The organism is Streptomyces sp. NPDC014882, assembly GCF_043081325.1.
In the GTDB taxonomy this organism is placed as follows: Bacteria; Actinomycetota; Actinomycetes; order Streptomycetales; family Streptomycetaceae; genus Streptomyces.
On sequence record NZ_JBIBWL010000003.1, the window covers coordinates 113,027 to 228,369 of the forward strand.

The 115,343-nt window shown below is 70.6% G+C and carries 100 protein-coding genes, 1 tRNA gene and 3 pseudogenes (2 of these 104 running past the window's edge); 53 read left to right on the forward strand and 51 right to left on the reverse strand.

Annotated features, from left to right (window positions below; genetic code table 11):
* The 5 genes from ACF09K_RS08480 to bldG form a co-directional block, all read right to left on the reverse strand.
* A protein-coding gene (locus ACF09K_RS08480) for a methyltransferase (RefSeq protein WP_392241743.1) crosses the window boundary here: on the reverse strand, positions 1–382 show its 5' end (the start). It extends 1,136 nt beyond the left edge of the window; 382 of the gene's 1,518 nt are visible here — the first part of the coding sequence; it begins with the start codon at positions 380–382; its stop codon lies beyond the left edge, outside the window.
* Between the two features lie 64 nt (positions 383–446).
* Positions 447–1,049 carry a small secreted protein gene (locus ACF09K_RS08485; RefSeq protein WP_392241744.1) on the reverse strand — a complete coding sequence of 201 codons (603 nt, stop codon included), beginning with the start codon at positions 1,047–1,049 and terminating at the stop codon, positions 447–449.
* 194 nt (positions 1,050–1,243) lie between these two features.
* Complete coding sequence (locus tag ACF09K_RS08490) at positions 1,244–3,658, reverse strand: sodium-translocating pyrophosphatase (protein WP_392241745.1); 2,415 nt, start codon at positions 3,656–3,658, stop codon at positions 1,244–1,246.
* 326 nt (positions 3,659–3,984) lie between these two features.
* Positions 3,985–4,416, reverse strand: a complete 432-nt coding sequence (locus tag ACF09K_RS08495; RefSeq protein ID WP_392241746.1) for an ATP-binding protein — start codon at positions 4,414–4,416, stop codon at positions 3,985–3,987.
* A gap of 111 nt (positions 4,417–4,527) precedes the next feature.
* On the reverse strand, positions 4,528–4,869 hold the full coding sequence (gene bldG, locus ACF09K_RS08500; RefSeq protein ID WP_009189842.1) for an anti-sigma factor antagonist BldG: 342 nt from the start codon (positions 4,867–4,869) through the stop codon (positions 4,528–4,530).
* 81 nt (positions 4,870–4,950) lie between these two features.
* Between bldG and ACF09K_RS08505 the strand changes: the two genes are divergently transcribed.
* On the forward strand, positions 4,951–7,521 hold the full coding sequence (locus ACF09K_RS08505) for a DEAD/DEAH box helicase (protein ID WP_392241747.1): 2,571 nt from the start codon (positions 4,951–4,953) through the stop codon (positions 7,519–7,521).
* 56 nt (positions 7,522–7,577) lie between these two features.
* Here the strand turns inward: ACF09K_RS08505 and ACF09K_RS08510 are convergent.
* The 7 genes and pseudogenes from ACF09K_RS08510 to ssd all read right to left on the reverse strand — a co-directional run.
* Positions 7,578–7,931 (reverse strand): annotated as a pseudogene (locus tag ACF09K_RS08510) (Rv3654c family TadE-like protein); the annotation flags it as partial.
* Positions 7,932–8,074: 143 nt separating this feature from the next.
* Complete coding sequence (locus ACF09K_RS08515) at positions 8,075–8,440, reverse strand: TadE family type IV pilus minor pilin (protein ID WP_392241748.1); 366 nt, start codon at positions 8,438–8,440, stop codon at positions 8,075–8,077.
* A gap of 34 nt (positions 8,441–8,474) precedes the next feature.
* Positions 8,475–8,693, reverse strand: a complete 219-nt coding sequence (locus ACF09K_RS08520) for a DUF4244 domain-containing protein (RefSeq protein WP_392241749.1) — start codon at positions 8,691–8,693, stop codon at positions 8,475–8,477.
* Between the two features lie 208 nt (positions 8,694–8,901).
* Complete coding sequence (locus ACF09K_RS08525; protein WP_392241750.1) at positions 8,902–9,687, reverse strand: type II secretion system F family protein; 786 nt, start codon at positions 9,685–9,687, stop codon at positions 8,902–8,904.
* A 77-nt stretch (positions 9,688–9,764) separates the two neighbouring features.
* A complete protein-coding gene (locus ACF09K_RS08530; protein WP_392241751.1) occupies positions 9,765–10,643 on the reverse strand; it encodes a type II secretion system F family protein in 879 nt (292 codons plus the stop codon).
* Positions 10,618–11,835, reverse strand: coding sequence for a TadA family conjugal transfer-associated ATPase (locus ACF09K_RS08535; protein WP_392241752.1), 1,218 nt, complete (start codon positions 11,833–11,835; stop codon positions 10,618–10,620). The genes ACF09K_RS08530 and ACF09K_RS08535 overlap by 26 nt, the downstream gene beginning before the upstream one ends.
* Positions 11,832–12,935: a septum site-determining protein Ssd gene (gene ssd / locus ACF09K_RS08540; protein WP_392241753.1), complete on the reverse strand. Its 1,104-nt coding sequence runs from the start codon at positions 12,933–12,935 to the stop codon at positions 11,832–11,834. Before ssd ends, ACF09K_RS08535 begins: the two co-directional genes overlap by 4 nt.
* Positions 12,936–13,511: 576 nt before the next feature.
* On the opposite strand from ssd, the gene ACF09K_RS08545 reads away from it, so the two are divergent.
* Complete coding sequence (locus tag ACF09K_RS08545; RefSeq protein ID WP_392241754.1) at positions 13,512–14,348, forward strand: HAD family hydrolase; 837 nt, start codon at positions 13,512–13,514, stop codon at positions 14,346–14,348.
* 386 nt (positions 14,349–14,734) lie between these two features.
* Here ACF09K_RS08545 and ACF09K_RS08550 read toward each other — a convergent pair whose 3' ends face one another.
* Positions 14,735–15,559 (reverse strand): oxidoreductase, encoded by an 825-nt coding sequence (locus tag ACF09K_RS08550; RefSeq protein ID WP_392241755.1) that lies wholly within the window; start codon positions 15,557–15,559, stop codon positions 14,735–14,737.
* 101 nt (positions 15,560–15,660) lie between these two features.
* Between ACF09K_RS08550 and ACF09K_RS08555 the strand changes: the two genes are divergently transcribed.
* Entirely contained in the window at positions 15,661–16,641 is a 981-nt protein-coding gene (locus ACF09K_RS08555; RefSeq protein ID WP_392241756.1) for an ATP-binding protein, read from the forward strand.
* A gap of 48 nt (positions 16,642–16,689) precedes the next feature.
* Here ACF09K_RS08555 and ACF09K_RS08560 read toward each other — a convergent pair whose 3' ends face one another.
* Positions 16,690–17,970, reverse strand: a complete 1,281-nt coding sequence (locus ACF09K_RS08560; RefSeq protein WP_392241757.1) for a hypothetical protein — start codon at positions 17,968–17,970, stop codon at positions 16,690–16,692.
* 264 nt (positions 17,971–18,234) lie between these two features.
* Between ACF09K_RS08560 and ACF09K_RS08565 the strand changes: the two genes are divergently transcribed.
* The 6 genes from ACF09K_RS08565 (at position 18,235) to ACF09K_RS08590 (ending at position 26,663) form a co-directional block, all read left to right on the forward strand.
* Positions 18,235–20,907, forward strand: coding sequence for a SulP family inorganic anion transporter (locus tag ACF09K_RS08565; RefSeq protein ID WP_392241758.1), 2,673 nt, complete (start codon positions 18,235–18,237; stop codon positions 20,905–20,907).
* Between the two features lie 338 nt (positions 20,908–21,245).
* Positions 21,246–23,204: an acetate--CoA ligase gene (acs, locus tag ACF09K_RS08570; RefSeq protein ID WP_392241759.1), complete on the forward strand. Its 1,959-nt coding sequence runs from the start codon at positions 21,246–21,248 to the stop codon at positions 23,202–23,204.
* A 168-nt stretch (positions 23,205–23,372) separates the two neighbouring features.
* Positions 23,373–24,836 (forward strand): Na+/H+ antiporter NhaA, encoded by a 1,464-nt coding sequence (nhaA, locus tag ACF09K_RS08575; protein WP_392241760.1) that lies wholly within the window; start codon positions 23,373–23,375, stop codon positions 24,834–24,836.
* 81 nt (positions 24,837–24,917) lie between these two features.
* Complete coding sequence (locus tag ACF09K_RS08580; RefSeq protein WP_392241761.1) at positions 24,918–25,406, forward strand: phage holin family protein; 489 nt, start codon at positions 24,918–24,920, stop codon at positions 25,404–25,406.
* The gene (locus tag ACF09K_RS08585) at positions 25,403–26,353 is read left to right on the forward strand and encodes an alpha/beta fold hydrolase (protein WP_392241762.1); all 951 of its coding nucleotides are present in this window, start codon (positions 25,403–25,405) and stop codon (positions 26,351–26,353) included. The genes ACF09K_RS08580 and ACF09K_RS08585 overlap by 4 nt, the downstream gene beginning before the upstream one ends.
* Positions 26,354–26,480: 127 nt before the next feature.
* A complete protein-coding gene (locus ACF09K_RS08590) occupies positions 26,481–26,663 on the forward strand; it encodes a hypothetical protein (protein ID WP_392241763.1) in 183 nt (60 codons plus the stop codon).
* A gap of 118 nt (positions 26,664–26,781) precedes the next feature.
* Here ACF09K_RS08590 and ACF09K_RS08595 read toward each other — a convergent pair whose 3' ends face one another.
* The 3 genes from ACF09K_RS08595 to nth form a co-directional block, all read right to left on the reverse strand.
* Complete coding sequence (locus ACF09K_RS08595) at positions 26,782–27,981, reverse strand: MarP family serine protease (protein WP_392241764.1); 1,200 nt, start codon at positions 27,979–27,981, stop codon at positions 26,782–26,784.
* Between the two features lie 94 nt (positions 27,982–28,075).
* Positions 28,076–28,774, reverse strand: a complete 699-nt coding sequence (locus tag ACF09K_RS08600; RefSeq protein ID WP_392241765.1) for an NUDIX hydrolase — start codon at positions 28,772–28,774, stop codon at positions 28,076–28,078.
* Between the two features lie 77 nt (positions 28,775–28,851).
* Entirely contained in the window at positions 28,852–29,862 is a 1,011-nt protein-coding gene (gene nth / locus ACF09K_RS08605; protein WP_392241766.1) for an endonuclease III, read from the reverse strand.
* A 275-nt stretch (positions 29,863–30,137) separates the two neighbouring features.
* On the opposite strand from nth, the gene ACF09K_RS08610 reads away from it, so the two are divergent.
* Both ACF09K_RS08610 and ACF09K_RS08615 read left to right on the forward strand, forming a co-directional pair.
* Positions 30,138–30,812, forward strand: a complete 675-nt coding sequence (locus ACF09K_RS08610) for a Crp/Fnr family transcriptional regulator (protein ID WP_020129286.1) — start codon at positions 30,138–30,140, stop codon at positions 30,810–30,812.
* 282 nt (positions 30,813–31,094) lie between these two features.
* Entirely contained in the window at positions 31,095–31,910 is an 816-nt protein-coding gene (locus tag ACF09K_RS08615; protein ID WP_392241767.1) for a nucleotidyltransferase domain-containing protein, read from the forward strand.
* Positions 31,911–32,100: 190 nt separating this feature from the next.
* Here the strand turns inward: ACF09K_RS08615 and ACF09K_RS08620 are convergent, their stop codons facing one another.
* From ACF09K_RS08620 to ACF09K_RS08635, 4 genes are all read right to left on the reverse strand, one after another.
* A complete protein-coding gene (locus ACF09K_RS08620; RefSeq protein WP_392241768.1) occupies positions 32,101–32,931 on the reverse strand; it encodes an MBL fold metallo-hydrolase in 831 nt (276 codons plus the stop codon).
* On the reverse strand, positions 32,928–33,797 hold the full coding sequence (locus ACF09K_RS08625) for an NUDIX hydrolase (protein WP_392241769.1): 870 nt from the start codon (positions 33,795–33,797) through the stop codon (positions 32,928–32,930). The genes ACF09K_RS08620 and ACF09K_RS08625 overlap by 4 nt, the downstream gene beginning before the upstream one ends.
* 125 nt (positions 33,798–33,922) lie before the next feature.
* Positions 33,923–34,387, reverse strand: a complete 465-nt coding sequence (locus ACF09K_RS08630; protein WP_392241770.1) for a RidA family protein — start codon at positions 34,385–34,387, stop codon at positions 33,923–33,925.
* Positions 34,384–34,542, reverse strand: coding sequence for a DUF4177 domain-containing protein (locus tag ACF09K_RS08635; RefSeq protein ID WP_003967454.1), 159 nt, complete (start codon positions 34,540–34,542; stop codon positions 34,384–34,386). Before ACF09K_RS08635 ends, ACF09K_RS08630 begins: the two co-directional genes overlap by 4 nt.
* Positions 34,543–34,659: 117 nt before the next feature.
* Between ACF09K_RS08635 and ACF09K_RS08640 the strand changes: the two genes are divergently transcribed.
* Both ACF09K_RS08640 and ACF09K_RS08645 read left to right on the forward strand, forming a co-directional pair.
* Positions 34,660–35,637 (forward strand): ArsA family ATPase, encoded by a 978-nt coding sequence (locus tag ACF09K_RS08640; protein WP_392241771.1) that lies wholly within the window; start codon positions 34,660–34,662, stop codon positions 35,635–35,637.
* Positions 35,634–37,004, forward strand: a complete 1,371-nt coding sequence (locus ACF09K_RS08645; RefSeq protein WP_392241772.1) for an ArsA family ATPase — start codon at positions 35,634–35,636, stop codon at positions 37,002–37,004. The genes ACF09K_RS08640 and ACF09K_RS08645 overlap by 4 nt, the downstream gene beginning before the upstream one ends.
* 50 nt (positions 37,005–37,054) lie before the next feature.
* On the opposite strand, the gene wblA is transcribed toward ACF09K_RS08645, so the two are convergent.
* Positions 37,055–37,393 (reverse strand): transcriptional regulator WblA, encoded by a 339-nt coding sequence (gene wblA / locus ACF09K_RS08650; RefSeq protein ID WP_324787120.1) that lies wholly within the window; start codon positions 37,391–37,393, stop codon positions 37,055–37,057.
* 406 nt (positions 37,394–37,799) lie between these two features.
* Between wblA and ACF09K_RS08655 the strand changes: the two genes are divergently transcribed.
* Complete coding sequence (locus tag ACF09K_RS08655) at positions 37,800–40,073, forward strand: transglycosylase domain-containing protein (protein WP_392241773.1); 2,274 nt, start codon at positions 37,800–37,802, stop codon at positions 40,071–40,073.
* 219 nt (positions 40,074–40,292) lie between these two features.
* On the opposite strand, the gene ACF09K_RS08660 is transcribed toward ACF09K_RS08655, so the two are convergent.
* Entirely contained in the window at positions 40,293–40,757 is a 465-nt protein-coding gene (locus ACF09K_RS08660; RefSeq protein WP_392241774.1) for a GatB/YqeY domain-containing protein, read from the reverse strand.
* 380 nt (positions 40,758–41,137) lie between these two features.
* Between ACF09K_RS08660 and ACF09K_RS08665 the strand changes: the two genes are divergently transcribed.
* From ACF09K_RS08665 to ACF09K_RS08675, 3 genes are all read left to right on the forward strand, one after another.
* Positions 41,138–42,064: a metallophosphoesterase gene (locus ACF09K_RS08665; protein ID WP_392241775.1), complete on the forward strand. Its 927-nt coding sequence runs from the start codon at positions 41,138–41,140 to the stop codon at positions 42,062–42,064.
* Positions 42,065–42,189: 125 nt separating this feature from the next.
* Positions 42,190–42,975, forward strand: a complete 786-nt coding sequence (locus ACF09K_RS08670; protein WP_392241776.1) for a Pr6Pr family membrane protein — start codon at positions 42,190–42,192, stop codon at positions 42,973–42,975.
* Positions 42,976–43,016: 41 nt separating this feature from the next.
* A tRNA-Pro gene (locus ACF09K_RS08675) sits at positions 43,017–43,090 on the forward strand.
* A gap of 166 nt (positions 43,091–43,256) precedes the next feature.
* Here ACF09K_RS08675 and ACF09K_RS08680 read toward each other — a convergent pair.
* The 3 genes from ACF09K_RS08680 to ACF09K_RS08690 are packed head-to-tail and all read right to left on the reverse strand — an operon-like array spanning position 43,257 to position 45,832.
* Entirely contained in the window at positions 43,257–43,694 is a 438-nt protein-coding gene (locus ACF09K_RS08680) for a hypothetical protein (protein WP_384201948.1), read from the reverse strand.
* Positions 43,666–44,802: a cyclic GMP-AMP synthase DncV-like nucleotidyltransferase gene (locus tag ACF09K_RS08685; protein WP_392241777.1), complete on the reverse strand. Its 1,137-nt coding sequence runs from the start codon at positions 44,800–44,802 to the stop codon at positions 43,666–43,668. The genes ACF09K_RS08680 and ACF09K_RS08685 overlap by 29 nt, the downstream gene beginning before the upstream one ends.
* A gap of 1 nt (position 44,803) precedes the next feature.
* Positions 44,804–45,832 (reverse strand): CBASS cGAMP-activated phospholipase, encoded by a 1,029-nt coding sequence (locus ACF09K_RS08690; RefSeq protein ID WP_392241778.1) that lies wholly within the window; start codon positions 45,830–45,832, stop codon positions 44,804–44,806.
* A 136-nt stretch (positions 45,833–45,968) separates the two neighbouring features.
* On the opposite strand from ACF09K_RS08690, the gene ACF09K_RS08695 reads away from it, so the two are divergent.
* On the forward strand, positions 45,969–46,994 hold the full coding sequence (locus tag ACF09K_RS08695) for a helix-turn-helix domain-containing protein (RefSeq protein WP_392241779.1): 1,026 nt from the start codon (positions 45,969–45,971) through the stop codon (positions 46,992–46,994).
* An 85-nt stretch (positions 46,995–47,079) separates the two neighbouring features.
* On the opposite strand, the gene ACF09K_RS08700 is transcribed toward ACF09K_RS08695, so the two are convergent.
* The 3 genes from ACF09K_RS08700 to ACF09K_RS08710 are packed head-to-tail and all read right to left on the reverse strand — an operon-like array spanning position 47,080 to position 49,333.
* Complete coding sequence (locus ACF09K_RS08700) at positions 47,080–48,597, reverse strand: LacI family DNA-binding transcriptional regulator (RefSeq protein ID WP_392241780.1); 1,518 nt, start codon at positions 48,595–48,597, stop codon at positions 47,080–47,082.
* A gap of 51 nt (positions 48,598–48,648) precedes the next feature.
* Positions 48,649–49,029: a helix-turn-helix domain-containing protein gene (locus ACF09K_RS08705; RefSeq protein WP_221334639.1), complete on the reverse strand. Its 381-nt coding sequence runs from the start codon at positions 49,027–49,029 to the stop codon at positions 48,649–48,651.
* 46 nt (positions 49,030–49,075) lie between these two features.
* Positions 49,076–49,333, reverse strand: a complete 258-nt coding sequence (locus ACF09K_RS08710; protein ID WP_164439764.1) for a helix-turn-helix domain-containing protein — start codon at positions 49,331–49,333, stop codon at positions 49,076–49,078.
* A 511-nt stretch (positions 49,334–49,844) separates the two neighbouring features.
* Here ACF09K_RS08710 and ACF09K_RS08715 point away from each other — a divergent pair.
* The 6 genes from ACF09K_RS08715 to ACF09K_RS08740 all read left to right on the forward strand — a co-directional run bounded on the left by ACF09K_RS08715 (position 49,845) and on the right by ACF09K_RS08740 (position 55,926).
* On the forward strand, positions 49,845–50,777 hold the full coding sequence (locus ACF09K_RS08715) for a hypothetical protein (RefSeq protein ID WP_392241781.1): 933 nt from the start codon (positions 49,845–49,847) through the stop codon (positions 50,775–50,777).
* Complete coding sequence (locus tag ACF09K_RS08720; protein ID WP_200422453.1) at positions 50,774–51,475, forward strand: ATP-binding protein; 702 nt, start codon at positions 50,774–50,776, stop codon at positions 51,473–51,475. Before ACF09K_RS08715 ends, ACF09K_RS08720 begins: the two co-directional genes overlap by 4 nt.
* Before the next feature lie 231 nt (positions 51,476–51,706).
* Entirely contained in the window at positions 51,707–52,993 is a 1,287-nt protein-coding gene (locus ACF09K_RS08725) for a hypothetical protein (RefSeq protein ID WP_392241782.1), read from the forward strand.
* Between the two features lie 357 nt (positions 52,994–53,350).
* Positions 53,351–53,704, forward strand: coding sequence for a plasmid mobilization protein (locus ACF09K_RS08730; RefSeq protein WP_242781886.1), 354 nt, complete (start codon positions 53,351–53,353; stop codon positions 53,702–53,704).
* Entirely contained in the window at positions 53,701–55,437 is a 1,737-nt protein-coding gene (locus tag ACF09K_RS08735; protein ID WP_392241783.1) for a relaxase/mobilization nuclease domain-containing protein, read from the forward strand. Before ACF09K_RS08730 ends, ACF09K_RS08735 begins: the two co-directional genes overlap by 4 nt.
* 108 nt (positions 55,438–55,545) lie before the next feature.
* Positions 55,546–55,926 (forward strand): hypothetical protein, encoded by a 381-nt coding sequence (locus tag ACF09K_RS08740; protein ID WP_381078083.1) that lies wholly within the window; start codon positions 55,546–55,548, stop codon positions 55,924–55,926.
* Positions 55,927–56,095: 169 nt separating this feature from the next.
* Here ACF09K_RS08740 and ACF09K_RS08745 read toward each other — a convergent pair whose 3' ends face one another.
* Both ACF09K_RS08745 and ACF09K_RS08750 read right to left on the reverse strand, forming a co-directional pair.
* Positions 56,096–56,917: a DUF317 domain-containing protein gene (locus ACF09K_RS08745; protein WP_386074719.1), complete on the reverse strand. Its 822-nt coding sequence runs from the start codon at positions 56,915–56,917 to the stop codon at positions 56,096–56,098.
* A 166-nt stretch (positions 56,918–57,083) separates the two neighbouring features.
* A complete protein-coding gene (locus ACF09K_RS08750) occupies positions 57,084–57,437 on the reverse strand; it encodes a DUF317 domain-containing protein (protein ID WP_381078088.1) in 354 nt (117 codons plus the stop codon).
* Between the two features lie 193 nt (positions 57,438–57,630).
* Here ACF09K_RS08750 and ACF09K_RS08755 point away from each other — a divergent pair, with 193 nt between their 5' ends.
* Positions 57,631–58,335 carry a nucleotidyltransferase domain-containing protein gene (locus tag ACF09K_RS08755; protein ID WP_392241784.1) on the forward strand — a complete coding sequence of 235 codons (705 nt, stop codon included), beginning with the start codon at positions 57,631–57,633 and terminating at the stop codon, positions 58,333–58,335.
* 48 nt (positions 58,336–58,383) lie between these two features.
* Here the strand turns inward: ACF09K_RS08755 and ACF09K_RS08760 are convergent, their stop codons facing one another.
* Both ACF09K_RS08760 and ACF09K_RS08765 read right to left on the reverse strand, forming a co-directional pair.
* The gene (locus tag ACF09K_RS08760) at positions 58,384–59,337 is read right to left on the reverse strand and encodes an FAD-dependent oxidoreductase (RefSeq protein ID WP_392241785.1); all 954 of its coding nucleotides are present in this window, start codon (positions 59,335–59,337) and stop codon (positions 58,384–58,386) included.
* A gap of 10 nt (positions 59,338–59,347) precedes the next feature.
* Complete coding sequence (locus ACF09K_RS08765; protein WP_392241786.1) at positions 59,348–60,793, reverse strand: carph-isopro domain-containing protein; 1,446 nt, start codon at positions 60,791–60,793, stop codon at positions 59,348–59,350.
* Between the two features lie 204 nt (positions 60,794–60,997).
* Between ACF09K_RS08765 and ACF09K_RS08770 the strand changes: the two genes are divergently transcribed.
* Genes ACF09K_RS08770 through ACF09K_RS08810 form a run of 9 tightly spaced genes read left to right on the forward strand, consistent with a single transcriptional unit; the run spans position 60,998 to position 70,242 of the window.
* Entirely contained in the window at positions 60,998–61,516 is a 519-nt protein-coding gene (locus ACF09K_RS08770; protein ID WP_392241787.1) for an ATP-binding protein, read from the forward strand.
* A 44-nt stretch (positions 61,517–61,560) separates the two neighbouring features.
* Positions 61,561–62,871 carry a glycosyltransferase family 4 protein gene (locus ACF09K_RS08775; RefSeq protein ID WP_392241788.1) on the forward strand — a complete coding sequence of 437 codons (1,311 nt, stop codon included), beginning with the start codon at positions 61,561–61,563 and terminating at the stop codon, positions 62,869–62,871.
* Complete coding sequence (locus ACF09K_RS08780; RefSeq protein WP_073756874.1) at positions 62,868–63,866, forward strand: D-2-hydroxyacid dehydrogenase; 999 nt, start codon at positions 62,868–62,870, stop codon at positions 63,864–63,866. Before ACF09K_RS08775 ends, ACF09K_RS08780 begins: the two co-directional genes overlap by 4 nt.
* 3 nt (positions 63,867–63,869) lie before the next feature.
* On the forward strand, positions 63,870–64,979 hold the full coding sequence (locus ACF09K_RS08785; protein WP_392241789.1) for a radical SAM protein: 1,110 nt from the start codon (positions 63,870–63,872) through the stop codon (positions 64,977–64,979).
* Positions 64,979–66,097, forward strand: coding sequence for a hypothetical protein (locus tag ACF09K_RS08790; RefSeq protein WP_392241790.1), 1,119 nt, complete (start codon positions 64,979–64,981; stop codon positions 66,095–66,097). Before ACF09K_RS08785 ends, ACF09K_RS08790 begins: the two co-directional genes overlap by 1 nt.
* A 17-nt stretch (positions 66,098–66,114) precedes the next feature.
* Positions 66,115–66,906 (forward strand): radical SAM protein, encoded by a 792-nt coding sequence (locus ACF09K_RS08795; protein ID WP_073756871.1) that lies wholly within the window; start codon positions 66,115–66,117, stop codon positions 66,904–66,906.
* A 17-nt stretch (positions 66,907–66,923) separates the two neighbouring features.
* Entirely contained in the window at positions 66,924–68,639 is a 1,716-nt protein-coding gene (locus ACF09K_RS08800; RefSeq protein ID WP_073756870.1) for a carbamoyltransferase C-terminal domain-containing protein, read from the forward strand.
* 5 nt (positions 68,640–68,644) lie between these two features.
* Positions 68,645–69,259 (forward strand): HD domain-containing protein, encoded by a 615-nt coding sequence (locus ACF09K_RS08805; RefSeq protein ID WP_392241791.1) that lies wholly within the window; start codon positions 68,645–68,647, stop codon positions 69,257–69,259.
* The gene (locus ACF09K_RS08810) at positions 69,256–70,242 is read left to right on the forward strand and encodes a glycosyltransferase (RefSeq protein WP_073756868.1); all 987 of its coding nucleotides are present in this window, start codon (positions 69,256–69,258) and stop codon (positions 70,240–70,242) included. Before ACF09K_RS08805 ends, ACF09K_RS08810 begins: the two co-directional genes overlap by 4 nt.
* Positions 70,243–70,249: 7 nt before the next feature.
* On the opposite strand, the gene gltX is transcribed toward ACF09K_RS08810, so the two are convergent.
* Positions 70,250–71,623 (reverse strand): glutamate--tRNA ligase, encoded by a 1,374-nt coding sequence (gltX, locus tag ACF09K_RS08815; RefSeq protein ID WP_289971075.1) that lies wholly within the window; start codon positions 71,621–71,623, stop codon positions 70,250–70,252.
* Between the two features lie 605 nt (positions 71,624–72,228).
* On the opposite strand from gltX, the gene aspS reads away from it, so the two are divergent.
* The 3 genes and pseudogenes from aspS (at position 72,229) to ACF09K_RS08830 (ending at position 75,173) form a co-directional block, all read left to right on the forward strand.
* A complete protein-coding gene (gene aspS, locus ACF09K_RS08820) occupies positions 72,229–73,539 on the forward strand; it encodes an aspartate--tRNA(Asn) ligase (RefSeq protein ID WP_392241792.1) in 1,311 nt (436 codons plus the stop codon).
* A gap of 128 nt (positions 73,540–73,667) precedes the next feature.
* Positions 73,668–74,234, forward strand: a pseudogene (locus ACF09K_RS08825) (nucleotidyltransferase domain-containing protein).
* Between the two features lie 81 nt (positions 74,235–74,315).
* The gene (locus ACF09K_RS08830) at positions 74,316–75,173 is read left to right on the forward strand and encodes a hypothetical protein (RefSeq protein WP_392241793.1); all 858 of its coding nucleotides are present in this window, start codon (positions 74,316–74,318) and stop codon (positions 75,171–75,173) included.
* A gap of 88 nt (positions 75,174–75,261) precedes the next feature.
* Here the strand turns inward: ACF09K_RS08830 and ACF09K_RS08835 are convergent, their stop codons facing one another.
* Positions 75,262–75,912 carry a hypothetical protein gene (locus ACF09K_RS08835; protein WP_055704534.1) on the reverse strand — a complete coding sequence of 217 codons (651 nt, stop codon included), beginning with the start codon at positions 75,910–75,912 and terminating at the stop codon, positions 75,262–75,264.
* A 494-nt stretch (positions 75,913–76,406) separates the two neighbouring features.
* On the opposite strand from ACF09K_RS08835, the gene ACF09K_RS08840 reads away from it, so the two are divergent.
* The 4 genes from ACF09K_RS08840 (at position 76,407) to ACF09K_RS08855 (ending at position 83,726) form a co-directional block, all read left to right on the forward strand.
* The gene (locus ACF09K_RS08840) at positions 76,407–77,882 is read left to right on the forward strand and encodes an ATP-binding protein (RefSeq protein WP_392241794.1); all 1,476 of its coding nucleotides are present in this window, start codon (positions 76,407–76,409) and stop codon (positions 77,880–77,882) included.
* A 63-nt stretch (positions 77,883–77,945) separates the two neighbouring features.
* Positions 77,946–80,717: a Z1 domain-containing protein gene (locus tag ACF09K_RS08845; protein ID WP_200422308.1), complete on the forward strand. Its 2,772-nt coding sequence runs from the start codon at positions 77,946–77,948 to the stop codon at positions 80,715–80,717.
* On the forward strand, positions 80,714–81,724 hold the full coding sequence (locus tag ACF09K_RS08850; protein WP_392241795.1) for a PD-(D/E)XK motif protein: 1,011 nt from the start codon (positions 80,714–80,716) through the stop codon (positions 81,722–81,724). The genes ACF09K_RS08845 and ACF09K_RS08850 overlap by 4 nt, the downstream gene beginning before the upstream one ends.
* Complete coding sequence (locus ACF09K_RS08855; protein ID WP_392241796.1) at positions 81,717–83,726, forward strand: AIPR family protein; 2,010 nt, start codon at positions 81,717–81,719, stop codon at positions 83,724–83,726. Before ACF09K_RS08850 ends, ACF09K_RS08855 begins: the two co-directional genes overlap by 8 nt.
* A gap of 28 nt (positions 83,727–83,754) precedes the next feature.
* Here the strand turns inward: ACF09K_RS08855 and ACF09K_RS08860 are convergent, their stop codons facing one another.
* On the reverse strand, positions 83,755–83,943 hold the full coding sequence (locus ACF09K_RS08860; RefSeq protein WP_392241797.1) for a hypothetical protein: 189 nt from the start codon (positions 83,941–83,943) through the stop codon (positions 83,755–83,757).
* A 55-nt stretch (positions 83,944–83,998) separates the two neighbouring features.
* Here ACF09K_RS08860 and ACF09K_RS08865 point away from each other — a divergent pair, with 55 nt between their 5' ends.
* A complete protein-coding gene (locus ACF09K_RS08865) occupies positions 83,999–84,496 on the forward strand; it encodes a very short patch repair endonuclease (RefSeq protein WP_004939603.1) in 498 nt (165 codons plus the stop codon).
* Here ACF09K_RS08865 and dcm read toward each other — a convergent pair.
* The gene (dcm, locus tag ACF09K_RS08870; protein ID WP_392242416.1) at positions 84,435–86,402 is read right to left on the reverse strand and encodes a DNA (cytosine-5-)-methyltransferase; all 1,968 of its coding nucleotides are present in this window, start codon (positions 86,400–86,402) and stop codon (positions 84,435–84,437) included. The two genes, ACF09K_RS08865 and dcm, sit on opposite strands and share 62 nt — an antisense overlap.
* 421 nt (positions 86,403–86,823) lie before the next feature.
* Here dcm and ACF09K_RS08875 point away from each other — a divergent pair, with 421 nt between their 5' ends.
* Positions 86,824–89,064: a sensor histidine kinase gene (locus tag ACF09K_RS08875; protein WP_055704540.1), complete on the forward strand. Its 2,241-nt coding sequence runs from the start codon at positions 86,824–86,826 to the stop codon at positions 89,062–89,064.
* Entirely contained in the window at positions 89,061–90,296 is a 1,236-nt protein-coding gene (locus ACF09K_RS08880; RefSeq protein ID WP_073756860.1) for a hypothetical protein, read from the forward strand. The genes ACF09K_RS08875 and ACF09K_RS08880 overlap by 4 nt, the downstream gene beginning before the upstream one ends.
* 376 nt (positions 90,297–90,672) lie before the next feature.
* Here ACF09K_RS08880 and ACF09K_RS08885 read toward each other — a convergent pair.
* From ACF09K_RS08885 to ACF09K_RS08895, 3 genes and pseudogenes are all read right to left on the reverse strand, one after another.
* Positions 90,673–90,918 (reverse strand): annotated as a pseudogene (locus ACF09K_RS08885) (tyrosine-type recombinase/integrase); the annotation flags it as partial.
* Positions 90,919–91,113: 195 nt separating this feature from the next.
* A complete protein-coding gene (locus ACF09K_RS08890; RefSeq protein ID WP_392241798.1) occupies positions 91,114–91,815 on the reverse strand; it encodes a class I SAM-dependent methyltransferase in 702 nt (233 codons plus the stop codon).
* Positions 91,816–91,922: 107 nt separating this feature from the next.
* Entirely contained in the window at positions 91,923–92,387 is a 465-nt protein-coding gene (locus ACF09K_RS08895) for a glycine-rich domain-containing protein (RefSeq protein ID WP_392241799.1), read from the reverse strand.
* A gap of 188 nt (positions 92,388–92,575) precedes the next feature.
* Here ACF09K_RS08895 and ACF09K_RS08900 point away from each other — a divergent pair, with 188 nt between their 5' ends.
* From ACF09K_RS08900 to ACF09K_RS08920, 5 genes are all read left to right on the forward strand, one after another.
* The gene (locus ACF09K_RS08900; RefSeq protein WP_392241800.1) at positions 92,576–93,865 is read left to right on the forward strand and encodes a multiprotein-bridging factor 1 family protein; all 1,290 of its coding nucleotides are present in this window, start codon (positions 92,576–92,578) and stop codon (positions 93,863–93,865) included.
* A 568-nt stretch (positions 93,866–94,433) separates the two neighbouring features.
* The gene (locus ACF09K_RS08905) at positions 94,434–95,327 is read left to right on the forward strand and encodes a phosphorothioated DNA-binding restriction endonuclease (protein WP_392241801.1); all 894 of its coding nucleotides are present in this window, start codon (positions 94,434–94,436) and stop codon (positions 95,325–95,327) included.
* Positions 95,328–95,379: 52 nt separating this feature from the next.
* Positions 95,380–95,670 carry a CopG family transcriptional regulator gene (locus ACF09K_RS08910; protein WP_392241802.1) on the forward strand — a complete coding sequence of 97 codons (291 nt, stop codon included), beginning with the start codon at positions 95,380–95,382 and terminating at the stop codon, positions 95,668–95,670.
* A 148-nt stretch (positions 95,671–95,818) separates the two neighbouring features.
* The gene (locus tag ACF09K_RS08915) at positions 95,819–96,091 is read left to right on the forward strand and encodes a hypothetical protein (protein WP_392241803.1); all 273 of its coding nucleotides are present in this window, start codon (positions 95,819–95,821) and stop codon (positions 96,089–96,091) included.
* A gap of 458 nt (positions 96,092–96,549) precedes the next feature.
* Positions 96,550–96,843 carry a zinc-ribbon domain-containing protein gene (locus ACF09K_RS08920; protein ID WP_392241804.1) on the forward strand — a complete coding sequence of 98 codons (294 nt, stop codon included), beginning with the start codon at positions 96,550–96,552 and terminating at the stop codon, positions 96,841–96,843.
* Between the two features lie 42 nt (positions 96,844–96,885).
* On the opposite strand, the gene ACF09K_RS08925 is transcribed toward ACF09K_RS08920, so the two are convergent.
* Both ACF09K_RS08925 and ACF09K_RS08930 read right to left on the reverse strand, forming a co-directional pair.
* Positions 96,886–97,623: a TIGR03943 family putative permease subunit gene (locus ACF09K_RS08925; protein WP_392241805.1), complete on the reverse strand. Its 738-nt coding sequence runs from the start codon at positions 97,621–97,623 to the stop codon at positions 96,886–96,888.
* The gene (locus ACF09K_RS08930) at positions 97,620–98,765 is read right to left on the reverse strand and encodes a permease (RefSeq protein ID WP_392241806.1); all 1,146 of its coding nucleotides are present in this window, start codon (positions 98,763–98,765) and stop codon (positions 97,620–97,622) included. Before ACF09K_RS08930 ends, ACF09K_RS08925 begins: the two co-directional genes overlap by 4 nt.
* Before the next feature lie 213 nt (positions 98,766–98,978).
* Here ACF09K_RS08930 and ACF09K_RS08935 point away from each other — a divergent pair, with 213 nt between their 5' ends.
* Positions 98,979–100,970 (forward strand): NAD-binding protein, encoded by a 1,992-nt coding sequence (locus ACF09K_RS08935; RefSeq protein ID WP_392242418.1) that lies wholly within the window; start codon positions 98,979–98,981, stop codon positions 100,968–100,970.
* Between the two features lie 548 nt (positions 100,971–101,518).
* Here ACF09K_RS08935 and ACF09K_RS08940 read toward each other — a convergent pair.
* Positions 101,519–103,336 carry a prolyl oligopeptidase family serine peptidase gene (locus tag ACF09K_RS08940; protein ID WP_392241808.1) on the reverse strand — a complete coding sequence of 606 codons (1,818 nt, stop codon included), beginning with the start codon at positions 103,334–103,336 and terminating at the stop codon, positions 101,519–101,521.
* Between the two features lie 273 nt (positions 103,337–103,609).
* Between ACF09K_RS08940 and ACF09K_RS08945 the strand changes: the two genes are divergently transcribed.
* Entirely contained in the window at positions 103,610–104,569 is a 960-nt protein-coding gene (locus tag ACF09K_RS08945) for an SURF1 family cytochrome oxidase biogenesis protein (protein WP_392241809.1), read from the forward strand.
* Here ACF09K_RS08945 and ACF09K_RS08950 read toward each other — a convergent pair.
* The 7 genes from ACF09K_RS08950 to ACF09K_RS08980 form a co-directional block, all read right to left on the reverse strand.
* Complete coding sequence (locus ACF09K_RS08950) at positions 104,524–105,588, reverse strand: hypothetical protein (protein ID WP_392241811.1); 1,065 nt, start codon at positions 105,586–105,588, stop codon at positions 104,524–104,526. The two genes, ACF09K_RS08945 and ACF09K_RS08950, sit on opposite strands and share 46 nt — an antisense overlap.
* A gap of 125 nt (positions 105,589–105,713) precedes the next feature.
* A complete protein-coding gene (locus ACF09K_RS08955; protein ID WP_392241813.1) occupies positions 105,714–106,307 on the reverse strand; it encodes a SigE family RNA polymerase sigma factor in 594 nt (197 codons plus the stop codon).
* Between the two features lie 551 nt (positions 106,308–106,858).
* Complete coding sequence (locus ACF09K_RS08960) at positions 106,859–107,911, reverse strand: aspartate-semialdehyde dehydrogenase (protein WP_392241815.1); 1,053 nt, start codon at positions 107,909–107,911, stop codon at positions 106,859–106,861.
* Positions 107,908–109,185, reverse strand: a complete 1,278-nt coding sequence (locus tag ACF09K_RS08965) for an aspartate kinase (protein ID WP_363087453.1) — start codon at positions 109,183–109,185, stop codon at positions 107,908–107,910. Before ACF09K_RS08965 ends, ACF09K_RS08960 begins: the two co-directional genes overlap by 4 nt.
* A gap of 269 nt (positions 109,186–109,454) precedes the next feature.
* On the reverse strand, positions 109,455–110,114 hold the full coding sequence (locus ACF09K_RS08970) for a DUF5063 domain-containing protein (RefSeq protein WP_392241817.1): 660 nt from the start codon (positions 110,112–110,114) through the stop codon (positions 109,455–109,457).
* Positions 110,107–110,706 (reverse strand): recombination mediator RecR, encoded by a 600-nt coding sequence (gene recR / locus ACF09K_RS08975; RefSeq protein WP_363087455.1) that lies wholly within the window; start codon positions 110,704–110,706, stop codon positions 110,107–110,109. The genes ACF09K_RS08970 and recR overlap by 8 nt, the downstream gene beginning before the upstream one ends.
* Before the next feature lie 124 nt (positions 110,707–110,830).
* Positions 110,831–111,172, reverse strand: a complete 342-nt coding sequence (locus ACF09K_RS08980; protein ID WP_392241818.1) for a YbaB/EbfC family nucleoid-associated protein — start codon at positions 111,170–111,172, stop codon at positions 110,831–110,833.
* A gap of 292 nt (positions 111,173–111,464) precedes the next feature.
* On the opposite strand from ACF09K_RS08980, the gene ACF09K_RS08985 reads away from it, so the two are divergent.
* Positions 111,465–112,220: an SLATT domain-containing protein gene (locus tag ACF09K_RS08985; protein ID WP_392241820.1), complete on the forward strand. Its 756-nt coding sequence runs from the start codon at positions 111,465–111,467 to the stop codon at positions 112,218–112,220.
* 292 nt (positions 112,221–112,512) lie between these two features.
* Here ACF09K_RS08985 and ACF09K_RS08990 read toward each other — a convergent pair whose 3' ends face one another.
* Complete coding sequence (locus ACF09K_RS08990) at positions 112,513–114,318, reverse strand: serine/threonine-protein kinase (RefSeq protein WP_392241822.1); 1,806 nt, start codon at positions 114,316–114,318, stop codon at positions 112,513–112,515.
* Positions 114,319–114,856: 538 nt separating this feature from the next.
* On the opposite strand from ACF09K_RS08990, the gene ACF09K_RS08995 reads away from it, so the two are divergent.
* Positions 114,857–115,343 carry the start of an aspartate aminotransferase family protein gene (locus ACF09K_RS08995; protein ID WP_392241823.1) on the forward strand. Its footprint extends 872 nt past the window's final position, so 487 of the gene's 1,359 nt are visible here — the first part of the coding sequence; its start codon is at positions 114,857–114,859; the stop codon falls past the right edge of the window.

Below are 115,343 nucleotides of genomic sequence, written 5' to 3' on the forward strand. Positions count from 1 at the left end.
CGGAGACGATGAACCAGTCCTCGCCGTCCGGCCCGCCGTAGGGGCGCACGTCCACGGTCGCGGCGACGTCGTCCGCGCCCACGCGCGTCAGCCAGCCGGTCTCCACGCACGCGTGCACGGGCAGCACGTCCTCCACGCGCGCGCACGGCACCGGCTGCTGGAGCAGGAAGAGACGGACGAGCGTCTCCAGTGGCGTGTCCCCGCGGGTCGCGCGCAGCGCGGGCACGGTCTCGCTGCGCGCGAGGGCCGCGTAGGCGGGGGCGCCGAGCAGGTCGAGGAGGCCGTCGGCGGTGAAGGAGGCCGCGAGCAGGGCCTCGCGCAGCCGGGCGGCGGCGTCGGGGTGGCCGACGGAGGGCAGGGAGGACAGGGTGGCGTTACTCACGCCCCCATTGTGTCCCGTGGGCGGGCCGCACGCCCGGCCCCGGTCCGCCGGCCGGACCCCGCCGTCAGCCGGTCGTGGCCCGGGCCGGCGACGAGGCCGCCACCTTCTTGCAGCTGTCCTGCTGGGCCATGGCGGACTTGACGTCGCCCTCCTCGAGGTTCTTCAGCGCGGTGTTGCCGCTCTTGCTGAGCTTGCCGAGTTCGGTGGCGATGCCCTGGAGTCCTTCGGCGAACTTCCCCTGGTCCTTCGTGTCGAGCGCGTCGACCTGCTTCTTCAGGTCGGCGTAGGAGGTGGACAGGCCGTTCAGGGCGGTCACGGCGTCCTGCTTCTTCTTCTCGCCGCCGTCGACACCGGGCGGCGTCCCCGCCTTCTGGATGGCCTGCGCGAGCGCCTTGTAGGCGTCGGACATGTCCTGGAAGGCCTGGGAGTCGGTCTTCTGGACGTTCACCGGGGCGTTGTTGTCGGTGGCGGCCTTCTTGATCGCGGCGTTGGCCGCGTCGACCTTCGCGTCCTGGGCGGGCAGCGCGTCGCAGACCTGCTTGGCCCAGGCGTCGAGCTCCTTGTTGCCGTCGTCGCTGCTGCTGCATCCCGACAACGCCAGTACGAGTACCGCACCGCCGGACAGTGCGGCCGCGAGCTTCTTGTTCACCGGATCGGTCCCTTCCATGGCTCTCGGCCCCGGAACATACACGCCGACCGGGCGACAACCCCAGGACGAATGTCCGCTATGCGGATTAATGAAGCCATTTATACCAAGAGAGAGAAGGCTCACGGCCCGGTCCCGCACGCAGCGGGGCGGACGGACGACGCGTCAACGCGTTCCGTCCGCCCGCCCCTTGAGCTGCGGACCGCTCCCGGCCCCTAGGAAACCACCGCCGGATCGGTGGACTTGGCCGGTTCGCCGGCGTTGTCCTCGTCGTCCTCGTCACCCATCGCGATGCCGCGCCGCTTGGAGACGTAGACCGCGCCGACGATCACCACGAGCGCGAGGACCGCGATCACGACCCGTACGCCGAGGTTCTCGTCGCCGCCGTAGCTGAACTTGATCACCGCGGGCGCGATGAGCAGCGCCACCAGGTTCATGACCTTCAGCAGCGGGTTGATCGCGGGTCCCGCGGTGTCCTTGAAGGGGTCGCCGACGGTGTCGCCGATGACGGTCGCCGCGTGGGCCTCGCTGCCCTTGCCGCCGTGGTGGCCGTCCTCGACGAGCTTCTTGGCGTTGTCCCAGGCGCCGCCGGAGTTGGCGAGGAACACCGCCATCAGCGTGCCCGCGCCGATCGCGCCCGCGAGGAACGCGCCGAGAGCGCCGACGCCGAGCGTGAACCCGACGAAGATCGGCGCCAGCACCGCGAGCAGTCCGGGCGTGGCGAGTTCCCGCAGGGCGTCCCTGGTGCAGATGTCGACGACCTTGCCGTACTCCGGCTTCTGGCTGTAGTCCATGATCCCGGGCTTCTCCCGGAACTGCCGCCGCACCTCGTAGACCACGGAGCCCGCCGAACGCGACACCGCGTTGATCGCCAGCCCCGAGAAGAGGAAGACGACCGCCGCGCCCGCGATCAGGCCGACCAGGTTGTTGGGCTGCGAGATGTCCATCATGAGGGTCATCGGCGCGCCGTCCCCGGAGAGCTTCTCGCCGACGTCCCGCGCGCCGGTGGTGATGGCGTCGCGGTACGACCCGAAGAGCGCCGACGCGGCCAGTACGGCCGTGGCGATGGCGATGCCCTTGGTGATGGCCTTGGTGGTGTTGCCGACGGCGTCGAGGTTGGTGAGCACCTGCGCTCCCGCCCCCTCCACGTCGCCGGACATCTCGGCGATGCCCTGCGCGTTGTCGGAGACCGGGCCGAAGGTGTCCATCGCGACGATCACCCCGACCGTGGTGAGCAGACCGGTGCCGGCCAGCGCCACCGCGAACAGCGCCAGCATGATCGACGTGCCGCCGAGCAGGAACGCCCCGTACACGCCCAGGCCGATCAGCAGGGCGGTGTAGACGGCCGATTCGAGGCCGACGGAGATTCCGGCGAGGACGACGGTGGCCGGACCGGTCAGCGAGCTCTTGCCGATGTCGCGCACCGGGCGGCGCGTGGTCTCGGTGAAGTAACCGGTCAGCTGCTGGATGACGGCGGCCAGGAGGATGCCGATCGCCACGGCGACGACGGCCAGGACGCGCGGGTCGCCGTCCTTGCCCAGGATCGCCGCGTCGGTGACGCCGTCCAGGTCGGCGTAGGTGCCGGGGAGGTAGACGAACACGGCCACGGCGACCAGCACGAGCGAGATCACCGCGGAGATGAAGAAGCCCCGGTTGATCGCGGACATGCCACTGCGGTCGGAGCGGCGCGGCGCGACCGCGAAGATGCCGATCATGGCCGTGACCACGCCGATCGCGGGAACGAGCAGCGGGAAGGCGAGGCCGGCGTCGCCGAAGGCCACCTTGCCGAGGATCAGCGCGGCGACCAGCGTCACGGCGTACGACTCGAACAGGTCGGCCGCCATGCCCGCGCAGTCGCCGACGTTGTCGCCCACGTTGTCGGCGATGGTCGCGGCGTTGCGCGGATCGTCCTCCGGGATGCCCTTCTCGACCTTGCCGACCAGGTCGGCGCCGACGTCTGCGGCCTTGGTGAAGATGCCGCCGCCGACCCTCATGAACATCGCGATGAGCGCCGCGCCGAGACCGAATCCCTCCAGCACCTTCGGCGCGTCGGCCGCGTACACCAGCACCACGCACGAGGCGCCGAGCAGACCGAGCCCGACCGTGAACATGCCGACCACGCCGCCGGTGCGAAATGCGATCTTCATCGCTTTGTGCGAAACGGCGGTGAGATCCTTTTCCGGTTCCCCTTCCGCCGGAGTCGCTTCCCGGGCCGCGGCGGCGACACGCACATTGCTGCGCACGGCGAGCCACATGCCGATATAACCGGTGACCGCCGAGAACGCCGCACCGATCAGGAAGAAGATCGACCGTCCGGCACGTTGGTTCCAGTCGTCCGCGGGCAGCAGCATGAGCAGGAAGAACACCACGACGGCGAATACGCCGAGCGTGCGCAACTGCCGGGTCAGGTAGGCGTTGGCGCCCTCCTGGATCGCCGCCGCGATCTCCTTCATGCTCTCGGTGCCCTCGTCCGCGGCGAGCACCTGGCGCAGCAGTACGCCCGCGACCACGAGCGCGGCCAGGGCGACGACCCCGATGACCACCACGAGGAGTCGGTTGCCGTCGGTGAGCACTGCGGACGCGAAGGTTGTGGAGTGGTCCAACCGCTGTGGGAAAGAAAGCCCCGCCATTCGTCCTCCTTGACGCTTGGGCTGAGCTCAAGATGTGGACGGATTCTAGGTACCGGAACCTGATCAAAACAGTGCGCGGTAAACGGAATTCACCTTCGCACGCAAATCCGTCACAGTAATGCCCTCAAGGCATTATCGTTCGTGAATGGATTCACGAAACTCCGGCAAGATTCACTGGTCCGCCCGGCAAGATTCTCTTTTCCAAGATTCACTTGCTGGCACCACTGTAAGCGCGCCGCCGCACCTGCGCACATGCCGAAGGGCCCCACCTCGTGGGGCCCTTCGGGGACGTTTCTGTCCGGCTGGGCCGGACGGGGGCGCCGGGGTCAGCCGAGCGCCGCAGCCGACGGTGTGGTCGGCCACGTCATACGGATCAGCCCGCCGTGTTCGCCGGCGGTGACCTCCACGTCGTCGACGAGGCCGCTGATGACCGCGAGGCCCATCTCGTCCTCCTCGGCGTCCACGTCGACGTCACCGGAACCCGGCGCCCGGTCACCGGGCGCGACCCGCGGGGCCTCGTCGCCCACCTCGATGGAGAACTGCTTCTCCTCCTCGATGAGCGACACCTTCACCGGAGCGGTGATGCCACCGCTCCGGTGGAGTCCGACGGCACGGGAGCAGGCCTCACCGACGGCGAGCCTGACCTCGTCGAGAACGGCCTCGTCCACTCCGGACCTGCGCGCCACCGCCGCCGCCACCAGTCGGGCGGTCCTGACGTGCTCGGGCAGCGCGCTGAAGCGGAGTTCAACGGTGGCCATGCGTCCCCCTCGGAACTACGGGCGTGCTGTCGGGGGGCCGGGCTGCCGAAAGCCCGGTACCCCGGTGTGTTCAACTGGGCCGTCCGGGCCACGCGGGCCCGGACGGAGTGGTCAGTCGGTGGCAGCGACCGCTTCGTCGACCGAGGTGTGAATCGGGAACACCTTGGTCAGACCGGTGATGCGGAAGATCTTCAGAATGCGCTCCTGGTTGCACACCAGGCGCAGCGAGCCCTCATGGGCACGCACCCGCTTCAAGCCACCGACCAGCACGCCGAGCCCGGTGGAGTCGAGGAAGTCCACGCCCTCCATGTCGACGACAAGGTGGAAATTGCCGTCGTTCACCAGCTCGACCAGCTGCTCGCGCAACTTGGGCGCGGTATATACGTCGATTTCGCCACCGACCTCGACGACCGTACGATCGCCGACGGTACGGGTCGACAGGGACAGGTCCACGGATCCTCCAGCACCTTGCTATCGAGCGGTCGTCCCTCGGAACACCTGAGCAGGAGCCCCCGGGACGGTACGCCAGCCGCGATGGCATTCAATCACTTACCGGCAGGCGTGCACGACGCCTTGGCTCCATTGTCCGTCACGCCAGTGACACACTCGGTGCCGATGGCCAAGAATCACCGATCCGATCGACCCTCGGCACAGCCCGCGCCCCGCCTGTCGCCGGGCCGGATCCTGGACCGGCTCGCCCCGGGACCGGACCGGGCGTCGCGCATCACTCATACGGAGCATGTGCCCCCGCGCGCGGGCCGCCATGCCGTCTGGCCTGACCGGATTCGTCCGGAGGTCATCGCGGCTCTGCGGACCTGCGGCATCGAGCACCCCTGGGCGCACCAGGCCGCCGCCGCGGAGCACGCCCTGGACGGCGAGTCGGTGGTCGTCGCGACCGGAACCGCCTCCGGCAAGTCCTTGGCCTATCTCGTACCGGTCCTGTCGGCCCTCCTGGACGGCTCGCAGGCGCCGAACGGGCGCGGCGCCACGGCGCTGTACCTGGCGCCGACCAAGGCACTGGCGGCGGACCAGCGCCGGTCCGTGAAGGAACTTTCACAACCGCTGGGCACCGCGGTGCGCCCGGCGGTGTACGACGGCGACACGCCGGTCGAGGAACGCGAGTGGATCCGCCAGTACGCCAACTACGTCCTCACCAACCCGGACATGCTGCACCGTGGCATCCTGCCGTCCCACCCCCGCTGGTCCTCCTTCCTGAAGTCGCTGAAGTACGTCGTCGTCGACGAGTGCCACACCTACCGCGGCGTGTTCGGCTCCCACGTGGCCCAGGTGCTGCGCCGCCTGCGCCGCCTGTGCGCCCGCTACGGCGCCTCCCCCGTCTTCCTGCTGGCCTCCGCGACGGCCGCCGAGCCCTCGGTGGCCGCCGGCCGCCTCACCGGCCTCCCGGTGGTCGAGGTGGCCGACGACGCCTCACCGCGTGGCGAACTGGTGTTCGCCCTCTGGGAGCCGCCGCTCACCGAGCTGCGGGGCGAGAGGGGTGCCCCCGTCCGCCGCACCGCCGTCGCCGAGACCGCCGACCTCCTCACCGACCTGACCGTCCAGGGCATCCGCACCGTGGCCTTCGTCCGTTCCCGGCGTGGCGCCGAGCTGATCTCCCTCATCGCCCAGGAACGCCTCGCCGAGGTGGACCGCTCGCTGTCCGGGCGTGTCGCGGCCTACCGCGGCGGCTACCTCCCCGAGGAGCGCCGGGCCCTGGAGCGGGCCCTGCACTCGGGTGAGCTCCTCGGCCTGGCCGCCACGACCGCCCTCGAACTCGGGATCGACGTCTCGGGTCTGGACGCCGTCCTCATCTCCGGATATCCCGGTACCCGCGCCTCCCTGTGGCAGCAGGCAGGACGGGCGGGACGATCGGGCCAGGGAGCACTGGCCGTGCTGGTCGCCCGGGACGACCCGCTGGACACCTTCCTCGTCCACCATCCGGAAGCCCTGTTCGACCGACCCGTGGAATCGACCGTCCTGGACCCAGACAACCCCTACGTCCTCGCCCCGCACCTGTGCGCGGCTGCCGCCGAACTCCCGCTCACCGACGACGACCTGGCCCTGTTCGGCCCCGAGACCGAGGCGCTGCTGCCCCAGCTGGAGGCCGCGAGGCTGCTGCGCCGCCGGACGAAGGCCTGGCACTGGACCCGCCGTGAGCGCGCCGCCGACCTCACGGACATCCGGGGCGGAGGCGGCCGGCCGGTCCAGATCGTCGAGTCCGGCACGGGCCGCCTGCTCGGCACGGTCGACGAGGGCGCCGCCCACTCGACCGTCCACGAGGGAGCGGTCCATCTGCACCAGGGCCGCACCTACCTGGTGCGCTCCCTGGACCTGGAGGACTCGGTGGCCCTGGTCGAGGAGGCGAATCCGCCGTACACGACGGTCGCCCGCGACGCGACGGCGATCTCCGTGCTGGAGACGGACGTCGAAATCCCCTGGGGAGACGGCCGGTTGTGCTACGGCTCCGTCGAAGTCACCAACCAGGTGGTCTCCTTCCTTCGCCGCCGGGTCATCACCGGCGAAGTCCTGGGCGAGTCGAAGCTCGACCTCCCTCCTCGTACGCTCCGCACGCGGGCCGTGTGGTGGACGGTCACCGAGGACCAGCTGGACGCCGCCCGCATCACCCCCGAGATCCTCGGCGGAGCCCTGCACGCCGCCGAGCACGCGTCCATCGGCATGCTGCCCCTCTTCGCGACCTGCGACCGCTGGGACATCGGCGGCGTCTCGATCCCCCTGCACCCCGACACCCTCCTCCCCACGGTCTTCGTCTACGACGGCCATCCCGGCGGTACGGGCTTCGCCGAACGCGCCTTCCACACCGCCCGCTCCTGGCTGACAGCCACCTGCCAGGCCATCGCCTCCTGCGATTGCGAGGCCGGCTGCCCGTCCTGCATCCAGTCACCCAAGTGCGGCAACGGCAACGACCCCCTGCACAAGAGAGGCGCGGTCAGACTCCTGACGGAACTGCTGCGTGGAGCGCCCGCGGAGGACGGCGGACCGACTGACGACCACAGGCCGGCAGAGCACTCCGGAACGGTGGCGGACAACAGGCCGGTGGAGAACGGCGGAGCGGCGGAGGAGAGGGAGCAGGGAGAGCGGACGGAGTAGACGGTGCGGCGCGAGGCCGTCCAGGGGCGGGACCGGGAGGCCACCGCCGCCCCCTCCGGCAGCGCCGGACCCGCAGGCCCCGCTCGGGCCCGGACCTCCACCGTGAACAGCCCCCGTCCCGCCGCAGCCGTCACGTCCGACACCTCCCCCACCACAACGCACCGCACCAACCGCGCGCCCTGTGCCCGGGCCAATCGGTCCGCGCGGGCGCAGGCCGCCTCGGTGCCGTCCGTCCAGTGGTCCGCGGCCGCGAGTGCCGCGAGGTCGGCACCCCCGGCGGCGCGGTGCCGGGCCAGGACAGCCTGTCCGAGGGCGAGCACGGCGCCGAAGACCACACACAGCACGGCGAGCACGGCGAGCGTCCATACGGTCGCGGACCCGCGGTCGGTCCGACACCGGCCTCGCGCCACGAGACCGTCCCTCCGGCCGTGCAACCCTTTCCCTCCTGAGAACGCCCCACGACCAGGAGCACCGGCAGCGCCTCCCCTCCAGCGCCGGCCCCCGGCAGAACTCCGGCCCGTCCGGAAACGCACCGCGCCTCCCCCACGCCCCTTCACGGTCCCGCCCCCGGTCCGGCCTCGGTCCCACCGCCGTTCGCCGTGATCCCCACGTCCTCCGCCACCGCCACCGCTTCCTCCCGCACCTCGAACGGCAACCCGCGCAGCACCGGCGGCTTCGCCACGACCACCACCCGGACCTGGTCGCCCTCCCGGGTGACCGTCACCCGCGCCCCGCGCGGTGCCGTAGCCCGCGTCACCTCCACGACCGCGGCGGCCGGATCCTGCCGGGCGGCGGCCCGGGCGCCGGTCCTGGCCGCGTCCACGCACTGGATCTGGGCAGCCATGACCAGCAACCCCCAGATCAGCGCCATGGCGAACGCCACCAGCACCGGCAGCACCACGGCCGCCTCCGCCGTCACGAACCCCCGGTCCCCGCCTCGCAGCCGGTTCCGCTCACGTGCCCGCACTGAGTGCCCGCTTCACGATGTCCTGCAACTCCGCCGCGACCGCCCCGCTCGTCACGACCTGGTAGAGGGCCACGGCGAACGCCACCGCCGCAACGATTCCCATCGCGTACTCGGACGTCACCATCCCCGCGTCCCTCCGCGCCGTATTCACCCGGCGCACCATGCGCACCAGGAAACGCAGCCTCGCTCGTACCGCCTTGCTCATTTCGACCCCCGTGAGTCTCGATCCCGCTTACCGATGACCGGTCCCGTGACCAGCGGACCTTCTCAACCTGCCCGACCTGCTCGACCTGCTCCAGCCGCCTCCTTCGCCGTACTCCTCCGACCGCTTGAACTCCCAGGACGGACCCGTCGGCCGCCTCGCCCGGCACGGCCGCCCGGACCGACTGCCCCGGCCGCCCCTCAGACCCCCCTCACGGCCCACCCCCTCCCAGCACCCCGCCCGCCAGGCCGATCACCACGGGAACGATGCCCACGGCGATGAAGGCGGGCAGGAAGCACAGCCCCACCGGTGCGGTGACCATGACGGCGGCTCGCCGGGCCCGGGCCGTGCCGGCGCGGGCCCAGTCGGCTCGGGCGTCGGCCGCGATCCGGGCAACCGGCATCGCCGCCGGGAGACCGGACACGTCGGCCCGCTCCAGCAGGCGGGCCAGCGCGGCCGCCCCGGGAGCCGCCGCCAACCTCCGCCAGGCACCGGCGGGTTCGCCTCCCAGACGCACCTCGGCCGCACCACGTGCCAACGCTCCTCCGACAGGTCCGTCGAGTGCTTCCCCCACGGCCTGCGCCGCGACCACCGGTCCCGCCCCCGCCGCGATGCACGCGGCCAGCAGGTCGGCCGCGAGCGGCAGTTGCCGGGCCGCGGCCCGCGCGTCGGCCTCACTCATCGGCTCCGTGGCCCGCCGCCTGCGGCGCCACCACCACAGCACCGCCGCCCCGGTCAGCCCCAGACCGAGACCGAGGGCTCCACCGCCCACCATCCACCCGGCGCCCACCACCGCCGCCTCCGGCAGCCACCGGCGTGCGACCTCCCGCACCCCGGGCCGCGGCATGTCCGGCTCCGCCGGGCGGGCCAACACCTCGGCGAGCCGCTGCCGCGCCCGTCGCCGAGACCGCAGGGCGTCCGCACACCGCACCGCCCACCCGAGCGTCATGACGATCCCCACGGCCACCCCCAGCCTGTGGACGACTTCCGCACTCATCCCGCTTCCCTCCCACTCGCTCGTCCTCCGTTCCGCCTCACCCGGCGGACCGGCGCAAACCCGCTCCTCCGTCCGTCTCACACCCCTTCCGCACCTCGCATGATCCGCAGCGCCCACCACATCCCCAGCCCTTCCAGCACCCCGCCGACGAGCAGGCACCCGAGGCCGGCCCCGGTGTGCAGCAGGACATGCAGCGGGTCCGCGCCGAGTGCCGTGCCCAGGAGGAGGCCCAGGACCGGCAGGCAGGCGAGCATCACCGCGGTGGAGCGGGCTCCCGCCAGCTGCGCCCTCAGGTCGGCGCGCTGGTCGCGTTCGGCGCGCAATGCCCCTTCGAGGCGGTCGAGTCCGGCCGCGAGCCCCGCTCCCTGGTCCACGGCCACCCGCCAGCACGCCGCGAGCCCCAGCAGACCGTCGGCCCCGGACTGCCGTGCCGCACCGGTCAGCGCGCCGGGCACGTCACCGCCGAACCGGGCGGCCGCCAGTACGGCCGCCTGGGCCTCGCCGAGCCCTCCCGAGTCGCGTGCGGCGCGCTGCAAGGCCTCACCGGGTTGCCTCCCGGAGCGCACCTCCCCGGCGAGCGCCGCGCACAGCGCGATCACCGCGTCAGCCCGGCGCTCACCCGCACGCCGCGCCGACCGGGCCCGCCTCGCACGACGCAGCAGGGGCACCCCGACCACCCCCGCGGCGACCGGCAGTACCGAGCCTCCGAGCACGGCCACGAGCAGTCCGACGACCGGTGACCACCACTCGGACCGCCAGCGTGCACGCACGTGTCGCAGACCGTGTGTCAGGTCCTGCCATGACGGTGGCCCACTGCCGCCGGTCTCATCTCCGGCCAGCAGCAACTGCGCCCGCCGAAGCGCCGAGTACGGTCCGCCCCACAGCAGGACCGCCACCCCGGCACAGGCGACGGCCGCGCTCATCGGCACCTCACCCGTCCCTCCTGTCACGCTCATGGCTCTCTTCGCTCCTCTCGCTTCGCAGCAGCTCCCTCAGCCGCTCCCAGCCGCGTTCGCGCGCGAACGCATCCGACTGCCACCGCAGCGCCGGCACGGTCCGCACCAGCCCCGAGTGGTCCCGCTCCAGCACGTGCACCTCGGCGATCCGCCGTCGCCCGGCCGGGTCGCGCACCAGGTGCAGCACCACGGACAACGCGGCCGCCAACTGGCTGTGCAGAGCCGCCCGGTCGAGCCCGGCCGCCGTGCCCAGCGCCTCCAGCCGGGTGGGGACATCGGCGGCGGCATTCGCGTGGACCGTCCCGCACCCGCCCTCGTGGCCGGTGTTGAGCGCGGCCAGCAGGTGGACGACCTCCGCTCCGCGCACCTCGCCCACGACCAGCCGATCCGGCCGCATCCGCAGCGCCTGCCGCACCAGGTCCTCGAGCGTGACCAGTCCGGCGCCCTCCTGGTTGGCCGGCCTGGTCTCCAGCCGGACGACGTGCGGGTGGTCCGGCCGCAATTCCGCGGAGTCCTCCGCCAGCACGATCCGCTCTCCCGGCCCGACCAGTCCCAGCAACGCGCTGAGCAGGGTCGTCTTGCCGGTGCCGGTGCCCCCGCTGACCAGGAAGGACAGCCGGGCCCGCAGCAGTGCCCGCAGCACTTCGTCCCCGCCCGGCGGCACCGTGCCCGCGGCCACGAGTTCGTCCAGGGTGAACGCTCGCGGCCGTACCACGCGCAACGCCAGGCAGGTGCAGCCGACGGCCACCGGGGGCAGTACGGCGTGCAGCCTGGTGCCGTCGGGCAGCCGCGCGTCGGCCCAGGGCCGGGCGTCGTCCAGGCGCCGTCCGGCCACCGCGGCCAGACGCTGCGCGAGTCGCCGCACGGCGGCCGCGTCCGGGAAGGAGACGGTGGTCAGTTCCAGGCCTCCGCCCCGGTCGACCCAGACCCGGTCGGGGGCCGACACCAGGACGTCGGTCACCGAAGGGTCGGCGAGCAGCGGCTCCAGCGGGCCGCTGCCGACCAGTTCGGACCGCAGTTGCTCGGCCGCCCCGAGCACTTCCGCGTCCCCGAGGACACGTCCCTGTTCGCGCAGGGCCTGCGCCACGCGTGCGGGTGTCGGTTCGGCCCCGCTCTCGGCGAGCCACTGCCGCACGCCGTCGAGGAGTGTGCCCGGTCCTCGCGGCCGGTCGAGCCGGGTCACCGTGCTCATACGGTGCCCGCCTCGGCCAGCGCCCGCTCCCAGAACTCCTTGCAGAAACGGGCGAGCGGTCCGCGCGCGGCCCCGCCCGGCGGCGCCTTGCCGCCGTCCGGGCGCAGCAGGCCGGACTCGACGGGCACCTCGCCGGCCAAGGGCAGACCGAGCAGACGGGACACCTCACGGTCGTCGAGTCCGGGGGCGTACGGACCGCGTACCGCCACCCTCAGGTCGCGCAGGACCATGTTGACGGCGGACGCGACGCGTCCGGCCGCCGCGACGGCGCGCAGTTCGGCGGGGACCACGAGGAGGCCGACGTCGAGCTGGGCGAGGACCTCGGCGACCCCGTCGTCGATGCGCCGCGGCAGGTCGACGACGACCGTGCCGCCGCGGCGGCGGGCGGCGGCGAGCACCGCCCGCACGGCCTGTGGCGGGATGGAGACACAGTCGCCGCGGTCCCAGCTGAGCACGCGCAGCCGATGCAGTGCGGGCAGTGACTCCTCCAGGGCTCCGCCGCCGACGCGTCCTCGTGAGGCGGCGAAGGCCGGCCAGCGCAGGCCTTCGACGGTCTCGCCGCCGAGCAGGACGTCGAGGCCGCCGCCCAGTGGGTCCGCGTCCACCAGAAGGGTGCGCAGCCCCTCCCGCGCGGAGGTGACGGCGAGAGCGCAGGCGAGCGTGGACGCTCCGGCCCCGCCGCGCCCGCCGACGACGCCCACGGTGAGGGCGGGCCGCCCGACGCCCTCGGCGACGTCGGCGATCCGGTCGACGAGCCACTGCTCGCCGTCGGGCAGCACCAGGACGTGGTCGGCGCCGATCTCGACGGCCCTGCGCCACACCCCCGAGTCGTCCTGATCGTGCCCCACGAGGACCACTCCGCGGCGGCGGGCGGCACCGCGCACACGGCGCGCGGCGTCGTCACCGACCAGGACGAGCGGCGCGGACTCCCAGCCGCCCCGCTGTGCGGGCACCGAGTGGTGCACCTCGGGTGTCGCGCCGGCGGCGGCGCACAGCCGCAGCAGATCGTCGAGGAGCACCGCGTCCTCGGTGACGATCAGTGGCCTGCCCTGCCGCCCTCCGGCAGGGGGTGACGGGTCGTGTGTGACGGCTCCGGTCACGGTTTTCCTCCCCTTCGCCGCGTGGCGCGCAGTCCTCTGCGGCCCCGCGAATCCCGTACGTGTGAAGAACCGGTGTCCGGTCTCCCTGTGAAGGTCCGCCGGAAACCGGGTCGGGCGGCCGGCGAACAGAGGCGGCCCGGAACTCGGCGTGAGCGAACGTGTGGGAATCACGATGCGACGAAGCCGGAAATCATGTGGATCTTGGTGGATAACTGTGGACCGGTGGGGAGTTGTGAATATCACCGTCACCCATACCGGTGAGTGCCGTCCGCCCTGTGCGCGGCGCCCGCAGAGCGGCCCGACGACTACGGAGGGTCACGAATGACGGACGTGCCGGAGGGGCGACCTTCGTCGCGTCGACACGGGAGGGGGTCCACGGAAAGAGGGAAAACCCCTCCGGACATGCGACGACCCCCGCCGGGGGGGAGAGCGGGGGTCGTCTCCACGGCCGACTCGGGGGGGGGAGGAGTCGGACCGGGTTAGCACGGTCGCGAACGATCCGTGACTTCCATGGTGTACCCGAGAGCCTTCTCAGGCAAACCCACACGCCGACCTTACGCCGAATGAGCTGCCCCTATGCTCAAGGGTGTGGAAAACCACTCCTTGCCCCGGACAGCGGCCTTCTTTGACCTGGACAAGACGGTCATTGCGAAGTCGAGCACACTCACCTTCAGCAAGTCCTTCTACCAAGGCGGGCTGATCAACCGCAGGGCGGCCTTGCGTACCGCATATGCGCAGTTCGTCTTCCTCGTCGGCGGTATGGACCACGACCAGATGGAGCGGACCCGCGAGTACCTCTCCGCGATGGTCCGCGGCTGGAACGTCCGCCAGGTGAAGGAGATCGTCGCCGAGACCCTTCACGACCTGATCGACCCGCTCATCTATGACGAGGCGGCCTCCCTGATCGAGCAGCACCACACCGCCGGCCGCGACGTCGTGATCGTCTCCACATCGGGCGCCGAAGTGGTGGAGCCGATCGGCGAGCTGCTCGGCGCGGACCGCGTGGTGGCCACCCGGATGGTCGTGGGCGAGGACGGCTGCTTCACCGGGGAGGTGGAGTACTACGCGTACGGCCCGACCAAGGCCGAGGCCGTCAGGGAACTGGCGGAGTCCGAGGGCTACGACCTTGCGCGCTGCTACGCCTACAGCGACTCGGCGACCGATCTGCCGATGCTCGAGGCGGTCGGCCATCCGCACGCCGTGAATCCGGACCGCGCACTGCGCCGGGAGGCCGTCGCGCGGGGCTGGCCCATCCTGGACTTCCACCGGCCGGTGCGGCTCAAGCAGCGGATTCCGGGGTTCTCCGTCCCACCCCGTCCGGCGCTCGTCGCGGTGGCCGCGATAGGAGCCGCGGCGGCCACGGCGGGTCTGGTCTGGTACGCCAGTCGGCGGCGGGCGGCGGCGACCGCCTGAGCCACGACCGCGCCGGCCCCCGACGCCCGATTGCCACCTGTTTGAGAGTAAAAGTAAAGAACGGACGCCTGCACTTCCACTTGCCGGGGTCCTGGAGTACAAAGGAGTCAACGGCCCGCGAGACCAAGGACATCCGAGAGGATCACCTTAATACCGCATTTGGCCCCACGGACCGAAGCATGAACACCGGGCACCCACGCGACGTCGACCCGTCGATTACGGGCCAGCCGCACCAGGTGACGGGCCGAGTTCCCGACCTGATGGGCATATATCGAGGACGCTTGGTAACCCGGTGAACATGCCAGCGGCGGTACGAGACCTCGTACCGCCGCAACTCCTTTCCGGCCCCTTACGGCGCTTCCGCCCCCTCGGGAGCGCCTTTCCCGTTACGCCGCCCCGCGCTGAAGCGCCTCGCACACCGCCGTCGACTCCCGGGCCCCCAGCTCCACAGCCCTGCCGCAGTGGGCGATCCAGGCCGCCATGCCTTCCGGGGTGCCGGAGACATAGCCCTCGAGGGCCGCGAGATAGGCCGCCCGGCCCAGTTCCGCATGGCCCACCTCGGCGGGGCAGACCGACTTGGGGTCGAGGCCGCTGCCGATCAGCACGATGCGCTCGGCGGCCCGTGCCACCAGACCGTTGTGCGAGGCGAAGGGCCGCAGGGCGAGGAGTTCGCCGTGGACGACGGCGGCGGTGACCAGGGCAGGCGCGGAACTCCCCGCGAGGATCAGCCCGGACAGTCCCTCCAGGCGGCCGGAGACCTCGTCCGCACTCGGCAGGGGCAGCTCGATCAGCGGCTCGGCGACCGTCTCGCCCGACCGCCTGGGCCGCCCCACCTCGTCGCCGTCGGTCGCCGCGGCGACCAGGTGCAGCCGCGCCAGCACCCGCAGGGGCGACTGCCGCCAGATGGACAGCAACTGGCCCGCCTCGGCGGTCAGCCGCAGCGCCGCACCGACGACCCGCGCCTCGTCGTCGGCTCCGAAGTCGCTGCGCCGACGCACCTCCTCCAGGGCCCAGTCCGCGCCGGACAGCGCCGCCGAGCCGCGGGAGCCGCGCAGGGCGGCCTCGGAGGTGATCGCCGTGCTGCGTCGTCGCATGACGCGGTGGCCGTAGACGCGGTCCACGGCTTTGCGCACGGTCTCGACGGAGTCGGCCACCCCGGGCAGCGATCCCAGGGCCGCGAGCGGATCGGCGGTAGCACCTGTCGTACTCATGAGTACGACACTACGCAACGCGGGCGCGGACCCCACGAAGGAGTGGTCTTCTTCACGCGGGAGCGCGACGCAACGCATACACGGCACTACTCTTGGTGAACATGAAAATTGCTTTCGTCGGGAAGGGCGGCAGCGGCAAGACCACGCTGTCCTCCCTCTTCGTCCGTCATCTCGCGGCCGGTGGCGCGCCGGTGATCGCGGTCGACGCGGACATCAACCAGCACTTGGGCGCCGCACTCGGACTCGACGAGGCGGACGCCGCGGCGCTGCCCGCGATGGGGAACCGGCTGCCGCTGATCAAGGACTACCTGCGCGGCTCCAACCCCCGCATCGCCTCCGCCGAGACGATGATCAAGACGACCCCGCCCGGCGAGGGTTCGCGGCTGCTGCGGGTGTCGGAGGACAACCCGGTGTACGACGCGTGCGCCCGGCCGGTGGAACTCGACGGCGGCGCCGTCCGTCTGATGGTCACGGGCCCCTTCACGGACGCCGACCTGGGGGTCGCCTGCTACCACTCCAAGACGGGAGCGGTGGAGCTGTGCCTGAACCACCTGGTGGACGGCCGCGACGAGTACGTGGTCGTCGACATGACAGCGGGTTCGGATTCCTTCGCGTCCGGCATGTTCACCCGTTTCGACATCACGTTCCTCGTCGCCGAGCCGACCCGGAAGGGGGTCTCCGTCTACCGCCAGTACAAGGAGTACGCCCGTGACTTCGGCGTCGAGCTGAGGGTGGTGGGCAACAAGGTCCAGGGCCGGGACGACCTCGACTTCCTCCGCGCCGAGGTCGGGGAGGACCTGCTCGTGACGGTCGGCCACTCGGACTGGGTACGCGCCATGGAGAAGGGCCGGCCGCCCCGGTTCGACACCCTGGAGGACGCCAACCGCCGCGCACTCGATCTGCTGCGGGCGACCGCCGATTCGGCGTACGAGCGACGCGACTGGGAGCGCTACACGCGCCAGATGGTGCACTTCCACCTGAAGAACGCCCAGTCCTGGGGGAACGAGCGGACGGGGGTCGACCTGGCTGCGCAGATCGACCCCGGCTTCGTCCTCGGCGAGAGCCTGACCGCCTCGGCGTGACGGTCGCGCGGGCCGGCCCGCGCGACCCCCGCCGCCCGCGACCGACCGCTACCGCTTGACCGCCGGCGCCCCGGGCACGCCCTTCGGGGCCGGGGCGGGACTGCCGGAGAGGAAGGACGCCCAGCCCTGCTTCGGGGCCTCGCCGACTCCGAGTCCGCGCAGCTTGGCCAGGGTCTGCGGATCCTGGGCGTCCAGCCAGTCCGCGAGCTGCCGGAAGGAGACGCAGCGCACCTCCTCCTTGGTGCACACGTTCTCCACGACCTCCTCGACGGCGCGCATGTACGTGCCGCCGTTCCAGGACTCGAAGTGGTTACCGATGATCAACGGCGCGCGGTTGCCGTCGTAGGCCCGCTGGAAGCCCCTGAGCAGGCCGTCACGCATCTGGTCGCCCCAGTACTCGTGCTTGGCGGGGTCGCCCTGGGTGGCGGTGCCGGACTGGTTGACCATGAAGTTGTAATCCATGGTGAGCTGCTCGAAGGAGTGGCCGGGGAAGGGCACGAGCTGCATGGACAGATCCCACAGGCCCTCCTTCTTGCCGGGCCAGACCTGGTTGTTGACACCGCTGGTGTCATAGCGGAAGCCCAGCTCCCGGCCGGCCTTGCGGAAGTTCTCCTGCCCTTCGAGACAGGGTGTGCGGGCTCCGATGAGCTCCTTGTCGTAGTCGAAGGGCAGCGGGGCCGCCTTCGCCACGCCGGTGTTGGTCTTCCAGGTCTTCACGAACTGCTTGGCCTGGGCGATCTCCTCCTTCCACTCCTCGACCGACCACTCGCCGACACCGCCGTCCTTGCCGCAGAAGTGGCCGTTGAAGTGGGTGCCGATCTCGTTGCCCTCCAGCCACGCCAGGCGGAGCTGCTTCACGGTGTCGGCGATGCCCTGTTCGTCGTTGAAGCCGATGTCGGAGCGGCCCGGCGAGTGCTGGGGCGGCCGGTAGAGGTCGCGTTTGTGCTCCGGCAGCAGGTACACGCCACTGAGGAAATAGGTCATGGTGGCGTTGTTCTCCTTGGCCACCTTGCGGAAGTGGGAGAACAGCCGCTGGCTGTCCTCACCCGCGCCGTCCCACGAGAAGACGACGAACTGCGGCGGCTTCTGCCCCGGCTTGAGGCGCTCCGGTCTGGGCAGATGGGGCTGGGCTCCGGTGAACGCGGTGGAGCCGTCGCCGATGAGGCGGACGGCGTTCCCGGGTGCGGGAGCCGCCGGCTTCGCCTTCTGGGGCCCTGACACCCCTTCCTCAGAACCGTGGGAACCACCGGTTCCCGCAGCACAGCCGGCGAGCGACGCAACCGCCGCGGCAATCACGGCACCCGCGGCGATCCTCTGGGTGGCGGCCATCTTCCGCCCACCTTCTTCCTTCTCCAGGGCCAACAACGGCGCCGCCAACGTCACACGGGACCCGGAAAGGAATTAGTACGACAAGCCGACTAAATACTTAGTCCGCTCATTCGAGTGATCGATTAACCCATTTGCCCGAAAAATGCATGCTCAGCCTTTACTCTGCATTACGATTCATTTACTGATAGTTGATCCATCCCGCCGCTGTACGCCGTGACCCACGGCCGCAAATGCGACCGCGCAGCCCCGGAGGAGACGGGAAACATGTCAGCCTGCATCCCTACTCGTACGCCGGACTCGCCCCAGACCGAGCGCGTCCACCCACCCCACAGCCCCCCGCCCGCACCGCGCCGCCGCTTCCACGTGGCGGGCGCCGACGTATCCGCCGCGATCGCGGTCTTCCTCATCGCCCTGCCCCTGTCCCTGGGGATCGCCCTGGCCACCGGCGCGCCCCTTCAGGCGGGCCTGGTCGCCGCCGCCGTCGGCGGGCTCCTCGCCGGAAGGTTCGGCGGCTCGCCTCTCCAGGTCAGCGGGCCCGCCGCCGGCCTGACCGTCGTCACAGCCGACCTCATCCACCGCTACGGCTGGCGGACCACCTGCGCCATCACCGTCCTGGCCGGACTCGCCCAACTCGGTCTCGGCTGCCTGCGCGTGGCCCGCAGCGCGCTCGCCGTCAGCCCCGCCATCGTGCACGGCATGCTCGCGGGCATCGGTGTCACCATCGCCGTCGCCCAGCTGCACATCGTCCTCGGCGGCAGCCCGCAGAGCTCCGTACTCGAGAATCTGAGCTCCCTGCCCGCCCAGTTGCTCGACCTGGACCCGGCCGCGGTGGTGGTCAGCGTCCTCACACTGGCCCTGCTGATGCTCTGGCCACGCCTGCCCGGCCGCCTGGGTGGTCTGCTGCGCAAGGTGCCCGCCGCCCTGGTCGCCGTCACCGGGGCCACCGCGACCGCCGTGTTCGCCGGGCTCGCCCAACCCCGGGTCGAGCTGCCGTCCTGGAGCAGCCATGCTCTGGCGGGGCTGCCGGAAGGGCCGGCGCTCGGACTCGTCGCCGCCGTCCTCACCATCACCCTGGTGTGCAGCGTGCAGTCATTGCTCGGTGCGGTCGCCGTGGACAAGCTGATCGCCGCCCGCCCCGGCCTGCCCGCCCTGGTCGGCCGCTCCGACCTCGACCGCGAACTGCTCGGTCAGGGGGCCGCCAATCTGGTCTCCGGCGCACTGGGCGGACTGCCCGTCGCGGGCGTGGCGGTACGCAGTTCCGCGAATGTGCACGCCGGCGCCGTCAGCCGGAACTCCACCATGCTGCACGGCGTTCTCGTAGTAGTGGCCGCGCTGCTGATGGTCCAGGTCCTGGAGCTGATCCCGCTCGCCGCGCTCGCAGCCCTGGTCATGGCCGTCGGCATCCAGATGGTGTCCCTCCACCACATCCGCACGGTGACCCGCCACCGAGAGGTGCCGGTGTACGCCATCACCACCCTGGGCGTGGTGTTCCTCGGCGTCCTGCAGGGCGTCGCGCTCGGTGTCGCCGTGGCCGTCGCCGTCTCCATGCACCGCCTCGCCCGCACCCGCATCACCCACGACGAGAAGGAAGGAGTCCACCACGTACAGGTACGAGGGCAGTTGACGTTCCTGGCGGTGCCACGCCTCAGCCGCGCCCTGCATCACGCGCCTCAAGGCGCTCACGTGGTCGTCGAGTTGGACGGTTCCTTCATGGACCACGCGGCGTACGAGACACTGCAGGACTGGCAGAGAACGCACACCGCGCAGGGCGGCTCCGTCGAACTGACCGGCCGCCGCTCCGGCGAGGGGACCGCCCCCTCCGGTTCCGGTGCCGAAGGGGACCGCCCTGTCGCCCCTCCCGTCGGAGCCGCCGTCTCCGCCGGCACGTCGGACAGTCCGCTCACCGGCTGTCGCTGCCGTCCCTGGACACCCTGGCGCAACCATCAGTGCGACGGACCGATGGCGGCACCGCCGCCCGGTACCCGCGCCACGCAGCACCGGGAGGGCCTGGTGAAGGAGCAGGCCGGCGAAGGGCCGGGCGTGCGGCCCGGCACACTTCCCGTGGAGTTCGCGAAGTCCGCCCGACCGGCCACCACGAACGGGCTCGCCGAGTCCGCCGCGCCACCGGCACTCACCGAGCCGACCGGGCGGACCGAGCAGGCCGGACAGACCCCTCACACCCGGCGGGTGGAACGGGCCGGCCCCGCCGAGCCGGCCGGGCGTGCCCGGCCCCTCGGTGCCACCGGCTCCCGGCCCAGCGCGCGTCAGCTGCTCCGTGGAATCAGCGCGTTCCAGCGGAACACCGCGCCGCTGGTGCGGGGCGAGCTGGCTCGGCTTGCTCGGGAAGGGCAGCAGCCGTCCCAGTTGTTCCTCACCTGCGCCGACTCGCGGCTGGTGACGTCGATGATCACCTCCAGTGGTCCCGGCGACCTGTTCGTGGTGCGCAACGTGGGCAACCTCGTGCCACCGCCCGGCGAGGAGAGCGGGGACGACTCGGTGGCGGCCGCGATCGAATACGCGGTGGACGTGCTGAAGGTGCGGTCCATCACGGTCTGCGGGCACTCCGGTTGCGGGGCCATGCAGGCGCTGCTCAATGCCGAACCGGGTGACGTGCAGACACCGTTGCGGCGATGGCTGCGGCACGGGCTGCCCAGCCTGGAGCGGATGGCCGACGCCGGCCGGCCCCGGGCACGGCTGGCCGGGCGGGCGGCCGCCGACGCGGCCGAGCAACTGTGCCTGACCAACGTGGTGGAGCAGTTGGACCATCTGCGGGCCCATGAGTCGGTGGCGCGGTCACTGCGGGCCGGCGAGCTCGAGCTGCACGGGATGTACTTCCACGTGGGCGAAGCACAGGCCTACCTGCTCGGCGAGGACCGCACGGGCGAGGGTGAGCGCGAGGTGTTCGACCATGTGGGGGCAGCGGATCTGAGCGCGTGAGGGACCGGAGCGGGGCGGGCGGACCACCGTGCGGCACGGTCCACCCGTCCCGCCCCGCCCTGTCCACTCCTCGCCGGTACGGCTCCCCCTTCGGCCCCGTCCCGCCTCGCATCCCCCGCCTCGCGTTTCCCGTCCCCCGCGACCGTGAAAGCTGTCACGCCTCTGAACTCCGACCGGTCGGGGTCCGTGGGTACGGATGACTCGGAACGACGGAAAGGGAGCCGCACCACACGGCCCCAACAGGTCTAAACCAATTTTCCGTCGGCCCTTGTCACCGGCTCCCGGGTCTGATGAGCTGTGGCCTGGGACACAACGGACACCCTTGAAAGGGAGATGTCGTGAGCAACGAAAGCCTGGCCAACCTGCTCAAGGAAGAGCGCAGGTTCGAGCCGCCCGCCGACCTGGCCGCCAACGCCAACGTCACGGCGGAGGCGTACGAGCAGGCCAAGGCTGACAGGCTCGGCTTCTGGGCCGAGCAGGCCCGCCGGCTCGCCTGGGCCAAGGAGCCGACGCAGACGCTGGACTGGTCGAACCCGCCGTTCGCCAAGTGGTTCGCGGACGGCGAGCTGAACGTGGCGTACAACTGCGTCGACCGGCACGTGGAGGCCGGGCACGGCGACCGGGTGGCGATCCACTTCGAGGGCGAGCCGGGCGACAGCCGCGCCCTCACCTACGCCCAGCTCAAGGACGAGGTCTCCCGGGCCGCCAACGCCCTGCTGGAACTCGGGGTGCGCAAGGGCGACCGGGTCGCCGTCTACATGCCGATGATCCCCGAGACCGCGATCGCGATGCTGGCGTGCGCCCGGATCGGCGCCGCGCACTCGGTGGTCTTCGGCGGCTTCTCCGCCGACGCGCTCGCCACCCGCATCCAGGACGCCGACGCCCGGGTCGTCATCACCGCCGACGGCGGCTACCGGCGCGGCAAGCCCTCCGCGCTCAAGCCGGCCGTCGACGACGCCGTCGCGCGCGTGGACAACGTCGAGCACGTCCTGGTGGTGCGGCGCACCGGCCAGGAGGTCGCCTTCGACGACAGCCGCGACGTGTGGTGGCACGAGATCGTCGAGCGGCAGTCGGCCGAGCACACCCCGGAGGCGTTCGACGCCGAGCACCCGCTGTTCATCCTGTACACCTCCGGCACGACGGGGAAGCCGAAGGGCATCCTGCACACCTCCGGCGGCTACCTCACCCAGACGGCGTACACCCACCACGCCGTGTTCGACCTCAAGCCCGAGACCGACGTGTACTGGTGCACGGCCGACGTCGGCTGGGTCACCGGCCACTCCTACATCGTGTACGGGCCGCTGGCGAACGGCGCGACGCAGGTCATGTACGAGGGCACCCCGGACACCCCGCACCAGGGCCGGTTCTGGGAGATCGTGCAGAAGTACAAGGTGACGATCCTCTACACGGCGCCGACCGCGATCCGCACGTTCATGAAGTGGGGCGACGACATCCCCGCGAAGTTCGACCTCTCCAGCCTGCGGGTCCTGGGGTCGGTGGGCGAGCCGATCAACCCCGAGGCCTGGATCTGGTACCGCAAGCACATCGGCGCCGACCGCACCCCGGTGGTGGACACCTGGTGGCAGACCGAGACCGGCGCGATGATGATCTCCCCGCTGCCCGGCGTCACCGCGACCAAGCCCGGATCGGCGCAGACGCCCCTGCCCGGCATCTCGGCGACCGTCGTCGACGACGAGGCCAACGAGGTGCCCGACGGCGGCGGTGGCTACCTCGTCCTGACCGAGCCGTGGCCGTCGATGCTGCGCACCATCTGGGGCGACGACCAGCGCTTCCTCGACACCTACTGGTCACGCTTCGAGGGCAAGTACTTCGCCGGCGACGGCGCGAAGAAGGACGACGACGGCGACATCTGGCTCCTCGGCCGGGTCGACGACGTGATGCTCGTCTCCGGCCACAACATCTCCACCACCGAGGTCGAGTCCGCCCTCGTCTCCCACCCGGCCGTCGCCGAGGCCGCCGTGGTCGGCGCCGCCGACGAGACCACCGGACAGGCCATCGTCGCCTTCGTCATCCTGCGCGGTACCGCGAACACCGACGACGAGAACCTCGTCGCCGAGCTGCGCGGCCACGTCGGCGCCACGCTCGGCCCGATCGCCAAGCCCCAGCGGATCCTGCCGGTGGCCGAACTGCCCAAGACCCGCTCCGGCAAGATCATGCGCCGCCTCCTGCGCGACGTCGCCGAGAACCGCCAGCTCGGCGACGTCACCACGCTCACCGACTCCACCGTCATGGACCTCATCCAGAACAAGCTCCCCGCAGCGCCCAGCGAGGACTGAGCACCGCTGTCCGAGGGCACCCGGCGCCTGAGGCGCCGGGTGCCCCGGGCGCACGTACCGTAGGGCTCACCGGAGCACTCCGGACTCACTTTAGGTAAAGTAAACAAAGGTGAGCCGGGAAGTCTGGTCGGCACGAGTTCCGTGCTGTCCACCCACCGGAGGCCCACCGTGACCGCGCCCCGCGCCGACACCTCTCGCACCGACACCCCCCGCAAGGTCTTCGGACGTCTGTCCCTGCCCGAGCGGAGCTACGTCGCGGACGCGCTGCGCACCGAGACCGTCGGCGGTGTGCTGCTGCTGGTCGCCGCCGTCGCCGCACTGATCTGGGCAAACACACCCGCGCTGCGCGACAGCTACGAGAGCGTCGGCCACTTCCACCTCGGCCCTGGGGCGCTCGGGCTGAACCTGTCGGTCGAGCACTGGGCGGCCGACGGGCTGCTCGCCGTCTTCTTCTTCGTCGCCGGCATCGAGCTCAAGCGCGAACTCGTCGCCGGTGACCTCAAGGATCCGAGGGCCGCCGCGCTGCCCGTCGTCGCCGCCCTGTGCGGGATGGCCGTACCGGCGCTGGTCTACGTACTGACCAATCTCACCGGTGGCGGTGGCCTGAGCGGCTGGGCCGTGCCCACGGCCACCGACATCGCCTTCGCGCTCGCCGTCCTGGCCGTCATCGGCACCTCCCTGCCCAGTGCCCTGCGGGCCTTCCTGCTCACCCTCGCCGTCGTCGACGACCTGTTCGCGATCCTGATCATCGCCGTCTTCTTCACCGAAAGCATCGACTTCGCCGCGCTCGGCGGCGCGGTCGTCGGCCTCGGCTTGTTCTGGCTGCTGCTGCGCAAGGGCGTGCGCGGCTGGTACGTGTACGTGCCGCTCGCGCTGGTGATCTGGGCGCTGATGTACAACAGCGGCATCCACGCCACCATCGCGGGCGTCGCGATGGGCCTGATGCTGCGCTGCAGCACCCGTGAGGGCGAGGAGCACTCCCCCGGCGAGCACATCGAACACCTCGTGCGCCCGCTGTCGGCCGGTCTGGCGGTTCCGCTGTTCGCCCTGTTCAGCGCCGGGGTGTCGGTCTCCGGCGGCGCGCTCGGGGACGTGTTCACCAAGCCGGAGACACTGGGCGTCGTCCTGGGGCTCGTCGTCGGCAAGACGGTCGGCATCTTCGGCGGGACCTGGCTGACCGCCCGCTTCACGCGGGCCTCGCTCAGCGAGGACCTCGCCTGGGCGGACGTCTTCGCCGTGGCCTCGCTCGCCGGCATCGGCTTCACGGTCTCGCTGCTGATCGGGGAGCTGGCCTTCGAGGGCGACGCGGTCCTGACCGACGAGGTCAAGGCGGCCGTCCTGATGGGTTCGCTGATCGCGGCGGCCCTGGCGACCGTCCTGCTGAAGGTCCGCAACGCCAAGTACCGCCGGATGTGGGAGGACGAGGAGCGCGACGACGACCTCGACGGCATCCCCGACGTCTACGAGGAGGACGACCCGGCGTACCACGTGCGCATGGCGGAGATCTACGACCGCAAGGCCGCCGAACACCGCCGGCTCGCCGTGGAGAAGGCCGCGGAGAGGGCCGCGGCGCGCCACGGGCTTGCCGAAGTGGCGGGCGGGGCGGGCGAGGACGACGACCGTCCGGCATGATCTGACGGGACGGTACAAAAGACGGGACCGCACGCAGTCAGGCAGAAGACGGCGGAACCGTACAAGACGAGGGAGACCGCGATGAGCGCACCCGACGGCAGCCCGGTCGGCGCCGAACGCAGCATCGGCCAGCTGTTCGCCTCCGCGACGACCGAGATGTCGGCGCTGGTGCACGACGAGATCGCGCTGGCGAAGGCCCAGCTCAAGCAGGACGTGAAGCGCGGGGCGACGAGCGGCGGCGCGTTCACGGTGGCGGGCGCGATCCTGCTGTTCTCGCTGCCGATGCTGAACTTCGCCCTCGCGTACGGCATCCGCACCTGGAGCCACTGGAATCTCGCGATCTGCTTCCTGCTGTCCTTCGCGGCGAACGTCCTCGTCGCCGTGGTCCTGGCGCTGATCGGCGTCGCCTTCGCCAAGAAGGCCAAGAAGGGCCAGGGCGCGCAGAAGGTCGCCGCCTCGATGAAGGAGTCGGCGGGGGTCCTGCAGAACGCCAAGCCGCACCCACGGCCCGAGCTCGCGCAGGACGGTGGCCGGAAGGCCCTCGAGCCTGTGGCACGCTCGTCGTCATGACGGACCCCGCCACCCCTTCGGCTCAGCCCGCCTCGGTCGTACGGCCCGAGTTCGTCGGCGAGACCAAGGTGACCCACCGGGAGGTCGCCGCCAACGGCGCGCGCTTCCACATCGCCGAACTGGGCGACGGCCCGCTCGTGATGCTCGTGCACGGCTTCCCCCAGTTCTGGTGGACGTGGCGGCACCAGCTGACCGCGCTGGCCGACGCCGGCTTCCGGGCCGTCGCCATGGACCTGCGGGGCGTGGGCGGCAGCGACCGCACGCCCCGCGGCTACGACCCGGCCAACCTCGCCCTCGACATCACCGGCGTGATCCGCTCCCTCGGCGAGCCGGACGCCGCGCTGGTCGGTCACGACCTGGGCGGCTATCTGGCGTGGACCGCGGCGGTCATGCGCCCCAAGCTCGTACGACGGCTCGCGGTCGTCTCGATGCCGCACCCGAGGCGCTGGCGCTCCGCGATGCTCGTCGACGTCCGGCAGACCACGGCCGGCTCCCACATCTGGGGGTTCCAGCGGCCCTGGATCCCGGAGCGGCAGCTCACCGCCGACGACGGCGAGCTGGTCGGCCGGCTGATCCGGGAGTGGTCCGGCCCCCGGCAGCCGGAGGACGAGGCGATCGAGACGTACCGGCGGGCGATGTGCATCCCCTCCACCGCGCACTGCTCGGTGGAGCCCTACCGGTGGCTGGTGCGGTCGTTGGCCCGGCCGGACGGGATCCAGTTCTACCGGCGCATGAAGCGGCCGGTGCGCGTGCCGACGCTGCACCTGCACGGTTCCCTGGACCCGGTGATGCGCACCCGTAGCGCGGCCGGTTCGGGCGAGTACGTCGAAGCGCCGTACCGCTGGCGGCTGTTCGACGGGCTCGGCCACTTCCCGCACGAAGAGGATCCGGCCGCCTTCTCCACCGAACTGGTCAACTGGCTGAAGGATCCCGAACCCGACCGGTGACCGGATCGTCGCGCCCGGTGTCCGGAACGGAACACCTGTTCCACGAACGGCCAATTGCCCGGCGCATAGGCCAATTGACGGGCCGGCGCGCGGTTATCGACCTTGGGGCCCGGGCAGACGTCGGTGTATGGGCTGGACGCACGACTACAGTGACGCAGTACGCGACCGCCGCTCGCCCGGTGGTCTTGACTCCCGCCAACGAGGCAGCGGCCCGCGGTTGCAGGGCAACGACCTCCGGGTGGGAATTCCGCGCATCCTCCGCCGCCGGGCCCGCTGGGTGTCCGTACGCCTGCGTCATCCGCGCGACTGACGCTCTCGCGCAGTGCGGTGCCGGGGCCGGCCCCGGCTGACGAACCGTTGTTCCCCTCATTGCCGAACCGCTGTTCCCGACCGGACGTGGTGCCGGCCGTCCGACGGCCGGCACCGCCTCAGAGGGCGCAGTTGTCGCTGTCCACCTGCTGGTTGGCGGCGCGTCCACGGGTGATGTCCTGCCGGATCTCGTCCGCGGTGAGCGCGTAGCCGGTGTCGGCGTCGTCGAGGGACTTCGCGAAGACCACGCCGTAGACCTTGCCTTCGGGCGTGAGCAGCGGGCCGCCGGAGTTGCCCTGGCGGACCGTCGTGAACAGCGAGTAGACGTCGCGGCGGACGGTGCCGCGGTGGTAGATGTCCGGGCCGTTGGCCGTGATCCGGCCCCGCACGCGCGCCGCGCGGACGTCGTACGAGCCGTTCTCCGGGAAGCCGGCCACGATCGCTCCGTCCCCGTTCGTCGCGTCCCCGGTGGTGAACTGCAGCACGGGCGCGTCGAGATCGGGTACGTCGAGGACGGCGATGTCGCGCTTCCAGTCGTAGAGGACGACCGTGGCGTCGTACTTGCGGCCCTCGCCGCCTATCTGGACGGTCGGCTCGTCGACGCCGCCCACGACGTGCGCGTTGGTCATGACGCGGCGCTCGCCGAAGACGAAGCCGGTGCCCTCCAGGACCTTGCCACAGCTCTCGGCGGTGCCCATGACCTTGACGATGGAGCGCTGCGCGCGGACCGCCACGGCGCTGTTCGCCAGGGCCGGGTCGGGCGGTTCGACGTCGGTGATCGGCTCGTTGGCGAACGGGCTGAAGACCTGCGGGAAGCCGTTCTGCGCGAGGACGGAGGAGAAGTCGGCGAACCAGGTGTCGGCCTGGCCGGGCAGCGCCTCGGACACGCCGTGCAGCACCGTGGAGCCGCGGACCTCCTTGCCCAGCGTGGGCAGCGTCGTGCCGGCGAGGGCGGATCCGATCAGCCAGGCCACCAGCAGCATCGCGACGACGTTGACCAGGGCGCCGCCGGTGGCGTCCAGCGCGCGGGCCGGGGACCAGGTGATGTGGCGGCGCAGCTTGTTGCCCAGGTGGGTGGTGAGGGCCTGCCCCACGGAGGCGCAGACGATGACCACGATGACGGCGACGACGGCGGCCGTCGTGCTCACCTCGGAGTTGTCGGTCAGCCAGTCCCAGATGACCGGCAGCAGGTAGACGGCGACGAGGCCGCCGCCCAGGAAACCGATCACCGACAGGATGCCGACGACGAAACCCTGGCGGTAGCCGACGACCGCGAACCAGACGGCCGCGAGCAGCAACAGGATGTCCAGCACGTTCACCGTTCAGGCCTCGCCTCTTTCTACCCGGCCGCGGCGGGCCGGCCGGGGTCCGGAGGATCGCCCCCCGGGTACACACAGCACGGACGACACCCTGTCATGACCGCCAGTCGAGTGGCACCAGCTTCTCCCGGTCCCAGGGGCGCTCCCAGCCCGCGTAGTGCAGGAGGCGGTCGATCACGCCGGCGGTGAAGCCCCACACAAGGGCGGATTCGACCAGGAATGCCGGGCCCCGGTGGCCACTGGGGTGGTAGGTCGTGGCGCGGTTGGCGGCGTCCGTGAGATCCGCCACGGGGACCGTGAACACGCGGGCGGTCTCGTTCGGGTCGACCACTCCGACCGGGCTCGGCTCGCGCCACCAGCCCAGCACGGGGGTCACGACGAACTCGCTGACCGGGATGTACAGCTTGGGCAGCACACCGAACAACTGGACGCCGGACGGGTCGAGACCGGTCTCCTCCTCGGCCTCGCGCAGGGCGGCCCGCAGGGGGCCGTCGCCGTGCGGATCGCCGTCCTGCGGGTCGAGGGCGCCGCCGGGGAAGGACGGCTGTCCGGCGTGCGAGCGCAGCGAACTGGCCCGCTCCATGAGCAGCAGCTCGGGGCCGCGTTCGCCGTCACCGAAGAGGATCAGGACCGCCGACTGCCGTCCGCCGCCGTCCTCCGGGGGCAGGAAGCGGCTCAGCTGGAGCGGCTGCACCGTCTCCGCGGCGTCCGCCACCGGCCCCAGCCAGGCGGGCAGCCCTTTCCTGCTGAGGGTCACCGCCCCGCCCCGCGTGCCGCTCGCGCGTGCCGTCACCGCACCACCCCCGTTCTGCCCGGTCCAACGCCCGGGGGTACGCGGATCGTTCCGGTCCTGCGGGGCCGCACCCGGCCTCATCCGGCCCCCAGCGGGGGAGCGGGCCGGCCGCCCGCGTCCAGGTAGGCCTGGGGCGGGTTCAGCCGTTGGCCGGGGAAGCCGCCCTTCTCGTACTTCAGGAGCTTCTTCGCCTTCTCCGGGTCTGTCTCCCCCTCGCCGTACGCCGGGCAGAGCGGCGCGATGGGGCAGGCGCCGCAGGCGGGCTTGCGGGCGTGGCAGATGCGGCGGCCGTGGAAGATCACGTGGTGCGAGAGCATCGTCCAGTCGCTCTTGGGGAAGAGCGAGCCGACCGCGGCCTCGATCTTGTCCGGCTCGGTCTCCGCGGTCCACCGCCAGCGCCGCACCAGCCGCTGGAAGTGCGTGTCCACGGTGATCCCCGGGCGGCCGAACGCGTTGCCCAGCACCACGAAGGCGGTCTTGCGGCCGACGCCGGGCAGCTTCACCAGGTCCTCCAGCCGTCCGGGGACCTCTCCGTCGAACTGCTCGACCAGTGCCCGGGAAAGGCCGATCACCGACCTGGTCTTGGCGCGGAAGAAGCCGGTGGGACGCAGGATCTCCTCGACGTCCTCGGGGTCGGCGGCGGCCAGGTCCTCGGGGGCGGGGTACTTCGCGAAGAGGCCGGGGGTGGTCTGGTTGACCCGGAGGTCGGTGGTCTGGGCCGACAGGACGGTGGCGACCACGAGTTGGAAGGGGTTCTCGAAGTCCAGCTCGGGGTGGGCGTACGGATAGACCTCGGCGAGTTCGCGGTTGATGCGGCGGGCGCGGCGGACCAGGGCGGTGCGGGACTCGCTCTTGGGCGGCTTGGGGGACTTGGGCGGCTTGGGGGACTTCGACGGCTCGGGCGGCTCGGCCGACCGGGACGACTCGGGTGCGTTCGACGAAGCCGGCGGCTTCGCCGGTGCCGGGGCCGTCGCGGCGGTCCCGGCCGCCTCGACGGCGGTCGCCCGCTTCGCGGCCGTCCTCTTCGGCGCCGCCTTCTCCACGGGTTTCGCCCTCTCCTCGTCACCGCCGGAGCCCTGTTCGCCCACAGCGGAATTGCGACGTTCAACCACCCGTCCAGCCCCCTTGGCCTGTGTTCTCACCGGCTGTTCGGACACCCGGCCAGCCTAAAGCCCGGCACCGACATCCGCCCCGGACCCTGAAGATCGGTCCCCGATTGGACCCCTGACGCTTACCCCGGGACACCTGTGCGGCATCCTTGTGACAGATCACACTGTTTGGACCGCCCGGCAAAATGGGGAACACGGACCCCTGGCACACGGGGGAGCAAGATCCCCTGAGCAGGTCGACAAGGAGAGAACTCGTGGACGACGTCCTCCGGCGCAACCCGCTCTTCGCGGCACTCGACGACGAGCAGGCCGCGGAGCTCCGCGCCTCCATGAGCGAGGTGACGCTCGCCCGTGGCGACTCCCTGTTCCACGAGGGAGACCCCGGCGACCGGCTCTACGTCGTCACCGAGGGCAAGGTCAAGCTCCACCGCACGTCCCCGGACGGCCGCGAGAACATGCTGGCCGTGGTCGGCCCCAGCGAACTGATCGGCGAGCTGTCGCTCTTCGACCCGGGCCCGCGGACGGCGACCGCCACCGCGCTGACCGAGGTCAAGCTGCTCGGCCTCGGCCACGGCGACCTCCAGCCCTGGCTGAACGCCCGTCCCGAGGTGGCCACCGCACTGCTGCGCGCCGTCGCCCGGCGCCTGCGCAAGACCAACGACGCCATGTCCGACCTGGTCTTCTCCGACGTTCCCGGCCGTGTCGCGCGTGCCCTGCTGGACCTCTCGCGCCGCTTCGGCGTGCAGTCCGAGGAGGGCATCCACGTCGTCCACGACCTCACGCAGGAGGAGCTGGCCCAGCTGGTCGGCGCGTCCCGCGAGACCGTGAACAAGGCGCTGGCCGACTTCGCGCAGCGCGGGTGGCTGCGACTGGAGGCCCGGGCGGTCATCCTGCTGGACGTGGAGCGACTGGCCAAGCGGTCCCGCTGACCGCCGGCCGCGGTCGGCGGCCTGTCCGCGCGGGCGTCCGTCGGCGGGCGGTCACACCGTCCGCCGAGTTGCCGGTGACGGTCTGCCCACCCGGGCGGCCGTAGGCGGGCGCGGGGAGCGAGCGTCGCCGAGGGGCGCCGGCCCCAGGCCCCCACATGTGCCCGACGGCCCCGCCTCCGCGCGCCGGGCTGGCCCTGCTCGGGGCGTCGGGCGGGCCCTGCTCGGGGGCGGCGGGTGGAAAAAGACGCGACCTGTCGCCGCCTCCCGCAGCACAGTGACCCCATGAGCGACATCCGTCCAGGTCTGGACGCCCAGGGGTTCATCGCACGCGAAGGTTCCCTCGCGCGCGTGCCGCACGTCTTCCGGCCCGTCGTCGCCGCGGCACGGGACCGGTTGCCGCACCTGTTCGGGGAGCGGCTGCACAGCGCGTACCTGTACGGGTCGGTTCCCCGCGGCACCGCGCGCGCGGGACGCAGCGACCTCGACCTCCTGGTCGCGCTGCACGAGGAGCCCACCGGGGCGGACCGGGCGGGCGTCCGTTCCCTCGGTGAGGCCCTCGACCGGGAGTACCCGCAGATCGACGGGGCCGGCACGCTGCTCCACAGCCGCGCCCGGCTGCTGAGCGACGCGGAGCGGTACGACCTGGGCTGGTTCGTGGCGTGCCTGTGCACGCCGCTGCTGGGCGAGGACCTGGCCGGGCGCCTGCCCCGCCACCGGCCCACTTCCCGCCTCGCGCGGGAGACCAACGGTGACCTCGCGCTGCTCCTCCCGCGCTGGCGCGCGCGCATCGCCGAGGCGGACGACACCGACGCGGCCCGGCTGCCACTGGTCCGGTTCATGTCCCGGCACCTCGTGCGCACCGCCTTCACCCTGGTCATGCCCCGCTGGAACGGCTGGACCAGCGACCTGCACGAGATGGCGGAGGCCTTCGCCGCGTACCACCCCGCGCGCGCGGAACAGCTCCGTGCGGCGGCCGCACGCGGATACGAGCCGACCGGGGACGCCGACGCGCTGCGGGAGTACGTCGAGGATCTCGGGCCCTGGCTGGCGGACACCTACGCGCGCGTGCACGGCGTGAAGACACCGAGGCCTGACTGACGGGTGGCTGGTGCCGCGGCAGGCAACGTTCGCCCGTCGAGGAGCGGCGTCCGGTGCGTGCTCCCGGCGTGCCGGCCGGAAGTCCTCGTGCTGGACGTACTCGGGCTTTCGGCCGGTGCGGCGAGCGGGGGTCCCCCTCCGGGGGAGCGTGCCGGGCGTCGCGACGGGGCGGACGCTGCCTGTTGCGGCACTAGATGAGGCCGTGCTCCCGGAGGTACTCGAGCTGGGCCCGCACCGACAGCTCCGCCGCCGGCCACAGGGAGCGGTCCACGTCCGCGTAGACGTGGCCCACGACCTCGGCGGGGGCGCGGAGACCGTTCTCCACGGCCGTCTCCACCTGGGCGAGGCGGTGGGCACGGTGGGCGAGGTAGAACTCGACGGCGCCCTGGGCGTCCTCCAGGACGGGTCCGTGACCCGGCAGGACGGTGTGGACGCCGTCGTCGACCGTGAGGGACCTGAGCCGGCGCAGGGAGTCCAGGTAGTCGCCCAGGCGGCCGTCGGGGTGCGCCACGACCGTCGTACCGCGGCCGAGGACCGTGTCGCCGGTCAGGACGGCGCGGTCGGCCGGCAGGTGGAAGCAGAGGGAGTCGGCGGTGTGGCCCGGCGTCGGGACGATCCGCAGTTCCAGGCCGCCGACCGTGACGACGTCACCGGCGGCCAGGCCCTCGTCGCCCAGCCGCAGCGCCGGGTCCAGGGCCCGCACCTTCGTGCCGGTCAGCTCGGCGAAGCGGACGGCTCCCTCGGCGTGGTCGGGGTGGCCGTGGGTGAGCAGGGTCAGGGCGACGCGCTTGCCGGCTTCCCGCGCGGTGTCGACGACCGCGCGCAGGTGCCCCTCGTCCAGCGGGCCCGGGTCGATCACGACGGCCAGGTCCGAGTCGGGCTCGGCGACGAGCCAGGTGTTCGTGCCGTCCAGGGTCATCGGGGAGGCGTTCGGGGCGAGGACGTTGACCGCGCGTGGTGTGGCGGGGCCCGAGAGGACCGCGTCACGGGGCCGTCCGGGCAGGGCGGCTGCGTCGGTCATGCCGGGCCTCCGCCGGCCGTGATGTGCCGGGTGAACTCGTCGTGGCCGGGCCAGGACAGCACGACCTCGCCGTCCTCCAGGCGGGCCCGCGCCAGAACGGGGGTGAGATCGCGTGCGGGTGCGGCGGCCAGGGCCTCGGCGGCCGTGCCGTACGGCAGCAGCTGGCGCAGGGTCGCGATCGTGGGCGGCATCATCAGCAGCTCGCCCTCGTCGTACGAGGCGGCGGCGTCGGCGGGGCGGATCCAGACCGTGCGGTCGGCCTCCGTGGAGGCGTTGCGGGTGCGCTGGCCCTCGGGGAGGGCGGCGACGAAGAACCAGGTGTCGTAGCGGCGGGGCTCGAACTCCGGGGTGATCCAGCGCGTCCAGGCGCCCAGCAGGTCGGAGCGCAGCACCAGCCCGCGCCGGTCGAGGAACTCCGCGAAGGACGTCTCGCGGGCGACGAGGGCGGCCCGGTCGGCCTCCCAGTCGTCGCCGGTGGTGTCGCCGACGACGGTTTCGGGGGTCGGCCCGGCGAGCAGCACACCGGCCTCCTCGTACGTCTCCCGCACGGCAGCGCACACGATGGCCTGGGCCGCCGTCCCGTCGACGCCGAGCCGCTCGGCCCACCACGCGCGCGTGGGGCCCGCCCAGCGCACGTGCCGGTCGTCGTCGCGCGGGTCGACCCCGCCGCCCGGGTACGCGTACGCGCCTCCGGCGAAGGCCATGGAGGCGCGTCTGCGCAGCATGTGGACCACGGGTCCGCTGCCGGCGTCCTTCAGGAGCATCACCGTGGCCGCGCGTTTCGGGGCGACCGGGGTGAGGGTGCCGTCCGCGAGCGCACGGATGCGCTGCGGCCAGTCCGGTGGGAACCACTGCCCATTCGCCATGGCCGGAGGCTATCCCGTGACGCGCGAATGTTCGAGAGGTGCCCGAGGTCGGACGGCACGCCTGTGGCACGGGCACGACGGTGGCACGGGCCCGGCCGCCGGCCACCGCCGGACGGACCGGCCGGCTACCGCACCAGCTCGACCTGGATCTCCACCTCGACGGGCGCGTCCAGGGGCAGGACCGCGACGCCGACCGCGCTGCGCGCGTGCACGCCCTTGTCGCCGAGGACCTCGCCCAGCAGCTCGCTCGCGCCGTTGAGGACGGCGGGCTGGCCGGTGAAGTCGGCGGCCGACGCCACGAAGCCCACGACCTTCACCACGCGCGCGACGCGGTCCAGGTCACCGGCGACCGACTTGACGGCGGCCAGGGCGTTCAGGGCGCAGGTGCGGGCCAGGTCCTTGGCCTCCTCGGGGGTGACCTCCGCGCCGACCTTGCCGGTGACCGGGAGCTTGCCGTCCACCATCGGCAGCTGGCCCGACGTGTACACGTAGGGGCCGGACTGCACGGCCGGCTGGTAGGCCGCGAGGGGCGGCACGACCGCGGGCAGGGCCAGGCCCAGCTCGGCGAGCCTCGCCTCGACCGCGCTCACGCCTTCTCCCGCTTCAGGTAGGCCACGAGCTGCTCGGGGTTGTTCGGGCCGGGAACGACCTGGACGAGCTCCCAGCCGTCCTCGCCCCAGGTGTCCAGAATCTGCTTCGTGGCGTGGACGAGCAGCGGCACGGTTGCGTATTCCCACTTGGTCATGGGCCGACTTTATCCGCTGCGGCGGCGGGGTCCCGTCCCCGGCCGTGTGGCCGATCGGACACCGGTTGTCCACAGCCTCCCGGTTGACTCGCGCGCCGACTGGTTACGCTCGAAGACGTGAGCAGGCTCCAGGTCGTCAGCGGCAAGGGCGGGACCGGAAAGACCACGGTCGCCGCCGCTCTCGCGTTGGCTCTCGCGAGCGAGGGGAAGCGGACGCTTCTCGTCGAGGTCGAGGGCCGCCAGGGCATCGCACAGCTCTTCGAAACGGAGGCGCTGCCTTATGAGGAGCGGAAGATCGCCGTCGCTCCCGGGGGCGGGGAGGTGTACGCCCTGGCCATAGACCCCGAGCTGGCCCTTCTGGACTACCTCCAGATGTTCTACAAACTGGGCGGCGCGGGCCGCGCCCTGAAGAAGCTGGGCGCGATCGACTTCGCCACCACCATCGCGCCGGGCCTGCGGGACGTGCTCCTGACCGGCAAGGCGTGCGAGGCCGTGCGCCGGAAGGACAGGAGCGGGCGGTTCGTGTACGACCACGTCGTCATGGACGCCCCGCCCACGGGCCGCGTCACCCGCTTCCTGAACGTGAACGACGAGGTCGCGGGCCTCGCCAGGATCGGACCGATACACAATCAGGCGCAGGCCGTGATGAGGGTGCTGAAGTCCCCGCAGACGGCCGTGCACCTGGTGGCCCTGCTGGAGGAGATGCCCGTCCAGGAGACCGCGGACGGCATCGCCGAGCTGCGGGCCGCGAAGCTTCCCGTGGGGCGGGTCGTCGTCAACATGGTCCGGCCGGAGGTGCTGGACGCGGACGGGCTGGAACTCGCCAGGACGGTGGCGCGTTCTTCTGTCGCACGGTCGCTGTCCGCCGCGGGACTGGGCGGGGCGCGCCGGGGCGGGCACGCCGAGCGGCTGGTGGACCCGCTCCTGACCCAGGCCGACGAGTACGCCGAGCGGTATGCGCTGGAGCACGAGCAGCGTGCCGTACTGGGCGAGCTGGGTCTGCCGTTGCACGAACTGCCGATGCTCGCCGAGGGCGTGGACCTGGCGGGCCTGTACGAACTCGCCGGCGAGCTGCGGAAGCAGGGGATGTCATGAGTGCGGACCGGTCTCCGGCCCAGGAGGGCCCTCGCCGTCTCGCCCCCGCGCGTGCGCTGGACGTCGACCCCCTGCTGGACGATCCGGAGACCCGCATCGTGGTGTGCTGCGGTGCGGGCGGGGTCGGCAAGACGACGACCGCGGCGGCGCTGGGCCTGAGAGCGGCCGAGCGGGGCCGCAAGGTGGTCGTCCTCACCATCGACCCGGCGCGCCGGCTGGCGCAGTCCATGGGCATCGACTCGCTCGACAACACGCCCCGCCGGGTGAAGGGCGTCGAGGGGGACGGCGAGCTGCACGCGATGATGCTCGACATGAAGCGCACCTTCGACGAGGTCGTCGAGGCGCACGCGGACGCCGAGCGGGCGGCCTCGATCCTGTCGAACCCCTTCTACCAGTCGCTCTCCGCGGGCTTCGCCGGCACGCAGGAGTACATGGCGATGGAGAAGCTGGGGCAGCTGCGGGCGCGGGACGAGTGGGACCTGATCGTCGTCGACACGCCGCCGTCGCGCTCCGCGCTGGACTTCCTGGACGCGCCCAAGCGGCTCGGGTCGTTCCTGGACGGGCGGCTGATCCGGCTGCTGACGGCGCCGGCCAAACTGGGCGGCCGCGCGGGGATGAAGTTCCTCAACGTCGGGATGTCGATGATGACCGGCACCCTCGGCAAACTCCTCGGCGGTCAACTGCTGAAGGACGTCCAGACGTTCGTGTCCGCGATGGACACGACCTTCGGCGGTTTCCGCACGCGTGCCGACGCCACGTACAAGCTTCTCCAGGCGCCCGGGACGGCGTTCCTGGTGGTGGCGGCGCCCGAGCGGGACGCGCTGCGGGAGGCGGCGTACTTCGTGGAGCGGCTGGCCACCGAGGACATGCCGCTGGCCGGGCTGGTCCTCAACCGGGTCCATGGCAGCGGCGCCGCCCAGCTGTCCGCCGAGCGGGCGCTCGCCGCCGCCGAAAATCTTGAGGAACCCCGCATTGTGGATCAGGACGGCGGGAAGGCTGGACTTCGTAACTCTCCCGACACACAAGGCAGTTCAGAAGCAACCGCGCCGGGAACACCGGCCGTCGACAGTGATGGCGACACCGGCACCGGCACCGGCACCGGCACCGACGGCGGCTCCCCCACCGGCCCCGGCCCGGAGCGATCCGCCGACCGGCTCACCGCAGGCCTGCTGAGGCTGCACGCCGATCGCATGCACCTGCTCTCCCGGGAGCAGCGCACGTGGGACCGCTTCGCCTCGCTGCATCCCGAGGTCGCGGTCGCCGAGGTGGCCGCACTGGCCGGCGACGTGCACGACCTGACGGGATTGCGGGACATCGGGGACCGGCTCGCGGCCAACCGGCCGGAGCTGCCCGAGACGGAGGTCTGAGGGACCCCACGACCGGCCCTCTCGGCGGGGGCCCACCGGGGACGGACCCCTCAGCCCACCGCCGCGTAGTTCTCGTACACCTGGTCGTCGTCGAGCGGCACGATGCCCGCTCCGCGCTCGTACTCCGAGCGCGCGGTCTCCAGGAGCCGGCGCCAGGACGTCACGGTCGGCCGCCTGCGCAGCAGTGCGCGACGCTCGCGCTCCGTCATGCCTCCCCACACGCCGAACTCGACGCGGTTGTCGAGCGCGTCCGCCAGGCATTCGGTGCGCACCGGACATCCGGTGCACACTGCCTTGGCCCTGTTCTGCGCTGCTCCCTGAACGAACAATTCATCCGGATCAGTAGTGCGGCAGGCGGCCTGCGCACTCCAGTCGGTTACCCAGCCCATACCGGCGCCGTCCTCTCCCGAATCGAGGCTCCCCCACGGCGGCAGCGGCATATTCACCGCCGCCAGTTGAGGACGTTACGGAAGGTGGGCACAGCGCAACACCCCCTTCGGGCCCAATCTTGAATGGCCCGAACGGACTATGCGTAAGCGGCAGATCACCCGGGGGAGTGAGCCTGCGACATGTGCGACCATCCCGGCGAATCGGGACGGTTTGCTTGATTCACAACGGACGCCGGTTGACACACGAGGCGGATTCGGACACGCCCTCCTCAGGAACCGAGGAACTTCCGGAACGATTCGGGGTCGCCGGACGTATTGATACGTAGCCCTGCTGCTGTGACAGTTGAGAGCAGCTTAGGCCAAGGCATTGACGCGTGTCCGGCGAATGAGAACGTAGGCTGCCCTCATGCCAAAGAAGAGCTCGGGCGGTGGTCTGACGGCGACCCAGCAGGCCGCCAAGTTCCTCGGTGTCAGTGTGCTCGCGGGAGCCGTGCTGGCCGGCATCGCGCTGCCCGCGGTCGGGGCGCTGGGACTGGCCGCGAAGGGGTCGGTGGAGTCCTTCGACGAACTCCCCGCGAACCTCAAGACGCCGCCGCTGAGCCAGCGCACCACGATCCTCGACGCCGAGGGCGACCAGATCGCCACGGTGTACTCCCGGGACCGCACGGTCGTCGACCTCAAGAACATCTCGCCGTACCTGCAGAAGGCGATCGTCGCGATCGAGGACTCCCGCTTCTACCAGCACGGCGCGGTGGACCTGAAGGGCGTCCTGCGCGCCCTCAACAAGAACGCGCAGAGCGGCGGTGTCTCCGAGGGCGCCTCGACGCTCACGCAGCAGTACGTGAAGAACGTCTTCGTCGAGGAGGCCGGTGACGACCCGACGAAGGTCGCGCAGGCCACCCAGCAGACCATCGGCCGGAAGATCCGCGAGCTGAAGTACGCGATCCAGGTCGAGGAGGAACTGGGCAAGAAGAAGATCCTCGAGAACTACCTGAACATCACCTTCTTCGGCCAGCAGGCCTACGGCGTCGAGGCCGCCTCCCAGCGGTACTTCTCCAAGCACGCCAAGGAGCTGACCCTCGCCGAGTCGGCCCTGCTGGCCGGCATCGTCCAGTCGCCCAGCCGCTACGACCCCGTCAACGACGAGGCCGAGGCCGTCAAGCGGCGCAACGTCGTGCTGGAGCGCATGGCCGAGGTCGGGGACGTCTCGCGGGCCGAGGCCGAGGAGGCGAAGCGGGCGCCGCTGGGCCTGAAGGTCACCCAGCCGAAGAACGGCTGCATCACGGCCGTGCAGGGCGCCAGCTTCTTCTGCAAGTACGTCGAGCGGGTCTTCCTCAGCGACCCGGTCTTCGGCAAGACGAAGGAGGAGCGCGCCAAGGTCTGGAACCGCGGCGGCCTCACCATCCGCACGACGCTCGAACCGCAGGCCCAGGCGTCCGTGCAGGACTCGCTGAAGGACCACGTCTACAAGTCGGACAAGGTGGCCGCGGCCGCCACGCTCGTCGAGCCCGGCACCGGCAAGATCCTCGCGATGGGCCAGTCGAAGCCGTACGGCTACAACAAGAACGAGACCGAGTACAACTTCTCGGTCAACGCCGCGATGGGCGGGTCGAACTTCGGCTTCCCGACCGGTTCGACGTTCAAGCCGTTCGTGGCCGCGGCGGCGCTGGAGCAGGGCAAGCCGGTGACGCAGTCGTACCCGGCGCCGTACCAGATGCAGTACCCGGAGAAGGTCCAGACGTGCAGCGGCAAGCCGTGGGTCAACGACGGCAGGCCGGAGAAGTACAAGCTGGAGAACGAGTCGGAGACCGAGGTCGGACCGTACGCGCTGAAGGAGGCCATGGAGCTGTCGGTCAACACCTACTTCGTGGAGATGCTCGGCGACATCGGCATGTGCCCCGTGGTGAAGATGACCGACGCCCTCGGCGTCGTCCAGGGCAACGGCGACAAGGTGCCCGAGGTGCCGTCCTCGATGACCCTCGGTTCGACCGGCCTCTCCCCGCTGACCATGGCGAGCGCGTACGCCGCCTTCGCCAGCCGCGGGATGTACTGCACGCCGGTCGCCATCGAGTCGATCACCCAGACCGTGGGCGGCACGAAGAAGTCGCTGGAGGTCCCGAAGTCGACCTGCTCGCGCGCGATGAGCGAGAAGACCGCGGACAGCATCAACACGCTGCTGAGCGGTGTGACCGACTCCGGCACGGGCAAGCAGGCCGGTCTGTCCGGCCGTGCGAACGCCGGCAAGACGGGTACGACGGACGAGCGCAAGAACGCCTGGTTCGTCGGCTACACGCCGAACCTCTCGGGCGCCGTCTGGGTCGGCAGCGCCTCCCAGAAGGTCAAGATGACCGGCATCTCCATCGGCGGCACCTACCACGCCCAGGTCTACGGCGGTGACACCCCCGGCCCGATCTGGCGGGACGCCATGACCGGTGCGCTGGAGGGCAAGGAGGCCCCCTCCTTCAACCTGATCAGCATCCCGAGCGGCGAGAAGGACCCCAAGGAGGACGGCCGCGGCCGCGGCAACGGGAACGACGACGGGAACAACGGCGACGCGGGCTTCATCGGCGGCCTCGTCGGCGGCGGCTCGACGGGCGACACCTCCGGCGGCATCAACCTTCCGGACAACCTGTTCCAGGGACAGGGCAACGGCGGGAACGGGGGCGGGAGACGGGGCTGAGCCCCCGGATCCCGGACATCGGACCCCGGACACCTCTTCCACGGCCACGGCCCCTGCCTCCCCACCGGGGGGACAGGGGCCGTGGCCGTCCGTCGCCGCCGGGCGCCGGGGACGTGTCCATCGCCGACCGGGCGCAGGGGCCGTGTCGCTGCCGCGGGGCGCGGGGCCGGTGTCCCCCGCCGCCGGGCGCAGGGGCCGGGTGTCGCGCGGTGGGCCGGGTCAGCCCGCGAGGGCCTTCTTCACCACGGCGGCGACGCGGCCGCCCTCCGCCAGACCGGCCACCTTCGGGTTCACGATCTTCATGACGGCGCCCATCGCCCGCGGCCCCTCGGCCCCGGCCGCCCTGGCCTCCGCGACGGCCTGGGTCACGATGGCCTCCAGCTCGTCGTCGCCGAGCTGCTTGGGCAGGTAGGCGGCGAGGATCTCGCCCTCCGCCCGCTCCCGCTCGGCCGACTCCGCGCGACCACCCTGCGCGAAGGCGTCCGCGGCCTCGCGGCGCTTCTTCGCCTCACGGCTGATCACCTTCTGCACCTCGTCGTCGGTGAGGTCGCGCTTGGTCTTGCCCGCCACCTCTTCCTTCGTGATCGCGGTGAGGGTCAGCCGGAGCGTCGAGGAGCGGAGCTCGTCGCGCTCCTTGATCGCAGCGTTGAGGTCTTCCTTGAGCTTCGACTTGAGCGTGGTCATGGGTGTGATTGTCGCAGGTGCGGACGGAACGCCGCCCCTTCATTTCCCCCCTGCTCGCCGACGGCTCCCCAGCGGCCCACTGGCGGCGGCATTCCGGCGGACGTCCGCGAGGGCGTTCGCGGGGGCGTTTGCGGGGGACGTCCGCGGCGGCGTTCGCCGCGGGCATCCGCGACCTTCGCCGGCGGTCCGCACGGACGGTCTTCGCCGGCGGTCCGCACGGACGGTCTTCGCCGGCGGTCCGCGCGGACGGTCTTCGCCGGGGGTCCGCACGGGCGGTGCCCTTCGAGGGGCGGCGCCTCGGGGACAACTGAGGGGCGTCTCAGGGAGGTTCCGGGGACGGTGGGGTCCTGGTCACCGGACGGGTCTGACACGATGGTCGTATGCGCGCGCGATACGGAGTACCTCTGTCCATAGCGGCGGCTGGCGCCGCCGGTCTGGTGTACGCGGCGGGTTTCGAGGCCCGCTCCTTCCGCCTCCGAAGGGTGACGGTCCCCGTCCTCCCCGCCGGGATGCGCCCTCTGCGCGTGTTGCAGGTCTCCGACATCCACATGGTGAGCGGGCAGCGCAAGAAGCAGCGCTGGCTGCGCTCGCTGGCCGGCCTGCGCCCCGACTTCGTGATCAACACCGGCGACAACCTGTCCGACCCGGAGGGCGTCCCCGAGGTCCTCGACGCGCTCGGCCCCCTGATGGAGTTCCCGGGGGCGTACGTCTTCGGCTCCAACGACTACTACGGCCCCAAGCCGCGCAACCCCGCCCGCTACCTGTTCGAGAAGGCCCAGGGCCGGCACGGGCTGAACGGCAACGCACCCGCGGTCGACGTCGTCCACAACCCGTGGGAGGACCTGCGCGACGGATTCGACGGCGCGGGCTGGCTCAACCTCACCAACACCCGCGGCACCCTGAAGGTCGAGGGCGTGTCGGTGGAGCTGACGGGCCTGGACGACCCGCACATCAAGCGGGACCGGTACGCGCAGGTGGCGGGCGGGCCGTCGGAGACGGCGGACTTCTCGATGGGCGTCGTGCACGCGCCGTACCTCCGCGTCCTGGACTCGTACACGGCGGACGGCTACCCCCTGGTCCTGGCCGGCCACACGCACGGCGGCCAGCTCTGCATCCCCTTCTACGGCGCCCTCGTCACCAACTGCGACCTGGACACGGACCGGGTGAAGGGCCTGTCCACCCACACGGCGGAGAGCCGGACGGCGTACCTGCACGTGTCGGCCGGCTGCGGCACCAACCGCTACACCCCGGTGCGGTTCGCGTGTCCGCCGGAGGTGACGTTGCTGACGTTGGTGGAGAAGGAGTAGAGGGGAGGGGGCACGGTGCCCGCGAGGCCGGGCGCCAGGGGCTGACGACCGGACGGGGAGAAGCGCTCTCCCCCGAACGGACCACCCACATCGCCCCTTTCGCACCTTTTTCCTAGTTTGAGGGCATGACCGCTCCGATACCCAGGGACATGCCCGACCTGCCGGCCATCCCGCGGACGCACGCGCTCCTGCCCTCCTTCGTCCCCGCCTCCGCGGTGGTGGCCCCGGTACGCCGCCCGCTGGCGGGCGTCCTCCGGCTGATCGTCGCGGTGGCGGCGGCCGGGACCGTGGCCCTCGCCCTGCTGCTCGGCAGCCCGCTGCGGGTGCTGAGTCACTTCTCGGTCCAGAGCACGATCCTGCTGGCCCTGGTCACCCTGGCGTCGGCCCGCCGCGCCTGGACGGCCCGCCGCCCCCTCCCCTCCGCCCTGACGGGTGCGGCACTGCTCTACGCCGTGGCCAACGCGCTGGTGTACCACCTGCTGCTGGCGGACGCGGCGAGTCCGTACTCGGTGACGGGCGCCCCCGGCGCTCCGGCGGGCTGGCACGCGGTCGCCCACCACCTCCTGCACACGGTGATCCCGGCGGCGGCCGTCCTGGACTGGCTGCTGCTGACGGCCCCGAACCACCTGCACCTGCGCCAGGCGGCCGCCTGGCTGGTCTGTCCACTGGCTTACCTGGGCTTCTTCCTGGCCCGCGCCGCGCTGATCACCCCCGACGCCCCCGACCGCTACCTCTACCCCTTCCTGGACGCCGCGGCCCACGGCTACAGGCACACCCTGGCCAACGCGCTCCTCCTCGGCCTCTCCCTCTACGCCCTGGCCGTCCTCCTGGTCGCCCTCGACCACGCCCGCCCGAACCCCGTCCGCCACCGCGCCAGAACCGGATTTCGTCTCCAGCCACCGGTGGGCTAAAGTAAACGACGTCGCCGCGACAAGCAGTAGAGCAGCGACATCGGGGTGTAGCGCAGCTTGGTAGCGCGCTTCGTTCGGGACGAAGAGGTCGTGGGTTCAAATCCCGCCACCCCGACAGAGAAACACCAGATCAGGGGCCTGATCCGCTTGGCGGATCGGGCCCCTGAGTGGTTTCGGGGGCCATTTTGGGAGCCATTTGGGAGCCGACTTCGGAATGCGGCTCCCCTGGCGGCCACTCTTCGAGATCAGGAGCTGGTCGGCTCACGCCGCCCGACGGTCGGCTACTCCCCATCGTCGGGCTCAGCGGGCGGCGGCACGGCATAGTCGTGGCCGCTGCCAGTCCAGCGCCCCACGACCCGCCACACCTCGTAGTGCAGGAGCCACTCCGAGGCCCACGGCAGGATCGTGTGTGAAAGGAGCATGTCCTCCTTCCACTCCCCAGGCAGATGCAGGCACAGGTCGCCGTCGGCATAGACATGGGGCAAGGCGGTGGCACGCGGATGCAGAGCCAGGGGCGGGTCGATGACCATCACGCGCGGTCGGTGTCGGTGCCGGTAGGTGATCCGTACCGTGTAGCGCCTGCTGGCGGGGGTGGGTTGGAGGAAGACCGTACAGACGAGCTCACCGCTCCGCACCGTTCCCTTAGCCTCGGGAAGGACGGCCTTGATCGCGGCCAGTTGCCGACCGAGGTTAATTGCGCGGTGAGGAATGCTGGCCATAGAAGGTGTTCTTCGGCTTGCGGGGGCCGGCCGTGGTCGGGGAGAGCAGTCCGGTGGGGCCCATTCGGTTGTTGGTGGATGCACTCACGCGGGCGGCATAGCGCTCGTAGGACCGGCGGACGGGGTCAGGGTCGAAGGACTTTGCGAGTCGCTCAAAGACTGCGTCCAGGCCCTTGGTCTCCATGCCGGCGAGTTCGCTCACGGTCGTGGCGATCTCGTCGTACCAGGAGTGAAAAGCCTTCCGGCGCTCGGGGTACTCGTTCCACTTGTCGGTGAAGTTCTCTGCCATGTGCGCCGGGTTGGGCACCCACCACTGGCCGTCGCGCCTCTCGATGAAGGTCAGCATGTTGTCAAGCACGCTGCGCACGGCAGTGAACAGATCATCCTCGCCGCTGTACGCGTGTCCGGCGAGCGTGGTGATGAGGATCGACGGCGGCCGGTTGTCGATGTCCTCCGCGAACATGATCATGCAGTGCCACTTGAGGATCTGCACGACGCGTTGCAGCGGACTGCGAACTGGCCAGGTGGGAACGTCCGCAACGTTGGCGTGTCGCTTCTCCAGAATTTGGCGGGACAGTTCCGATCGACGCCGGAACCAGTCCGCGTATCCGATGGGGTTACTGCGCTGCCACTGCCAGAGATCCTTGTCCGTCAGGCGGATGCCGGTGGGCGGGCGGTCCTCGTCCGGGATGGCGGGCAGGACATCGAGGTGGAACCCCGGATATCCCAGGGTCCAGCAGCGGCGGCGAGACTCGATGGATTCCGGGCCGTCGGTGTGGCCTCGGTCCTGCTTCCACTTACGGTAGGCAGTCAGCTGATCGCCGACCCGCTGCTTGAGCCGCTCTTGCGTAGTGCTCTCCGGGCGCAAGGGCAGGCGGCAGACCAAGTCGATGTCGTACTCGCCACCGGGTGTGCCTGGGCGAACCACGGTGCCCAGGCGGAAGGAACCCTGGGGATAAATCTGCCACCCCGGGCTCCCGTTCTCGGCGAGCCAGGTGCCGACCTCCTCGTAGCGTTCAACAGCGTTGTCATGCAGTTCGGGGGAGATGTCGAGCACCTCCACCGCGCCATCGAGCAGCATCGACAGCATCTCATCGAGCGAGTCCACGTCATTCCTCACGTGCGGGGTAGAAGGGCGCGAACACCGGAGCGCGGTGATCGCAGAACATGCGATGGACGGTGGGCGAAGCGTCGCGGCTGACATGGCCGGCGAGCCCGTAGAGGGTCTCGGTGTCGACCTTGTCCAGCGCGACGGCGCCGGTCGGTACCGTCGGATTGAGGCGGAGCACGTTGGCATTCCCGACGAAGTGCTTCACCTGTTTGGCGGCGCTCTCGCTCTGTGCCCGCATAAGCACCTCCACAGCATCGCGAGCCCAAGGGAGCATGCCGCCGCGGTCCAAACGGCGATGGCGGCTGCGGACGTCGATCGTGGTCCCCAGGCTGAACACCCGGATCGCCTTGAGCGGAACCGAGAGCGGCCCCACCGCCTCGGTGAGCGCGACCATGGTCGGGTTGTTCGCCCACACGCCGCCGTCGATGAGGCGCGCTCCGTCCAACGGCATCCCGGGCAGGTAGGTCGGCGCGGCAGAGGTGGCGAGTGCGACGTTCACAGCCTTCTCGCGCCAGTCCCGCTTCAGGGTGGGCAGATGCGGGGTCCGGAAAAGGTAAACGTCATCGGCGGCTACGTTGTACGAGGTGATCACGAGTCGTTTGGTGCTCTCCCCGAAGGTTCGGTCACCGAACACCTCGGTGAGCGCTGCCTTCAAAGGCTCGGAGCCGTACTTCGCCCGCACCAGGTGCCGGATACCGCGCATCCGGCTGCGATCCCGGAAGATCCGCGGGCCGTGCTCCGTGTAGAAGGTGAGGATCTCCCGGGGCGACAGCCCGAGGCCGAGACCCAGCGCGATGATGCCACCCGTAGAGGTGCCCGCGATCAGGTCGAAGTGATCGACGATCCGGGTGCCGAGATCTTCCTCCAAGCGGGTCAGGACCGCTGCGGAGAACATGCCGCGAAATCCGCCGCCGTTCAAGGCCAAGATCTGGAAACGCTCTGTCAGTTCAACCGCCCCCGGCACCACGGCTCCCAGAAGATCCGGCCCGCCGAGCCGGTCTTCACTTTCGAGAGTACTTAATATCACAGCATGAGTTTCCGCGCGGCCTTCTACACTCAGATCGTAGTGCTTATGCCGGTGGCGCCCCCCTGAGGCGTGCGTGGCTTCCGCGATCCGCCAAGATATGGGGGCCGAGATCAAGCAAGGACAGACAAGGGGAGAGATGAGCACGCAGGCGTTCGAGCGCACTCGACTTCGAACAGCCCGCGAGCTGGCCGGGCTGACCCAGGCACAGCTGGCCAGAGAGGCTGGCCTCACACCTGCCGCGATCAGTCAGTTCGAGAGCGGGGCGGCGCGCCCGAGCCCAGAGTCTGTCGGCACTCTGGCCGAGATCCTCGCGGTACCCCCCGCGTTTTTCCACGAGGCCATGACCGAGAGCCACGAGGGCTTCTTCCGGTCGCTGCGCCGAACATCGGTGGTTGACCGCCGCCGCGCCCGAGCGATCGCTCATGTCGCACACGACTTGGCCGTCCGGGCCTCAGCCGCGCAGCGGTTCTGCGCAAGCGACGTACCCGTGATCCCCGTGAGCGGGCTGGACGTCCCGGCAGCCGAGATCGAGCAGACCGCCGCCCGCGTCAGGTCCCTATGGGAGCTTCCCTCGGGCCCGGTCGGGAATGTCGTTGAGCTACTGGAAGCACACGGGGTCGCCGTGATCCGTCTTCCCCTCGACAGCGCAGACGTCGATGCCTTCTCTCTACCCTTCGCCGACCACCCTGTCGTCGTTCTGGGCACCGACAAGGACGACCGTGCCCGATCCCGGTTCGATGCCGCACACGAACTCGCCCATCTCGTACTGCATGGTGAGCAGATCTGGGGCGTCAAAGAGGTCGAGACGCAGGCCCACCAGTTCGCGGCAGCCTTCCTCATGCCCGCCGTGGACATCTACGACCAGCTGCCGACCACGGTTGAGTGGCCAACCCTGTTCGAACTGAAGCGGCGTTGGCAGGTGTCTTTGGCTGCCCTGCTGATGCGTGCACGGACACTAGGCCGCATGAGCGAGAGCACGTACTTGACGGCAATCAAGGCTGCATCCGCCAGAGGGTGGCGACGTGTCGAACCCGTTCCCCTGGGCCGGCCGGAACAGCCAGCAGGGCTTTTGCGGTACCTCGCCTCCCCTGAAAGCGGCGCTGCACGTGCCGTTCTGCCGCCGCAGATCGTGGAGAGTATCGAGGTCGCGTCAGCGGCATAGCGCTCCGTGAGCCACGAGCCGACGAACGGTATGGCTCCCCGCATTCGCAGCATGCCCCGCAGGCATGCTGCGGGGCAACGTAGAGCTACCGAAGGGCGATCGCGCGAGCGCGTAGGAGATCGCTGAGCACGCGCACTGGCGACGTCGGGCACAGCGCCAGTCGGGCGTCGAGCGCCGACTCCCATTGCTCGGTCAGCCCCAGCATGAGGCGCCTGCGCATGCCTGGGGTGACGTGGGCGTAGCGCGCCGAAACCGAGCCGTCGATGTGGCCCATGCGTTCGTCCATGAGCACCTTCTCGGTTCCCAGGTCCTCCATCATCGTCCGGTGGGTGTGGCGAAGGCCGTGGGGCGTGAGCCCCTTGGCTATCGGGAGCCAGCAGGCGTCGGCCCGTTCGCTGGCACCCCGCCCCCGTGCTGGGACACCGGGCCACGGCTCGCCGAGCAAGGGCACCGGCCGTGGCTCCTGTGGTGCCTTCTTCGGGTACCAGCCGGAGACCGCCGGCGTGAACAGCCAGGTCGCGAAACCGTTCCTGCGCCAGTGGGCGGCATGCTCCGGCACGACGCCGCCCCGCACGAACCGGAGGTCCGCGATGGCCTGCTCGACCTTCTCTCGCGTGGCCTCGGTGACGCGTTCGGGGTGGTTGAGGACGTTGGACACCGTGCCGGTCGAAACGCCGGCACGACGGGCGACGTCGACGAGCTTCGCGCCCTGGTGGCCCCCGGTACGGGCCGCGCCCTGTCCTCGGAAGACGTAGGTCTTGCCGTGGCAGGGGCACGGCTTGGGCTTCGTGCGGGCGATGTGGTTGGCGACCAGCGCGGACAGCCAGTCCATCGAGTCGATGGTGCGGTAGCTGTCGTCCTTCGGCGGGCAGCGCACCAGCTCGCCCGTGTCGAGCTCGTACAGCTGCCACTCGACGCGGACGGCTCCAGGGCGGACGAATGCGGTCTCCAGGCCGACGATCTCGCCCCAGCGCATGCCGGTGTACCCCTTGAGGACCACTGCGACGAACTCGTCGTCGCGGCCGGAGAGCAGGGCGGCGCGCTCGGCGGTCAGCAGGATGCCGAGCGCGTCGGTGACCACCTTCTCCGGACCACGGTCTCGGGAGCGGCCGGCGCGTTTCCCCCGTCCGCGCCGCCGGGCAGCCGGGTTGGACGTGATCAGGCCCTCGTCGATCGCGTCCTCGAAGATCAGGTGGAGCGTCGAGCGCCAGGTCTTGACGCTGGAGGCGGCGTAGAGGGCCTTCTCCTTCTTCTCCCACAGGTCGACGTCCGTGCGCAGGATGCCGGCGAGCGCCTTGTCCTCGAACTCAGGGAGGAGGTGCTCCTCGATGTGGCGCTTGTAGTTCTGCATGGTGGAGGCGGCCAGGTCCTGGGCCTCGTACCAGCGGTTCGCGTACTCGCCGAAGGTCTCCTGGCCGAGAGCCGGGTCACGCCAGTCGCCGCGACGGTACTTGTTCTCGGCCTCGGCCGCTGCCCGTTGGGCCTCGCCCTTGGTGGCGAATCGGATCGCCTTGCCGTTCTCGTCGACGACCGTGTTGTGCTTGCCGGGCGCGACCTTGTACCGGCCGCGCCAGTAGTTTCCGCGCTTCTCCGCGAAACCCAAGTTCCGCTGTCCCCCTCTTCCTTGTCCTCGGCTACGGCAGATTGGATCGGGTCACGCGACAGTGCCGTACTGCTGCTGTCGACGCGGCGGGCGGGCCCGCAGGCGGGTAGTCGGAGCAACGACAGGGCGGCGAGGTTGCGCGGAGCCGGTCTGCGTACCGGGCTCGGAGAACGGCTCGGTCGCCCGTGCGGCTGTCGGCGCGGGCTGGGCCGGCAGCTGCTCGTAAAGGCGGATGATCTCGGCGAGATGCTCGGCGGTGAAGCGGTAGGCACGGCCGACCCGGGTGTGCGGTATCAGGCGCCGTCGCGCGCGGTCCTTGACCCACCAGGCCGAGCATCCGAGGGTGTCGGCGATCTCCTCGGGGCGGTAGAGGCGGGGCGGAGGGGCGTCGGACGGCCTGTGAGGGACGAGCGCGGGCGTGGATCGGTGCAAGGGGGCGGCTCCTGGTCGCGAAGTCGGGGAGGGCTGCGTGAGCGGCTCAGGCGGCGCCCGGCCCATGGAGGAGGGCGGCGGGTGACACCTGCAGGGCTGCGGCGATGGCGACGAGGTCGTCGATATCGCATCGCCGCTTGGCGAGTTCGATGCGGGACAGCATCGTGTTGGACATAGGGCGGCCCAAAGCGGTACAGCGCGCTGCGAGTTGGCGCTGCCCAAGGCCGCGTTCGATGCGGAGGTTTTCGATGGTGCGGGCCACCGTCAATCCTGCGGGTCCTATTTCCAGAGATCGTGCTGCCATAGCTCCAGTTGTAGCGTGCATTCGGCGGTTTGGATAACCGCCGATCGTCGGCTATGTTGCGCCGCGCTCAATCGGTGAGCGAGGCGGTCGGGGTGCTGCGCAAGGCCGGACCCCCGAACGGGACCCGACACCAGAGACCTGCTCTGACGTGGGGTGTTGTGTTGTAGCTTCGTCACTCGCAGGACGTCAACGGCTTCCCGATGTGATCCTTCTGGCTCGGGATGCGGCGCAACTATTTGGTCAACCGCCGATCGTGCCCTACCGTTTTCGCACCGCCCTCGCCGACTCGATTTCCAGCGGCATTTCTGCCGTGAGAGATTGCGCCGGATAGGGCTGGACTTGCGCGACCTGGGTGTGGCTATGTTGACGACACCCCGGAAAGCGCGATCGGCCATCAACGCTCCCGCGTCAACGGCCAGACATTCCACGCGCCTTCACACCCGACCCGCCCCCGACCGACGGTGAACCGTGGGCACCCAGCCCACCGGCCACCGAGTGAGGACCGCCCCTCTTGGCACGAATCCGCACCATCAAGCCGGAAGCCTTCGTCTCCGAGTCCCTGGCCGCCGTCTCCCTGACCGCCGAGCGCACCTTCTTCGGTCTGCTCACCCAGGCTGACGACCAGGGCCGGCACCGCGACCACGCCGCGATCATCGCCGGGCAGCTGTGGGTACTGCGCCCGGAACACACGCCTGGCGCTGTCGAGCAGGACCTCGCCCAGCTCGCCGACACCGGGCTGATATGCCGCTACAAGGGCCCGGGCGACAAGCGCTACCTGCACATCGTCACCTGGCGGCAGCATCAGAAGATCAATCGCCCCAGCGCGAGCCGCCTTCCCGCCTGCCCGCACCACGACGCGCAGGCTCGCACCGAGCCCGGCGTCGATGCGCCGACTGCCGGAGTCGGCATCACGGAGCCCGCACCGCAGCCTCACGGAACCCTCCGTGAGGGCTCCGGGCGAATACGCGAGCCTGCGGTGAATCCGGTCACCGATGATGAAATAGCAGGTCAGGGCGATTTCAGTGAGCCCTCCGTGAGACAGCGGGGAGAGCTCAGTGAGGGAGCGGTGACGCCTCAGCGTCCGGATCTAGGACCTAGGATCATGGATCTAGGAAATACCCCTTCGGGGGGCGCGAGCGCCCCCGCACCCCACACTGTCTCGGCCAGCGAGCTCATCGCCGAGTACGCCGCCGCTTGCACACACCGTCCGCCCAAGGACGTCCTGGGCCATCTCGCTCGCGAGGTGCGCAAGCTGCTCGGCGAGGGCATCGCCCCCGCCCACATCCGGGCCGGCCTGGAACGGCACCGCGCCAAGGGCCTGCATCCCAGCACTCTGCCGAGCCTCGTGCACGAGGCCATGAACGCGGCCCCCGCCGCGCCGGTTGTCCACAGGGCGTGGACAAACCCCGCCGATGTCGAAGCCGCCTACGGAGGTGACCTCTGACCGCCACCCTCACCCGCGAGCCTCACCGGGTCGGCCCGCTTGCCGACCGGCTCAACGGCATCCTTGCCAGTCGCGGCATCGACCTCGCCACCGCCGCCGTCGAGGAAGGGCACGTCGAGCCCGTCACCGCGCTGGAACTCGCCGACGCCAGGATCCCCGCCCGCTACCGCCGAGCCCTGGCCGACCACCCGAAGGTCACCGCCTGGGCCGACGAGATCGCCCGCGCCGGACGCCCCGGCCCCGGCGGGCCGGGCATCGCCGAAGGCCCGTCGCTGCTGATCGCCGGCCCCACGGGCACGGGCAAGACGTACCAGGCGTACGGCGCCATCCGCACCCTGCTCGCCCGAGGGGTCCGTCTGCGCTGGGAAGCGACCACCACCGCCGACTTCCACGCGCGCCTGCGCCCCCGCGCCGGCCACGACGCCGAACGGGAGCTGCAGACCCTGGCGCGCTGCCCGCTGTTGTTCCTGGACGACCTCGGCGCGGCCAAGACCAGCGAATGGACCGAGGAGCTGACCTACCGGCTCATCAATCACCGGTACGAGCACATGCTCCCGACACTCATCACCACCAACCTTCCGATGGAGCAGCTGCGCGTCACCCTCGGTGACCGCGTCGCCTCCCGCCTCGCCGAGATGACGGAGCGCGTCATCCTCGACGGCCCCGACCGACGGCGCCGCACAGCGCCCGCCGCCTGACTGGCCGCCTCAGCGCCCTCTCCTAGCCGGGCCCGCCGCATCACCGCGCTCACACCAGCCCTGCCCGCGCCAGCCACTCGCGTAGGCGGTTGCTCAGCGCTCCGTCGATTCGCCCTTCGCCCTCAATCCTCGACGCCTTGGAGCCCCCTCCTGCCTCCTCTCAGCCCCGTCCCCCTCGCCATACGGATCAGCGGCACGCCGCTCCTCCCTGACTGGGCCACCTCCCCGGTGATGACCGTGGCGCTCCTCATCCCGCCCGTGCTGCTCGGCCTGCTTGCCGGGTGGCTGATCCGCCAGCACCGCCGCCGGCGGCATCACACCAACCGCTGGCGTGGGACCGCCGCGGTGCCGGTCGCGGCCGTGGCCGCGCTCGGCTGTACCGCCTACAGCGCGGACACCAGCTGGCGGTTCGCCGCCGACTACCTCGACATGGGCGGCACCGCCGAGCGCGTCGCGATGTTCGCCGCCGCCGAGCTGGCCCTGTTCGCCACCGCCCTGATGGCCCGGCAGAACCTCAACGGCCCGAAGCAGGCACCCGGCCTGCCCGGCACCCTCACCTGGGTCATCACCACCGTCCAGGTTCTGCCCGCCTACGCCGAGTCCGGGCCGGTCGGTGGCACCGTGCGAGCCTTCGTCGGCCCCGTCATGGCCGCGATGCTGTGGCACCTGGCCATGGGCATCGAGCTGCGCCACCGCGCCCCCGACGCCGCCTCACGCGGCCTGGCCGCCGTCCTCGTCCGCCAGGCCCGCGAACGCCTCCTGGCTCGACTCGGCATCGCCGACCAGGACGCCGATGCCGCCCGCCTCATCCGCGACCGCGCACTGAGCGAAGCCGTCGCCCTCATCCTCCGCGCCGAGTCGATAACCGACCGCCAGCGCGGAAAGCGGCGGCAACGACGCCTGGCAGAGCGCCTGCACGAGGCCCTGGAGCGGGCCGGCGTCGACGGGGACCCGGTCCAGGACGAGCTGCTGCTGCGCAAGCTCGCAACCCGCAAGCAGGCTCTCGGCCTCGCTTCCATCACGCTGCCGCCGCGCTGGCAGATTCCGGCCTCGTCCCCCGCCCGCGAATCCGGGCGCAGCCGCCCGCGCCCCGGCCGCCCGGAAGCACTGCCGCGGGCAGAGGAAACTGCCCGCCCGCACCCGTCAGATCGGGGTGACGACGAGGTCCCTCCGGCTGCCCGCCCACAACCTGCCCGCCCGGAGCCCAGGCTGCCCGCACGGGCAGAAACTGAAGAGAGCCAGGCGCTCACTGGCAACAGCTCGGGCAGCACTTCGGGCAGGCACGAGCGGAAACCGGCTGCCCGGAAGAAGCGCGACGCCGGCAAAGCCCGTGCCTCCGACGAGGTCATCCTCAAGCACGCTCGCCGCATCCATGAGGAGACCGGCAGCGTCGGACGCGACCGGGTTGAGGACGCCCTGCGCGCCGCCGGCTACACCGTCTCCAGCGACGGCGTCGGACGGGTCGTCCGCGAGTTCAAGGCCCAGCTCAAAGCCGCAGCCGGCCATTCACCCCGCTGATCCCCGCCGCACCAGCACTCCCGACCATACCCCGACCCGAAAGGCCCCATGCAGACCCCGCACCACGAAGACCCCATGGCCCCCGAGGAATCCCTGCCGTCCAATCCTGCCCCAAGCGGAGCAAGTTGGTGCAGGAGCATTGCTCCCGTCGGGAGCAATGCTCCTGCCTCTCCCGCGTCGGCAGCGGCGGGAGCGGATCGGCACCGGGAGGCACCGATCCGTCAGGATGCGACCGAGGGCGGGTCGCATCCTGAGAGGGAAAAACAGCGTCCCTGCCCCAGCACCGACTGCGCTCACGCTGCCCCGTCGACGCCCCGTATGCAGCAGCGTGAACGTCTGCGTGATGAGAAGAAGCGTGTGCACCAGCCCAGCTGCCGCATGAACGACGACGAGTACCAACTCCTCCTCCGGGCAGCCGCCGTGTGCCACATGAGCGTGGCCGGGTTCCTTGCCCGCTCGGCTCTCAACGCTGCCCGCGACCTGGAGCGCACCGCCGCGGACATCGCGGGCGAGAAAGAGATGCTGCAGGAGCTGTTCGCGCTGCGGCGGCACCTCGGGCAGATCGGCAACAACCTCAACCAGGTGGCCAAAGCGCTGAACTCCGGAGCCGACGCCCCGCAGGCCGAGGCGGTCCTCGCCGCCGTCCAGCGCGCCGCCAAGCGTGTCGACGCCTTCACCCAGCAGCACCTGGACCACAGGACGGCTGCGTGATCCCGCGCGTCCACGCCAGGGGCACGCGCACCATCGGCCTGCTCCACTACCTGTACGGGCCCGGCACGCATGAGGAGCACGTCGACCCGCACCTGGTGGCCGCCTGGGACGGCCTTGCTCCCGATCCCGGCCGAGACCCCGGCGCCACGTACGGCGATCTCCAACGGCTGCTCGACCAGCCGGTCATGGCCCTGCCCGAGAGCCGGCGGCCCGCCGAGCACGTGTGGCACCTGTCGGTACGCGCCGCCCCCGAAGACCCGATCCTGTCGGACGAGCAGTGGGGCGAGATAGCCCGCAGGATGGTCGCCGCCACCGGTATCGCCCCCGACGGCGACGACGCCGCCTGCCGCTGGGCGGCCGTCCGGCACGCCGACGACCACATCCACATCATCGCCACCATCGTCCGCGAGGACGGCCGCCAGGCCCGCCTCCGCCAGGACGGCAAACGCTCCCAGGCCGAAGCCCGCAAGATCGAGATCGACTACGGGCTGCGCCGCCTCCACACCGGCGACAGCACCGCCGCCCAGCGGCCCACCAGCGCCGAACGCCACAAAGCCCAACGGGAAGGCCGCGAGCGCACCGCGCGGGAGGAGCTGCGGGAGACCGTGCGCCGCGCCGTTGCTGGCACGGCCTCCACGGAGGAGTTCTTCGACCGCCTGGCCGCCGCCGGCCTGCTCATTCGCAAGCGCGTCGCGCCCTCGGGCGACCTGCTCGGCTACAAGGTCGCCCTGCCCGACGACCGCAACGGCGAGAAGGAGCCAGTGTTCTACGCGGGCTCCACCCTCGCCCCCGATCTGTCCCTCCCCCGCATCCGCGACCGCTGGACGCTTCCCGCAGAGCCCGCCACGGCGGACGGCTCCGGGCCGGAGCAGCCCGCCCTGCCGGACGTGACGGGTCCCGCGTTCGCGCAGCGCCGGGCCACCGCCGCTACCTGGCAGGCGTTGTTGATCATCGACCACGGTGACGACGGCGCGGCAGCGGCCCAGATCGCCGCGGCGGGTGAGGTCCTGGACGCGCTGGCCAAGACCTCTGCAGCCCATACCCGTGCTGAGCTGCGCGAGGCAGCGTTCGTGTTCGAGCGGGCCAGCCGCTCCCACGTGAAGGCCGTACGCGGGCACGACCGCGCCCTGCGCCAGGCCGCTCGCGACCTCGTCCACAGCGGGTCCGCCCTGGGCCGAGGGGAAGACGGCGCCACCACCGCCATGCTCATCGACATGGCCTTCTTCCTCGCCATCGCCGCGGCGAACTGGCACGCCCGGAGGAATCACAGCCAGCAGGCCGCCGCGGCCCAGCAGGCAGCCGAACACCTTCGGGTTGCCTACGAAACCGCCGCAGCCCAGCCCATGGCCACCCTCCGACAGCGAGGCCAGCGCCTGACTCCCCGTGTTCGGCAGCGGCAAGCCGAGCTTCTCCAGCAAGTCCTGCCGGATCTGGCCGAACGCATCCGTGCCGAGGCCGGCTGGGCCGCCTTGGCCGCCACCCTCGACGACGTCCGGAAGGCCAGCCATGACCCGGCGGTTTTGCTGAGCGACGCCGCCCGACGACGCGAACTCGATACCGCCGACTCCATCAGCGACGTCCTCGTATGGCGCCTACGCCGCAGCGCCCACCTGCTGGCCCTACCCGCAAGGCCCGACGGAGCGGCCGCCCCAGGCACTCGGCGCACTGCACCCCCGGCGCCCGCCACGCGACCGGCCAACAGCGCCGTAACCGACCCCAGCCGTCGGCGCTGACCAGCGGAAAACGGGCGGAACATAGCCGACGATCGGCGGTTGGGCAAACCGCCGATTCTCCGGATCATTGATGCCCCCACCCACCCCACTCCTGTGAGGAGCACCCGTATGCCCACAAGCCAAGCCCGACCCGAGATCGTCGTCCTGCTCTGCGACGCGGACATCAAGCGCAAGCGTGAAACCAACACGTGGAACCACCTCGACGGGCGCCCGTTCAGCAAGGAGGAACGGGCGCTCGTCCTCAGTGCCACCCGCGTCGAGTTCGAAGAGATACAGGAGCAGTTCAAGCGATACCGGGAGTACCGGCGCACGATGGACGAAGCTCCGGATGCTCTGGAGCGCTTCCTGGCCCCGTTCATGGAGCGGCTCGCCGAGAAGAAGCTTGGCAACGCCGTCGAGCTCATGAACGAGGAGGAGCGAGCCGAACTCGATCACGTCCTCGGGCTCATCGTCGAACCAGTCCGTCCCTTCGCCCCGTACGCCTTCTGAGCCTGGGCCCCCGCGCCGGCGCTTACCCAACGCGCCGGTGAGTGGCTCCCGCGACCGAGCCGGCATCTGACACAGAGGCGTGTGCGTTCCAGGCGATAACCGGTAGCAAGCAGCACGAAGCCGGGCTTCTCCCCGAGGGGAGGCCCGGCTTCCATGCGTTGGATGGCCCTCAGCTGGCTGGAGCGCGCAGGAGCCGGTCGCGTGTGCTCTCCGGCAGCACCCGGCGCAGGACCGGTGCGCTGGAGCTGAGGGAGTCAGCGAAGGCGGCGACGAGGTCGTGCGGCACGCTGCTGCTGAACGACGCGGCCCACAGGTAGCCGCCGCCGAATACCGGCTCGGCCCACGCCTGCCACCCGGCCAGAGCCGCCTCATCCGCCTCAGCCACGAGCGCGAGCGGGTCGCCATCCTGGATGAGGGGCGGCACCTCACCGAGGCGGATGTGGGAGGCGAACGTCGGATCCAGCGCGCCCAACCCGGGCTGGTCGACGTCGCGCAGCCACCCGTGCGCCGTTACCGCGTCGAGGACCAGTTCGGGGCCACCGCACGGCAGGGCGGGCTGATCGCGGGCGTCGAGCGCGGCAAGGAAGCCGGCGAGGATCTCCCCCGGGACATCGGGGGTGAAGTAGGCCGACCACTGGGCGAGCGGGCTGCTCGGGTCCGTACGGGCAGAGACCTGCCAGGCGATCGGCAGGTTCCCCAGGTGGAACGGCTCGTCCGGCAGGACCCACTGCGCCCACCGCAGGGAGTCGGGGCCGATGTGCAGGACGGTGCTGCGCAGGACCTGCCGGTCCTCCGGCGCCTCGTCAGGCTCCTGGCGCCCGCGGACGAGCGTCAAGCTAGTCCAACCCAGGTTGGCGAGCGTGTCGGCGACGGCGTCGTAGAGGCGTCCGTCGTCACCGGCCAGGTGCCGGGGACCGACCCAGTACGCGGACGGGGCGCAGGCTGGAGCGGGTGGATCGATCGGGAAATCGGGATGCAGGTGCGCCTCCAACGGGCTGGGGGGCTGGGGCTTGGTGCCGCCAGCGGTGCGTGCAACTGGATGGACGTGCCGGACTGGCATTCCGGCGACCTCGGGTGGCAGATGCGGGGCTACCCCGTCTCGCCCTCACCAGGCAGACGACAGGTTCCCCCAGGGCGCTGACTCGAGCCTCTGGCTGTCACACCCGCTGGGAGGTCTCCAGCACGCACGCGACTGCCGCAGCGACGACGTCCGCTGGCGTCTCGGTGTCGAAGGACATCTGGTAGCCGCGCACCTTGGCCGTACCAGTGACGGCGATCTTCCACCCCTCACCGTCGGTACCAGGGCGGCCGGACGGAAACCATCCGAGATAGAAGGATCCATCCTTCGAGTTGACGTGTACGTCCGCGCGGTCGTCGACGACCAAGTGGAAGTCGTCGGCGGAGAACTGATCCATCACGAGCGTGGCCTGGCCCGGTCCGAGCAGCCACTCACGCAGCCGCAGGGCCTCGACGCTGGTGGAGAATCCGGGACCCTGGGGTGCCGCAGTCACGAGCGATCACCTCTCTGACCTGGTGTTTTTACAAGAAGGTCGTCCAGGTTCACATGCCCTTGCGGCGCTGACCAGTCATTCGTGGATCTTTGCTGTCTGCCCCCGGCGAACTAAAGACGGAGAGCGCGACACCTCGCGGTCCAGCCGCGGAAAACGGCGTGCGCGCGGTGGGGGCAGTGCTGATAGTTGCCGCATGGATGCGATCGAGGCCGCACGCGCCGTCGTAGATGAACAGCACCCCGAAGCGCGCACCGCGTTCCTGGGCGGCAGCGTCGTGACAGGCCGCCGAACGGCCACGTCGGACCTCGACATCGTGGTCCTGCTCCACGGAGCCCCAGCCCCCTACCGGGCGAGCCTCCAGTACTCCGGCTGGCCGGTGGAGATGTTCGTGCACACCGAGGCGACGTGGCACGCCTATGTCGAGCGGGAGCTGCGCAAGCGCCGGTCACCGCTGCTGTGGATGTGTGCCGACGGGCTGCTGCTCTTCGACACCGATGGACTCGGAGCGCGCCTCGCCGCACAGGCCCGGAAGCTGACCGCCGCCGGACCACCCCCGGTGTCGGCGGAAGAGATCGACGACCGCCGCTACGCGATCACCGACCTGCTGGACGACCTCGCGGGAAGCGACGACCAGAGCGAGCGTCTGTTCATCGCGACCGAACTGGTCCGACGCACCGGTGAGCTGGCGCTGGCCATTGGCGGGTCGTGGGGTGGCGGTGGGAAGTGGCTGGCACGCCGTCTTGAGACGACCGCGCCAGGGCTCAGCACACGCCTCCACCACGGCCTACAGGAGGCACTAGACGGGAGAGCAGAGACCCTCGTGGCCGTCGTGGACGAGGTGCTCGGACAGACCGGTGGCCGGTTGTGGTTCGGCTACAAGCGTGTCGGGGCGCCCTGAGCGATCCCGCGCTGCGGACATCGCAACGTCTGTTCTTCCACATGCAGATCACTTGGCGGAGAGCAACGCCCGAGCCTCCTCGGCGCACCCCCACGACAGCGTGACGCCAGCACCTCCGTGCCCGTAGTTGTGCACGACCACGGTGCCGTCCTCCCCCACCTCTTCCTCCACACGGACCGTGGCGCGGGTCGGTCGAGCGCCGACCCGGTGCTCCAGGACACGGGCCTCGGCGAGGCGGGGCTCGACCTCGGCACAGCGGGCGAGGATGCCGGCAGCCGCCTTGTCGTCGGGGGCCAGATCGCCTTCGCCGTCGATCGCTGTGCCGCCCAGGACCACGGTGTCGCCGTGGGGGTAGAAGCACAGGAGGTCCGGGGAGAGGCCGGTGTCCTCGGAGAAGAACTCGGTCAGCCCGGGGTTGGTGACGACGACGTGCTGACCGCGGATGGGCCGGAGGTCAGGGTCCGGGACCAGGTCGCGTGCCCCGAGGCCCGCGCAGTTGACGATCGCCGAAGCCGGACCGGCGTCCGAGAGCGAAGTCAGCCGTCGCTGCTCGACCACACCTCCGGCGTCGCGGAGTCGGCGCAGGAGGTAGTCGAGGTAGGTGGGCATGTCGATCAGTGGCACGGTGAACTGGTAGCCCGCCGTGAACCCGGCCGGTAGTTCGGCCCGCTCGCACGGTCGGAAACCCGGCAAAGTGGTGGCCCAGTCTGGCGCGGCTTCGGCCGTGCGGGATGCTTCGATGCCACTGGTGAGCCGGACGCCCGTCGCCGGGTCCTGGGCCAGCTCCCGGAAGATCTCCAGGGACCGTTGTCCCCACTGGTCGACCTTGTCCTTCGGTTCGACCAGGTAAGGCCCCCACATCGCCCCGGCCGCCAGCGACGTGACCCCCGGCACCTGCTCGGCGATCACGTGCACCGAAGCCCCGGCCTCGGCGAGAACGACGGCCGTGGTGAGTCCAGCCACCCCAGCCCCGACAACGACAACGCGCTCCCCTGCGGTCATGAACCTGACCCTAACGGCCGGGTTGCGTCGATGGGGCGTGTTGGGCGAGGGCGTTCTCCAGGGCTGGCAGGAAGCCGCGGACGTGAGGGTTGCGCTGTCGGCGACGGAGGTCGGCGGCAAGTTGGTGGAGCAGCGCCGCGCTGCGAGGCGAGCGGACGACATCGAGGCGGTCGGCGGCGATCTGGCCGATCGCGCAGGCTGCCTCCAGGTCTCCGTGCGCGCTGTGTCCCAGGGCCAGCCAGGCTCCCTCGAACATGGCTCGGCGCTGGCTTGGGTCGCCGCGCGGCACGTCGTACGCCCCGGACCTGAGCATCTCGGTCCCCTGGGCTAGGAAGCGACGGCTCTTCTTTCCGCTCTCCGCCTTCTGCTGTGCACGACCCATCTGGATGAGTCCGTAACCAGCCTGGCAGTCCAGGTGGTTGTCGGTGAGGAAGTACATCCAGCGGGGCTCTTCTTGGCGGCCGTCCCGGCTTGCGATCAGTTCACGGGCAGCGCCACGAGTGTGGGCGAAGTCGTTGTCACGGCCGGCGGCGGCGTACGCGTAGGCGAGCCGGGACAGGACGGACGCCCGGACGGCCAGCGGGGCGGCGTCGCTCGCACGGCGGGCGGCCTCACCGAGGGCGATGGCGTCCGCGGGGTGTCCTCGACTCGCCGCCTGGAAGGACAGGTCCCCCAGGATGTGGGCGCACAGGGGAAGATCATTGACCTGATGGGCGGCCCGAAGCGCCGTGACGAAGTAGCGCTGCGCCAGTCCGTGGTCGGCCGCGTCGAAGGCCATCCAGCCGGCCAGCTGGCCGATCTCCGCGAGCGCGCGGATCAGACGGCTCGCGACAGCCGGAGGGTGGCCGCCTTCGCGAATCAGTAGCCCGACAGCCCGGAACTGGGCTCCAACGTAGGGCAGATGACGTGCTCCTCCGTGCTCGTCATCGAGCAACTGGAGCATGGGGAGATGCTGCTCGACCTGGTCCACGAGTGGATCGGTGCCGAGCGACGACGTCATTCGAGGCGTGTACTGGCCGCGTCCCGCGGTGCCGTCGAGGTACTGGGCGACGATCGCGAGGAGTCCCGCGCCCGAGATCGCGAGGAACCGGCGACGGTCGACAAGCCCTCCCATCACCCAGTCCTCCACGATCGCCTCCATGCCCTGCGCGGTCCAAGGCCGCGCAAGATCCGTGTCTGCGGGGACCAGCGCTGACGAGTCGCCCACACGGCCCTGCCACAGTTCGGCCACCGAGACATTCCTACCCAACTCCTGGGTGAGCACGTAGGCGGCCATCATCGGCAACGGCGAGCGCGGCAGGGAGCCGGCGTCCCGCCAGTGGTACGGCGCCGACTCGGCCACCGTCCCCGCGCCGAACACCCGGTTGAGCTTGCGAGCGAGCGCCTTCGGGCTCCACCCGAGTTCGTCGAGGCACCCCGCCAGTACGACGTTGGGCTCGCCTGTCTGCGGCGCCACGTGCGACCACCCTTCGCTCCAGTGGTTCGTCCCATCACTTCGCGAGCCCCATGGTGATGCCCCTGGACGGACGATTCACCAACGCCGCATGGAAGTTGACCGAGTTGACCCACTGATCGGGTCCTGCCTGACCGTCCCCCTCCTGTGTTCTTGGATCCCGGCGGAGGCGCCCGTCTTCCGAGCCGACGGAGAAAGAGGTGGGCCTTGAGACAGCACACGAGCACCTCCCCAGGCCGACCGGGCGATGTGCTGGACCGTGACGCCGGACGACCAACCCCCGGACGCGGACTCGCCACTGGCGACGGCACGACCACCCTGATCACGGATCTGCCGTACGGACCGGAAGCGGCCGAGGTCGCCCGGGGCGCCGTGACGCTGGCGCTGCGTGGTACTGAGACGGACGTACTCGCTGACGCCCGCCTGATCGGGTCGGAGCTCGCGACGAACGCCTTCGTCTCGGGCAGTCCTCCGTTGGTTCTGTGCGTCGACCGCAGGAGTCTGGCCAGCGGCGGCCTGGAGATCGAGATCACCGTCACCGACGGCGGCTGTTCCCGCCCGGCACCCGCGTCTCCTACCGCGCCCGACGAGCAGGCCGAATCAGGGCGGGGACTGGCCATCGTCGATGCCTTGGCCGATGCCTGGTCGCTGACGACTGGCACCAGCGGCTCCCGTGCCTGGTGCCGACTCACCCACAGGCCGTGCTCCTCGTCCGTCGGCGCCTGATGTCCACGCCTGCCCAAACCCGTCCTTCAAGGAGGCACCACACAGTGCGCATCGACCACGCGACTTCCCCACCCTCACGCACGGCTGTGCCGGAGGCCGCTCGTCAGCCCAGGGTCGTCGTCGCTCTCCACGAGGGCTTCTACGGCGCGGAGTCGGGCACCGGCTTCAGCAACCGCGCCTTCCTCACGGCACTGGCCCGGCTCCTGCCGACAGGCCGCCTCTCGGTGATCACCCCGCACGTGCCCGAGACCGCGGGAGCGCACAATCAGCGGTGGGTCGGCGAGGTGCGGCAGATGCTGCGGCAGGCCGCGGCCGAGGTCATCACGATCCCGAAGGTCAACGCGCCGCCGGACTCGGTCCGCGGTTCGGTTCAGCTGTGCGACCTGGCGGGCGAGGCGGCCATGCGCATCTCCGCGCCGGCGAGCCGGTGCCTCATCGTCGGCCTCGACATCCCGTTCCTCGGGCTCGCGCCCTACACGTCGCCGACCACGGACCTGCTGCTCGTGCCGCGCTCCACGACCGCGCTGACGCGGCCCAAGGATGTCTCCCGCGTCCGCTGGGAGCGGGACGCCCTGCGAGCGGCGACGCTCCGAGGTGCGCGTGTCGGGGCTATCTCCTCCCACATGCGAGGCCACCTCGTCGTCAACTACGCCGTCCCTCGGTCGAGCATCGTGAGCATCCCGAACGGGCTGATCCGTGAGGAGATGGTCAGGCCGGCCACGGCTCTGCCGCTGCCTTTCAAGGCCCGTGCCGGATTCCTTCTCGCCATGGGCCGCGCAGTCCCGACGAAAGGTTTCGAAGACCTCCTGGAGGCGTTGCGTCTGCTGAAGGAACGCGGTGTCCCCGTTCCTCACCTGCTGCTGGCTGCCGTGACCTCGGAGGAACACAAGCACCTCTCCTCGTACCAGCAGGACCTAGCGGCAGACATCCGCGCGCACGATCTGGACGCGACTCTGATCACTCGCTTCACCCCCGCGATCCGTGCCTGGCTGCACAGCCCGGCCCTGCGCGCGGTCATCGTTCCCTCTCGCGAGGAACCCTTCGGCCGGATACCCCTGGAGGCGTTCGCAGCCGGTGCGGGCCCGGTGGTCGCGACCACGGCCGGCGGCCTGGCTCAGACCGTCATCGAGGGCGAGACCGGCTTCACGGCCGCACCGCAGGACCCCAGGTCGCTGGCCTCAGCCCTGCACCGGGCCCTGACCGTCCTGCCCCGCGAACGCGATCGACTCCGGAGCGCCGGGGCGGCCCTGGTGCGCTCCCGCCATGACTACGAGGCCAGCGTCGGTTCCGTCATGGACCGCATCGCCCCTTGGGCGCTGGCCCAGTCAGCCACCGCGGAGGGCCGCGCGCTATGAACCAGCCGGTTGTGCTGATCAGCCTGGAGTCCCCGCACTCCTTCTGGCGGCTGTCCTCCGAGCACGAGCGTGCGCTGTCCGCCTCATTCCCCGGCATCGAGTTCCGCAGGGCGACCGAGGAGGCCGTGCCGCACCAGCTGGCCGACGCACACGTCTACTTCGGGTGGCGATTCGTGCCCTCGTGGCTGTTCGCCGCGCCACATCTGAAGTGGATCGCTTCCCCGGCCGCCGGCACGGACCATCTGCCCGTCGCCGAGGCGCACTCCGTCGGCGTGGCCCTGACCCGCTCGTACGGCTTCCACGGCAGGCCCATGGCCGAGCACGCAATGGGCCTGGTCCTGGGCTTCTCTCGCGGGCTGTTCACCAGCCAGCGCGTCCAGCGGAACCGTGCCTGGTGGAAGGACGACCTGGCCGAGGAGTTCTTCGACCTGGCGGGGGCGACGATGACCATCGTCGGCTGCGGCAGCGTCGGACGCCACCTCGCCCAGGCCGCTCGGGCCTTCGGCATGACCGTCATCGGAGTGCGCCGGACACCACCTGCGGCTTCCGAGGGCGGGATCACGTGGGTGCACACGACGGCGGTGCACCAGGCGGTGTCCGTCGCCGACGTCGTGGTGAATCTGCTGCCCGCGACCCCTGCCACGCACCGCTACTTCGACCACGACCTCTTCTCGGCGTGCAAGCCCCGCGCTCTCTTCCTCAACCTCGGCCGCGCGGCAACCGTCGACCAGTCGGCCCTCCTGGCCTCCCTCGACACCGGCCACCTGCGCGGTGCGGCCCTGGACGTGTTCGACCCGAAACCGCTGCCTGCACGCCATCCGCTACGGCTTCACCCCCGGGTCGTACTCACCCCGAAAAGCTCGGTGTTCTGCCGCGCGTACATGGACGGGGCGGTGGCGTTCTTCGCCGACAACCTGCACCGCTACCTCTCGGGCCAGCCCCTCAACGGCCTGGCCGAGGCGCCCGCCACCCGCTCTCCGCTCGTAGGAGGCTGACCAATGCCCACCGCAGACCACGACGACCTGGCCGCCGCCTTCGCCGCCGCAGGCCGCAACCACCCCTACCTGGCCTTCACCCTGAACTCGCTGTGCAACCTGGACTGCGTGTTCTGCAAGCCCCGGTGCATGCCGGACTACGGGCACAAGGACCGGCCCCTGACTGCCTCCGACTACGCGGCCATCGCCACCGAGGCCGGGACCTGGAAGATCAGGAAGGCACACTGCTCCGGCGGCGAACCGACCCTCCGAGCCGACATCCTCGACGTCATCGCGGGCCTCGCCGACGGCCTCGGGCCCGACGCCGCGATCGGCATGACCAGCCACGGCAACCTGCGCCGTGGGCTGAGCGTCGAACAGCTCCACCACGCCGGCCTGACCTACCTCAACCTCAGCCTCCACAGCCTCGACCCGGCGCGGTCCGCCGCGATCATGGGCGGCGGCGACCCGCGCACCACCCGGAGCACCCTCGACGCCGCCCTCTCCCTCGGCCTGCGAGTGAAGATCAACTGCGTTCTTCAGCGCACCTACCTCGACGACGCCTTCGCCGTGGCCGAACTCGCCCGCGACCTGCCCGTCGCCGTCCGCCTGATCGAACTCCAGAACATCGGTCCCGCCCAGGCGCTGTTCGACACCGAGTTCATCACCGAGGCAGAGGTCCGCGACCGCCTCCACGAGTGGTTCGCCAACGCCGGGGAAGTCCCCCGGGACCAGCTGGGCGTCCGCAGCCCCGGGCAGTACCTCCGTCCCGACGGCTGGGCAGGGTCGATCGGCTTCATCTCCAACTCCAGCTGCGCCACCTGCTCCGACGCCAACCGAATCAAGATCACACCTACCGGAGTGGCGCGACCCTGCATCCTGCACAACCGCGACATCCCCCTGAAGCCCCACCTCGCCGACGGCACACTCGGCGACGCCTTCGCCCACCTCTTCCAGGCCATGCTCGACCGCAACACCAACGACGCCTGGCAGGGCTTCCACTACGTCGACTACGACCTGCGCTGGGACAGAATGGAGCGCCCCGAAGGCACTCCGGTCCTGCCCCTGCTCCCCGTCCTCCCAACGGAAGCGGCCGGCCCCTCCTGCGCCCGCGCCACCACCGGGGAGCGGTGATGGTCGTGGTCGACGCGCCGCCTCTGTACCAAGAGCTCGGCGCTCTGTACGAACGCGAGCTGGACGCCAACGGCATCGGGGCCGTGATGCTCACCCACAAGTGGCAACCGGCCGACCTCCTGGCACCGCACTCCGACATCGACGTACGCGTCCTCCTGCGCCAGGCCCCCGCCGACTGGGAAGAGTGGAACCACCGGCTGGCCGCTGCACACGCCGCCGCAGTCGACCGGGAAGTCTTCCATCGACGTCTCCTGGAGCACCCGCCCGGCTTCGCGTTCACCGTGACTGAAGCGGACGGGCGACTCGTCTCTGCGCCCGAACTCGCGACCTGGTCACTGATCAGCGGCAGCGCGCGGGACTTCCAGCGCTGGAAGTCCCGGGCCCAGATGGCGCCCTGGTGCGAGGTCGATGAGCGGTTCTACCGGGGAATCCTCCAGGCCCGGATGGGCGGTCGATACCAGCTGGCTGCGGACAGCACGGACAACGTGGTCGAGGACGTCGCCGCGTACCGGCGCCACTGCGTGGCGTGGCACTACCTCGCCCCGTGCTGGTTCGCTGCCGCCGCACTCGCGACACGGACGCGCTGCCCCGGAAAGACGGCGGCCCTCACCCAGTGGCGGCCGGAGGGACTGGACGGATACGCCGAGCTGTTCCTCCGGCACTCAGAGAACCGCTCCGATGCCCGACCACGGAGTCCGCGCCACCTGCTCCGCGCGGCCCATGTAGCCCTGGAGGCGGCCATGCGCCGCGTTCCTGACGGGGACCGCCCAGACGGCCAGGGACATGAGCACGCTCGTACTGACTGGGTGATGACGGTCGGCATGCTCCGTGTACGCGTCGCCCGCTGGCTGTACTACCTCGATCCGCCGCCCGGCGTGGCGACCGAGTACCTGATCCGGCGGGAGGCGAAGGAACTCCGCTCCGCCGCCCAGACCTTGACCGCGCTGGCGGCAGAAAAGACCACACCGGCCCAGCAGCTGGCCGCCCGAATGGCGGCGTTGATCCCGACCGGACCGACCACCGCCGACACGCTGCGCGTGACCCTCGCGCGCTGGCACCAGCAGAAGACCACCGTCCAGGACTTCCTCAGCTTCACACCCGACGACGTCCACCTCTGACCCAAGGAGTCTCGCCAATGACCGCGCGTGCGCCGGTGCCCCGCACCCTCAAAACGGCGAAGGTCAAGATCACCACGAAGTGCAACCGGCACTGCGACTTCTGTATCTTCGCCGACGGCGCCCAGGGCGAGAACATGTCCCTGGAGCTGTTCTCCACCGTCCTGACCCGGCTGGAGACCATCCCCTTCCAGCAATTGCACATCAACGGCGGCGAACCCACCGTGCACCGGGACTTCCCGGCGCTCAGCGACGCCGCCCGCACGCGGCTGCCGGACAAGGTCATGGTCCTGGGCACGAACGCCATCACCCTGGCCCGCAACCAGCCGATCATGGACGCGACGCTCCGCTCCTACGACCAGATACTCATCGGTTGCGACGACGAACACGGGAACTACGACGAGGTGCATGCCGTCGTGCCCCGCCTCCGCGAAGCCGGCAAGACCGTGGTCGTCAACAGCGTCCTGGAAGGCATCAGTTCCACGCGGCTCACGCAGCTCGGGACGCTGTGCGAGAAGTACGGCGCCATCCATGTCACCAACCACGTGCACCACGTCGACGTCGGCCAGCCCGCGAACGTGCTGCGCGGCCTCTGCGACCGCTACCTCGACCAGCACCTGATGATCGAGATGGACGGGTCCTGCTACCGCTGCTTCAACGCCATGGCGAAGGACGACAGCGAGTTCAGCATCTGGGACGAGGACTTCGCGGCCAAGGTGTTCGCGCCCCGGAGGCACCACTTCCGGTTCTGCCTGCGCTGCCACGAGTACACCGACTCCGGCGCCGCACTCGTCCCCGCCCTCACCGTCTGATCGGGAGGTACACCACCATGCCCGCAGTCCTCGGACTGAACTTCCACCACGACACGGCCGCCGCGTTAGTCGTCGACGGCCGCATCTACGCGGCTGAAGAGGAGCGCTGGAGCGGCGTCAAGCACAACCACCCCACCCGCAAGGGCACACTCACCACCCCTACCCGCGCACTCCAGTGGTGCCTGGAGGCCGCCGGCATCGAACCGAAGGACGTGGACGCCGTCTGGGCGGCCTCCATGCGTCCCAACCCCGCGGCCGGCTGGTGGCTGGCCGAGGAGCGGGAGGAACTCGCCGCCCTCCTGCCCGCCCCGCTCGGCGAAAACCTCCGCCTCCTCTCCCACCACACGGCCCACGTGCTCTCCGGCTACCTGCTCTCCGGGCACGAGCACGCCGCGGGCCTCGTCATCGACGCCGGCGGCTCCTCCCTGGGATCCGACTTCGGCCCTGGCCGGGAGCGCATCACGGGGTACGACCTGTGGCCTGATCGCATCGACCGCCTCCACCAGGGCATGCCGGCCGTCGTGCCGGGCCCGGTCGGGCCTCGGCGCGTCCACTCCTCCCTCGGGCACTTCTACCGGAACCTCGCCCTGAGGGTGATCCCACCCGGCGACGAGCCCGAGGGCAGCATGATGGCGCTCGCCGCTTTCGGCGATCCCCAGCGCTACGGCGCACACGTCCGCGAACTGGTCCGGCTCGGAGACGAGGGCGAGGTCCGCATCGATCATCCGTGGGGTGCGGCGGACAGCAGCACACCGCTGCTGCTCGATGGCCGGGCCTGGACCGCCGACAACGTCGCGGAACAGCCGGAACACAAGCGTGCCGACCTGGCCGCCGCCGTCCAGGAGGTCTTCGCCGAATCGGTCGTCCACATCGCCCGCCACCTGCAACGACTCACTCGGGCCTCAACGTTGGTGTTCTCCGGCGGATGCGCCCTGAACTCCCACCTCAACGGCCAGCTGGCCGCCGACAGCGGCTTCGACACCCTCTTCGTCGCACCGGCCCCGCACGACGCCGGCACAGCCGTTGGCGCCGCGCTCTACGGCTGGCACTACCAGCTCGGGCAGGTGCGCCTGCCGGTGCCGACCGACGCGGCCTGGGGCCCGAACCCGGACGCGCTGCCAACGACAACGGTGCCGCCCGGCTATCACGCCTTGCCCCACCTCGGGCTCGGACTGCCGGCCACAGTGGCGGCACTGCTCGCCGAGCACCGCATCGTCGGCTGGGTGCAGGGGCAGCTTGAATTCGGGCCGCGTGCCCTCGGCCATCGCTCGATCCTCGCCCACCCCGGTCACGCCGCCACGAGGGACCGACTCAACGCGATCAAGAAGCGAGCCGCGTACCGCCCGTTCGCGCCGGCCGTCCTCGCCGAGCACGCCACGGAATGGTTCATGTCGGCGGGCGACCCGTTCATGAACCGTGTCGCCACCGTCCGACGGTGCCGAGCCGACCGAGTCGCGGCGGTCACCCACCACGACGGCACCGCCCGCGTCCAATCCGTCGCCGCCGACCACCAGGGCCTGCGCGATCTCCTTGAGCAGTTCCGCGACCTCACCGGACTGCCGCTGCTGCTGAACACATCCTTCAACCGCAAAGGCGCCCCGATCCTGCGGACCGCTGAGCAAGCCGTGGCGGCGACGGTGGAGCTGCGCCTCGACGCCCTCGCCGTCGGGGACACCCTGCTGCTCGCCGACCACGTCCCCGATCCCCGTGCCGCGTCCGCTGGTACGAGGTGAGGCGGATGGACCCCATCGATCTCGACCACGTCCTGACCGTGCTCGGTGCCGCCGCGTGGAGCCCGGACGAGCAGTCTCGCGCCCGCGTGGCCGCCGGCCTCGCTCTCACGGTCTACGACGGCTACACCCGAGACCAGGGCACCCCATACCTGGAGCACCCGCTGGCCGTCGTCAGGCTCTTGCGAACGGAGATCGGCGTCCGGCGCCCCGAGCCCCTCCTCCTCGCCCTCCTGCACGACGCCTTGGAGGTAGCCCCCGAGTCGGAAGCACTGCTCGTCCACCACCTCGGCGGCCCGTTCACCGCCCGCCTGCGTGACATGACGGCCGACCACCGCCTCGAACAGCGCCGCAAGTCCGTCGGCGACGAGACCCGCTGGCGCGCCAAGCAAGCCGCGCTCCCGCCCGAGGACCTCCTCGTCCGGCTCGCCGACCGCCTGCACAACCTGCGCGACCTCGCCGCGTCCCCGAACCTCGACCGACGCCGACGGTTCCTCCAGACCCTGGGCGATTTCCACCTCCCCCTCGCCGACGCCGCCCGTGACCTCGGCCCCCATCTGGAGACCATGCACGCGCGCCTGCACGCCGAGTACGTCCACCACATACAGGAGGTACGTCCGTGAAACGGGTCGTCTACTCGATGGAGCCGGTCGGCCGGACCGGCGGCCGGGTCTACCTGCGGATGCTCCATGAGGTGACGGCCGACGACGTGGAATGGCGCACCGTCCCGGACCACAAGCGGACCTACCGGGTCCGCCGCTGGCGCAAGCTCCGCCACCTCGCCCGCCTGGCACCCTCCATACGGGCACTGCACGGCACCACCGGCACCTTCGTGTGGGACGACCTGAGCCTGCTGCTGTTCACGCCCGAGATGCGCGCCCGCACGGTGTTCCTCCTGCACCACTACGAGCCGCTCCAACATGACTCCGCCCCCATCGAGGCCATGCTCTGGGAGCGGCTGTTCCGCGTTCTGCCGCAGTGCGCCGCCGTCGTGTGCGTCGCCCCGTACTGGGCCGACCAGCTTCGCGCCCGAGGCGTCCGCAATGTACGGGTGATCTACAACGCCTTCGACATGGCCGAAGTAGAGCAGGCACGCGGTTACGACCGGGCCGAGTGCCGCGCCGAGTTCGGCCTACAACCCGACGTGATCGGCGTCTACGCGGGCAAGGCCGTGCACTGGAAGGGGACCGAGGAGGTCTCCGCAGCACTGGCCGGCGTTCCCGGACTGCGGGTGATCACCAGCGGCAGCAACACCATCGGCCTCGACAGCGCGCACTACGACGTCGAACGCGAGCGGTACCTGCGTCTGCTGCGCGCATGTGACGTCGGTGTCTTCCTCCCGCGCATGCGGGAGGGCTGGAGCCGTTGCGCCGCCGAGGCTTTACTCCTCGGCCTGCCCTGCCTCATCCGTCCGGTGGCCGGCCTGGGCGACCTCGCCGCACTGGCTGGCCAGCCGGCCCCGGACCTCCGCCGTCTCCCGGCACAGGTCCGGGAGCGTGCGGCGGCACGCCACACCGAGGCCAAGGCGGGGCACGAGGCCCTGGCCCGGTTCGACCTGAACTACTTCGGCGACGCCTGGGGCAACCTCCTGACGCAGGTCGCCTGACCAGCGGCTAAGCCTGCGCGACCAGCTTCTTGCTGGCAGCTTCCAGACGGGCCAGCACGCGGTCCCGGCCGAGCAGCTCCATGGACTCGAACAGCGGGAGTCCGATCGTCCGGCCGGTGACCGCGACCCGGATGGGCGCCTGGGCCTTGCCCAGCTTCAGCCCGTGCTTCTCCCCGACGGCGAGCAGGACGGCCTTCAGGTCGTCCGCCTTCCAGTCCGCGACGTCGGCCAACTCGGCGCGGGCGTCCGACAGGATGTCGCCGGCGCCCGCCTTCATCGCCTTGTTCCACGACGCCTCGTCCTCGACCGGCTCGTCGAGGAACAGGAAGTCCACATAGCTGGTGATCTCGGAAAGCAGCGCCAGCCGGGTCTGGGCCAGGGAAGCCGCCGCCTCGAAGACGTCCTTGTCGAACGCCTCCGGCCGCCACGGCGCGTACGGGGCGACGAGCCACGGCGCGCAGGCGGCGGCGAACTGCTCCGGTGAAAGGGCGCGGATGTACTCGCCGTTGAACGCCGTCAGCTTCTTCACGTCGAAGAAGGCCGGCGCGGTGTTGACGTCCTCGATCCGGAAGAGCTGCTCCAGCTCCTCGTACGGCCTGATCTCCCGGTCGTCACCCGGACCCCAGCCGAGAAGCATGAGGTAGTTCACCATCGCCTCGGGCAGGAAGCCCTCGGCGAGGTAGTCCTCCAGCGCCACCTTGTCCCGGCGCTTCGACAGCTTCTGCCGCTTCTCGTTCACGATCACCGGCAGATGCGCCCACACGGGCGGCTTGGCACCGAGCGCCTCCCACAGCAGCTGCTGCTTCGGCGTGTTCGACAGGTGCTCCTCACCACGGATGACCTGCGTGATTCCCTCGTCCAGGTCATCCACGACGTTAGCGATGAGAAAAACCGGGGATCCGTCGCCGCGAGCGATCACGAAGTCCTCGATCGCGCTGTTCGGGAACGCCGGCTCCCCGCGGACCAGGTCGACCACGACGGTCTCCCCCTCGTCCGGCGTCCGAAACCGCAGCGCCCGCCCCTCCTCGAAGGCCAGCCCCCGGTCCCGGCAGAACCCGTCGTACCCGAGGTGCTCCGACCCCGTGCGCTCCTTCAGCTGCTCCCGGGTGCAGTCGCAGTAGTACGCCCGGCCGGCCGCGAAGAGCTGCTGAGCCGCTTCCCGGTGCCGCTCGGCGTTGTGCGACTGGAAGTACGGCCCTTCGAAAGCCGCATCCTCGCCATGGATGCCGATCGCCGCGAGCGCGCTGATGATGCCCTCGGTCCACTCCGGCTTGTTCCGGGCCGCGTCGGTGTCCTCGATCCGCAGCACGAACCTGCCGCCGGACTGTCGCGCCACCGCCCAGTTGTAGAGAGCGGACCGTGCGCCACCGACATGGAACATGCCGGTCGGGGACGGGGCGAAACGAACGCGAACCGGGGCAGTAGACATGCGCTCCAGGGTACCGACGCCGGACCTACGCCCCGGACCACTCGCCCTACCTCCGCACCGACGTTTTTCGGCCGACCCCGTACTTCCCTCGCCCGTCCCCTTCCCCCGCAGGTGCGTACCCCTACGTCGGCTGACCGCTCGCCACGGCTCCAGCCGACCTCGACCGCAGCCACTCCACGCTCCACGCTCGCATAGATGTGCGACGTCGCACCGGATACAAAGCCCCGCGACGCTGCCCTCGCATTCTCGATTGCGGACGCGATCGTGGCGTTCGTATTCTTCCGGGCAACGCGTTGACGGAGACGAGTAGCCAGGGACCACGCGAGCAGAGAGAGCCGCCGGCAGCTGGGAAGGCGGTCTCGCGCCCCGAGGCGAAGACCCTCCCGAGCGCGGGGAGGAACGGCCCCTCTTATGGCCCAATGCCCCGCCGGCCGGCCCCCGTCACCGGGCCAGAACGAGGCCGCCACCTGGTGGCGGTGAAAGTGCGGTGGTACCGCGAGTTGCCCTTCTCGCCCGCACTCCCAAGGGATCATGACGATGTCCTTCGGAGGACCGCAATGATCCAAAGCCGCGTACACGTCTCCGACCTGCGAGAACACGTCGGCCGTACCGTCACCGTCTTCGGCTGGGTGAACACCCTGCGCCTGCAGAGCAAGATGCAATTCGTCGTCGTACGCGACGGAACCGGCATGGTGCAGGTGACCCACAAGCGTGACGACGGGCCGCTGGAGGCCCGGCTCCAAGCCCTCACTCCCGAATCCGCCGTCAAGATCACCGGACGGGTCACGGACGCCGCCCAGGTCAAGCTAGGCGGCCTGGAGATCGTTCCGGAGGCCGTCGAGGTCCTGAACCCGGCCGCCACCCCGCTGCCGATCGACGAGCAGACGGGCATCGAGCACCGGCTGGACTGGCGCTTCCTGGACGTGCGCCGCCGTCCCGCCGCCCAGCTGATGTTCGCCGTGCAGACCACCCTGGAACAGGGGCTGCGCGAGTACGCCTACGCGCAGGGCGCCACGGAGATGCACACCCCCAAGCTCATGGGCACCGCCTCGGAATCCGGAGCGGAGGTCTTCGAGCTCGGCTACTTCGGCCGCAGCGCCTACCTGGCCCAGTCGCCGCAGTTCTACAAGCAGATGGCGATCTCGGCCGGCATCGAGAAGGTCTTCGAGATCGGCCCCGTCTTTCGTGCCGAGCCGTCGTTCACCTCCCGGCACGCCACCGAGTTCACCGGCGTCGACGTCGAGCTCGCCTGGATCGACGGCGTCGATGACGTCATGGCGTTCGAGGAGCGGATGCTCACCCACGCCATCGCCAAAGTCGCCGACACCCACGGCGAGGCCGTCCGCGAGCGGTTCTGTGTGGAGATCACGGTCCCCACGACGCCCTTCCCCCGCATCACCATGGCCGAGGCGCACGAGATCCTGCGCAAGGGCGGCTGGCACCCGGAGGGGATCAAGGAGGACCTGGACCCGGAGGGTGAGCGGAGTATCAGCGCCCACATCCGGCAGGCCACCGGCCACGAGTTCGTGTTCGTCACGCACTATCCGGTGGGTATCCGGCCCTTCTACCACATGCGGCCGGCCGACGACCCCAGCGTGACCCTGAGCTTCGACCTGCTCTGGAAGGGGCTGGAGATCACCACCGGCGCCCAGCGCGAGCACCGCTACGACGTGTTGCTGAAGCAGGCTGCCGAGAAGGGCATGAGCCCGGAGCCGATGCAGGACTACCTGAACGCGTTCCGGTACGGGTGCCCGCCGCACGGCGGTCTGGGCATTGGCCTCGGACGCGTACTGATGGTCATGCTCGGCCTGGAGTCGATCCGCGAGGCCACCTTCCTCTTCCGCGGACCGAACCGGCTCACCCCATAGCCGACCACTGCATTCTGCCTACCTGTGATGTCCCCCTCTACCAGAGCCTCGTTCGCTGAAAGCATGGACGGATGAGTGTTCACGAACTGGGGCCTTGGGTGCCGACGCGCCCGGAGGACCTGGCCGCGATGTTCGCCGAAGCCGACTTCCCGTGGTGGATCGCCGGCGGGTACGCGATCGAACTCGCCGTCGGTCGCGAGCTACGCCCGCACGGCGATCTCGACGTCCTGGTCCTCCGCCGCGACCAAGCGCTTGCGCGAGAGATGCTGAGCGACTGGGACATGCACGTGGCGGACCCGCCTGGCGCGGGGCGCCTTCGTCCCTGGCGTCCGGGCGAGATGCTTGAAGTGCCCCTCCACGACATCTGGTGCAGACGCACACGTAAGGCGCCCTGATCAGTGCAACTCATGCTGGACGAGGCCGAGGGCGCCCAGTGGGTCTCGCGGCGCAACCCAGGGGTCCGACTTCCGCTCGCGCGATTGGGGCGGAGGAGTCCGACCGGCATCCCTTACCTTGCGCCCGAGGTGCAGCTCTTCTACAAGACGAAGGCCACACGGGACAAGGACGAGACTGACTTCGAAGCGGTATTGCCGCTCCTGGACGAGTCGCAACGCGTCTGGCTAGCGGATTCGATCGCGGTGACCGCCCCGGACCATGCCTGGCGGAAACGTCTCTTGTCCGCAGACCGAACCTGAGAGGCCAGCCGTCTTCGCCGTGTCGCACGCCGATACCTCGACTGCCTGAGCCGGGCTCGCTCCGCTGCTACGGTCGCCGATATGGCGCTCTCAAGTCCCGCTACGCAGCCAGTTGATCTACGGGTGGAGCCGGTCGACGAGGTTCTTGATCGGGTTGAGCGATGTCTCCAGGTGTCCCTACTCCCGGATTCGGTGATCCGCAAGCGTCGGACCGTCGGGGCCCGGACAGACCGTGATACGTGGATCCGGGTGGAGCGGCGCGCACACGCCCAGATCCCAGAACAGGGGTGGAACGGCACAGAGTGTGCCGCACGTCTCGAAGGCGTCGCCCAGCCCGAATGGCACGGATGTATGGTCTGGCGAGCGGGAGACGGCTCGGCGATGTGGCGGGCAGACGAGACCGAGCTCCTGCCGAGCCCTCCTGTCGGCACCGCTGTGCTGAGCCAGGCTCCGAAGCTTCCGAACGAGTGGTGGAATGCGTTGAACGCCACATTGGACGCGCTGGCGTCGCAGCCCACGAGGCGGATCGCCACGCCGGACACCGCCGCCATCACCCAGGAGCTCGTCACTGCGTCCATCCGCAGTGTTTTCCCCGAGGACTTCGACACGACCGTCGAGCGGTGGGTGCCAGCCCACGCCGACCTGAACTGGGCCAATATCACCGCACCGGTGTTCAGCCTCTTCGACTGGGAGGACTGGGGCAGCGCGCCGCTGGGGCTGGACAGCGCGACATTGTGGGCGAGTTCCCTTGTGATCCCAGCTTTGGCTGATCGCGTGTGGCGGGAGCGCCGGCGCGACTTCGAGACTCGGGACGGCAAGCTGATGACGCTGTTCGTTTGCTCAAGGCTTCTTGGTCCGTACGCGCACCCTGAGGATCCCCGGCTGCGGCCAGCAGGACGCATGGCCGAGGAGGTCATCAAGCAGCTCCAGGCCGGGTGATCGCGAGAGGTAGCTCTGCACGCCGAAGCCGGGGCATGTTCGACGGATGCTGCTCAAGATCGAAAACCGCCGATCCGGCAACAGCTACCTACCTGCGAGGGGACTGCCGCTCCACCTGCCCCAGTATGCGGCTGGCCAAGTCCATGAAGTTCGTGATCGACGGCGCTTCCACGATCAACAACCGTCCGTGGCTACTGCCGTCGTCGAAACCGCATCCTGTGTCGCGGACCAACGGTGTCAGCCAGTGGACGGTCGGGCGCTCCGCTGCGAAGTAGACAACCGGCCGCGGAGACCATGAGTGATCGGACAGGTGACTCCGGCAGCTTGCTGCAGTGAAGCAGCCAATGGATGTAAGGGCATACGAGAGGCCCGCCACGCCGAGTTCAAGGGAGCCGAGAAGTGGTTCGGCGGTATAGCCGTCCCCGACGAGTTCGACGATCTCACTCTCGGGATGCTCGGCGACAAAGCCTGCTGGCAGGCTGTCCGGGTCGTTTGACTCCAACGCGTTGGCGATTGCCTCGAAGTCAACGTGGGTCAGCGCGGCACGGTCGACCAGGTTGGAGAGGTGTCGCTCCTCCTTGACCATGGCGACGGCTTCCTCGTGGCTCACATCGCCGATGTCCCACACTCCCCGAAAGAACCCGTATCCCTCTTCATCGATCTCGTCCTCAGGTGGCAGACCTAACGCCACATTGGCAGGAAAGCTGGGGTCAACCTCTATGTCCACGACCGGAATCACGGGCGGCTCCAAGTAGTTGTCAGCGACCTTCTACCCCACCGTAACCCTGCCCTTGGCCCATTCACATCAGTCGCTTGCACGCCTGGTTGCGCTGACGATTGCCATCGCCGCTCTCGTCTCGTTCCGGTCTGGCCCCATGGCACAGGTATCCGGCGGGCCGCCGAGGCGCGGGTCTAGAACACAGCCCGAACGCGCTCTGTACTTCCGAGCGATGGCCGGGTCGCGGGAGTAGCTGAAGCGGACGCGCAGCCAGCCTCGGGGCGCCTGCGCCATGTCGCTCCGAAGCTGCAGCACAACGACTGCTCCTGGCTGCGGACATACGGAGGTCCTGTTCCTCCGTGCCAGTACCATTAGCGGTGGGTGGGGGGAGCCCTGCGTGACCGGCCTGGCAGGCGTGTTCCAGTCGCGGTCTCTGTCCGCCTGGTGCCTCTGGCTCTCCGGGACAGCTGTGCACCGACCGAGGGTCCCGGGGAGAAGTGGGACTGGGACCACACATGACGTACGACATCGCAGCTCCCGAGCCCGCCGGGATGGTCGCCTCGCTGAGCTCGCTGGGCTACTCGTTGCCGGCAGCGATTGCCGATCTCGTCGACAACAGCATCTCCGCGAAGGCACAGAACATCGACGTCGAGTTCGCCTGGGCCGGAAGCGACTCCTGGATCGCGGTCGTGGACGATGGCGACGGCATGAGCCAGGAGGAACTCGTCACGGCCATGACCGTGGCGGCGCGAGGACCGGCAACGCCTCGCTCGCCCACTGATCTGGGGCGGTTCGGGGTCGGTCTGAAGTCCGCGTCGTTCTCGCAGGCGAGACAGCTCACCGTGGCGACAGCCTGCGACGGCCAGTGGCACACGCGCACGTGGGACCTCGACGTGGTCGAGAAGTACGGCGAGTGGCGGTTGCTCCACGGGGCCGACGACGACACCGCCGCCATTCTCCAGAGAGTCCGGCCTTGCGGCGGCCATGGCACGGTGGTGCTGTGGCGTCGGCTCAACGGCTATCACACCGTCGCTGTCACCGAGGACGACGAGCGTACCCAGAAGCAGTTCTACGCCGAGGCGACACGCACCGAGGCGCATCTCGGCATGGTCTTCGCACGGTTCCTCGTGGGAACCCGGCGACGCGCTCTAAGGGTTTCAGGAACCGCCGTACAGCCCTGGGACCCCTTCATGACTGCTCATCCCTCGGTCCAGCGGCTGCCTGCCGAGGAACTTCCCCTGGGTAACGGATCGGTGAGGGTCGAAGCGTTCGTCCTCCCGAGCGCCCACCGCCTGACTCCTGATGAGTTCAGCCATGCGGCAGGACCGCAGGGATGGCTTGATCAGCAGGGCTTCTACGTGTACCGGCGCAACCGTCTGATTCTTGCGGGGGACTGGTTGGGGCAGCGCGGGATGCGTCGCGAGGAGAAGTACAACCTCGCTCGCATATCTGTCGACATCCCGGCTGAGTCAGACGCCGAGTGGGGAGTAGACGTGCGAAAGTCCAGCGTCGTCCCGCCTGTCAGCCTACGACCCCACCTTCATCGCATCGCACGTCAGGCCCGCACGAGGGCCGCAGAGGTGCTGCGACACCGCGGCCAAGTCGCCGCACGTACACACGGCGATCCCCTGGTGTACGTCTGGAACGTACGTCGTGCGGACGGCCAGCTCACCTGCCGGATCAACCGCAGTCATCCGCTGGTCCAGGCCACGCTGAGGCAGGGAGGCGCGAACCCGGCTGACGTCCGTGCTCTGATCCGTCTCCTGGAGGAGACGGTACCCGTCGCCACACTCCGTGTGATGCACGAGACCGACACCAGCGACGATCCCGATCCCTTCGGCGGGGCGGGTCCCGCTGACGAGACTGCGACCGAGGTCGCACAGCGCATCTACGAGTCCCTTGTCTCAGGTGGCCGTTCGCCTGCTGCAGCGCGCGAACGGCTGCGCACCATGTCTCCCTTCGACCAGCTACAGGGGTTCTGGAGTACCTGAGCCTGTTGTCGGTGGCCCCCCATACTCTGCTCCATACCGTCTCAGACCAGTTGGAGGTTCCCCGTGAGCTCCACCCCCGACGAACCCCTCGCAAAGGCGAAGCGGTTGGTACGCAGCTTCCTGCCACAGGACCGGCAGCCCAGCCCGGACGAGGTGCAGATCGCGGTCAACGCGATCTTCGGCATGCTGGCCGCACAGGGGGAAACTCTGGACCGGGACCAGCTGGCCAAGGAGATCGAGGCCATGATCACGGTGTTCCAGGAGCGTTCCCTGGGACTCGTTGACCCCAAGGGGCACGAGCCCTGGCTCCCTGAGGCGAAGAACAACCGTTCCTGGGATTTCTGGGAGCGATACCGCTGGTTCCTCGAGGATGTCGAGGACCTGCCGCTTTCGGTCGTGCGACGGCTGGACCAGACCTCGGACGAGGTCTTGAGTCAACTGGAGGATCCGCGGCGGCCTGGCCCCTGGCGCCGCAAGGGGCTCGTGATCGGCCAGGTGCAGTCAGGCAAGACCGGACAGTACATCGGACTCGCTTCCAAGGCGGTTGACGCGGGCTACAAGCTCGTCGTTGTTCTCGCCGGCATCCACAACGACCTCCGGAGCCAGACGCAACTGCGCATAGACGAGGGCCTGCTGGGCTTCGACACCCAGCACCAGATGCGCTCCAACGAGAACGGGGACTCCCGCACCATCGGTGCTGGACTCATGCCGCTGCAGGGCAAGAAGCTCGACATCGCGTCTCCGACGAACAGCTCCGAGAAGGGAGACTTCGGACGCCAGGCCGCAGCCACGATCAACTTCCCGCTCGGCAGCTTTCCTGTAGTGCTCGTCGTCAAGAAGCACTGGAAGATTCTCGAGTACCTGCGCAGGTGGGTGACCGACGTGCAGGGCACCGAGGGCGAGAACGGCCGCAAGATCGTGCGCGACGTTCCGCTCCTGGTCATCGACGACGAGGCCGACAACGCGTCGATCAACACGGTCCGCGATCCTGACGACGACCCCACCAGGACAAACAGGGCGATCCGAGACCTCATCAACAGTTTCGACAGGGCGGCGTACGTCGGGTACACGGCCACTCCGTTCGCCAACATCTACATCGACCCCGACGCAGACCACGACGAGGTGGGCGGGGATCTCTTCCCGGAGAGCTTCATCCGCAGCCTCCCCTCGCCCTCGAACTATCTCGGCCCGGAGCGCGTGTTTGGACTCCAGGTGGATGACGAGGATGAGGAGGACGTGGATCCGTTGCCGCTGGTGCGTCACGTGAACGACTCCGACAGCTGGTTGCCGAGCCGGCACAAGGCCGGCGACAGGCCCCGTGGGGATCTCCCTCGGTCTCTACGTGAGGCCGTTGCGTCGTTCGTGCTCTCGTGCGCGGCTCGCCGGGCCAGGGGCCAGGTAAGGGTGCACAACTCCATGTTGGTGCACGTGACCCGGTTCACGGCTGTGCAGAGCCTTGTCCGCGAACAGGTGGAGGACCACCTGCACTTCCTTGTGGACTCGCTCCGTGACCGGTACGGGAAAGGGCCGAAGCTTCTTGCGGAGTTCCAGGAACTCTGGGAGCGCGACTTCGTTCCCACCACCGCGCACTTCCCGGCTGACGAGGCTGAACCTCTGACCTGGGAGCAGGTGTCGACGGAGCTTCTGGACGCGATCAGGAAGATCCAGGTCAAGGCGGTGAACGGCACTTCCCGGGACGCTCTCGACTACTACGACAACCGCAAGGACGGCCTCTCTGTCATCGCCATCGGCGGCCAGAAGCTGTCCCGGGGCCTCACGCTTTCAGGGCTCACGGTCAGTTACTACCTGCGCTGGGCCAACACGTACGACACGCTGCTCCAGATGGGCAGGTGGTTCGGGTACCGACCCGGGTACGAGGACCTGTGCAGGCTGTACACCACGCCTGCCGTCGAGGACGCCTACGTGGAGGTCACGGCTGCGACCGACGAACTACGCCGCGAGGTCGAGGAGATGGCCACGCTCGGTCTTACACCCCGGCAGTTCGGTCTGAAGGTCCGCTCGTCGTCGCTGGGGCTCATGGTCACTGCGGCGAACAAGATGAGGCAGAGTGAGAGGATCCTGCTCAGTTACTCCGGCGAGGGGCCGGAGACGGTGATCTTCAACCTTGCCGACCGAGCTGTGAAGCGTAACTTCAAGTCGCTCGAGGACCTGGTGCGGCACCTCGACGGCATCACGGAACCCGAAACGGCGGTCAGCGGCGGCACGGTGATGTGGCGGGGGGTACCGCCGGAAGTGGTCTCCGAGTTCGTGGCCTCCTACGAGACCGACCGCATGGCCCAGAGGGTCCGTCCCCGACTCATCGCAAAGTACATCGAACAGTGTGCCAAGGTGGGTGAGCTGGGCAACTGGACCGTCTGCCTGGTAGGCAAGTCGGCGGCCACTCACGTGGACGTCGCCGGGCATTCGGTCGGACCAGTTACGCGTGCCCCGCTCAACCCGGAGTTCAGAGCAGAGGGGCGGTACACGATCCGTCGTGTCCTCAGCCCGCGCGACGAGGGCCTCGACCTCGACGAAGCACAGCTTGAAGCGGCACGGGCGGCCGCTGGGAAGGCAGCGAAGCAGAAGGAGAAGACCTCGGTCCCGAAGCACCCGTCGGGTCCGTACCTCCGTCGTCAGCGACGTCCCGACCAAGCCCTGCTACTCATCTATCCCATTGAAGTACCGGGATCCGAGGACGACTCCCCGGAGCTGCCGCTGGTGGGCTTCCAGGTGAGCTTTCCCTACTCCCGTAACCAGTCGAAGACCGAGTACGTGGCGAACAGCATCTACCTGCAGGAGGACATCTACGCCCTCGACGAGGAGGACGAGGCGTGACGATCACCGAGGAGGACTGGCACGAGCTTGAGCGCCCTCACGACTCGCCAGGACGCTCCAGCCGTCGGTTGCATCCGGACTCCCCGCTGGACGTGTTCCTCTCCGTCGCCCATCCGGGGGGACAGCGCATGCTGGTACTCAGGGCCGACGCCCGCTCGGCAGACCACATCGTGCGTTCGGTTGGGCGACTGCCCCAGGCGGCCGGCATCGAGATGCAGCTGAGTGCGGTGTCCCGTCTCGAGTACGAGCTCCAGTTGGTCCTTACGGCGAACGACCTCCGAGAAGTGTTCAACCCACTCGTGACCGACGTTGCCGACACCGCGCGTTCAGCGCCGGCCGCTGCCGACGCTCTGACAGCCGCCGTGAGCAGGTTCGAGCGCTGGCAGGATCTCCTGCGCACGGTTGGCACGGACGGGCTGGGAGCGGAGGCGCGGAGGGGGCTCTACGGGGAACTTCTGGTGCTTGGTGACCACCTCCTGAGCACGCTGTCCGAGACCGAGGCTGTGGAGTCCTGGACGGGACCGACAGGCGCCAACCAGGACTTCCAGCTCCCTGGAGTCGCGATCGAGGTCAAGGCCAGTGCCGCGAAGCACCCCCGCAGCGTCCGCATAGCGAGTGAGCGACAGCTGGACGACACCGGTGTCCCGCACCTGCTGCTGTGCATGATGGTGCTCGACGAACGACGGGGTGGGTCCGGCGAGAGCCTGAACCGTCGTGTGGAGCGCGTCCGGGGGCACCTTGCCAGCGCTGCTGCCAGGGCCCGATTCGACGGCCTGCTTATCCAGGCAGGTTACCTGCCCGCACATCACGATTTCTATGACGAACCTCGATACACCGTTCGTGACCTACGCTTCTGGCACGTTCGGGATGGCTTTCCCAGGCTTGTCGAGTCGGACCTTCCCGAGGGCGTCAGCGACTGCACCTACCACGTGACCGTCTCGGGGTTGGACAGCTATCTGGCGTCAGTCGACGATGTGAGCATGTTGATCGGGGGAGCCCATGAGTGAGCAGGACCTGGCCGAGTACTCCCGGAGCCTCGTCGCTGACGTTCAGGCGACCGCGGACGCCGAGGGAACGACAACTCCGGAGGCGTTCACACACAGGGTCCTGTTCGACCTGGAGAAGGCCGGCGTCGTCTCCAACACCTTCAGCGCGTACCACAAGGCCCACGGTCACGAGGTCCATGCGTACGGCATCGGAGAGGCGGGTGAGTCCTTGGACCTCTTCCTCACCGATTTCCACCTGGCCCCGCTGGAGACGAAACTCACCAAGGCCCAGACCGAAACCTCGTTCAAACGGCTGTTGGCCTTCGCACGTCGTTGCCAGGAGGGCCTGCAGCAACATATTGACGAGTCCTTCGACGTGTACGACATGTGCGAGGCGGTCGAGAAGGCCCTGACCGAGGTGCAGAGGATCAGGCTCTTCCTACTCAGCAACCGCGTCGCCACGACCGTGGAGGTCCCACCCACCCACTTCGACGGCCTCCCGGTCGTCCACGAGGTGTGGGACCTGGCGCGGCTGCACCGTCACGAGACGTCGGGATCGCTCAGCGAGCCCATCGTGGTTCCCTTCACGCCTCCGCTGCCCTGCGTTTCCGCTCCGAGTTCGGAGCGGGACCATTCCGTCGTGCTCGCTGTGATACCCGGAGAGTTGCTGGCGGAGCTGTACGCGGAGCACGGGACACGGCTTCTCGAACTCAATGTGCGTTCGTTCCTGCAGGCCCGTGGTTCCGTGAACCGAGGCATCCGGGAGACCCTGTTGCACGCGCCCGGCCGCTTCCTGGCCTACAACAACGGGATCACGGCAACTGCCTCCCAGGTCGACTTCGTGACAGGCCCGGACGGAGAGCCGACCCACATCTCCCGCGTACACGGCCTCCAGATCGTCAACGGCGGGCAGACCACGGCGTCACTCCACTATGCCCGGTCACGGGACAAGGCCGACTTGTCCCAGGTCCGGGTCCAGATGAAGTTGACGGAGGTCTCGCCTGAGCGTCTCACCGAGATTGTTCCCAAGATCTCGGAGTACTCGAACACGCAGAACCGGGTGACCCAGGTCGACTTCAGCTCGAACCACGAGTATCACGTGGCGATCCAGCGGATCACCCGTTCCCTCTGGGCTCCCGCTGCCGACGGCAGTGGTCAGGAGACCCACTGGTTCTACGAGCGGGCACGCGGCCAGTACACGGACGAGCTCGCCAAAGCCCGTACGCCTGCCCGACAACGCCAGTTCAAGAGGATCAATCCGACGAAGAAGAGGTTCACCAAGGCCGATCTGGCGAAGTTCGTCCACTCGTGGATCCAGCTGCCCCACCTGGTGAGTCGGGGTGCACAGAAGAACTTTGTCGAGTTCATGCTGCGTATCGACGAGGCGCCACCACGTGTCGACATCCAGTACTGCCAGCGGGTGATCGCAATGGCGATCCTGTTCAAGGCCGTGGACCAGGTTGCCACCGGCCATGGAGCGGGCAGTCACAAGAGCCTTGTGACGACGTACACGATGGCGAGGCTGTCCCTGGCCACCAAGCAGCGGATCGACCTTGACCGGATCTGGCGTGAGCAGGGGATCTCCGCCGCCCTGGAAGCCGCGGTGGACGATCTGTGCCCCCGCGTCATGGAGGCGGTGACGAACCCGCTGGAGGGCAACCACGTGGGCGAGTGGGCCAAGAAGGTGGGGTGTTGGGACGCCGTTTCACGAGTGCGCTGGGCGGTCCCCGATGCCCTGGCGGCCGAACTCCTGGACCTGCCCCTAGACGAAGCAGCACTGGCCGGCGGCAGCCCGGACGCCGAGGGGGCGGTCGAGGAACTCCTGGTTGTGCCAACCGGCGAGTGGTACGCGCTGGAGCGGTGGGCCAAGGAGACGCACAACCTCGAACCCTGGCAGAGGCAGCTGGCCCAGTCCGTCGGGAGACGGATGGAGAACGGCCAAGAGGTGCCCGAGACACAAGCACTCCAGGCCCTTCACGCGCGTAGCGAGGCTCTGCGCCTGGGGTTCACTCCTGCTCAGTGATGGGATCACGCAGGTCCTGAGTCCTCGGTCAGAGCATGCCCTCCTCGACCAGGTCCCTGACAGCGTCCTCGGCCCGCCTCAGGACAATCCGTCCGTCACCGTCACTGAAGGCGACGAGATCGGAGCCCGGTGCGATGCCGGCCTCAGCCAGCAGGCCGAGCGGCAGCTCGACCCGACCCTGATCATCGACATGGAGTTCGGCTGGTTCCCGGAGCATGGGAAGAGTGTGGCACCCTCCGAGTCGAGGACGTCTACAGACTGGGAATGTGGTCATGAGTGGAGGAGGGCTGACGCCGGACCGTGGGTGGGTCGCCACTCCGGAGGGTGAGCACCTTCGCGGCCGGCGCGTGAGGGACACCAGGCCGGAGGTGGCCCTCAGGAAGGCGGTGCACCGGCTGGGCCTCAGGTTCCGCCTTCACCAGAGGGTGGCTCCCAGGTGCACGGCCGACTTCGTGCTTCCCAGATACCACGTGGCCGTCTTTGTTGACGGCTGCTTCTGGCACGGCTGCCCGAAGCACGGCCCCAAGGTGTTCCGCGGACCGAACGCCGAGCGTTGGACGGACAAGATCGAGACCAACAGGGCCCGAGACAGACGCAACACGGAAGCAGCGGAGGCCGCCGGATGGACCGTGCTCCGGGTCTGGGAGTGCGAGGTCAAGGCCAGTCCAGCGGCGGCAGCACTCATGGTTGCCGAGCGGTGTCCGGCTCCTACTCGCGTGACTGGGCAGGAACAGGCTGCCGACCGTGCGTCCCACTCAGAGCATCCGTGACCAGGTCACCCGCAGCACTTTCCCTGCCCGCGCAGTAGCTACTGAGAGGACACTGGTCACAGAGAGGATTCTTCGCGTTGCACAGGGTGCTTCCGATGAGTCGTAGCGCAGCCATGCGCAGGGGGGCCTTTTCTCCTGCACCGACGAGCTTCACCAAGTTCACCCGGCCGTCACTGAGCCGGTTGGTGCGGTCAGAGTCGCTGTCGTGCAGCCGGGCAGCGACGCGCAGCGCACTCTGTCCCACCCACAGAAGGTCGTCATCGATCAGCAGCCGGTAGAGCGCGCCCTCGGCTGGTTTCATCCCCAGGCGCTTGGGCAGCTCCTTCTGCTTCTCCTCGTCCTCGGACCAGACACTTGACTTGCCGGCCACGGCGGTCAGCCTGTCGAGGCGCGCCCGAACGGCTGCCGTGGGGGCTGATTCAAGGAGAGTGCGCAGAGCGGACTTGGTCAGAGTCGCGTGCTCCCGGATCGTCTCGAGCATCTCGTGCATCTGACCAGGCTGCACCCGGGTTCCCGCCAACACCGCCACGACCGCCGCGTGCACTGACGACAGCTTGGGCAACTGGTACCAGTTCTCCCCGTTGCGCTGCCGTTCCGCCCAGGCAGTCAGGTCCTCGCGGGCCGTGCGCCAGCGGGGCTGGAGTCCGCCTTCCCCGGCCTGGCACCCCTCGACAGGCAACAGCACTTCCGCGGCGGCCTTGCCCAGGAGGGGTGGCACCGCGTTGCCGATCTGCCGGAAGGCGTCACTACGCGTCCCAGCGAACCTGAACCGGTCCGGGAAGGTCTGTACCCGTGCCGCCTCCCGAACGGTCAGGGTGCGGTTCTGGTCCGGATGGATGTACCAGTAGCCGTCCTTGGCGATGTGGGCGGTGATCGACCTGCTCAGGTCGTCCCAGTCAAGCTTCTTGTACTTGTCGGTGAAGTGCTCGGCGCTGTACCGCTGGAGCTCCGGGTCGATGTCCGAGTACAGGGTGTCGGAGTCCATGCTGTCGAAGATCACCCAGTCGTCCGGCCTGACCCTCCGGGTCATGTGGTCGAAGACGACCTCACGCTTCGCGCGCTTGCGCATCTCCCTGGCAAAGTCGGACAGATCTTCGGAGGGGGTGCCGTAGGCCATCTCACGCTCGCCGACACGCTCCGTGGGCACCACGGTGAGGGGAGGGAGGTCACCAATGGCGTGGCGCAGGGTGGTGCGTTCGTCCTCGGCGACCTCCTGCTGCCACTCGAACCTCTCGATGTCGTTCCTGGCCAGAAGGATGAGCCGCTTCCGGTGCTGGGGTACTCCGTAGCGCCATGCGTCGACAAGGCGTACCTGGGTTGCGTAGCCGAGCTCCTCGAGCTGCTGCTCGATCACGCGGACCACGAAGAAGTCGTCGCCGAGGCCCATGTCCGGGACGTTCTCCATGAGGACGGCGCGCGGCCTGATCCTCTTTATGACGTCCAGGTACGCGCTCCACAGCTCTTTACGGAGGTCGTGAGGGTCGCGGCCATGGTGCTCTACGAGGTGGCGGATCTTGCTCCGCCCAGCCCTGCTGAACGGCTGGCACGGCGGGCCCCCCGCCACCAGATCGATCTTCCCCTTCGCCGGCTCCAGCAGCTCCTCGAGCCTGTCACGCTCGGCTGGGTTCCCCAGGTCCATGTGCAGACTCATGCCGGGGAAGTTGGCCGCATGGGTCTCAAGGGCACGCTCGTCGAAGTCGACAGCGGCTGCAGTGGTCCAGCCAGCTCGCTGAAGCCCAAGACTCAGACCGCCTGCTCCGGAGAAGAGGTCCACGGCGAGGCGACGCCCCTTGCCGTACCCTTCGAGCCACTTTGCGAACCGCTCGGGCCTGCAGCTGTGCCGGTGCCGCGGGAGCTTGAGATAGTCGCTCCGTTCCAGGGGTACGCCATAGTGCGACTCCTGCACAGCACGCACCTCCACACCAGCGAGAACAACGAGCACCAGGAGATCACAGACGCGCTGGTGGAGGCAAGGATTCCATCACGCTGACCTCCGGAAATCCCGTGAGACCGATGCTGCGCTCTGCCGGGTACCGGCGCGAGTCCGCGCGGCCCCCCAGTCCTCGGCTTCGAACCGACGTTCTGGTGCGTTACCAGAGGCAATCGTAGAGGACAGCAGTGACAGCGTCGCTCCCGGGGCCCGGATTGGCCGGACAAGCTGGTCAACGATCCGGCGGGGCTGAAGACACGTTCGAGTCGGCCTGAACCTGTGCACGGTTTCGGCCACTTACGAGAGCCGCCCACCTAGCTCGCTGATGGGTAGTTAGTAGAATCTTGCCCGCCACACACTGCAGAACATGGCTGACAGTTGATGAGCGGGGGCATGGGTGGACTCCGAGAACGCGAAGGCGTATCTCCGACCGCGGGCCAGGCTCATGAGCACGCTCGGCGAAGAACTGATCAGCAACGAACGCGTCGCCCTCACCGAGCTGGTGAAGAACGCCTACGACGCGGACGCCAGCCTCGTCCTGATCCGCTTCAACCCTCCCCTCGAAGAGGGTGAGGGCTCGATCGAGGTCTGGGACAACGGGCACGGCATGTCGCCGGCCACAGTGCGCGGCACGTGGATGGAGATCGCCACCCCGCACAGGCACCGGAACCCACGCAGTGAGTCAGGTGGGCGTCGCGTGCTGGGCGCCAAGGGCATCGGCCGGTTCGCCTCGGCTCGACTTGGCCATACCGCCACAATCACGACTCGGCGGGTCGATGAGCAGGAGGTCACCCTTCGCATCGACTGGGGGGACTTCACGGATGGTGACGCGTACCTGGATGAGGTTCCGGTCTCCCTGTCCACGACCACTCCGAGCGTCTTCGTAGACGGAGGCATAGCAGCGCAGACCTTTTCCGAGGTCCTCCGGGAATTTCAGTCAGCGCCTGCTACAGCCGTCGGCACGGCGCATGGCACCGTGGTCCGACTCGAGAGGCTTCGCACGGCTTGGGGCACGAACGAGATCGAGGCCCTCAAGCGTTCCCTGTCCAGGCTCCTCCCCCCGCCGCCTCCCGCCGAGCTCTCTGTGCCGGACCAGCCTGAGTTCTCGATCTACATCGACACTCCGGAGGGGCCGCTCCGCCACCACAGCGGGTTCGTTTCTGCGAGTGAGACACTGGCCCATCCCCGCTATCGCCTCGTCGGCGCCGTGGATGCCGACGGGGACGCGAGCCTGGCCATTTACGCCGGCGACGAAGAACCGGTGGAGGTCGTCCAGGACAACCTCCGGAAGGACTCGAAGAGGCCCTCATGTGGCCCTCTGAAACTGGACTTCCGAGTCTGGGACCTTGAGTCGTCGGCCATCAAGCCGCTCCTGGCACTCGACACCAGCGCGAGGAACACCAACGACGTACGGGAACTCATCCGGAACAACAGCGGTGTGGCCCTGTACCGGGACGGGTTCCGTGTGCAGCCGTTCGGGGAACCCGGGTTCGACTGGCTTGGTTTCGACCAGCGACGCATCAACAACCCGACGCTGCGTCTCTCCAACCGGCAAGTGGCGGGATTCGTCTACATCTCGGCCGATGACAACCCCGGCCTCCTGGACCGCTCGCACCGCGAAGGACTGATCGACACCCCTGAGTACGAGGAACTGAAGGCAGTCATACTCCAGGCGATTGCCAGGTTGGAGACGCAACGCTACCGGCTGCGTCGGGAACCCACTGCTCCGACGGAAGCCCCGCTCCTTGCCGGGCCGTCCGAAGGCAGGGGCCACGGGCTCTTCCAGAACTTCAACCTGGACCCGCTGCGACAGGTGGCTGCCGAGCGGCACCCAGAGGACATCATCCTCAGTCGCGCCATCGAGGATGCCACGGAGACGATCAACGAAGGCGTACGCAAGGTACAGGAGGTCATCGCCCAGTTCTCCCGCCTCGCGACGCTGGGCACCCTGGTCGACGTCGTCCTCCACGACGGACGTACCGCCCTTTCCCGCATCGGCGTGGGCCTTCGTCGTCTCGGCAAGATCACCACAAAGGTCGAGACACACGATGTGGAGTTGTCAGCTGCGCTGGACAAGCTGCGGACGGACTTCACCGCACAAGAAAGGGCTCTCGACCGGCTCTTCACTCGCATCGAGCCCCTCAGCGGACGGAAGCGTGGACGGCCCCGCCGGCTCTCTCTACACCAGAGCATTTCTGAAGCCGTTGACGTGCTGGAGTCGGAGATCACCAAGCACGGTGTAGATGTACAGATCAGCGGGGAGGACGTGATCGTCACCGCCGAGCCGGGTGACATCAGGACCCTTGTGGTCAACCTCGTGAGCAACGCCGTGTACTGGCTCTCCACAATGCCCAAGGGCACTCCCCGCGAGATCCTGATCGAGACGGAGCGCAATCACGAGGGCGAACTGGACGTGGTCGACATCACGGTCAGCGACAACGGCCCTGGGGTGCGCGAGAAGATCAAGGACCTGATCTTCGATACCTACTTCAGTGAAAAGCCGGATGGCGTCGGCCTCGGTCTCAGCATCGCAGGCAGCGTCGTGAAGGACTTCTACGACGGCGAATTGGGGCTGGTGAGCCCCGGCACCCTCTCGGGTGCGAGTTTCCGGGCACGACTGCGAAGGAGAGTTGGGTGACGTCGACCGACGTTGCGTATCGGGTGCTCATAGTCGATGACGACGCCCAGATGATCGCGGACCTTCGCGAAGTGCTGGCCGAGGAGCTCACAGACCTCGGGGAGATCCACTTCGAGTCCGAGCAGGACTTCTCCGCAGCCGAGCAGCGGTTGATTGACGAGGACTTCGACCTGGTCATCCTCGACGTCCGCGACGCCGCCGATGGCATACCCTCCGCTGCCGTCGAAGGACGCGGACACGAACTGTACGACGCCATCGCCGGCGCTCGGTGGCTGCCCGTGGTCTTCTTCACAGCTGTCCCCCAGCAGGTGCGTGACCTGGAGAAGCCTCCCCTCATCCGTGTGGTGACCAAGAACGCCTGGGACGAGGTCGCTCCCGCAGTCCGGGACGGGTTGCTCTCGGGAGTGTCGGAGTTGAGACGCCGTATCTCCGATCTCGTCGAACGCAAGGTCCGCGTTTTCCTCCGTGACGTCGTGGCCCCGCACTGGCACGAGATGGCGGGCGCTGATCCCCACGAGATCACCCCGATCATCGTCAACCGCCTCGCGGCCGAGCTCCGGGAGAACGGCCCCAGCGAACTGGGATACGCCGGGGACGGCGAGGCGGTCGCTACTGCTGGTCAACCCTCCGCTGCTCGGGTCTACTTGAAGCCGTTCGTGACCCATCACCTCACCGCCACGGACCTCGTGGTCAGCCCCGAGGGCGATTGGTGGATCGTCCTCACCCCTGCTTGCGACCTGTATGAGGACCACCCGGACGCCAACGTGGCGAGACCTCGTAAGGCCAAGGCACAGTACGTTCGCCTGGCCAAGGCTGACCGCATCTTCACCGAGGACGGCGAGGAGTCGGAGTCGCCAGCGATCGCCACATGGCTGGCCAGCTCGAAGAGCAACAGCCACAAGGACCAGGCCAAACAGGTCTTCGGGGACAAGCAGAACCGGTACCGCGCTCTTCCTGGCTACCTCGACATCCCCGACCTCTTGGTCGACTTCGAGAACGTGGTATCGGTCCCGCTCGCCGAGGCACGAACCTGGCGACGTGTCGCAACCCTCGACAGCCCGTTCTCGGAGGCGATGCTCATCGCCTACAGCCGCTCGGTGGGGCGTATCGGAACCCCGGACCTCAGCTTCGAGGACGTGAAAGTGCGGTTGGAACTCGAGAAGCCGAAGGCCAGGCACGTGCCGACGCAGGCTTCAACGTCATCAGCGAACGGCGAGATTGTGAAGGACTGAGCTTCCAGGCATTCGGACAGCGTGCGCGATCATCAGCGGAGGGTACGCCGGGCTCGGAAGCCTTGGCCCTCGTTGTGGTCGACACAGGGATGCCTTGGCATAGACGTACACGCAGCCGGTGGGCACCACGCCCGGGGAGCCATCTGGGAGCCGACCCGCTCCCCGAACCCCTTCCAGGCCCCGCGACACCAACCGAGCCCACCCATCTGACCTGCGGAAACGCCATCGGGGCTGGCAGGATCACCAACCGAACCTCATTCGGGACGAAGAGGTCGTGGGTTCAAATCCCGCCACCCCGACAGAGAAACACCAGGTGAGGCACCTAGGAACGTTCCTAGGTGCCTCACCTGTTTCGTCTGCGTGTCTATCTGCGTGACTACCGGTTCCCGCGTGTCCACGACCGCTGCGGATCGGTGCCGAAGATCCCGTCCATGACCACGGCGCCGGTCTGGATCACGGGCCGGATCTGCTTCCGGTAGACCTCCTCGGTGACGGCCGTACCCGAGTGGCCGACGAGCCGGGAGATCTCTTCCAGCGGGACACCACGGTCGGAGAGCAGGGACACGAAGCTGTGCCGGAGTTCCCGCGGCGTCCACTCGTCGGCGTTGATCCCGTCGACACCCAGGCGCTCGTTCGCGAGAACCTTCGGGCAGCCCAGCTCCTCCAAGAGCGTGCGGTGGCCGTGGCGGAGCCCGTGACGGGTCAGCCGGTCCTTGATCGGCAGCCAGCACGGCTCAGCTGACCCGCAGCGCGAACGCGCCACGGCTCCGGAGCCCAGGAGACTCTCCCCGGGGCAGCGGCATTGCCCGGCCCGGCCTCAGGTGGCGGGGCGCTCGGCCGTGACGAGGAGGGTGGCAGCGGGCCGGGGGCCGTCGCCAGCGGGCAGCGCCTCGACGCGGATGTCGGTGAACCCGGCCTGGTCCAGGACCTTGGTCCACACGTGCTCCTGCAGCACCCACCGGTGCATGGTGGCGCTCTCGCCCTCCCGGGTCTTCGCCGGCACCTCCACGGCCGTGACGTCCGGCTGCGCGGGCTTGCCGGACAGGTAGTGGGCGAGGGTGGAGAAGGCCAGGCGCCCACCGGGGCGGAGCGCGTCAGCGGCGGCCGAAAGCAGCTCGCTGGGGTCGGTGAAGTCCACCGCCCCGAAGTGGCTGTAAAGCACGTCGTAGGCGCCCGGGTTCGCGCGGAGGTGGGCGACGACGTCCGCGTGGACGAAGTGCAGGCGCGGGGCAAGGTCGGCGTACAGGGCGATGGCCATGCTGTGCTGGGCCGGGGACGCGTCCACGGCGTCGATCCGGTTCGGGGCGTGGTGCACGGCCAGGTGCGCGGCGTGGCGGGCGGCGCCGGCGCCGAGGTCGGCCACGGTCTTGCCGGTGAGGTCGCCGAGGACTTCCGGGCCCGGCCCGTCCTCCTGGCCCCAAGCCCAGCGGAAGGAGTCGGGGACGGCGTGGTCCTGCGCGGCGCGGGCCCGGCCGTAGTGGTGCCATAGGTCTGTGGTCGTGGTCGTCACCCGGGTCATCCTGGCGGCATCGCGCGGGGGCTGCTGCCGGTTCGGACGAAAGTCACCCGGGCGTGCCTCGGCGGCCCGAGCCGTGGGCCCGGACCGCCGAGGGCGTCACCTGGGGGTCAGTGCGAGTCGTTGCCCGGGTGGCAGGGGCCGCAGTCGGCGGCGTCCTCCCACAGCGGGGGGTCCACCTCCCAGCCGGCGCGGGCGACGAGGTGGGCGGTCTTGATGACCGACCCGTCGCTCTTCATCTCGACCTTGGGCACGTGGTGCAGGAAGTGTCCGCCGTTGTACTTGTCGCACAGCTCGGCGTAGGCGACGGTGTCCAGGATGATCGTGTGGGCGCCGATGTCGACCAGCTTGCTCGGGGCGAGTCCCAGGCCCTGGCCCCGGAGGGACATGGCGGTGAGCAGGTAGGCGTAGCCCTGGCCGAGGACGCGGGTGGCCATGACGGAGTCGTACGGGTAGTCCCGCATCAGCAGGCCGACCTGCTTCTCCCAGAGTTCCGCCGACACGACGTCACGGGGCGAGCGGGCCGGTCCGGTCACCGGGTCGGTGGCGACGGGGGTGTCGGCTGCGGTTGCCATGGTGCCTCCCTTGGATGGTGCCCCACGAGGTGCGGGGCGATGCAACGAGAACACCGCATCCGGCACCCGGCCGGCGATCAACTGGGTTTCCTTGCAAGGCGTTTGCACGTCGTGCAAGCGGTCTCGACGGGCGCCGTCCCGCGTCCGTACCGTGGTGGCCCCCGGTCGTGTAGCAGGGGGAGGGACCAGTGCCCGGTGACCCGCTCTGGAACAGCGCGAAGGTCAGGGAGTTAGTCGCCCGGCGACAACCGGGCGGACTCGTACGATTGGGCCGTGAGCACCGGGAATGGACGCTCGCCGAACTCGGCGAGCACCTGGGGTGCTCGGCGGCGACGGTCTCGCGGATGGAACGCCGAACCCGGGTCACCGACCTGACGCTCATTCACCGGGCCGCCTCCACGGTGGGCGTTCCTCGACACGTCCTGGTGAGTTCTCTGGCGCCCCCCGCTCCTTCCGGACTGCCCAGCACTAGAGTGTCGGCCAGTCCGCACGCCGAGGAGGACCCGATGCGCCGCCGCTCGTTGCTCGCCGCCACGGCGACCGTCCCGGCCGCCATGCTGCTCGGCATGGACCGGGCCTTGGCCGACACCCCGCCGCCGACGGGCAGGGGTGCCCTGGACGCCCGTGTGGCCTCCGCCCGCGACCTCTACGACAAGGGGGCCCACACGCAGCTCCTCGGGCTGCTGCCGGGCCTCCTGGCCGACGGGCACGCCGCTGCCTCCTCGCGCCGCGAGCTGGACCAGGCCCGGCTGTCCTCCGTCTACAGCCTGAGCGCCGCCCTGCTGACCAAGCTCGGCTCGTACGAGCAGGCCCGCCTCACCGCCGACCGCGCGCGCACCTGGGCCGAGGTGTCCGGGTCTCCGCTCGCCGCCGCTGCTGCCTTCCGCGAGCTCGCAATCGTGCTGCGCCACCAGGACCGGGGCGAGGAAGCCCAGGCTCTCATGGAATCGGCCGCGGCCCGGGTGGAGGTGACAGGGCTGCGGACGGACGCGGCCTCGTCGGCCTACGCGCAGATGCTGTGCACCCTGGCCTACACCGCCGCCCGGGGAGGCCGGCGCGCGGAGGCCCTGGCCATGGCCGAGGAGGCACGGCGGGCCGCACAGCGCCTGCCGCTCCAGGCACCTCCCGGGCGTCTCTTCCCCATCAGCCCGGCCGCCGTGGACCTCTACGCCGTCGGCGTCCACTGGGCCCTCGGCGACGCCGGCGCCGCGCTGGAGGCGGGGCGGAACCTTCGGCCCGAGTACTTCCCCACGGCTGAGCGGAAGGCACGCCTGGGCACAGACATGGCCCGTGCCTGGTGGGCGTGGGGCCGCCCTGAGCAGACCGCCCGCGCCTTGCTCGACGCCCACCGTGCGAGCCCCGGCGAGGTGAGAGACCGCCCCGCGATCCGCAGCATCGTGACCGAGTTGGCGCAGCGGCACCCTCGTGCCGTTGGCGTGCGGGAGCTGCACGCCGCCGTGTCCGCCCCGGCGAGCTGAGACCGCCGCCCGTCGGGCCCCAGCCGGTCCGGACATGCCTCGGTCCCGGCACCAGGGGGTCCCGGCCAGCCGTCGACCCGGCCTGAGTCGGCGCTCGCCCGGGTGCGACACCCCGTACTGAAGGCGACCCCCAGGTGTCGGGGGCAGCGTTGCGCCCTCTCCAACCTGGGCACACGTCTGCGCCACCTCTGCCGATTCTGGGTGTGAACTGGGTGTCGGTCTCCGGAACCAAGGAGTGCGGGAGGGGTGTCCCAGAGGTACCGCAGACGCAGGGCGGCGGGACGCAGACCTTGAACTAACGCCTCTGAACTGGGCTCATGCGACGCTACAGTGCAGGTCAGGAGGGTGCGGAACGCGGGGCCGTTACCCAGCGTCCCTGATTCGGGACGAAGAGGTCGTGGGTTCAAATCCCGCCACCCCGACAGTGAAGTACCAGGTCAGGGGCCTGATCCGCTTAGCGGGTCGGGCCCCTGAGTGGTTGTAGGGGGTTTGGGAGCCGTTGGCGAGCGACCCGCTTCCCCGGTCGCTTCGAGAACAGCGCATTCCGGCGCCACTACGATCGCCGGTCATGGACTGGCTGGAGCGCACCGCGAAGCTGAGGCAGTGGAGCAGAAGCGGGACCCGCGCTCCGCACAAGCCGTTGCTGTTCCTGTACGCGCTCGGGCGTTTCCAGCAGGACGCCGACGGCGAACTGCGGTACAGCGCGGTGGAGAACGACCTCAGAAGGCTGCTGACCGAGTACGGTCCGCCCCACAGGACGACGCCCGCCTACCCGTTCCACCATCTGGTGAGCGACGGCGTGTGGGAGGTGCGCACCGATCGCGGACCGGGCAGCCCCGGCAGTGGCGTGCGGGAGCTGCGGGAGGTCGGGGCCGCAGGGCGGCTGACGCCGGAACTACGGGCGGCGTTGCGGCGCGAGCCGTCGTTGCTCGGCCGGATGGCGCGGGTCCTGCTCGACCTGAACTTCCCGCCCTCCCTCCACGGCGACCTGTGCGAAGCCGTCGGCCTGGAACTGGAGCCGACGGGGAGCGAGCGGTTCTCGGCCGTGCGCAGGCGGCGGGATCCCCGGATGCGGGAGCAGGTCCTGACGGCATACGAGTACCGGTGCGCCTTCTGCGGCTACGACGGCAGGATCGGCGCGGTGCCGGTCGGGCTGGAGGCCGCGCACGTGCGCTGGTGGGCGTTCGACGGCCCTGACGACGTCGACAACGGCCTGTGCCTGTGCTCGCTGCACCACAAGCTCTTCGACAAGGGTGTCCTCGGCGTCGGCGACAGCCACCGCATCCTGGTCTCGCAGAGCTTCGTCGGCCACAGCCCCGCCGCCCGCGAGCACGTCACGGCGCTCGCCGGCCGCCCGCTCATCGGCCCCCAGCCGGGCGCCCGCCCCGTCGCGGCGGTCCACCGCTCCTGGCACACCAGCCAGGTCTTCCACGGCAGCCCACGCCCCGCCCCGGCCGTCTGATCGCCGAGCGCCGATCACATGACCGACGGGTAAGGAGTGCGATACCAAGAGCATGGTCTCTTGTACGGCGACGAAGAAGGTGACAGTGACGATTCCCGAGGATCTCCTGGGCGGGATCCGCGCGGACGCGGCCGAGCGGGGCCTGTCGGCGTATGTCGCCGAGGCGCTGCGCTTCAAGCGTGACCGGGACCGGCTCCGGGAACTGGCCGACTGGCTGCAGGAAGAACACGGGCCCGTCACCGAGGACGAACATGCGGCAGCGCTCGACGAGCTGGACGAACTCGACGCCGAACACGAGCGGCGTCGAACCACCGGAGAGCACAACGCCGGAGGGGCTGCGTGAAGAAGCGAACCGGTGAGCGCGGACGGCGGCCACTCCGCGTCTTCGTACTGGACTGTGAAGCCCTGCCCCTCGCGTTACGCGGCGACCGGAAGATGATCGCCTGGCTCGACCTCGCGGCGCGCGGGAAGCCGAGGTGGTGACGTCCCCGATGACACTGGCCGAGGCGTACGACGGCAGAACGACCGAGCAACGCTGGGACTGGGTACTGTCCCGGCTCCAGGTCGTCGACATCGGGAAGGACGCGGCCCGCCAGGCACGTCGACTCCTGGCCGACGCCAAGTTGCACGGCCACAAGCACGCGATCGACGCCGTGCTCGCCGTCATCGCGCGACGGCAGAAGGGACAGGTCACCGTCTTCACCCCGGACGTCGACGACCTGGAGAAGCTGGTCCCGGACACGATCGTCGTCAAGAAGGTGTGACCCGGCCCCCCTCCGGTCTCAGCAGGACGCCGAGGATCCGCCGCCAGGCACCCGGATGCGCTGTTCGGGGCTCGTGAATCGGTCGGCGTGATCGGATGTGCGTGGTCCGGAAGGACTGGCCGAGGACTACGGTCGTGCGCCGGCCGGCGCGGGACCGTCGGCCCGCCGCCCGCGCGTTTCCCCGTTCGTCCGCCCCGGTCACCGCTCCGCCCCCTCCCTCTCCACGACGACCACGGCAGGACACGGAGCAGGTCGTGGGACCCGGGATTCCTGCCAGCATCCGGCCGTGGTCAGGGTGGCGGGGGCGTGGCAGCGGTCGCCGGTGCTTCGTGGAGGCGGGTGGCGGGGCGGTCCGCGGGGGGATCATGGGTGGTGGGTGGGTGGCATCGTGTGTGGTGTCAGGCGCTGCTTCCTCGCATGGTGGGAGGGAGGCGACGAACCGGGAAAGGACCGGCGACATGATCATCTTTGGGACCAAGGGGTATCTGTACCAGCTCGCGATACTGACGCTGGTGTGCGGGCGCTGCGGCAATCCGTCCGCGCACACGCTGAGGAAGCGCGTCACGAAGTTCACGCTGTTCTTCGTGCCGCTGTTCCCGATCTCGACGAAGTACGCCACGCAGTGCACGTTCTGCGGGGCGGAGCAGAAGCTGGTCAAGGAGCAGGCCGAACAGCTGCAGGCGCAGGCCGCCGGCGGTCAGGGCGGGCAGGCGTACGGGCAGCCGCAGCAACAGCAGCCGTACCAGTCCTGACACCACCGCACGCCGCGACGGGCACCGCGCGCCGCTGACGTCTCAGGTGTTCCACGTCTCGTCGTAGGGGTCCTTCGGCGTGGGCGTCGGCCTGGCCTCGGCGACCTCGATGAAGGGGATCGGGCCGTCGTTGACGGGGTCCTTGACGCGGTGCGGGGTGTAGGTGCCGGTGATCACCAGCCAGGTGTCCGGCTGGAGCACCGGGGGGATCCGGCCGGTCAGGCCCACTTTGACCGGCTGGGCGTCCGCCGCGCAGCAGTTGAGGGCCATGCGGACCAGGTACGGGGTGCCGTCGCGGTCCAGTGCCAGGAAGCCGGTGAGCTGGATGCGGCGGCCGGTGAGCGTGCGTCCGTCGTCGTAGGCGGCGCGGGCCGCGTAGTCGGCCAGGCCGAGGCGGAGAGGGTCCGCGGCGGGGAGCGCCGGGTAGGCCGGCGGTTCCTGGAGCGCCGTACCGGCGCGGGTGGCGCTGTACGAGCCGAGGGCCGGCGGGGCCACCAGGATCAGGGCGAGGAGGGGGAGGACGAGCAGCCAGGAGACGCCGGGTTCCGGGTGGGAGCGGCGGTCCTGGCTCCGGGGGGTGGCGGGGTCTTCCTTCCGGTGCGTCGCGCGCCACTCGTACCAGGCCGTCGCGAGCGCCGTCGCGACCAGGACCGCGCCGGCCGCCAGGAGCAGGGGGCGCAGGCCCGCCTTCACGTAGCGCAGGTAGAGGTCGGTGGTGCCCGCGTGCAGCAGGCTCGCGCCGAGGAGGAACAGGACGGCCGACTGGGCCTGGCGGTTCACAGCAGCACCGCCCCGGTCAGGACCGCTCCGGTGACCGCCAGCACGAAGGTGACGGGCGCGAAGCGCAGGGCGAAGCCGCGGCCGAACGTACCGGCCTGCATCGCGAACAGTTTCAGGTCGATCATCGGGCCGACGACGAGGAAGGCCAGCCGGGCCGTCAGCGAGAACTGCGTCAGCGACGCCGCCACGAACGCGTCCGCCTCCGAGCAGATCGACAGGACCACCGCCAGCACCGCGAGCGACAGCACCGCCAGCGCCGGATTGCCGGCCGCCGTGCGCAGCCACTGCTCCGGGGCCACCGCCTTCAGCGTCGCCGCCGCCATCGCGCCCACCACCAGGAATCCGCCCGCGTGCACCACGTCGTGGCGCGTCGAGTCCCAGAACGCCTCGCCCCGGCTCCGGCCCTCGTGCCGCGCGTGCGCCGGCGGTCGCATCCAGTCCGTGCGGCCCAGGCGGTGCCACAGCCAGCCCATCGCGCAGGCCACCAGCAGGCTCGCCACGAAGCGGGCCAGGACCATCTCCGGGTCGCGGGGGAACGCCACCGCCGTCGCCGTCAGCACGATCGGGTTGATCGCCGGGGCGGAGAGGAGGAAGGCGAGCGCCGCGGCGGGGGTCACCCCGCGGCGCACCAGCGCACCGGCGACCGGTACGGACGCGCACTCGCAGCCCGGCAGGACGGCGCCCGCCAGGCCGGCCACCGGGACCGCCAGGGCGGGCCGGCGGGGCAGGGCCCGGGCGAAGAAGGACGGCGGGACGTAGACCGCGATCGCCGCCGACAGCAGGACGCCCAGGACGAGGAACGGCAGCGCCTGGATCATCACCGCCACGAACACCGTCGTCCAGGTCTGCATCACCGGGGCGGCGAGGGCGCGGCGCAGGGGGGCCTGCAGCAGCACCATGAGGAACAGGAGGAGGGTGAGGACGAGGGGGGAGGTCAGGCGGCGGGGGGTGGGGGGCGCGTTGCCGTCCTCGCTCGGGGGGCTCGGCGGGGTCGGGGTGTCCGGCCGGGGCGACGCGCTCGGCGTGGTCGGGGGACTCGCCGTGGTCGGGGGACTCGCCGTGGTCGGGGGACTCGGCGTGGTCGGGGGACTCGGCGTGGTCGAGGTGTCCGGCCGGTTCGGGGCCTGTTCGGTCGTGGCCACGGGTGGGCACCTCCGGGTCGTGTCGTTCTCCCTCTCCTCTCCTACGGGCTCACCGCTCCGCTCGTTCAGACCTTCAGGCCTTCAGGTGCTCAGACCTTCAGGTGTTCAGGTGTTCGGGGCGGATCTGGAACCACCCGTCGCGGTGAGGCAGTCTTTCCCCTCGTGGCTGGTCTACCGAATCAGGGTCCGGCGCCGGGCGGGTCCGGCGCGCACATGGTGGTGTGCGGCGACGACGGGCTCGCGCACCGGCTGGCCGCGGAGTTGCGCGGTGTGTACGAGGAGCAGGTCACGCTCGTCGTCCCGCCCTCCGAGCGGGCGGTACGGCCGCCCGTCGTGGGGCGCGCCCGCGCGGTGTCCGCGGCGCTGCTCGACCGGGTGGTGAGCGCCGCCGTCAACCGGGCCGCCGGGAACGGCGGAGGGACGGGGACGGGGGCCCCGGCGGGGGCGGGCGCCGGGCCGGGCGGGGCCGCCGGTACGGCGGGGAGCGGCGAATCGGGTTCGGCGGGACGGGTGTTGGAGGCCGTCGAGCCGTCCGAGGCCGTGCTCGCCGAGGCGGGGGTGGAACGCGCGGCCGCGCTCGCCCTCGTCTACGACGACGACGAGACGAACATCCGCGCCGCCCTCACCGCCCGTCGGCTCAACCCCCGGCTGCGGCTCGTCCTGCGCTTGTACAACCGGCGGTTGGGGCAGCACATCGAGGAACTCCTCGACCAGGCGGCCGCCTTGGCGACGGTCGGCGGGGGTGGCGGGTCCGCGGCGGGGGACGCCTCCACCACCGTGCTGTCCGATGCCGACACCGCCGCGCCCGCGCTGGCCGCGACCGCCGTCGCCGGCACCAGCAAGGTCGTCCAGACGGACGGGCTGCTGCTGCGGGCCGTCGAACGGCCCGCCCCCGGAGCCGGGCGGGCCGCCGGTCCCGGGCTGGCCACGCTCGCCCTGCTGTCCGCGACGAGCAACGACCCCGCCTTCGCGGACGGTTCCGAGACCAGCGGGGAGCAGGGGCCGCTGCTGCTGCCGGACGCGGCCACGGTCGCCGCCGCGAGCGGGCGGGGCAGCGTCGTGCTGGAGCAGGTGTCGTACTCGGCCGGGCCCGCGTTGCCCTCCGGGCGGGGGGTCGGGGTCGTGGCGCCGTTCGCCTCCCTGTTCTCGCGGCGGCTGCGGTGGTCGCTGGCGGGGCTCGTGGGGTGTGTCGTCGCGCTCGCGGTGGCGTTGTGGCTGGTGACGGGGATCCACCCGCTGGGTGCGGTGTACCTGACGCTGCTGGATCTGTTCGCCATCAACGATCCGGCGGTGGGAAAGTCGACCGAGCGGCAGGTTCTTCAACTGCTCTCCGGGCTCGTGGGGTTGCTGCTGCTGCCGGTGCTGTTGGCGGCCGTGCTGGAGGGGCTGGGGACGTTCCGGGCGGCCGGGGCGTTGCGGCGCCCGCCGCGGGGGCTGGGTGGGCACGTGGTGCTGCTGGGGCTGGGGAAGATCGGGACGCGGGTGCTGACGCGGCTGCGGGAGCTGGACATTCCCGTGGTGTGCGTGGAGGCCGCCCCGGAGGCGCGGGGGGTCGCGGTGGCGCGGCGGTTGCGGGTGCCGGTGGTGCTGGGGGACGTCACGCAGGAGGGGGTGCTGGAGGCGGCGAAGATCCACCGGGCGCACGCGCTGCTGGCGGTGACCAGCTCCGACACGACGAATCTCGAGGCCGCTCTGTACGCGCGGTCCTTACGGCACGATCTGCGGGTGGTGCTGCGGCTGTACGACGACGACTTCGCGACCGCGGTGTACCGCACGCTGCGGGCGGCGCATCCGCAGGCGTTGACGCGGAGTCGGAGCGTGACGCATCTGGCCGCGCCGTCGTTCGCGGGGGCGATGGTGGGGAGGCAGATCCTGGGGGCGATTCCGGTGGAGCGGCGGGTGTTGCTGTTCGCTTCGCTGGAGGTCGGGGGGTACGGGCAGTTGGTGGGGAAGACGGTGGGGGAGGCGTTTCGGGCCGGGTACTGGCGGGTGCTGGCGTTGGAGGGGACCGGGCGGGGGGCTTCGTCCGGGGTGGGGGACGAGGGGCGGGGGGCTGGAGCCGGGGCGGGCGGCGGAGGGGGTCTGGTGTGGGACCTGCCCGACTCGTACGTGCTGCGGGGAGAGGACCGGGTGGTGCTGGCCGCTACGCGGTGGGGGCTGGCGGAGTTGTCGGGACGGCGGCGGAGGGGCGCGGCGGGGGTGTAGGGGTGTGCCGGGGATGCGGGGGTGTTCTTTTCTCGCCCCCGCCGCCCCTACCCGTCCCGTCCCCAGGGGCTTCGCCCCTTCGACCCCGTCAGGGGCTCCGCCCCTGAACCCCGGCGAGGGCTCCGCCTCCTGGCTCCTGGCTCCTGGCTCCTGGCTCCTGGCTCCTGAACACAATGCCCCTCCGGCAGGGGCAGGAACCCGCGCCCCGGCCGGAGGCCCCGGCCCTGTCGCCCTGGGAGCAGGAACCCGCTCCGGAGGAGACTCCGGACCCTGCGGCCCCGGCCGCGAAACCCGGCGCGTAGGGGGCCGGGGACCTTGGACGCCGACCGGGACCACGGCCCTCGCACCCCTGCCACGGAAAACCACCGTCCGAGGACGGTGGATCCGGGGCACCGGCCAGGACCGGCGCCCCGGGCCCCAGGCGCGGCAGGAGAGGGGCGTGTCCCTGGTGTTTCCGTCGCGGTGATCCGCTTCAGGGCGCGGCGGCCTCCGGGCGGCGGCGTGTGCGGCCGTCGTGGGGCTGTGGCAGGGGGCGGGGGCGGGGTTCCTCAGCGGTTCAGGTGTTTCTCCGCGAACCGCAGTTCCAGGCGGACCTGCTTGATGCGTTCGTCCACCACCAGGGAGCCGTGGCCGGCGTCGTAGCGGTAGACCTCGTGGAGGGCCTCCCTGGCCTCCAGGCGGGCCACGTAGTTGTCGATCTGGCGGATGGGGCAGCGGGGGTCGTTGACGCCGGCCGAGATGTGGACGGGGGCCTTGACCTGGTCCACGTAGGTCAGGGGGGAGGAGGCGGCGAAGCGGTCGGGGACCTCCTCGGGGGTGCCGCCCAGGAGGGTGCGGTCCATCGCCTTGAGGGCTTCCATCTCGTCGTGGTAGGCCGTGACGTAGTCGGCCACCGGGACCGCCGCGATACCCAGCGCCCACGCCTCGGGCTGGGTGCCCAGGCCCAGGAGGGTCAGGTAGCCGCCCCAGGAGCCGCCGGTGAGGATCAGCCGGTCGGGGTCGGCCAGGCCCGAGGCCACCGCCCAGTCGCGGACCGCGGCGATGTCCTCCAGCTCGATCAGGCCGACCCGGTGCTTCAGGGCGTCCGTCCAGGCGCGTCCGTAGCCCGTGGAACCGCGGTAGTTGACGCGGACGACCGCGTACCCGTGGTCGACCCAGGCGGCGGGTCCGGCCGCGAAGGAGTCGCTGTCGTGCCAGGTGGGGCCGCCGTGGATGTCGAACACGGTGGGCAGGGGGCCGCTCGCGCCGGCCGGCTTCTGGACCAGGGCGTGGATGCGGCCGCCGGGGCCCTCCACCCACACGTCCTCCACCGGCACCGAGCCGGGGGACTTCATGCCGGGCGGGTCCAGGACCGGCTCGCCCGTCGTCGAGCGGACGGTGGGCGGTTCGGCCGCCGAGGACCACAGGTACTCCACGCTGCCGTCGGGGCGGGCCGTCGCGCTCGAGACCGTGCCCGGCGGGGTCGGCACCCGCACGAGTTCCCGGCTCGCCAGGTCGTAGCGGAACAGCTCGCTGCGGGCCTCGAAGCCGTGCGAGACCAGGAGCCCGGAACCGTCCGGATACCACTCGGCGCCCACGTCGCCCGGCAGGTCGAGGGCCAGGTCGCTCTGCTCGCCGGTCGCCACGTCCCAGACGAGCGGCTCCCAGCGGCCCCGGCGCTGGTGGCCGATCAGCAGGCGGGTGTCGCCGTCGACGGGCGCGAAGCCCAGCACCTCGAGTCCCAGTTCCCGGGTGCCGCCCTCGGTGTCGTCCAGTTCGGCGACCGTGGAGCCGTCGGGGCGCAGGACGCGCAGCGCGGAGTGCATCGCGTCGCCGTGCTCGGTGTGCTCGATCGCGATCAGGGTGCCGTCGTGGGACAGGTCTCCGACCCCCGCCGACTCGCGGTGGCGGTACAGCTCGACCGGCGCCTCGCCGAACCGCGCCACGTGGATCGTCGTGCCGTCCTCGTCCGTGGAGCGGCCCACCACCGCCGTACGGCCGTCTCTGGACAGGGCCAGGCCCGCCGGGTACGACGGGTCGAGGCCCGGCGTCGCCAGTTCGTCCTCGCCGCCCTCGAAGGGCTGGCGGCGCCAGACCCCGAACTCGTCGCCGTCCTTGTCGTCGAACCACCAGATCCAGGCGCCGTCCGGGGAGAGCACGCCGTCCGTCGTGCCGTTGGCCCGGTTCGTCACCTGGCGCTGTTCGCCGGTGGCCCGGTCCCAGGCGTACAGCTCGTACGTCCCCGTCGCGTTCGACACGAACAGGGAGTGGTCCGGCGCGTCCTCCGCCCAGTCGGGCAGGGACACCCGGGGCGCCCGGAAGCGCTTCTCCCAGTCCGGCATCTCCTCGTACCGCTGCGGCGCGGCGGACCTGTTGCTCTCAGTCATGGCCCCATACTGCCCGCCTCCGCCGACAAAGGAGCACCGCGGTCCCCAGCCTGTGGACAACCGGGGCGCCCGCCACCGCTCCTGTGGACGGACCGGGGCCGGCCGCGCGGCCCGGCGACCCCCGCCTGTGGACGGACCCGGGACCGCCACCACGTGCCCGCCCGCCGCCCCACCCCCGTGTCCACCCCGTCTCCGCCCGCGCACCCGTCCCGCCCCCGCCCCGCACCCACCCCGCGGACCGCTCCCCCGCCGCCGCCCCGTACCGTTGTCGGTGTGTACCGGTTTCTGCTGACGCCCCGTTGGTGGGGGATCAACGTCTTCGTGCTGCTGGCCATCCCCTTCTGCGTGTTCATGGGGTCCTGGCAGCTGAGCCGGTTCGAGGCGCGCGTGGACGACCACCGCAGCGCCGAGGAGCAGGCCGACTCGGCCCGTACGCAGCCGGCGCGCCCGCTGGCCGGGATGCTGCCCGTCGACAAGGCCACGTCCGGCAAGCGGGTCACCGCGAGCGGGCGCTACGGCGAGCAGCTGCTGGTGCCCGACCGCGAGCTGGACGGCCGGGCGGGCTTCTACGTGCTGACGCTGCTGCGCACCGACGGCGGCAGGACCCTGCCCGTCGTGCGCGGCTGGCTGCCCGGTACGGCCGACGCCGCCAGGGCGCCGGCCCCGCCGGCCGGCGAGGTCGACGTCACGGGCGCGCTCCAGGCGTCCGAGACGCCCGGCGACAACGGGGTGAGCGCGCGGGGCGGGCTGCCGCCCGGCCAGACCGGCGCGATCAGCACGGCCTCGCTGGTCAACCTCGTCTCCGACGACCTCTACGACGCCTGGGTCACCCTCGACACCGCCGACCCGGGGATGACGGCGGTGCCCGCGCGCGCGCCGAGCGGCACGGGGCTGGACCTGAAGGCGTTCCAGAACCTCGGGTACACCGGTGAGTGGTTCGTGTTCGCCGGGTTCGTGGTGTTCATGTGGTTCCGGTTGCTGCGCCGTGAGATCGAGTTCGCGCGGGACGCGGAGCTGGGGATCGCCGGGCCCGACGCCTCCGCGCCGGCCGGCACGTCCCCGTCCCCCGGCGGCTCGCCACTCTCACCCGGGTCCCCCGGCTCCCCCGCGTCCTCCGGGCCTCCGGCCTCACCCGGCTCCCCCGCGTCCTCCGGGCCCGCCGGGCCGCCCGCGGCGGCCCGGAAGGCTCAGGACGCCGGTTCCGACGTCGACGCCAGCACGCCCGTCCGGTAGACGGTTCCCGCGCAGGCGTCCGGCACCGTCGCGCTCACCGTCGGCGAGCCGCCCTGCGCCGTGTACGTCACCAGGACGCTGCCGTCGGCCGTGCCGTCCTCCGTGAACAGCTGGGGCGACGCGCCGGACGTGCCGTCGGCCGCGCCGTCCGTGCCGGTGCTCTGCCCGCTCGGGGAGGGGCTCGGGGAGGACGAGGGGCCGCCGGTGGTGCTGCCGCCCGTGGTGCCGCCGGCGACGGGGCAGGTCCCGGAGGGCACCCAGGCGAACCGCACGTCGTACGCCGAGCCCGGGGCGAGGGCCAGCTGGGAGACGTAGAGGGAGGGGTCGGGCAGACCGGCCGCCGCGTCACCGGAGGTGTGTTCGGCGAGTGAGATCTTCGCCGGGTCGGCGGCACCCTGTGCGGTGGGCGTCACGGACACGCTCCCGCCGACGGTGCAGCCGCGGTCGGAGACGTTGACGACGCGGAAGGTGCCGTAGACGACGCCGGCCGAGTCGGGGGTCTGGACGGCGGCGCTGGAGTCACCCAGCTGGGACGCGGTGCAGGCGGGGGTGCCGGCCGAGGAGGTGGCGGCGGGGCCGGTGCCCTCGGGTGAGCCGGTCGCGCTGCCGGAGGCCTTGGCGCCGGCGGTGTTCCCGGTGCTGTCCTGGCCGGGCCGGCCGGTGGTGCCGGCGGGGGCGCCGGTCTTGCCGTCGGTGCCGCCGTCGGGGCCCTTGCCCTCCCCGGCGCCGCCCTGGGCCTGGGAGGCCTGGCCGGCGATGGAGGGGTTGGCCTCCGAGCCGCCGGACCGGGAGACGTGCAGCAGGGCGGGGACGGCGGTGCCGACGAAGAGGGCCGCGGCGGCCATCCCGACGGCGGCCTGGCGCTTGCGGGCCCGACGGGCGGGGACGGCCCGCCGGAGGTGCTCCAGCGTCCCGTCGCCCGGCGCCATCTCCTGGACCGCCTGGTGCAGCATGCGGCGCAGTGCCAGCTCGTCCGAGTCGAGCCCGTCGGGGCCCTGGTCGTCGAGGTGGTGGTTCACGGTTCCGTTCCCAGCGTGCGATTGCTTCGGCTCTTGCTCGTGCGGAGGTGTCATCGGCTCGTGCCACGCGTACGGCTCGTGCCGCTCGCGCGCGTCCCCGCCGTCGGGTTCCTCGCCCCTCGCGCTCATGCCGTCGCCCCCATGACGACGCGCAGGGCGGCGATGCCGCGCGAGCCGTAGGCCTTGACCGAGCCGAGCGAGATGCCGAGGGTCTCGGCGACCTGGGCCTCGGTCATGTCGGCGAAGTAGCGCAGAACGAGGACCTCGCGCTGGCGGCGCTGGAGGCCCTTCATCGCCTTGATGAGGGAGTCGCGCTCCAGCTGGTCGTAGGCCCCCTCCTCGGCGCTGGCCATGTCCGGCATCGGCTTGGAGAGCAGCTTCAGGCCGAGGATGCGGCGGCGCAGCGCGGAGCGGGAGAGGTTGACGACCGTCTGACGCAGGTAGGCGAGGGTCTTCTCCGGGTCGCGGACGCGTTTGCGCGCGGAGTGGACGCGGATGAAGGCCTCCTGGACGACGTCCTCGCAGGAGGCGGTGTCGTCGAGGAGGAGGGCGGCGAGACCGAGCAGCGAGCGGTAGTGGGCCCGGTAGGTCTCGGTGAGGTGGTCGACGGTGGTGCCGGCGGCGGCCACCTCGTCGGTGTCACGCTGACTGGGTACGCGGGCCGGCCGCGCTGCGGGCATGGGCGCGATCACCGGCATGCCGCCGGGCGCGCCGGACATGCGGGGTCGGAGGGCGGCCCGGGGCGGCCGTAGGGCCGTACCGCGGGTCGCCGGGAAGTCGAGAACCTCTGCCACGCCTGTTGGACACGCTTCCCCCCGCCGGGGTTGTACGGGTCGGCCGCGAGTTTTGCGCCGGACGCCGGAACACCCGCTCGCGGCCCTGCCCCGGACGCCCCGCGCGCACCCGCCGGCAGCCGCACGGGCGGCGCCTCCCATGCCCTCATCTGCCCCGCTCTTCTCCTGTATGCCATGGCTACGGGCGCCCCCACGCCCCGATGCCGGCGTCCCCATGCCCCGGCATCACACCTCCGCGCACCCCGAAGGGTGACCGCAAAGACGCTCCCCGCGCTCCGCGTGGTTGCGGAGTGCGGGGAGGAAAATCTTCGAACGCCATAGGTGTCCGATACAAGTGGTGCCGGTCGTCGACCGGCTCACATCGCAGTACGACAGATCCTACAAACGCCGAAGCCGTCGGCCAGGGAATTTCCGGGCACCGGCTCCCGTACCGCCAAGGGCTCCCGTACCGTCAAGCGTTGCGGCCGCCCCGCACGTCACCCGTACTCCGCCGCCACCAGTTCGGCGATCTGCGCGGTGTTCAGGGCGGCCCCCTTGCGCAGGTTGTCCCCGCACACGAAGAGTTCGAGCGCCGTGGGGTCGTCGAGCGCCCGGCGCACCCGGCCGACCCAGGTGGGGTCGGTGCCGACGACGTCGGCGGGGGTGGGGAACTCCCCGGCGGCCGGGTTGTCGAAGAGGACGACGCCGGGGGCGGTGGCGAGGATCTCGCGGGCGCCGCCGACGGTGACCTCGTCCTGGAAGCGGGCGTGGACGGTGAGGGAGTGCACGGTGATCACCGGCACGCGCACGCAGGTCACGGCGACGGGCAGCTTCGGCAGCCCGAGGATCTTGCGGGACTCGTCCCGCACCTTCATCTCCTCCGACGACCAGCCGTCCTCGCGCGGCGATCCGGCCCACGGCACGACGTTCAGCGCGACCGGCTCCGGGAAGGGGCCGGTCAGGTCGCCGACGGCCCGCCGGACGTCACCCGGGCTGGTCCCCAGTTCCGTGCCGGCGACCATGGACAGCTGCCGGCGCAGGGTCTCCACGCCGGCCCGGCCCGCCCCGCTGACCGCCTGGTACGACGACACCACCAGCTCGCGCAGGCCGTACTCGGCGTGCAGCGCGCCCAGCGCGACGATCATCGACAGGGTGGTGCAGTTCGGGTTGGCGACGATGCCGCGCGGCCTGTTGCGCACGGCGTGGGCGTTGACCTCGGGGACGACCAGGGGCACGTCCGGGTCCATCCGGAAGGCGGCCGAGTTGTCCACGACCACCACGCCCCGGGCGGCGGCGAGCGGCGCCCACCGTTCGGCGACCTCGTCCGGCACGTCGAACATCGCGACGTCGACGCCGTCGAAGGCCTCCTCGGTGAGCGCCACCACCTCGACCTCCTCGCCGCGCACGGCCAGCTTGCGGCCGGCCGAGCGCGGCGAGGCGATCAGTCGGATCTCGCCCCAGACGTCGGCGCGCTGGGACAGGATCTTCAGCATGACCGTGCCGACCGCTCCGGTCGCTCCCACGACCGCGAGCGTCGGTCGTCGGATCATCGCCCGGTGCCCCCGTAGACGACGGCCTCGTCGCTGTCGGAGTCGAGCCCGAAGGCGGTGTGCACGGCGCGCACGGCCTCCGGCACGTCGTCGGCGCGGGTGACGACCGAGATGCGGATCTCGGAGGTCGAGATCAGCTCGATGTTGACGCCCGCGTCGGACAGCGCCTTGAAGAAGTCGGCGGTGACGCCCGGGTTGGTCTTCATGCCGGCGCCGACGAGGGAGATCTTGCCGATCTGGTCGTCGTAGCGCAGCGAGTCGAAGCCGATGCCGCTCTTGTTCTTCTCCAGGGCGTCGATCGCCTTGCGGCCCTCGGACTTCGGCAGCGTGAAGGAGATGTCCGTGAGGCCGGTGGAGGCCGCGGACACGTTCTGCACGATCATGTCGAGGTTGATCTGCTCGTCGGCGACCGTGCGGAAGATCGTGGCCGCCTCGCCCGGCTTGTCCGGCACGCCGACGACCGTGATCTTGGCCTCGGAGGTGTCGTGCGCGACACCGGAGATGATGGCCTGCTCCACCTGCTTGTCCCCTTGCTCGATCGGCTCGCTGCTGACCCAGGTGCCCGGAAGTCCGCTGAAGGACGACCGGACGTGGATCGGGATGTTGTACCGGCGGGCGTACTCCACGCAGCGGTGGAGCAGCACCTTCGACCCGGACGAGGCCAGTTCGAGCATGTCCTCGAAGGAGATCCAGTCGATCTTCCGGGCCTTCTTCACCACGCGCGGGTCGGCGGTGAACACGCCGTCGACGTCGGTGTAGATCTCGCACACCTCGGCGTCGAGGGCGGCCGCGAGGGCCACGGCGGTGGTGTCGGACCCGCCGCGCCCCAGGGTGGTGATGTCCTTGGTGTCCTGGCTGACGCCCTGGAACCCGGCGACGATGGCGATGTTGCCCTCGTCGAGCGAGTCACGGATCCGGCCCGGCGTGACATCGATGATCCGGGCTTTGTTGTGGACCGAGTCGGTGATGACACCTGCCTGGCTGCCGGTGAAGCTCTGGGCGGAGTGGCCCAGGTTCTTGATCGCCATGGCCAGCAGCGCCATGGAGATCCGCTCTCCGGCGGTCAGCAGCATGTCGAGCTCGCGCCCGGCAGGGATCGGGGAAACCTGCTCCGCGAGATCGATCAGCTCGTCCGTCGTGTCGCCCATCGCGGAAACCACTGCCACCACTTGGTGGCCGTCCTTCTTGGCTTCCACGATCCGCTTGGCGACGCGCTTGATGCCCTCGGCATCGGCTACGGAGGAGCCTCCGTACTTCTGCACGACAAGGCCCACGTGCGCTCCTCGCTCAGTTTGTCTTTTTCCGCACATACGCCCTCGTACTGCGGTCGGCTCAGTCTAACGAGCACCCGGAAACCGCCCCCGGGATACCGCATGGTGAGACTCCCCGGGGGCGGGCCGGGCGGGTCGTCCAGGACAGACCCTGCCCACTGACGCCGAAGTGAAAGCTGTGACGTGGGTTTCACACACGGCCGGCACGCGGAGGAGGGCGAGGCCGGCCCGAGGGGACGCGGCGGAGCGCGGGGACGCGGAGCGGCGGGAGGCTACCTGAGCGACCCCGGCCCCAGCGGGCCGCCGATCTCCCGGGCCATCACCCGGCCGGCCTCGAACTCCAGGGTGTCGTCGCCGTCGCCCTGGTCGGTGTCCAGGCCGTCCAGCTCCTGCAGGGGCTGGTTGAGGCGGACGTGGGCCAGGACCGAGTGCAGGGCGCGCAGGGTCGCCGAGGCCGTGGCGCCCCAGTTGGAGAAGTACGAGAACTGCCACCACCACAGGGCCTCCGAGGTGCGGCCGGCCCGGTAGTGGACCATGCCGTGCCGCAGGTCGGCGATGACGTCGGCGAGGTCGTCGGAGATGCGGGCGGGGACGGGCGCCTTGCGGGGCTCGTAGGGGTCGAAGACCTCGGAGTAGACGTCGACCGGCTCCAGGAGGCGGGCGAGGTTCTCGCGCAGTTCGTCCGCGTCGGGCTCGAATCCGGGGTCGGGCTCGTAGCGCTCGTCGGGGACGATGTCCTCGTAGGCGCCGAGGCGGCCGCCGGCCAGCAGGAGCTGGGAGACCTCCAGCAGGAGGAAGGGCACGGCCGAGTCCGGCTCGTCGCCCTTGGCGACCTCGGAGACCGCGACCAGGAAACTCTCGATCTGGTCGGCGATCTGGACGACGAAGTCGTCCGGGTCCCGGCCGGTCGCGTGCAGCGTGGCGTCAGACATCTAGGAGTCGTCTCCCCTCGAAGGCGCGGCCGAGCGTGACCTCGTCCGCGTACTCCAGGTCGCCACCCACCGGGAGGCCGCTGGCCAGGCGGGTGACCTTCAGGCCCATGGGCTTGATCATGCGGGCGAGGTACGTGGCCGTCGCCTCGCCTTCGAGATTCGGGTCCGTGGCGAGGATCAGCTCGGTGACGGCGCCGTCGGCGAGGCGGGCCAGCAGCTCCCTGATGCGCAGGTCGTCGGGGCCGACGCCCTCGATCGGGCTGATCGCCCCGCCCAGGACGTGGTACTTGCCCCGGAACTCGCGGGTGCGCTCGATCGCCACCACGTCCTTCGGCTCCTCGACCACGCAGATGACGGAGAGGTCGCGCCGGGGGTCGCGGCAGATGTTGCACAGCTCCTCCTGCGCCACGTTGCCGCAGGTCGCGCAGAACCGGACCTTCGCCTTGACCTCCATCAGGCACTGCGCGAGACGCCGTACGTCCGTCGGTTCCGCCTGGAGGATGTGGAAGGCGATCCGCTGCGCGCTCTTGGGACCGACGCCGGGGAGCCGCCCCAGTTCGTCGATGAGGTCCTGGACCACGCCTTCGTACAACGGACTGCCGTCCTTCCTGTGGTTCCTTGCAGTACGTACGGTAGTTGGCCGCCACCCGTCCTAGGAAGGCGGTGGGGACGTCGCGTGGGCGGCGGACGTCAGAACGGCCGGCTCCGCGGAGGGGTCAGAACGGCAGGCCGGGGATGCCGCCGCCGCCGAGTCCCTGGGCGAGCGGGCCGAGCTTCTGCTGCTGGAGGTTCTGCGCGTTCTCGTTGGCCGCCTGGACGGCCGCGACGACGAGGTCGGCGAGGGTCTCGGTGTCCTCGGGGTCCACCGCCTTCGGGTCGATCTTCAGGGCGCGCAGCTCGCCGGCGCCCGTCACGGTGGCCCGCACCAGGCCGCCGCCGGCCTGGCCGTCGACCTCGGTGTTCGCCAGCTCCTCCTGGGCGCGGGCCAGATCCTGCTGCATCTTCTGGGCCTGCTGGAGCAGTTGCTGCATGTTGGGCTGGCCACCACCGGGAATCACGATCAGCTCCTCTTCCGGGCCTCGGTCGGTACGGGATTCTCCCGCTCGGCACGAGCCTACGTGGTCTGTGCGGGTGTCGCCCCAGCACTCTTTCGAGTGAGCCTCGGGTGGGGCCTATACCTGATCAAGGCCCACTTCCGGATGGAAAAGAGACGAAACCTTCCTCTTCGCCACCCATTGGGAGGTAGGAAAGGGTCCGGCGCACCGGCATCGGGAGCCACGGTGGCATCGCGTGGCAGCGGGTGTCACCAGGCGTTGCGCGACGGGATCGGCTGGACGTAGGGAGTGCCGGGTGGGTCAGCAGCCGGAGAGGCAGCCCGAGGGTCCGCCCCGGGACGGGCGGGGCGGGGGCGCGGCGTGGCTGCGGCCGGGCGACCTGACCGGGCGGGCCTTTCCGCTCGGGGACTGGGGCGAGCCGGCCGAGCGGCTCGACGAGCTGTACCGGTGGGTGGAGCGGGGCGCGCTGGACACGGCGGCCTGGTACCTCGCCGACCGGGTGGGGAAGCGGCGGGTGGCGCGGGTCCTGCGGGGCGGGGCCGCGGCGGGGGCGGTGGCCGGGGCGGCGCTGCCGTTGCTCGACGTCGCGGGGGCGACGGGCGGGGCGGCGCCCTGGGGGTATCTGGCGCTGCTGGCGGCGGCGGCGTGCCTGGCCGTCGACCGGTTCTTCGGGGTGACGGCCGGGTGGATGCGGGACATGGCCACGGCGCAGGCGGTGCAGCGGAGGCTGCAGGTGCTGCAGTTCGAGTGGGCGGCGGAGAGCGTGCGGGAGGTGCTCGGGCCGGCGGAGGGGACGGCCGGCGAGGCCGCCGAGCGGTGCCTGGGGGTGCTGCAGCGGTTCTCGGAGGACGTGACCGAGCTGGTGCGGAGGGAGACGGTCGACTGGATGGTGTCGTTCCGTACGGGGGCGGCGCCGATGGGGTTGCAGGGGGTGGGGGTCTCCGGGGACGGGGGGCGGGTGGCCGGGCCGGCTCCCGGCCGGATCCCGTTGCCGCCCGGGGGCGCGGGACGGCCCCACATGCCCCGGCAGCGGCCGCCCGAGCCGCGGTGACGGTGGGGCTGCCGGGGGTGGGCCGGGCGTGTGAGAGGCCCGGGCAGGCGGGCGGCCGGGCCTGGGGCGGTCGGGCCCGGGGCGGTCGGTCGGACCCGGGGCGGTCGGACCGGCAAGGACCGAGTCCGCGAGGGCCAAGCCGGGTGGCCGGGTGGCCGGGTCTGCGGGTGGCCGGGCCGGTGGTTTCCTCGCCTCCGTCGCGCCTCCCCGTCCCGCACCCGGGGGCTGCCGCTCCCGGACCCCGCTCCCGGCCTGGACGGCCTCGTCCTCGATCGCCGGACGGGCTGGTGCGTCAGCCGCGGTCGTACGTCAGTTTTTCGCCCGTGGTCGGGTTGAGGCGTTGCAGCCGGCCGTCCGGCAGGAGCGTCACCTCCGTGGCCGCGCCCGGGGAGCAGGAGGAGAGGGGCTCGCCCGTGGTGACCTCGGAGGGGCCCAGGGTCAGGGGCGACCGCGCGGTCGGGGGCCGGTTCAGGGCGGCGGCGAACTCGCAGTGGTAGGCCTCGCCGTCGGCCACCAGGCGCAGGACCGTGTCGCCCGCCTCGCCCTGGGTGAGGGTCAGGCGGCGGGTGTCGGCGCCGTTGATCGTGGTGGTCCAGGTGCCCAGGTAGGTCTCGGGGATCTCGCCCTCCTCCGGTGAGGGGGACGGCGAGGAGAGCGAGGGCGACGGGGACGGGGAGCGGGTCCCGGACTCCGTCGGCGTCGCGGGGGCCGACGTGGTCGGGGCCGGGAGCGCGCCGGAGGTGCCGTCGTCGCCGTTCATGACCGCGTACACCGTGCCGCCGGCGGCCAGCGCGACCACCGCGGCGACCGCCCCGAGCAGCACCGTGGAACGACGGCCGCGGCGGGGCGGGTCCTCGAGGTCGTCGGGGTGAGAGGAGTGGCCGGGGTGGCCGGGGTCGGGGGCGCCGTACGCCGCCGCGTCGGCCGCGTAGGGGTTGTGCGGGACCGGTACCTGCATCGGCGCCGGCATCGGTGCCTGCGCCGGTACCGGCATCGGCATCGGCATCGGCTGCCGGGGCGGGGCCGGGTACTGCTGGGGGTGGCCGTACGCCGGGTGGGGCGCGGCCAGGGTGGGACCGTGGCCGGGCGGGGCCGCGAGGGTGCCGCGGGGGCCCGGGTGGTGCGGGGCGGCGTGCGTGAAGGCCCCCTGGGGATCCTCCGTCTCCAGGAGCCGTACGGCGTGCCGGCCCAGCTGGGCGACGAGGGCGCCCGGCAGCCACGGGTCGCGGGAGCGGCCGTCGGCGACGGTGTCCTCGGCGCCGGTGCGTTCCAGGATCCGCTCCAGCGTGGGCCGGGCCGCCGGATCCTTGCGCAGGCAGGCGCGGACCAGGTCGGCGATGCCCTCGGGGACACGCGTGAGGTCGGGCTCCTCCTCGGCTATGCGGAACAGCAGCGCGTGGACGCCCTGCTGGTCGGCGGAGCCGAAGGGCAGGACGCCGGTGGCGGCGTAGGCGAGGACGGAGCCCAGGCAGAAGACGTCGCACGCGGGCGTGATCCGGTCGCCGCGCACCTGTTCGGGGGCCATGAAGCCCGGCGAGCCGATCAGCGCGCCGGTCTGGGTGAGGCCGCCGTCGCCGAGCTGGGTCAGGGCGCCGTCGCCGGTCACGGTCTCCAGGGCCCGCGCGACACCGAAGTCGATGACGCGGGGGCCCTCGATGGTGACCATCACGTTGGACGGCTTGAGGTCGCGGTGGACGATCCCGGCCGCGTGGATGTTGGTGAGGGCGTGCGCGAGGCCGGCGGCGAGGATGCGCACCGACCGCTCGGGCAGCGGGCCGTGGTCGTGGTCCACCACCTGCTGGAGGCTGGGCCCGGCGACGTAGCCGGTGGCGACCCAGGGCACGGCGGCCTCGGTGTCGGCGTCGAGGACGGGTGCGGTCCAGAACCCGCCGACGCGCTGGGCGTTGCGCACCTCCTGGCGGAACCGCGCCCGGAACTCCTCGCGCTCGGCCAGTTCCGGCCGGACCAGCTTCACGGCGACGGTCCGTCCGCGGTCCGAGCGGGCCAGGAAGACCTGCCCCATGCCGCCCGATCCCAGCCGCCCGAGCAGCCGGTAGCCGCCGATCCGCTGCGGATCCCCCGGTCCCAGCTTCTCCATGGCAGCTCCGCCTTTCCCCCACAGATGTGATCCCGCCGAGAATAAACCGGCCCTTCCGGGAGTCGAGCGGTGTGGTGTCTACGGTTCCGTAACGGGCGCGGGGCTCCGGGCCGGAGCCCCGCGCCGGTGCCCACCGCGGCCGACCGCGGCGCGCCCGCGCGCTGGGCGCCGGCGGCGTCGGCACGGCCGAAGCGGTCGAAGCGCGGGGTGCTCCCGCACGCGCTGGGCGACGGCAGCCCGGTGCGCCGCGAGGACCGCGCCCGGCAGCCGCCACCGGGCGGCGACGGGGCCGGAGGGACGGTGGAGCCGGAAGGGCGGTGGAGCCGGAGAGGGAGCGGGCCGGTTCCTCCGCGACGCCGGGGAACCGGCCGCCGGACCGGAGAACACCGCCGGACCGGAGGGCACCGCCGGACCGGAAGGCACCGCCGTAGCCGCCCGGCCCGGGCGTTCACGCCCGACAACCTGTCGCAAAAACCCCCCGCCCAGGGAACAGGACGCCGATACCGCTTGCGCGTCACGGACACCTACGCTCGCCCGCATGACCCCTCAGACCGACCCCCAGACCGGCGCCGCCGTGAAGGCCGCGGACCGCGCGCACGTCTTCCACTCCTGGTCCGCGCAGGAACTCATCGACCCGCTCGCCGTGGCCGGCGCCGAGGGGTCGTACTTCTGGGACTACGACGGCAAGCGCTACCTCGACCTCACCAGCGGGCTCGTCTACACGAACATCGGCTACCAGCACCCCAAGGTCGTGGCCGCGATCCAGGAGCAGGCCGCGCGCCTGACCACGTTCGCGCCCGCCTTCGCCGTCGAGGCCCGCTCGGAGGCGGCCCGGCTGATCGCCGAGCGCACCCCCGGCGACCTCGACAAGATCTTCTTCACCAACGGCGGCGCCGACGCCGTGGAGCACGCGGTGCGCATGGCGCGCCTGCACACCGGGCGGACCAAGGTGCTGTCGGCGTACCGCTCCTACCACGGCGGCACCCAGCAGGCCGTGAACATCACCGGCGACCCGCGCCGCTGGG

Bases quoted from the DNA above. Each gene is read 5' to 3' on its own strand.
- ACF09K_RS08940 (WP_392241808.1), bottom strand. From the start codon at position 103,336: ATGACTGAGAGCAACAGGTCCGCCGCGCCGCAGCGGTACGAGGAGATG.
- ACF09K_RS08560 (WP_392241757.1), bottom strand. From the start codon at position 17,970: ATGGCCGCCACCCAGAGGATCGCCGCGGGTGCCGTGATTGCCGCGGCG.
- ACF09K_RS08620 (WP_392241768.1), bottom strand. From the start codon at position 32,931: ATGACCGACGCAGCCGCCCTGCCCGGACGGCCCCGTGACGCGGTCCTC.
- ACF09K_RS08780 (WP_073756874.1), top strand. From the start codon at position 62,868: ATGAACCAGCCGGTTGTGCTGATCAGCCTGGAGTCCCCGCACTCCTTC.
- ACF09K_RS08545 (WP_392241754.1), top strand. From the start codon at position 13,512: ATGCTCAAGGGTGTGGAAAACCACTCCTTGCCCCGGACAGCGGCCTTC.
- ACF09K_RS08890 (WP_392241798.1), bottom strand. From the start codon at position 91,815: ATGACCCGGGTGACGACCACGACCACAGACCTATGGCACCACTACGGC.
- ACF09K_RS08520 (WP_392241749.1), bottom strand. From the start codon at position 8,693: ATGAGCAAGGCGGTACGAGCGAGGCTGCGTTTCCTGGTGCGCATGGTG.
- ACF09K_RS08905 (WP_392241801.1), top strand. From the start codon at position 94,434: ATGGACTGGCTGGAGCGCACCGCGAAGCTGAGGCAGTGGAGCAGAAGC.
- ACF09K_RS08670 (WP_392241776.1), top strand. From the start codon at position 42,190: ATGACCGCTCCGATACCCAGGGACATGCCCGACCTGCCGGCCATCCCG.
- ACF09K_RS08895 (WP_392241799.1), bottom strand. From the start codon at position 92,387: ATGGCAACCGCAGCCGACACCCCCGTCGCCACCGACCCGGTGACCGGA.
- ACF09K_RS08800 (WP_073756870.1), top strand. From the start codon at position 66,924: ATGCCCGCAGTCCTCGGACTGAACTTCCACCACGACACGGCCGCCGCG.
- ACF09K_RS08525 (WP_392241750.1), bottom strand. From the start codon at position 9,687: ATGAGTGCGGAAGTCGTCCACAGGCTGGGGGTGGCCGTGGGGATCGTC.
- ACF09K_RS08760 (WP_392241785.1), bottom strand. From the start codon at position 59,337: ATGACCGCAGGGGAGCGCGTTGTCGTTGTCGGGGCTGGGGTGGCTGGA.
- ACF09K_RS08495 (WP_392241746.1), bottom strand. From the start codon at position 4,416: ATGGCCACCGTTGAACTCCGCTTCAGCGCGCTGCCCGAGCACGTCAGG.
- ACF09K_RS08695 (WP_392241779.1), top strand. From the start codon at position 45,969: ATGAGCACGCAGGCGTTCGAGCGCACTCGACTTCGAACAGCCCGCGAG.
- ACF09K_RS08955 (WP_392241813.1), bottom strand. From the start codon at position 106,307: ATGTCCGGCGCGCCCGGCGGCATGCCGGTGATCGCGCCCATGCCCGCA.
- ACF09K_RS08785 (WP_392241789.1), top strand. From the start codon at position 63,870: ATGCCCACCGCAGACCACGACGACCTGGCCGCCGCCTTCGCCGCCGCA.
- wblA (WP_324787120.1), bottom strand. From the start codon at position 37,393: ATGGGCTGGGTAACCGACTGGAGTGCGCAGGCCGCCTGCCGCACTACT.
- ACF09K_RS08655 (WP_392241773.1), top strand. From the start codon at position 37,800: ATGCCAAAGAAGAGCTCGGGCGGTGGTCTGACGGCGACCCAGCAGGCC.
- gltX (WP_289971075.1), bottom strand. From the start codon at position 71,623: ATGTTCCATGTCGGTGGCGCACGGTCCGCTCTCTACAACTGGGCGGTG.
- ACF09K_RS08660 (WP_392241774.1), bottom strand. From the start codon at position 40,757: ATGACCACGCTCAAGTCGAAGCTCAAGGAAGACCTCAACGCTGCGATC.
- ACF09K_RS08725 (WP_392241782.1), top strand. From the start codon at position 51,707: ATGACCGTGGCGCTCCTCATCCCGCCCGTGCTGCTCGGCCTGCTTGCC.
- ACF09K_RS08710 (WP_164439764.1), bottom strand. From the start codon at position 49,333: ATGGCAGCACGATCTCTGGAAATAGGACCCGCAGGATTGACGGTGGCC.
- ACF09K_RS08860 (WP_392241797.1), bottom strand. From the start codon at position 83,943: ATGCTCCGGGAACCAGCCGAACTCCATGTCGATGATCAGGGTCGGGTC.
- ACF09K_RS08795 (WP_073756871.1), top strand. From the start codon at position 66,115: ATGACCGCGCGTGCGCCGGTGCCCCGCACCCTCAAAACGGCGAAGGTC.
- ACF09K_RS08790 (WP_392241790.1), top strand. From the start codon at position 64,979: ATGGTCGTGGTCGACGCGCCGCCTCTGTACCAAGAGCTCGGCGCTCTG.
- ACF09K_RS08665 (WP_392241775.1), top strand. From the start codon at position 41,138: ATGCGCGCGCGATACGGAGTACCTCTGTCCATAGCGGCGGCTGGCGCC.
- ACF09K_RS08645 (WP_392241772.1), top strand. From the start codon at position 35,634: ATGAGTGCGGACCGGTCTCCGGCCCAGGAGGGCCCTCGCCGTCTCGCC.
- ACF09K_RS08485 (WP_392241744.1), bottom strand. From the start codon at position 1,049: ATGGAAGGGACCGATCCGGTGAACAAGAAGCTCGCGGCCGCACTGTCC.
- ACF09K_RS08960 (WP_392241815.1), bottom strand. From the start codon at position 107,911: ATGATCCGACGACCGACGCTCGCGGTCGTGGGAGCGACCGGAGCGGTC.
- ACF09K_RS08615 (WP_392241767.1), top strand. From the start codon at position 31,095: ATGAGCGACATCCGTCCAGGTCTGGACGCCCAGGGGTTCATCGCACGC.
- ACF09K_RS08625 (WP_392241769.1), bottom strand. From the start codon at position 33,797: ATGGCGAATGGGCAGTGGTTCCCACCGGACTGGCCGCAGCGCATCCGT.
- ACF09K_RS08550 (WP_392241755.1), bottom strand. From the start codon at position 15,559: ATGAGTACGACAGGTGCTACCGCCGATCCGCTCGCGGCCCTGGGATCG.
- ACF09K_RS08505 (WP_392241747.1), top strand. From the start codon at position 4,951: ATGGCATTCAATCACTTACCGGCAGGCGTGCACGACGCCTTGGCTCCA.
- ACF09K_RS08530 (WP_392241751.1), bottom strand. From the start codon at position 10,643: ATGAGCGTGACAGGAGGGACGGGTGAGGTGCCGATGAGCGCGGCCGTC.
- ACF09K_RS08680 (WP_384201948.1), bottom strand. From the start codon at position 43,694: ATGGCCAGCATTCCTCACCGCGCAATTAACCTCGGTCGGCAACTGGCC.
- ACF09K_RS08740 (WP_381078083.1), top strand. From the start codon at position 55,546: ATGCCCACAAGCCAAGCCCGACCCGAGATCGTCGTCCTGCTCTGCGAC.
- ACF09K_RS08990 (WP_392241822.1), bottom strand. From the start codon at position 114,318: ATGGAGAAGCTGGGACCGGGGGATCCGCAGCGGATCGGCGGCTACCGG.
- ACF09K_RS08910 (WP_392241802.1), top strand. From the start codon at position 95,380: ATGGTCTCTTGTACGGCGACGAAGAAGGTGACAGTGACGATTCCCGAG.
- ACF09K_RS08580 (WP_392241761.1), top strand. From the start codon at position 24,918: ATGAGCGCACCCGACGGCAGCCCGGTCGGCGCCGAACGCAGCATCGGC.
- ACF09K_RS08855 (WP_392241796.1), top strand. From the start codon at position 81,717: ATGAGTGAGCAGGACCTGGCCGAGTACTCCCGGAGCCTCGTCGCTGAC.
- ACF09K_RS08565 (WP_392241758.1), top strand. From the start codon at position 18,235: ATGTCAGCCTGCATCCCTACTCGTACGCCGGACTCGCCCCAGACCGAG.
- ACF09K_RS08535 (WP_392241752.1), bottom strand. From the start codon at position 11,835: ATGAGCACGGTGACCCGGCTCGACCGGCCGCGAGGACCGGGCACACTC.
- ACF09K_RS08830 (WP_392241793.1), top strand. From the start codon at position 74,316: ATGGCGCTCTCAAGTCCCGCTACGCAGCCAGTTGATCTACGGGTGGAG.
- ACF09K_RS08805 (WP_392241791.1), top strand. From the start codon at position 68,645: ATGGACCCCATCGATCTCGACCACGTCCTGACCGTGCTCGGTGCCGCC.
- ACF09K_RS08865 (WP_004939603.1), top strand. From the start codon at position 83,999: ATGAGTGGAGGAGGGCTGACGCCGGACCGTGGGTGGGTCGCCACTCCG.
- ACF09K_RS08840 (WP_392241794.1), top strand. From the start codon at position 76,407: ATGACGTACGACATCGCAGCTCCCGAGCCCGCCGGGATGGTCGCCTCG.
- ACF09K_RS08585 (WP_392241762.1), top strand. From the start codon at position 25,403: ATGACGGACCCCGCCACCCCTTCGGCTCAGCCCGCCTCGGTCGTACGG.
- aspS (WP_392241792.1), top strand. From the start codon at position 72,229: ATGATCCAAAGCCGCGTACACGTCTCCGACCTGCGAGAACACGTCGGC.
- ACF09K_RS08970 (WP_392241817.1), bottom strand. From the start codon at position 110,114: ATGTCTGACGCCACGCTGCACGCGACCGGCCGGGACCCGGACGACTTC.
- ACF09K_RS08635 (WP_003967454.1), bottom strand. From the start codon at position 34,542: ATGACCAAGTGGGAATACGCAACCGTGCCGCTGCTCGTCCACGCCACG.
- ACF09K_RS08490 (WP_392241745.1), bottom strand. From the start codon at position 3,658: ATGGCGGGGCTTTCTTTCCCACAGCGGTTGGACCACTCCACAACCTTC.
- ACF09K_RS08755 (WP_392241784.1), top strand. From the start codon at position 57,631: ATGGATGCGATCGAGGCCGCACGCGCCGTCGTAGATGAACAGCACCCC.
- ACF09K_RS08935 (WP_392242418.1), top strand. From the start codon at position 98,979: ATGGTGGTGTGCGGCGACGACGGGCTCGCGCACCGGCTGGCCGCGGAG.
- ACF09K_RS08590 (WP_392241763.1), top strand. From the start codon at position 26,481: ATGGGCTGGACGCACGACTACAGTGACGCAGTACGCGACCGCCGCTCG.
- ACF09K_RS08915 (WP_392241803.1), top strand. From the start codon at position 95,819: ATGACACTGGCCGAGGCGTACGACGGCAGAACGACCGAGCAACGCTGG.
- ACF09K_RS08920 (WP_392241804.1), top strand. From the start codon at position 96,550: ATGATCATCTTTGGGACCAAGGGGTATCTGTACCAGCTCGCGATACTG.
- ACF09K_RS08555 (WP_392241756.1), top strand. From the start codon at position 15,661: ATGAAAATTGCTTTCGTCGGGAAGGGCGGCAGCGGCAAGACCACGCTG.